Annotated in this window: 117 protein-coding genes, 3 tRNA genes and 1 riboswitch (2 of these 121 running past the window's edge); of the genes, 46 read left to right on the forward strand and 74 right to left on the reverse strand. The window is 48.3% G+C overall.

The window, feature by feature from the left end:
• From fmt to pyrR, 15 genes are all read right to left on the reverse strand, one after another.
• Positions 1-571, reverse strand: partial view of a methionyl-tRNA formyltransferase gene (gene fmt / locus A1s21148_RS03710; protein ID WP_095671124.1) — the 5' portion only. The gene continues 338 nt to the left of window position 1, outside the view; 571 of the gene's 909 nt are visible here — the first part of the coding sequence; its start codon is at positions 569-571; the stop codon falls past the left edge of the window.
• Positions 571-1,131 (reverse strand): peptide deformylase, encoded by a 561-nt coding sequence (def, locus tag A1s21148_RS03715; protein ID WP_095671125.1) that lies wholly within the window; start codon positions 1,129-1,131, stop codon positions 571-573. The genes fmt and def overlap by 1 nt, the downstream gene beginning before the upstream one ends.
• Before the next feature lie 58 nt (positions 1,132-1,189).
• Positions 1,190-3,073: a primosomal protein N' family DNA-binding protein gene (locus A1s21148_RS03720; RefSeq protein WP_095671126.1), complete on the reverse strand. Its 1,884-nt coding sequence runs from the start codon at positions 3,071-3,073 to the stop codon at positions 1,190-1,192.
• Between the two features lie 14 nt (positions 3,074-3,087).
• Positions 3,088-4,278, reverse strand: coding sequence for a methionine adenosyltransferase (gene metK / locus A1s21148_RS03725; RefSeq protein ID WP_095671127.1), 1,191 nt, complete (start codon positions 4,276-4,278; stop codon positions 3,088-3,090).
• A 4-nt stretch (positions 4,279-4,282) separates the two neighbouring features.
• Positions 4,283-5,479, reverse strand: coding sequence for a bifunctional phosphopantothenoylcysteine decarboxylase/phosphopantothenate--cysteine ligase CoaBC (coaBC, locus tag A1s21148_RS03730; protein WP_095671128.1), 1,197 nt, complete (start codon positions 5,477-5,479; stop codon positions 4,283-4,285).
• 24 nt (positions 5,480-5,503) lie between these two features.
• Positions 5,504-5,752: a DNA-directed RNA polymerase subunit omega gene (gene rpoZ, locus A1s21148_RS03735; protein WP_095671129.1), complete on the reverse strand. Its 249-nt coding sequence runs from the start codon at positions 5,750-5,752 to the stop codon at positions 5,504-5,506.
• Between the two features lie 73 nt (positions 5,753-5,825).
• Positions 5,826-6,704, reverse strand: coding sequence for a guanylate kinase (gmk, locus tag A1s21148_RS03740; RefSeq protein WP_095671815.1), 879 nt, complete (start codon positions 6,702-6,704; stop codon positions 5,826-5,828).
• Positions 6,705-6,714: 10 nt separating this feature from the next.
• A complete protein-coding gene (pyrF, locus tag A1s21148_RS03745) occupies positions 6,715-7,419 on the reverse strand; it encodes an orotidine-5'-phosphate decarboxylase (RefSeq protein ID WP_095671130.1) in 705 nt (234 codons plus the stop codon).
• Positions 7,416-8,369: a dihydroorotate dehydrogenase gene (locus A1s21148_RS03750; protein WP_095671816.1), complete on the reverse strand. Its 954-nt coding sequence runs from the start codon at positions 8,367-8,369 to the stop codon at positions 7,416-7,418. Before A1s21148_RS03750 ends, pyrF begins: the two co-directional genes overlap by 4 nt.
• Positions 8,366-9,214, reverse strand: a complete 849-nt coding sequence (locus A1s21148_RS03755; protein ID WP_095671131.1) for a dihydroorotate dehydrogenase electron transfer subunit — start codon at positions 9,212-9,214, stop codon at positions 8,366-8,368. The genes A1s21148_RS03750 and A1s21148_RS03755 overlap by 4 nt, the downstream gene beginning before the upstream one ends.
• Positions 9,214-12,480 (reverse strand): carbamoyl-phosphate synthase large subunit, encoded by a 3,267-nt coding sequence (gene carB / locus A1s21148_RS03760; RefSeq protein ID WP_095671132.1) that lies wholly within the window; start codon positions 12,478-12,480, stop codon positions 9,214-9,216. The genes A1s21148_RS03755 and carB overlap by 1 nt, the downstream gene beginning before the upstream one ends.
• On the reverse strand, positions 12,480-13,607 hold the full coding sequence (carA, locus tag A1s21148_RS03765) for a glutamine-hydrolyzing carbamoyl-phosphate synthase small subunit (protein ID WP_095671133.1): 1,128 nt from the start codon (positions 13,605-13,607) through the stop codon (positions 12,480-12,482). The genes carB and carA overlap by 1 nt, the downstream gene beginning before the upstream one ends.
• Positions 13,604-14,956, reverse strand: coding sequence for a dihydroorotase (locus tag A1s21148_RS03770; protein ID WP_095671134.1), 1,353 nt, complete (start codon positions 14,954-14,956; stop codon positions 13,604-13,606). Before A1s21148_RS03770 ends, carA begins: the two co-directional genes overlap by 4 nt.
• Positions 14,956-15,927, reverse strand: coding sequence for an aspartate carbamoyltransferase catalytic subunit (locus tag A1s21148_RS03775; protein ID WP_095671135.1), 972 nt, complete (start codon positions 15,925-15,927; stop codon positions 14,956-14,958). The genes A1s21148_RS03770 and A1s21148_RS03775 overlap by 1 nt, the downstream gene beginning before the upstream one ends.
• Positions 15,924-16,457: a bifunctional pyr operon transcriptional regulator/uracil phosphoribosyltransferase PyrR gene (gene pyrR, locus A1s21148_RS03780; RefSeq protein ID WP_095671136.1), complete on the reverse strand. Its 534-nt coding sequence runs from the start codon at positions 16,455-16,457 to the stop codon at positions 15,924-15,926. The genes A1s21148_RS03775 and pyrR overlap by 4 nt, the downstream gene beginning before the upstream one ends.
• Positions 16,458-16,583: 126 nt before the next feature.
• Here pyrR and A1s21148_RS03785 point away from each other — a divergent pair, with 126 nt between their 5' ends.
• Positions 16,584-17,099, forward strand: a complete 516-nt coding sequence (locus A1s21148_RS03785) for a DNA-binding protein (protein ID WP_125932386.1) — start codon at positions 16,584-16,586, stop codon at positions 17,097-17,099.
• Here the strand turns inward: A1s21148_RS03785 and nusB are convergent.
• The 15 genes from nusB to A1s21148_RS03860 all read right to left on the reverse strand — a co-directional run bounded on the left by nusB (position 17,096) and on the right by A1s21148_RS03860 (position 31,016).
• Positions 17,096-17,518 carry a transcription antitermination factor NusB gene (gene nusB / locus A1s21148_RS03790; protein WP_095671138.1) on the reverse strand — a complete coding sequence of 141 codons (423 nt, stop codon included), beginning with the start codon at positions 17,516-17,518 and terminating at the stop codon, positions 17,096-17,098. The genes A1s21148_RS03785 and nusB overlap by 4 nt on opposite strands.
• Positions 17,518-18,078 (reverse strand): elongation factor P, encoded by a 561-nt coding sequence (efp, locus tag A1s21148_RS03795; protein ID WP_095671139.1) that lies wholly within the window; start codon positions 18,076-18,078, stop codon positions 17,518-17,520. The genes nusB and efp overlap by 1 nt, the downstream gene beginning before the upstream one ends.
• 122 nt (positions 18,079-18,200) lie before the next feature.
• A complete protein-coding gene (gene aroQ / locus A1s21148_RS03800; RefSeq protein WP_095671140.1) occupies positions 18,201-18,632 on the reverse strand; it encodes a type II 3-dehydroquinate dehydratase in 432 nt (143 codons plus the stop codon).
• On the reverse strand, positions 18,629-19,684 hold the full coding sequence (aroB, locus tag A1s21148_RS03805) for a 3-dehydroquinate synthase (protein WP_095671141.1): 1,056 nt from the start codon (positions 19,682-19,684) through the stop codon (positions 18,629-18,631). The genes aroQ and aroB overlap by 4 nt, the downstream gene beginning before the upstream one ends.
• Positions 19,684-20,232, reverse strand: coding sequence for a shikimate kinase (locus A1s21148_RS03810; RefSeq protein WP_095671142.1), 549 nt, complete (start codon positions 20,230-20,232; stop codon positions 19,684-19,686). Before A1s21148_RS03810 ends, aroB begins: the two co-directional genes overlap by 1 nt.
• 5 nt (positions 20,233-20,237) lie before the next feature.
• Positions 20,238-21,419 (reverse strand): chorismate synthase, encoded by a 1,182-nt coding sequence (aroC, locus tag A1s21148_RS03815; RefSeq protein ID WP_223299345.1) that lies wholly within the window; start codon positions 21,417-21,419, stop codon positions 20,238-20,240.
• A 25-nt stretch (positions 21,420-21,444) separates the two neighbouring features.
• The gene (locus A1s21148_RS03820) at positions 21,445-21,843 is read right to left on the reverse strand and encodes a prepilin peptidase (RefSeq protein WP_095671144.1); all 399 of its coding nucleotides are present in this window, start codon (positions 21,841-21,843) and stop codon (positions 21,445-21,447) included.
• Between the two features lie 56 nt (positions 21,844-21,899).
• Entirely contained in the window at positions 21,900-22,727 is an 828-nt protein-coding gene (locus A1s21148_RS03825; protein ID WP_095671145.1) for a shikimate dehydrogenase family protein, read from the reverse strand.
• 7 nt (positions 22,728-22,734) lie between these two features.
• Positions 22,735-23,787, reverse strand: a complete 1,053-nt coding sequence (gene mltG, locus A1s21148_RS03830; RefSeq protein ID WP_095671146.1) for an endolytic transglycosylase MltG — start codon at positions 23,785-23,787, stop codon at positions 22,735-22,737.
• Positions 23,774-24,196, reverse strand: a complete 423-nt coding sequence (ruvX, locus tag A1s21148_RS03835; protein ID WP_095671147.1) for a Holliday junction resolvase RuvX — start codon at positions 24,194-24,196, stop codon at positions 23,774-23,776. The genes mltG and ruvX overlap by 14 nt, the downstream gene beginning before the upstream one ends.
• On the reverse strand, positions 24,196-26,871 hold the full coding sequence (gene alaS, locus A1s21148_RS03840) for an alanine--tRNA ligase (protein WP_095671148.1): 2,676 nt from the start codon (positions 26,869-26,871) through the stop codon (positions 24,196-24,198). The genes ruvX and alaS overlap by 1 nt, the downstream gene beginning before the upstream one ends.
• A gap of 9 nt (positions 26,872-26,880) precedes the next feature.
• Positions 26,881-27,252 (reverse strand): DUF948 domain-containing protein, encoded by a 372-nt coding sequence (locus A1s21148_RS03845; RefSeq protein WP_095671817.1) that lies wholly within the window; start codon positions 27,250-27,252, stop codon positions 26,881-26,883.
• Positions 27,253-27,316: 64 nt separating this feature from the next.
• Positions 27,317-29,065 (reverse strand): aspartate--tRNA ligase, encoded by a 1,749-nt coding sequence (gene aspS / locus A1s21148_RS03850; protein WP_095671149.1) that lies wholly within the window; start codon positions 29,063-29,065, stop codon positions 27,317-27,319.
• A 35-nt stretch (positions 29,066-29,100) separates the two neighbouring features.
• Positions 29,101-30,363 carry a histidine--tRNA ligase gene (gene hisS, locus A1s21148_RS03855; protein ID WP_095671150.1) on the reverse strand — a complete coding sequence of 421 codons (1,263 nt, stop codon included), beginning with the start codon at positions 30,361-30,363 and terminating at the stop codon, positions 29,101-29,103.
• Positions 30,360-31,016, reverse strand: a complete 657-nt coding sequence (locus A1s21148_RS03860) for an MBL fold metallo-hydrolase (protein ID WP_095671151.1) — start codon at positions 31,014-31,016, stop codon at positions 30,360-30,362. The genes hisS and A1s21148_RS03860 overlap by 4 nt, the downstream gene beginning before the upstream one ends.
• Positions 31,017-31,156: 140 nt before the next feature.
• Between A1s21148_RS03860 and A1s21148_RS03865 the strand changes: the two genes are divergently transcribed.
• Complete coding sequence (locus tag A1s21148_RS03865) at positions 31,157-32,476, forward strand: DUF349 domain-containing protein (protein WP_095671152.1); 1,320 nt, start codon at positions 31,157-31,159, stop codon at positions 32,474-32,476.
• A 25-nt stretch (positions 32,477-32,501) separates the two neighbouring features.
• On the opposite strand, the gene A1s21148_RS03870 is transcribed toward A1s21148_RS03865, so the two are convergent.
• From A1s21148_RS03870 to pgsA, 14 genes are read right to left on the reverse strand one after another with little or no spacing between them, the layout of a single operon-like run.
• Positions 32,502-34,694: a RelA/SpoT family protein gene (locus tag A1s21148_RS03870; RefSeq protein WP_420022010.1), complete on the reverse strand. Its 2,193-nt coding sequence runs from the start codon at positions 34,692-34,694 to the stop codon at positions 32,502-32,504.
• Positions 34,666-35,736: a protein translocase subunit SecF gene (gene secF / locus A1s21148_RS03875; protein WP_095671154.1), complete on the reverse strand. Its 1,071-nt coding sequence runs from the start codon at positions 35,734-35,736 to the stop codon at positions 34,666-34,668. Before secF ends, A1s21148_RS03870 begins: the two co-directional genes overlap by 29 nt.
• 3 nt (positions 35,737-35,739) lie before the next feature.
• A complete protein-coding gene (gene secD, locus A1s21148_RS03880; RefSeq protein ID WP_095671155.1) occupies positions 35,740-37,314 on the reverse strand; it encodes a protein translocase subunit SecD in 1,575 nt (524 codons plus the stop codon).
• 11 nt (positions 37,315-37,325) lie between these two features.
• A complete protein-coding gene (gene ruvB, locus A1s21148_RS03885) occupies positions 37,326-38,390 on the reverse strand; it encodes a Holliday junction branch migration DNA helicase RuvB (RefSeq protein WP_095671818.1) in 1,065 nt (354 codons plus the stop codon).
• Between the two features lie 13 nt (positions 38,391-38,403).
• Positions 38,404-39,009: a Holliday junction branch migration protein RuvA gene (ruvA, locus tag A1s21148_RS03890; RefSeq protein WP_095671156.1), complete on the reverse strand. Its 606-nt coding sequence runs from the start codon at positions 39,007-39,009 to the stop codon at positions 38,404-38,406.
• A complete protein-coding gene (gene ruvC / locus A1s21148_RS03895; protein WP_223299346.1) occupies positions 39,006-39,560 on the reverse strand; it encodes a crossover junction endodeoxyribonuclease RuvC in 555 nt (184 codons plus the stop codon). Before ruvC ends, ruvA begins: the two co-directional genes overlap by 4 nt.
• A gap of 33 nt (positions 39,561-39,593) precedes the next feature.
• Positions 39,594-40,346 carry a YebC/PmpR family DNA-binding transcriptional regulator gene (locus tag A1s21148_RS03900; protein ID WP_095671157.1) on the reverse strand — a complete coding sequence of 251 codons (753 nt, stop codon included), beginning with the start codon at positions 40,344-40,346 and terminating at the stop codon, positions 39,594-39,596.
• Between the two features lie 60 nt (positions 40,347-40,406).
• On the reverse strand, positions 40,407-40,997 hold the full coding sequence (pdxT, locus tag A1s21148_RS03905) for a pyridoxal 5'-phosphate synthase glutaminase subunit PdxT (RefSeq protein ID WP_095671158.1): 591 nt from the start codon (positions 40,995-40,997) through the stop codon (positions 40,407-40,409).
• Positions 40,998-41,008: 11 nt separating this feature from the next.
• Entirely contained in the window at positions 41,009-41,896 is an 888-nt protein-coding gene (gene pdxS, locus A1s21148_RS03910; protein WP_095671159.1) for a pyridoxal 5'-phosphate synthase lyase subunit PdxS, read from the reverse strand.
• 47 nt (positions 41,897-41,943) lie between these two features.
• On the reverse strand, positions 41,944-42,999 hold the full coding sequence (locus A1s21148_RS03915; RefSeq protein WP_095671160.1) for a DUF3048 domain-containing protein: 1,056 nt from the start codon (positions 42,997-42,999) through the stop codon (positions 41,944-41,946).
• Positions 42,989-43,492, reverse strand: coding sequence for a hypothetical protein (locus A1s21148_RS03920; protein WP_095671161.1), 504 nt, complete (start codon positions 43,490-43,492; stop codon positions 42,989-42,991). The genes A1s21148_RS03915 and A1s21148_RS03920 overlap by 11 nt, the downstream gene beginning before the upstream one ends.
• Positions 43,493-44,671 (reverse strand): glycosyltransferase family 4 protein, encoded by a 1,179-nt coding sequence (locus A1s21148_RS03925; protein WP_095671162.1) that lies wholly within the window; start codon positions 44,669-44,671, stop codon positions 43,493-43,495.
• Positions 44,668-45,558, reverse strand: a complete 891-nt coding sequence (locus A1s21148_RS03930) for a phosphatidylinositol mannoside acyltransferase (RefSeq protein WP_095671163.1) — start codon at positions 45,556-45,558, stop codon at positions 44,668-44,670. The genes A1s21148_RS03925 and A1s21148_RS03930 overlap by 4 nt, the downstream gene beginning before the upstream one ends.
• Positions 45,559-45,562: 4 nt before the next feature.
• Positions 45,563-46,156, reverse strand: coding sequence for a phosphatidylinositol phosphate synthase (pgsA, locus tag A1s21148_RS03935; RefSeq protein WP_095671820.1), 594 nt, complete (start codon positions 46,154-46,156; stop codon positions 45,563-45,565).
• Positions 46,157-46,204: 48 nt separating this feature from the next.
• On the opposite strand from pgsA, the gene A1s21148_RS03940 reads away from it, so the two are divergent.
• Positions 46,205-46,798: a hypothetical protein gene (locus A1s21148_RS03940; protein WP_095671164.1), complete on the forward strand. Its 594-nt coding sequence runs from the start codon at positions 46,205-46,207 to the stop codon at positions 46,796-46,798.
• Here A1s21148_RS03940 and A1s21148_RS03945 read toward each other — a convergent pair whose 3' ends face one another.
• Genes A1s21148_RS03945 through A1s21148_RS03960 form a run of 4 tightly spaced genes read right to left on the reverse strand, consistent with a single transcriptional unit; the run spans position 46,799 to position 51,097 of the window.
• Positions 46,799-47,338 carry an HIT family protein gene (locus A1s21148_RS03945; RefSeq protein WP_095671165.1) on the reverse strand — a complete coding sequence of 180 codons (540 nt, stop codon included), beginning with the start codon at positions 47,336-47,338 and terminating at the stop codon, positions 46,799-46,801.
• Positions 47,339-47,341: 3 nt separating this feature from the next.
• On the reverse strand, positions 47,342-49,330 hold the full coding sequence (thrS, locus tag A1s21148_RS03950; protein WP_095671166.1) for a threonine--tRNA ligase: 1,989 nt from the start codon (positions 49,328-49,330) through the stop codon (positions 47,342-47,344).
• Between the two features lie 4 nt (positions 49,331-49,334).
• The gene (locus tag A1s21148_RS03955; protein WP_190276861.1) at positions 49,335-50,099 is read right to left on the reverse strand and encodes an aminotransferase class IV; all 765 of its coding nucleotides are present in this window, start codon (positions 50,097-50,099) and stop codon (positions 49,335-49,337) included.
• Positions 50,096-51,097, reverse strand: coding sequence for a chorismate-binding protein (locus A1s21148_RS03960; protein WP_223299347.1), 1,002 nt, complete (start codon positions 51,095-51,097; stop codon positions 50,096-50,098). Before A1s21148_RS03960 ends, A1s21148_RS03955 begins: the two co-directional genes overlap by 4 nt.
• Before the next feature lie 76 nt (positions 51,098-51,173).
• On the opposite strand from A1s21148_RS03960, the gene A1s21148_RS03965 reads away from it, so the two are divergent.
• The 8 genes from A1s21148_RS03965 to A1s21148_RS03995 all read left to right on the forward strand — a co-directional run bounded on the left by A1s21148_RS03965 (position 51,174) and on the right by A1s21148_RS03995 (position 54,620).
• A tRNA-Gly gene (locus A1s21148_RS03965) sits at positions 51,174-51,246 on the forward strand.
• 85 nt (positions 51,247-51,331) lie between these two features.
• Positions 51,332-51,405: transfer RNA gene (locus A1s21148_RS03970), tRNA-Cys, on the forward strand.
• A gap of 44 nt (positions 51,406-51,449) precedes the next feature.
• Positions 51,450-51,794, forward strand: coding sequence for a phosphomannose isomerase type II C-terminal cupin domain (locus A1s21148_RS03975; RefSeq protein ID WP_095671168.1), 345 nt, complete (start codon positions 51,450-51,452; stop codon positions 51,792-51,794).
• Positions 51,795-51,849: 55 nt separating this feature from the next.
• Positions 51,850-51,921 (forward strand) — tRNA-Val (locus A1s21148_RS03980).
• 27 nt (positions 51,922-51,948) lie between these two features.
• Positions 51,949-52,524, forward strand: a complete 576-nt coding sequence (locus tag A1s21148_RS03985; protein WP_095671169.1) for a DUF1349 domain-containing protein — start codon at positions 51,949-51,951, stop codon at positions 52,522-52,524.
• 316 nt (positions 52,525-52,840) lie between these two features.
• Positions 52,841-53,014 (forward strand): hypothetical protein, encoded by a 174-nt coding sequence (locus A1s21148_RS07520; protein ID WP_190276862.1) that lies wholly within the window; start codon positions 52,841-52,843, stop codon positions 53,012-53,014.
• A gap of 3 nt (positions 53,015-53,017) precedes the next feature.
• On the forward strand, positions 53,018-53,566 hold the full coding sequence (locus tag A1s21148_RS03990) for a DUF4287 domain-containing protein (RefSeq protein ID WP_095671170.1): 549 nt from the start codon (positions 53,018-53,020) through the stop codon (positions 53,564-53,566).
• 37 nt (positions 53,567-53,603) lie between these two features.
• A complete protein-coding gene (locus A1s21148_RS03995; RefSeq protein WP_095671171.1) occupies positions 53,604-54,620 on the forward strand; it encodes a 1-aminocyclopropane-1-carboxylate deaminase in 1,017 nt (338 codons plus the stop codon).
• 15 nt (positions 54,621-54,635) lie between these two features.
• On the opposite strand, the gene A1s21148_RS04000 is transcribed toward A1s21148_RS03995, so the two are convergent.
• Positions 54,636-55,973, reverse strand: a complete 1,338-nt coding sequence (locus A1s21148_RS04000; protein WP_095671172.1) for an amidase family protein — start codon at positions 55,971-55,973, stop codon at positions 54,636-54,638.
• 6 nt (positions 55,974-55,979) lie between these two features.
• On the reverse strand, positions 55,980-56,753 hold the full coding sequence (locus A1s21148_RS04005) for an alpha/beta hydrolase (RefSeq protein ID WP_095671173.1): 774 nt from the start codon (positions 56,751-56,753) through the stop codon (positions 55,980-55,982).
• Positions 56,754-56,806: 53 nt separating this feature from the next.
• Between A1s21148_RS04005 and A1s21148_RS04010 the strand changes: the two genes are divergently transcribed.
• The gene (locus A1s21148_RS04010; RefSeq protein ID WP_095671174.1) at positions 56,807-57,427 is read left to right on the forward strand and encodes an exonuclease domain-containing protein; all 621 of its coding nucleotides are present in this window, start codon (positions 56,807-56,809) and stop codon (positions 57,425-57,427) included.
• Here the strand turns inward: A1s21148_RS04010 and trpD are convergent.
• Together trpD and A1s21148_RS04020 are read right to left on the reverse strand one after the other, a co-directional pair.
• The gene (gene trpD / locus A1s21148_RS04015) at positions 57,424-58,470 is read right to left on the reverse strand and encodes an anthranilate phosphoribosyltransferase (protein ID WP_095671175.1); all 1,047 of its coding nucleotides are present in this window, start codon (positions 58,468-58,470) and stop codon (positions 57,424-57,426) included. The two genes, A1s21148_RS04010 and trpD, sit on opposite strands and share 4 nt — an antisense overlap.
• A gap of 24 nt (positions 58,471-58,494) precedes the next feature.
• On the reverse strand, positions 58,495-58,920 hold the full coding sequence (locus A1s21148_RS04020) for a response regulator (protein WP_095671176.1): 426 nt from the start codon (positions 58,918-58,920) through the stop codon (positions 58,495-58,497).
• Between the two features lie 148 nt (positions 58,921-59,068).
• Between A1s21148_RS04020 and ctaE the strand changes: the two genes are divergently transcribed.
• Genes ctaE through qcrB form a run of 4 tightly spaced genes read left to right on the forward strand, consistent with a single transcriptional unit; the run spans position 59,069 to position 63,101 of the window.
• Positions 59,069-59,698, forward strand: coding sequence for an aa3-type cytochrome oxidase subunit III (ctaE, locus tag A1s21148_RS04025; RefSeq protein ID WP_095671177.1), 630 nt, complete (start codon positions 59,069-59,071; stop codon positions 59,696-59,698).
• A 17-nt stretch (positions 59,699-59,715) separates the two neighbouring features.
• Entirely contained in the window at positions 59,716-60,519 is an 804-nt protein-coding gene (qcrC, locus tag A1s21148_RS04030) for a cytochrome bc1 complex diheme cytochrome c subunit (protein WP_223299348.1), read from the forward strand.
• A 6-nt stretch (positions 60,520-60,525) separates the two neighbouring features.
• Positions 60,526-61,518 (forward strand): cytochrome bc1 complex Rieske iron-sulfur subunit, encoded by a 993-nt coding sequence (gene qcrA / locus A1s21148_RS04035; protein ID WP_095671178.1) that lies wholly within the window; start codon positions 60,526-60,528, stop codon positions 61,516-61,518.
• Entirely contained in the window at positions 61,515-63,101 is a 1,587-nt protein-coding gene (qcrB, locus tag A1s21148_RS04040; protein WP_095671179.1) for a cytochrome bc1 complex cytochrome b subunit, read from the forward strand. Before qcrA ends, qcrB begins: the two co-directional genes overlap by 4 nt.
• Positions 63,102-63,118: 17 nt before the next feature.
• Here the strand turns inward: qcrB and A1s21148_RS04045 are convergent, their stop codons facing one another.
• The 4 genes from A1s21148_RS04045 to ctaC are packed head-to-tail and all read right to left on the reverse strand — an operon-like array spanning position 63,119 to position 66,451.
• Positions 63,119-63,595 carry an SRPBCC family protein gene (locus A1s21148_RS04045; protein WP_095671180.1) on the reverse strand — a complete coding sequence of 159 codons (477 nt, stop codon included), beginning with the start codon at positions 63,593-63,595 and terminating at the stop codon, positions 63,119-63,121.
• 34 nt (positions 63,596-63,629) lie between these two features.
• Entirely contained in the window at positions 63,630-64,037 is a 408-nt protein-coding gene (locus tag A1s21148_RS04050) for a cytochrome c oxidase subunit 4 (RefSeq protein WP_095671181.1), read from the reverse strand.
• Positions 64,038-64,043: 6 nt separating this feature from the next.
• On the reverse strand, positions 64,044-65,696 hold the full coding sequence (gene ctaD, locus A1s21148_RS04055) for an aa3-type cytochrome oxidase subunit I (RefSeq protein ID WP_095671182.1): 1,653 nt from the start codon (positions 65,694-65,696) through the stop codon (positions 64,044-64,046).
• Positions 65,693-66,451 carry an aa3-type cytochrome oxidase subunit II gene (gene ctaC / locus A1s21148_RS04060; protein ID WP_095671183.1) on the reverse strand — a complete coding sequence of 253 codons (759 nt, stop codon included), beginning with the start codon at positions 66,449-66,451 and terminating at the stop codon, positions 65,693-65,695. Before ctaC ends, ctaD begins: the two co-directional genes overlap by 4 nt.
• Positions 66,452-66,510: 59 nt before the next feature.
• On the opposite strand from ctaC, the gene A1s21148_RS04065 reads away from it, so the two are divergent.
• Positions 66,511-67,578, forward strand: a complete 1,068-nt coding sequence (locus A1s21148_RS04065) for an aminotransferase class V-fold PLP-dependent enzyme (RefSeq protein WP_095671184.1) — start codon at positions 66,511-66,513, stop codon at positions 67,576-67,578.
• Here the strand turns inward: A1s21148_RS04065 and A1s21148_RS04070 are convergent.
• Both A1s21148_RS04070 and A1s21148_RS04075 read right to left on the reverse strand, forming a co-directional pair.
• Positions 67,535-68,473 (reverse strand): carbohydrate kinase family protein, encoded by a 939-nt coding sequence (locus A1s21148_RS04070; RefSeq protein WP_420022011.1) that lies wholly within the window; start codon positions 68,471-68,473, stop codon positions 67,535-67,537. The genes A1s21148_RS04065 and A1s21148_RS04070 overlap by 44 nt on opposite strands.
• 81 nt (positions 68,474-68,554) lie before the next feature.
• Positions 68,555-68,926 (reverse strand): HesB/IscA family protein, encoded by a 372-nt coding sequence (locus tag A1s21148_RS04075; protein WP_095671186.1) that lies wholly within the window; start codon positions 68,924-68,926, stop codon positions 68,555-68,557.
• 67 nt (positions 68,927-68,993) lie between these two features.
• Between A1s21148_RS04075 and nadA the strand changes: the two genes are divergently transcribed.
• Both nadA and A1s21148_RS04085 read left to right on the forward strand, forming a co-directional pair.
• The gene (nadA, locus tag A1s21148_RS04080) at positions 68,994-70,154 is read left to right on the forward strand and encodes a quinolinate synthase NadA (RefSeq protein ID WP_095671187.1); all 1,161 of its coding nucleotides are present in this window, start codon (positions 68,994-68,996) and stop codon (positions 70,152-70,154) included.
• Between the two features lie 7 nt (positions 70,155-70,161).
• On the forward strand, positions 70,162-70,698 hold the full coding sequence (locus A1s21148_RS04085; RefSeq protein WP_095671188.1) for a DUF3043 domain-containing protein: 537 nt from the start codon (positions 70,162-70,164) through the stop codon (positions 70,696-70,698).
• A gap of 1 nt (position 70,699) precedes the next feature.
• Here the strand turns inward: A1s21148_RS04085 and A1s21148_RS04090 are convergent, their stop codons facing one another.
• On the reverse strand, positions 70,700-71,701 hold the full coding sequence (locus tag A1s21148_RS04090; protein WP_095671189.1) for an aldo/keto reductase family protein: 1,002 nt from the start codon (positions 71,699-71,701) through the stop codon (positions 70,700-70,702).
• Positions 71,702-71,799: 98 nt separating this feature from the next.
• Positions 71,800-71,967: riboswitch (adenosylcobalamin (AdoCbl) riboswitch) on the forward strand.
• 76 nt (positions 71,968-72,043) lie between these two features.
• Here A1s21148_RS04090 and A1s21148_RS04095 point away from each other — a divergent pair.
• From A1s21148_RS04095 to A1s21148_RS04110, 4 genes are read left to right on the forward strand one after another with little or no spacing between them, the layout of a single operon-like run.
• Positions 72,044-72,592 carry an SCO2322 family protein gene (locus A1s21148_RS04095; protein ID WP_223299349.1) on the forward strand — a complete coding sequence of 183 codons (549 nt, stop codon included), beginning with the start codon at positions 72,044-72,046 and terminating at the stop codon, positions 72,590-72,592.
• An 18-nt stretch (positions 72,593-72,610) separates the two neighbouring features.
• A complete protein-coding gene (locus A1s21148_RS04100; protein ID WP_095671190.1) occupies positions 72,611-73,357 on the forward strand; it encodes an energy-coupling factor transporter transmembrane component T family protein in 747 nt (248 codons plus the stop codon).
• On the forward strand, positions 73,354-74,967 hold the full coding sequence (locus tag A1s21148_RS04105; RefSeq protein WP_095671191.1) for an ABC transporter ATP-binding protein: 1,614 nt from the start codon (positions 73,354-73,356) through the stop codon (positions 74,965-74,967). The genes A1s21148_RS04100 and A1s21148_RS04105 overlap by 4 nt, the downstream gene beginning before the upstream one ends.
• The gene (locus A1s21148_RS04110; RefSeq protein WP_095671192.1) at positions 74,964-75,767 is read left to right on the forward strand and encodes an ECF transporter S component; all 804 of its coding nucleotides are present in this window, start codon (positions 74,964-74,966) and stop codon (positions 75,765-75,767) included. Before A1s21148_RS04105 ends, A1s21148_RS04110 begins: the two co-directional genes overlap by 4 nt.
• Here the strand turns inward: A1s21148_RS04110 and gcvT are convergent.
• On the reverse strand, positions 75,748-76,836 hold the full coding sequence (gene gcvT / locus A1s21148_RS04115; RefSeq protein ID WP_095671193.1) for a glycine cleavage system aminomethyltransferase GcvT: 1,089 nt from the start codon (positions 76,834-76,836) through the stop codon (positions 75,748-75,750). The genes A1s21148_RS04110 and gcvT overlap by 20 nt on opposite strands.
• Before the next feature lie 97 nt (positions 76,837-76,933).
• On the opposite strand from gcvT, the gene A1s21148_RS04120 reads away from it, so the two are divergent.
• From A1s21148_RS04120 to A1s21148_RS04135, 4 genes are all read left to right on the forward strand, one after another.
• Positions 76,934-78,433 carry a leucyl aminopeptidase gene (locus A1s21148_RS04120; RefSeq protein WP_095671194.1) on the forward strand — a complete coding sequence of 500 codons (1,500 nt, stop codon included), beginning with the start codon at positions 76,934-76,936 and terminating at the stop codon, positions 78,431-78,433.
• 75 nt (positions 78,434-78,508) lie between these two features.
• On the forward strand, positions 78,509-79,876 hold the full coding sequence (lpdA, locus tag A1s21148_RS04125) for a dihydrolipoyl dehydrogenase (RefSeq protein ID WP_095671195.1): 1,368 nt from the start codon (positions 78,509-78,511) through the stop codon (positions 79,874-79,876).
• 15 nt (positions 79,877-79,891) lie between these two features.
• On the forward strand, positions 79,892-81,574 hold the full coding sequence (gene sucB, locus A1s21148_RS04130; RefSeq protein ID WP_095671196.1) for a 2-oxoglutarate dehydrogenase, E2 component, dihydrolipoamide succinyltransferase: 1,683 nt from the start codon (positions 79,892-79,894) through the stop codon (positions 81,572-81,574).
• A 6-nt stretch (positions 81,575-81,580) separates the two neighbouring features.
• Positions 81,581-82,471: a TIGR01777 family oxidoreductase gene (locus tag A1s21148_RS04135; protein WP_095671197.1), complete on the forward strand. Its 891-nt coding sequence runs from the start codon at positions 81,581-81,583 to the stop codon at positions 82,469-82,471.
• Here the strand turns inward: A1s21148_RS04135 and A1s21148_RS04140 are convergent.
• Together A1s21148_RS04140 and A1s21148_RS04145 are read right to left on the reverse strand one after the other, a co-directional pair.
• On the reverse strand, positions 82,448-83,614 hold the full coding sequence (locus A1s21148_RS04140) for a protoporphyrinogen/coproporphyrinogen oxidase (protein WP_095671198.1): 1,167 nt from the start codon (positions 83,612-83,614) through the stop codon (positions 82,448-82,450). The genes A1s21148_RS04135 and A1s21148_RS04140 overlap by 24 nt on opposite strands.
• A gap of 34 nt (positions 83,615-83,648) precedes the next feature.
• On the reverse strand, positions 83,649-85,796 hold the full coding sequence (locus tag A1s21148_RS04145) for an MMPL family transporter (protein WP_223299350.1): 2,148 nt from the start codon (positions 85,794-85,796) through the stop codon (positions 83,649-83,651).
• 90 nt (positions 85,797-85,886) lie between these two features.
• Between A1s21148_RS04145 and lipB the strand changes: the two genes are divergently transcribed.
• Genes lipB through A1s21148_RS04165 form a run of 4 tightly spaced genes read left to right on the forward strand, consistent with a single transcriptional unit; the run spans position 85,887 to position 88,858 of the window.
• Positions 85,887-86,543 carry a lipoyl(octanoyl) transferase LipB gene (lipB, locus tag A1s21148_RS04150; RefSeq protein ID WP_190276863.1) on the forward strand — a complete coding sequence of 219 codons (657 nt, stop codon included), beginning with the start codon at positions 85,887-85,889 and terminating at the stop codon, positions 86,541-86,543.
• The gene (gene lipA / locus A1s21148_RS04155) at positions 86,540-87,484 is read left to right on the forward strand and encodes a lipoyl synthase (protein ID WP_095671199.1); all 945 of its coding nucleotides are present in this window, start codon (positions 86,540-86,542) and stop codon (positions 87,482-87,484) included. The genes lipB and lipA overlap by 4 nt, the downstream gene beginning before the upstream one ends.
• Positions 87,477-88,175 carry a lysophospholipid acyltransferase family protein gene (locus tag A1s21148_RS04160; protein ID WP_095671200.1) on the forward strand — a complete coding sequence of 233 codons (699 nt, stop codon included), beginning with the start codon at positions 87,477-87,479 and terminating at the stop codon, positions 88,173-88,175. The genes lipA and A1s21148_RS04160 overlap by 8 nt, the downstream gene beginning before the upstream one ends.
• A 5-nt stretch (positions 88,176-88,180) precedes the next feature.
• Positions 88,181-88,858, forward strand: coding sequence for a DUF4191 domain-containing protein (locus tag A1s21148_RS04165; RefSeq protein WP_095671201.1), 678 nt, complete (start codon positions 88,181-88,183; stop codon positions 88,856-88,858).
• On the opposite strand, the gene A1s21148_RS04170 is transcribed toward A1s21148_RS04165, so the two are convergent.
• Complete coding sequence (locus tag A1s21148_RS04170; RefSeq protein ID WP_095671202.1) at positions 88,848-89,201, reverse strand: RDD family protein; 354 nt, start codon at positions 89,199-89,201, stop codon at positions 88,848-88,850. The genes A1s21148_RS04165 and A1s21148_RS04170 overlap by 11 nt on opposite strands.
• 232 nt (positions 89,202-89,433) lie before the next feature.
• On the opposite strand from A1s21148_RS04170, the gene glnA reads away from it, so the two are divergent.
• Entirely contained in the window at positions 89,434-90,867 is a 1,434-nt protein-coding gene (gene glnA, locus A1s21148_RS04175; RefSeq protein ID WP_095671203.1) for a type I glutamate--ammonia ligase, read from the forward strand.
• A 41-nt stretch (positions 90,868-90,908) separates the two neighbouring features.
• A complete protein-coding gene (locus A1s21148_RS04180) occupies positions 90,909-91,757 on the forward strand; it encodes a Na+/H+ antiporter NhaA (protein WP_223299443.1) in 849 nt (282 codons plus the stop codon).
• Here A1s21148_RS04180 and A1s21148_RS04185 read toward each other — a convergent pair.
• The 4 genes from A1s21148_RS04185 to A1s21148_RS04200 form a co-directional block, all read right to left on the reverse strand.
• Positions 91,735-93,147 (reverse strand): purine-cytosine permease family protein, encoded by a 1,413-nt coding sequence (locus tag A1s21148_RS04185; RefSeq protein ID WP_095671205.1) that lies wholly within the window; start codon positions 93,145-93,147, stop codon positions 91,735-91,737. The two genes, A1s21148_RS04180 and A1s21148_RS04185, sit on opposite strands and share 23 nt — an antisense overlap.
• A gap of 34 nt (positions 93,148-93,181) precedes the next feature.
• Positions 93,182-93,709, reverse strand: a complete 528-nt coding sequence (locus A1s21148_RS04190) for a GNAT family N-acetyltransferase (RefSeq protein ID WP_125932387.1) — start codon at positions 93,707-93,709, stop codon at positions 93,182-93,184.
• Positions 93,710-93,863: 154 nt separating this feature from the next.
• A complete protein-coding gene (locus tag A1s21148_RS04195; protein ID WP_095671207.1) occupies positions 93,864-94,706 on the reverse strand; it encodes an SDR family oxidoreductase in 843 nt (280 codons plus the stop codon).
• Positions 94,706-95,449 carry an enoyl-CoA hydratase-related protein gene (locus tag A1s21148_RS04200; RefSeq protein WP_095671208.1) on the reverse strand — a complete coding sequence of 248 codons (744 nt, stop codon included), beginning with the start codon at positions 95,447-95,449 and terminating at the stop codon, positions 94,706-94,708. Before A1s21148_RS04200 ends, A1s21148_RS04195 begins: the two co-directional genes overlap by 1 nt.
• 174 nt (positions 95,450-95,623) lie before the next feature.
• On the opposite strand from A1s21148_RS04200, the gene A1s21148_RS04205 reads away from it, so the two are divergent.
• The 3 genes from A1s21148_RS04205 to A1s21148_RS04215 all read left to right on the forward strand — a co-directional run bounded on the left by A1s21148_RS04205 (position 95,624) and on the right by A1s21148_RS04215 (position 98,339).
• Positions 95,624-96,892 (forward strand): uracil-xanthine permease family protein, encoded by a 1,269-nt coding sequence (locus tag A1s21148_RS04205; protein ID WP_095671209.1) that lies wholly within the window; start codon positions 95,624-95,626, stop codon positions 96,890-96,892.
• 92 nt (positions 96,893-96,984) lie between these two features.
• The gene (locus A1s21148_RS04210; RefSeq protein WP_095671210.1) at positions 96,985-97,638 is read left to right on the forward strand and encodes a LysE family translocator; all 654 of its coding nucleotides are present in this window, start codon (positions 96,985-96,987) and stop codon (positions 97,636-97,638) included.
• Entirely contained in the window at positions 97,635-98,339 is a 705-nt protein-coding gene (locus A1s21148_RS04215) for a PD-(D/E)XK nuclease family protein (RefSeq protein WP_095671211.1), read from the forward strand. Before A1s21148_RS04210 ends, A1s21148_RS04215 begins: the two co-directional genes overlap by 4 nt.
• Here the strand turns inward: A1s21148_RS04215 and A1s21148_RS04220 are convergent, their stop codons facing one another.
• Complete coding sequence (locus tag A1s21148_RS04220; RefSeq protein WP_223299351.1) at positions 98,340-99,026, reverse strand: lysophospholipid acyltransferase family protein; 687 nt, start codon at positions 99,024-99,026, stop codon at positions 98,340-98,342.
• A 49-nt stretch (positions 99,027-99,075) separates the two neighbouring features.
• On the opposite strand from A1s21148_RS04220, the gene A1s21148_RS04225 reads away from it, so the two are divergent.
• The gene (locus tag A1s21148_RS04225) at positions 99,076-99,375 is read left to right on the forward strand and encodes a hypothetical protein (RefSeq protein ID WP_125932388.1); all 300 of its coding nucleotides are present in this window, start codon (positions 99,076-99,078) and stop codon (positions 99,373-99,375) included.
• Here A1s21148_RS04225 and A1s21148_RS04230 read toward each other — a convergent pair.
• Together A1s21148_RS04230 and A1s21148_RS04235 are read right to left on the reverse strand one after the other, a co-directional pair.
• Entirely contained in the window at positions 99,372-100,328 is a 957-nt protein-coding gene (locus tag A1s21148_RS04230) for an ROK family glucokinase (RefSeq protein WP_095671213.1), read from the reverse strand. The genes A1s21148_RS04225 and A1s21148_RS04230 overlap by 4 nt on opposite strands.
• A gap of 36 nt (positions 100,329-100,364) precedes the next feature.
• Positions 100,365-100,802 carry an SRPBCC family protein gene (locus A1s21148_RS04235; RefSeq protein ID WP_095671214.1) on the reverse strand — a complete coding sequence of 146 codons (438 nt, stop codon included), beginning with the start codon at positions 100,800-100,802 and terminating at the stop codon, positions 100,365-100,367.
• An 84-nt stretch (positions 100,803-100,886) separates the two neighbouring features.
• Here A1s21148_RS04235 and A1s21148_RS04240 point away from each other — a divergent pair, with 84 nt between their 5' ends.
• Genes A1s21148_RS04240 through A1s21148_RS04250 form a run of 3 tightly spaced genes read left to right on the forward strand, consistent with a single transcriptional unit; the run spans position 100,887 to position 103,875 of the window.
• Positions 100,887-102,677 (forward strand): AMP-dependent synthetase/ligase, encoded by a 1,791-nt coding sequence (locus A1s21148_RS04240; protein ID WP_095671215.1) that lies wholly within the window; start codon positions 100,887-100,889, stop codon positions 102,675-102,677.
• A complete protein-coding gene (locus A1s21148_RS04245) occupies positions 102,674-103,252 on the forward strand; it encodes a sensor histidine kinase (protein WP_095671216.1) in 579 nt (192 codons plus the stop codon). Before A1s21148_RS04240 ends, A1s21148_RS04245 begins: the two co-directional genes overlap by 4 nt.
• Positions 103,249-103,875, forward strand: coding sequence for a response regulator (locus tag A1s21148_RS04250; RefSeq protein ID WP_095671217.1), 627 nt, complete (start codon positions 103,249-103,251; stop codon positions 103,873-103,875). The genes A1s21148_RS04245 and A1s21148_RS04250 overlap by 4 nt, the downstream gene beginning before the upstream one ends.
• On the opposite strand, the gene A1s21148_RS04255 is transcribed toward A1s21148_RS04250, so the two are convergent.
• From A1s21148_RS04255 to A1s21148_RS07465, 3 genes are all read right to left on the reverse strand, one after another.
• A complete protein-coding gene (locus A1s21148_RS04255) occupies positions 103,868-105,019 on the reverse strand; it encodes a glycosyltransferase family 4 protein (protein WP_095671218.1) in 1,152 nt (383 codons plus the stop codon). The two genes, A1s21148_RS04250 and A1s21148_RS04255, sit on opposite strands and share 8 nt — an antisense overlap.
• 12 nt (positions 105,020-105,031) lie before the next feature.
• Complete coding sequence (locus A1s21148_RS04260; protein ID WP_095671219.1) at positions 105,032-106,051, reverse strand: C40 family peptidase; 1,020 nt, start codon at positions 106,049-106,051, stop codon at positions 105,032-105,034.
• A gap of 76 nt (positions 106,052-106,127) precedes the next feature.
• On the reverse strand, positions 106,128-106,358 hold the full coding sequence (locus tag A1s21148_RS07465) for a hypothetical protein (RefSeq protein ID WP_223299352.1): 231 nt from the start codon (positions 106,356-106,358) through the stop codon (positions 106,128-106,130).
• A gap of 29 nt (positions 106,359-106,387) precedes the next feature.
• On the opposite strand from A1s21148_RS07465, the gene A1s21148_RS04265 reads away from it, so the two are divergent.
• Positions 106,388-106,888, forward strand: a complete 501-nt coding sequence (locus A1s21148_RS04265; protein ID WP_095671220.1) for a dihydrofolate reductase family protein — start codon at positions 106,388-106,390, stop codon at positions 106,886-106,888.
• Here A1s21148_RS04265 and A1s21148_RS04270 read toward each other — a convergent pair.
• Positions 106,885-107,727, reverse strand: a complete 843-nt coding sequence (locus A1s21148_RS04270) for an EamA family transporter (protein ID WP_095671221.1) — start codon at positions 107,725-107,727, stop codon at positions 106,885-106,887. The two genes, A1s21148_RS04265 and A1s21148_RS04270, sit on opposite strands and share 4 nt — an antisense overlap.
• Positions 107,728-107,808: 81 nt before the next feature.
• Between A1s21148_RS04270 and A1s21148_RS04275 the strand changes: the two genes are divergently transcribed.
• From A1s21148_RS04275 to A1s21148_RS04295, 5 genes are all read left to right on the forward strand, one after another.
• The gene (locus A1s21148_RS04275; protein ID WP_223299353.1) at positions 107,809-108,390 is read left to right on the forward strand and encodes a DUF3000 domain-containing protein; all 582 of its coding nucleotides are present in this window, start codon (positions 107,809-107,811) and stop codon (positions 108,388-108,390) included.
• 9 nt (positions 108,391-108,399) lie between these two features.
• Positions 108,400-109,719, forward strand: coding sequence for an HRDC domain-containing protein (locus A1s21148_RS04280; RefSeq protein WP_095671222.1), 1,320 nt, complete (start codon positions 108,400-108,402; stop codon positions 109,717-109,719).
• 55 nt (positions 109,720-109,774) lie between these two features.
• Positions 109,775-110,611, forward strand: coding sequence for an iron uptake transporter permease EfeU (efeU, locus tag A1s21148_RS04285; protein ID WP_095671223.1), 837 nt, complete (start codon positions 109,775-109,777; stop codon positions 110,609-110,611).
• Positions 110,612-110,721: 110 nt separating this feature from the next.
• A complete protein-coding gene (locus A1s21148_RS04290; protein ID WP_095671224.1) occupies positions 110,722-111,912 on the forward strand; it encodes a thiolase family protein in 1,191 nt (396 codons plus the stop codon).
• Positions 111,912-113,875, forward strand: the 5' portion of a protein-coding gene (locus A1s21148_RS04295) for a 3-hydroxyacyl-CoA dehydrogenase NAD-binding domain-containing protein (RefSeq protein WP_095671225.1). Its footprint extends 145 nt past the window's final position; 1,964 of the gene's 2,109 nt are visible here — the first part of the coding sequence; its start codon is at positions 111,912-111,914; its stop codon lies off the right edge, out of view. The genes A1s21148_RS04290 and A1s21148_RS04295 overlap by 1 nt, the downstream gene beginning before the upstream one ends.

The raw sequence follows: 113,875 nt of genomic DNA on the forward strand, positions 1-113,875 counted from the left end.
CTACAGATTGGATAACAGGAAGCTCGTTGGCTTCAATAGCGCTGATCGCATCTAATACGACTGGCGCCCCGACTACCGCAAGATTTTGTAGAAGTGAATCAGTCGTTGCTTTATGTGGCATTGCTATCTCTCTTTGGCGATAGATCGGTCCAGTATCCATTCCCTTATCGAGTTTGAAGACTGTAACCCCCGTGACCTCATCACCAGCTTCTATAGCGCGTTGCACCGGAGCTGCTCCTCGCCACTTTGGCAGAAGTGAAAAATGGAGATTAATAAATCCATGAGTGGGAAGATTGAGAATTTCCTCTTTAATGATCACACCGAAACCAATAGTGATGACTAGATCTATCTCTGACACTGCTAGTTTGAGTTCTTCCTGGTCGACTGGTTTTCGAACGCTGATTCCACGATCTTTTGCCCATATCGCAACTGGTGATTCCTTTAGCGAAAGCCCGCGACCTGCTGGTCGGTCGGGCTGAGTGATCACTGAGACAAGATCGTGTTCGCTCTTTAAGAGAGCTTCAAGGGTGGGTAGAGCGACTTCTGGTGTTGCGGCAACTGCGATCTGCACTAAATGCTCTTCCCAAACATGTTATGCGGTGAAGTTTTAATGACTGGGCCATTCCCGCCATCTAAAGCGGTGCCGAACCATTCTGATTCGCGGATCTCCTTCATCGCCAATTTGCGATCTTGAGCAGATAGGCGATCGATAAAGACAATTCCATCTAAATGATCGGTCTCATGCTGAAGGGCGCGAGCTAATAACTCAGTTCCTTCAACAGTAATTGGCTCCCCATACATATTAAATCCCTTAGCAACTGCGCGAAAAGCGCGCGGTGTCTCATAACTCAAAGCCGGGAAAGAGAGGCAACCTTCTTCACCATCTTGCAGTTCCGCACTTAAATCAAGCGTCGGATTAATCAGATGACCGATCGCTTCATCTACATCCCAAACAAATACTCGTAGTGGGACACCTATTTGTGGCGCTGCTAGACCTGCACCCGGTGCTTCCAGCATGGTGTCCGTTAAATCTTCAACCAGAGTTCGTAGTTCTTTATCAAAGTCGATAACCGCAGCTGCCGGAGTGGTCAGCACTGGATCGCCAAAGAGGCGGATCGGTTGAATGGACATGTGCGAAGTCTATCTCAGCGCAGTAGTGAAAGAACTTATTAGCGCCTAGCAAACTTTGTTAAGAGAGTGAATATGGGTCGATTCGCACTTGCATCGCCTCTTTCTTGGCGATCGCGCGATGTTTTACAAACTCACCTACAAATTGTGTGAGATCGGCGAAGTCAAATTCCGACGCCGTCAAAATAATTCTCGCCTTATCTCCGCCTCGTATTGATGGCCCCAAAACCTTTGTTGATGCAGGAATACGCGAATCAAGCAGAGCCTTCTTAAATCCTTCTGCGACCGTGCTCGCCTCAGAGGTAGCTAAATCGACAGTCAAAGGTCGCGTAAATGGTGGAAGATCTAAAGATTCAAGATCGGCAAGTTCACGTTTATACATATGCGCTGGATTCCAACTAGCCAGAGCAGCATTTATTGGGTGGCTACTATCGATCGCAACTAAAACTGGTGCTCCTGGTTTTACCTGCCCCGCCGCCTCAAAGAAAGCTTCGCGAGATCGTTCCTGACCTCGCAGATCAGAGTACGAAAAGAAAGATCCTCCCTCAAGAAGGACTGCCGCCGAATATCCACCTTCACATCTTGGCGCCATTCCCTGCGTTGCAATAACTAGCGAACTCTTACCGGTGACTTCTTTAACCGGTGTATCAGCATCCGAATTAATTACGGGGAATCCTGGAAAAGCTCGTCCAATTTCCTCAGCGTGACGGATCGCTCCCCTGCCAAGCAAAACCAACTTGTCCTCGTTGCACCATTTACATTTCCGTGTCGAGAAAGTCGTTGAACAATGTACGCAAGTAGGCGGAGCGCTCTGGTTCGAGCGCGAGAGTTTTCCACCACAAGGGCAGATCGCTAGATTGCGACATTTCTTACACATTAATGCACTGGCATAACCCTTCTTCGGGACTAAGAAAAGTACTGACCCCGACTTTAAAGCGGTTCGGATTGGAGAAAAGATTCGCTCCGGTAACAACTCTGAATTACCTTGCGGAAATGTTGATACCTGCAGACGCGCTTTCTTACTTAAGAATTTCACCGAACTGGAATCGATGGCCCGAGCCATTTCAAGTGAAGGTGAATAGCCAACAAAATAAAGGTTTAATTCCTCTTCGCTCTGACGCAGAAGGGCGACATCTCGCACATTCCAGCCTGGATGACGTGGTTCATAATGGCTCTGTGAATTCTCGCGATAGACAATCAAGGTAGCTAAATCAGGCGGAGTCAAAAAGATCGCACTCCGGGTACCGATAATAATCTGGCCCGATTTGTTGATAGCAGTGAGGTAATTTGAATAGCGGTGGGTACGTGACAACGACGAAGTCAGAATGAGAGCGTCCGGAATCTCCACTTTGAGAAGTTCTAACTCGCGATCTTCTGGAACGATAATTAGAACGGAACCCTTTGCTTGAGCTTTCTGCGCGAATTCACTTAAGCGCTTTAAGGGATCTTCATGCGGCGCTAGATGTAGATAGGTAACTTCCCCTTTTCCTTTGTTCGCCAAATCTTTCGTTGTCGAACTTCTGAATTCGGTGGTGAAAGCTTTATCGACGCTAGCCACCCGCGCCGGTATGGCGCTTCTAATTACATCGAATTGATTACAGATCCAACGCTTGGAGATTGCTGAAATCAGAGCTATTAGAGCTGGAGTCGCAACTATTTCCTCTGAAATTACAGATGAGATGAACTTTAGATTGGTGATCTCGCTCTTATCTGATCGCTCCAGTACTAGCGCTTCAACATCGCGACCAGCAAATGGAACACCGACGCGGATTCCAGGCTTTACCAATTGCGAAAGCCGTTCAGGTACCAAGTAGTCGTATGTTCCATCTAAATGGCTTACCGAAGTATCGACCCAAACTTTGACAAAGGCAGCATGCTGCGCCTGAGCGCTATCGACTCGCTTTACTTCTTCCCGCTTTAAGCGAAGTGGACGCGCCGTAGCCACGGCGTTACTTCTCTTTAGTTAACAGCAGCGCGTAGCGCATCGACTCGCGAAGTTGATTCCCATGTGAAGTTAGGGAGTTCGCGACCAAAGTGGCCGTACGCAGCAGTTTGTGAATAGATTGGACGAAGCAGATTTAGATCGCGAATAATGGCAGCAGGACGTAGATCAAAGACCGTGGTCACAGCATCTTGAATCTTCTGAACAGGAACAGTTTCAGTTCCAAAAGTTTCAACAAAGACGCCAACTGGTTGTGCTTTACCAATTGCATAGGCAACCTGTACTTCGCAGCGACGTGCCAGTCCTGCGGCAACGACGTTCTTAGCTACCCAACGCATTGCATATGCAGCAGAGCGGTCAACCTTTGAAGGATCCTTACCCGAAAATGCTCCTCCGCCGTGGCGGGCCATTCCACCATAAGTATCTACGATGATCTTGCGACCGGTAAGTCCTGCATCTCCCATTGGACCACCGATTACGAATCGACCGGTTGGATTAATCAAGGTACGCATATCTTTACGAGGTAGATCGATCTTGGAAAGCACAGGTTCAATAACGTGTTCAATAATTTCAGGGGTTAACTTCTTTGCAACATCTACTTCTTCAGCATGCTGACTTGAGATAACAACTGTGTCTAGGGCAACCGCTTTATCGCCATCGTATTCGATCGTTACTTGAGTCTTGCCATCAGGGCGCAGGTAGCCAAGTGCTCCTGATTTACGCACCTTAGATAGCTGCTGCGCAAGCTCGTGGGCCAACCAGATCGGAAGTGGCATCAACTCTTTAGTGTCATCGCACGCGTAACCAAACATCAAACCTTGATCTCCGGCACCTTGCAGATCCAGTGGATCAGCAGAAGACGCAACTCGATTTTCGTAAGCGTCATCTACTCCCTGGGCGATATCTTGCGATTGCTGACCAATGGAAATAGATACACCACAACTGTTCCCATCAAAACCCTTAACTGAAGAGTCGTATCCAATGCCAATGACGGTGTCGCGAACGATGCCCATGACATCTGCATATCCGTTAGTTGTTACTTCACCAGCAACATGTACTTGACCTGTAGTGATAAGAGTTTCTACCGCAACGCGACTTGAAGGATCTTGAGAGAGAAGTGAATCTAAGATCGCATCCGAGATTTGATCGGCGATCTTATCTGGATGGCCTTCCGTGACAGATTCGGAGGTAAATAGACGCTTTGACATGGGCTTAACCTAACTGAATAAGGGCTTGGTCGAGGAGAAGTTCGGCCAGCGAGTCCTTGCTTGAAGTTGGTACTTCAATTTGAGCGCCATTGCTCGTTAAAACAATTCCTTGAGTCTCAGTAGCGCCGAATATGGCGCCTTCTGAAACATCGTTGAGATAGAGAATATTAGCGCCTTTAGCCACTAACTTTGCTTTAGCGATCTCAATATCCAGTGATGTCTCTGCGGCAAAGGCGACAACTATCTGTTTATCCCTTAGGCGAGCGATTGATTTCAGTAGATCTGGATTCTCTGATAACTCGATCTGTTGCAGATCGCCCTTCTTTATCTTGCCTTCGGAATACTGCGAAGGTCTAGCATCTGCAACCGCCGCGCTCATGACCAATACATCGGTCTTTGGAAATTCTTCTTCCAAAAATTGGTGCATTTCAATAGCGGTTTCAACAGGTATAACTCGCACACCCTGCAGAGTTCGAGACTCTTCTTCAGTTAACTGTGAATTAGCCATAATCAAAGTTACTTCCGCACCGCGATTTAGCGCAGCGCTAGCAACTGCCGCGCCTTGTCGGCCACTGGAACGGTTTCCGATATAGCGAACCGGATCGATCGACTCACGAGTTCCACCAGCGGTAACCAGAACTTTGCGACCTAAGTAATCCTTCTTTGCGCCTATCGCTTCTTCAAATTTTTCAATGATTGCTGCTGTTTCCGGAAATCTACCCGGACCGATGTCATCGCCAGTAAGTCGACCTACCTCAGGCTCCATAACTTTAAATCCGCGCGATCTAAGGGTTGCTACGTTCGCGACAGTGGCGGGATCTAGCCACATCTGCGGATGCATGGCGGGCACGACCAGAATTGGTACATCGATTGCGAGTATTAGATTTGTTAATAGATCGTCCGCTCGACCAGCTGCGATGCGCGCGATGAGGTCAGCAGTAGCTGGAGCGATGATTGCGCAATCCGCATCTTTGGCAAGTGAGATATGGCGAACTTCATCAACGCGTTCCCAAACCTGCGTAGTGACCGGTCTGCCAGAGAGCGCTTCCCAGGTAGCTGCACCAACGAAGTTAAGGCTTGATGGAGTTGGAACAACAGTTACGAGATAGCCGCGATCCTGCAGACGACGAAGTAGATCGCAAGATTTATAGGCAGCGATGCCTCCGCCAACTCCGAGAATTACTTCTCGAGCGCGCGCCATGACTTAAACCTAATTAAAGGCTAATTAAGCAGTTGGCTCGAGGTTTTCGATGGTCAAGAGACCTTCGTTGATTTCGCGGAGCGCGATTGAGAGAGGCTTCTCGTGAACGTGGGTCTCAACTAGCGGACCAACATATTCAAGTAAGCCTTCTCCGAGTTGTGAATAGTAAGCGTTGATCTGACGTGCACGCTTTGCCGCATATAGAACGAGGCTGTACTTAGAACCGCTCTTCTCGAGAAGTTCGTCGATTGGTGGATTAGTGATGCCGTCCATTTGCGCCTCCAGTAATAATTGCTAACTGCTTCTAAAAGTAATTTGCTCGGAAAACGGTTAAATAACAGAAGCCCTAGCGTTGAGTCACCAATGATATCAGGTGAGCGACGACTTCTTCTACTCGCTCATTTACCAAGGAAATATCGAAAAAACCAGCCTGGGCTAGCTCTTCTTGCGCCAACTCTAAACGCGCCGCCCGTCGCTCTGGTGAATCAGTACCGCGTCCTTCTAACCGTGAAACTAACTCTTCCCATGATGGCGGCTCGAGAAATACAAGTACCGCTTCAGGGGCACGTTCTTTAACTTGCTTGGCGCCAGCAATTTCAATTTCAAGAAGAACGCTCTTTCCATCGCGGAGTGCATCTTCAACCGGCTTGCGAGGAGTTCCGTAACGAGCGCCTGCAAAATTTGCCCATTCTAAGAAGAGCGCACTTTTAACTGCGTTATCAAATTCTTCATCCGTATAGAAGAAGTAGTCCACGCCATCTACTTCGTTGTGGCGAGCCGTTCTTGTAGTTGCGGAGATGCTAACCCAGAACTCTCCGGACTCTCGTAGAACTTTTGCAACAGTGCTCTTTCCGACTCCCCCAGGCCCAGAGAGAACCAGAAGTTTGCCGCGTTGTGCAGCAGCTACACGATCAGGAAATTCCTTCAATAAGTTCTCGCGCTGTGAAACTCCCAATCCTTGAATTCTTCTAGTTGGGGAAATATTCAACTTCTCTAGTATTGCTAGAGCACGAACCTTGCCAACGCCTGCGAAAGATTCGAGAAGTTCAGCTACACGCATCTTGGCGATCGCTTCATCATTTACCGCAAGGGTCAGAATTGCAGAGAGAGAAAGTTCGCCTGCCTTTACTCGCGCTTTGATCGCCGCTCTCACCTGACGAGCCGCAGTCGATTTGGCCAGCGCCGCTGATCTCTGTGCGGGAGTTAACTGTGGAGGCGTTGGCATACGCGAAAGTCTAGTTACTGAGAATTTCACTAGCAATCGCCGCGGCTTTATCGCGCAACGCTTGTGGACCTTGGCTCCAGGCTGATGTTATTGGGCGACCAATCACAACATAATTTGCGCCTTGCGCAATTGCATCTGCCGGAGTCATTGTTCGCTTCTGATCGTCTGAGCCAACTTCCGTTAATGGTCGAACTCCAGGAGTAATGATTATTGGCTCTGTACCTACCGCGCTGCGAATCGCGGCTGTTTCAAGTGGTGAGCAAACCAATGACTTAGCGCCAGCTGACACGGCCATCTTTGCTAAGGCGACCGCACTTTCTAGAGCCGGGCTTGCAAAACCTACTTCGAAAAGATCTTCTTCAGATAGCGAAGTCAAGATGGTTACAGCGGTAACGCTAACCTGCGGAACTGCAGTCGCTGCAGCTTTAACCATCTCGCGTCCACCGCTTGCATGCACCGTCAAAAATTTTGGAGATAAGTGAGAGATCGCCTTCGCTGCTCCCGCAACGGTGTGAGGGATATCGTGCAGCTTTAGATCAAGAAAGATCTCGGCACCGGTCTTTTCGATAATCCTTGAAACGCCAGCGCTGCCAAAGTTTAGATAGAACTCGAGTCCGAGTTTGTAGACCGACACTGAGCCCTTTGTATTCTCGATCCATGCCAGCGCTGTATCAAAATCTGAGGTATCAACCGCCAGAATTATGGGTGCTTTCATGGCGTATCCGTTCTGTGTGCATATCCAATTGCAGATTTCAGAGATGTGAATCCCTTGGATATCAATAACTGCTGCAATTGGTTTTGAATATCAATTAGAGCATGTGGATTTCCGAAACTTGCTGTTCCTACAGAAACACCTGATGCTCCGGCAAGGATAAGTTCGAAGGCATCGCGACCACTGGTTACCCCACCCATTCCGAGAATTGGCACGTTCGGTAGCGCTTGATGTACCTGGTAAATAGCCCGAACTGCGACGGGGCGAATTGCAGGACCAGATAGGCCGCCGGTCTTTCCGCCAAGGTGCGGACGCATTGAATCAACGTTGATAACCATTCCAAGAACGGTGTTGATCAAGGCAAGTGCATCGGCCCCAGATTCAACTACTCCCGCTGCAATCGATGGAAGGTCAGTTACATCTGGAGATAGCTTTGCGATGATCGGAAGGTCTCCCCCAATAATTCTGCGCACACCGTCGATAACGCGGCGTGAAGCTTCCGGATCGCAGGCAAAGACTAGACCGCGATTTTCAACATTTGGACAAGAGATATTTACTTCCAAAGCGCTGATCCCTGCAACTGAGCGAACCTTGCGCGCTAAAGTTGCATATTCCTCAACCGTTTCTCCCGCGATCGAAACAATTACTCGTGCTTTTTCTTCAATGAGCCATGGCACGTCATTGGCAAGAAAAGCATCAATTCCTGGACCTTGTAAACCGATTGAGTTAAGCATTCCTGAAGGAGTCTCTGCCATACGCGGCGTTGGTCGCCCGTGACGCGGTTTATTCATGACCGACTTCGTTACGACCGCACCGATCTGGTTTAGTGGAAAGAACTGCGCCAACTCTTTACCAGAACTAGCGCAACCACTTGCGGTGAAGATCGGTGAGGCAAAATAAGCATTTCCTAGAGTTGTCGCAAAGTCGAAGTTTTCTCCATTAATTAAGGTCATTGCTGCACCTGCGGAGTCTGTCCAACCAAGTGCCATTGCACGTCAGCGCCATCCATTACCGGACCATCAATACAAGAACGCAACATGGAAACTTGTCCATCGCTGCCCTTTACCGGCAAGACACAGGTCATGCAAATACCAATGCCACAAGCCATCGCTTCTTCAACCGCGCACTGATGAACAACATCGGTTCCTTCGGTGAGTTTAGATATGGCAGACAGCATTCCCATAGGGCCACATGAATAAATAACGTCAACGCTGCCGGCCTTGATCAAGTCAACGATTGGCTCGGTAACTCTTCCAGTCTGACCCATGGTTCCATCTTCGGTATAAATCTTTAGCGAGTTAACCGAACGCTTGCCCTCCATCGGTGCGTAAATCTTTCCTCCGGTAGATGCACCTAGCAACATATCCACCTTGCAGCCACGAGATTTCAAAACTTCTGCAAGCCCGAAGAGCGGCGCTGACCCATAACCACCGCCAACTAGGAGCGCGTTGACAGGAGATGTAGGGATGCCGAAGGCGGTTCCAAGTGGCGCGACAATATCTATTTCAGAACCTTCTGGTTGGGAACATAACCATTGAGAACCGCTACCGTGAGGAGCTGCAATTAACTCCATCGTTCCACCAAATGAAGTGCTTTCTGCAACGCGTGAAATAGCGAATGCGCGACGAAGAATCATCCGTGAACTGTCTCCGCCAACCTTGATCGCTACAAAGTTTCCCGGTTTACAGACTTTTACTAGGTCGCCAACACCGAGGAGTATCTGATGGTATTGACCGACGCGTTTATTTGATAGCACTGTTGCGAATGCGTGTGTCGCACCACGATTTATAGACGTCATTATTTCTTTAGCCACTCTTGGATCGGCAACACCGATAATTCACCGCGTTGCAACGCCTTAATTCCCTCGACAGCGGCGCTAAATCCTGCCGTTGTTGTGATGCATGGAATAGATCTTTGAACTGCTGCCGTGCGTATCGCCCAACCGTCGGCTCTCGTTCCGCGACCAACTGGCGTATTGATAACAAGATCAATTTCACCGCTATTGAGTAGTTCAACAATAGTTTTTTCACCAAGTGGACCTGTTCCTTCAGAATTCTTACGAACCTTCTGGGCGAGAATGTTATTAACCGCAAAGAAATCGGCGGTGCCGCCAGTTGCAATCAGCTTGAAACCCAGTTGCAGAAGAGCGCGCGCCGGAGCAAGACCTGCTTCCTTATCTTTATCCGCGAGTGAAACGAATACCGAACCAGTTTTTGGTAGCGGGCCAAATGCTGAGATCTGACTCTTGGCATAACTCTCACCAAATGTCTCAGCTATTCCCATAACTTCACCAGTAGAGCGCATCTCTGGCCCGAGAACTGCATCAACTCCCCGACCATCAGTACGACGGAATCGGTTCCATGGAAGTACCGCTTCTTTAACAGATATTCCCTTGGCAACTCCATCTCCACTTGCTGGAAGCAGGCCTTCACTTCGTAGCTCTGAAATCTTTGTGCCCATCGAAATACGCGCCGCCGCCTTGGCTAACGCAACGCCGGTTGCTTTACTGACAAAAGGAACTGTGCGCGATGCGCGCGGATTGGCTTCGAGTACATAGAGAATCTCATCAGCCATAGCGAATTGAATATTAATTAAGCCGAGTACGCCAACACCTTGTGCGATCTTTATCGTTGCTTCGCGAATTGCCTTCTGCTGCGAAGGGGTAATGGTCATCGCAGGTAAAACACAAGCGCTATCTCCCGAGTGAATACCCGCTTCCTCAATGTGTTCCATGATGCCACCTAGGAAGAGTTCTTCACCGTCAAAGAGGGCGTCAACATCTAATTCAATAGCGCTATCTAGGAACCGGTCTACCAAGACAGGGTGATCTGGAGTTATATCGGTAGCCCTTGAGATGAAGCCCGCCAGCGCTGCATCGTCGTAAACAATCTCCATACCGCGGCCACCTAGAACAAATGAAGGGCGCACAAGAACTGGATAACCGATACGTGTAGCGATGGATTGAGCCTCTTGTTGAGAAGCAGCCATTCCAAATTCTGGAGCGAGGAGTGATTGTTCTGCAAGAACTTGACCAAATGCGCCGCGTTCCTCTGCCAAGTTAATCGCCTCTGGTGATGTTCCAAGAATAGTTACGCCTGCCGCTTTTAAACCTGCCGCTAGCCCAAGAGGAGTCTGCCCGCCTAATTGAGTAATCACGCCAAGGACAGGACCGGCCAGCGTTTCAGCATGAACAACCTCTAAAACATCTTCCAAAGTTAGCGGTTCAAAGTACAGGCGATCTGATGTGTCGTAATCAGTCGAAACTGTCTCTGGATTGCAGTTGATCATTACAGTTTCAAAGCCCGATTCACGTAATGTAAATGATGCGTGTACGCATGAATAATCGAATTCAATTCCTTGGCCAATTCGGTTGGGCCCGCTACCTAAGATGATTACCGCTGGTTTGGTGCGTGGTCGCACTTCCGTCTCTTCTTCATAACTTGAATAGTGATACGGGGTAAAAGCTTCAAACTCAGCCGCACAAGTGTCAACAGTCTTGTAAACCGGTCTGACGCCTAAGTGGTAACGAGCCTTGCGAATATCTTCATCTGTCACGCCACGCAGCGCCGCGATTTGGAGATCGGAGAAGCCCATCTCTTTAGCGCTACGTAAGAACTCTTCGCTAATTTCACCAGGCTGTGCGATCTCACGTGCTCGTTCATTAATCAGTTGTAGTTGATGTAAGAACCAACGATCAATCTTGGTCGCAGCGAATACATCTTCCGTTTTAGCGCCCGCCCAAAGCGCGAGCTGCACTTGCTGAAGCCGGTATTCGGTTGGAATAACCATCGCCTTTAGCAGATGTGGAAGATCGATCTTAGAAATATCACTCGGGAATGTGAAGATCGCTTCTTTACGTTCTAGGGATCGTAAGGCTTTCATTAAAGCTTCTGGGAAAGAGCGACCAATGGCCATCGCTTCGCCAACGCTCTTCATCGTTGTCGTTAGCCGTGGGTCGGCATCCGCAAATTTTTCAAAAGCAAAACGAGGAGCTTTAACGACTATGTAATCAAGGGTTGGCTCAAAAGAAGCCGGCGTAACTTGGGTTATGTCATTGTTAATTTCATCGAGGGTGTAACCAATCGCCAATTTAGTCGCAATCTTGGCGATAGGAAAACCTGTTGCCTTAGATGCAAGGGCGCTTGACCTTGAAACGCGTGGGTTCATCTCAATCACAATAATGCGACCGTTATCTGGATTAACCGCGAATTGGATATTGCAACCACCTGTAGCGACGCCAACTTCACGAATAATATCTATCGAAAGATTACGAAGCTTCTGAAATTCAACATCAGTAAGTGTTAGCGCAGGGGCCACGGTAATTGAATCTCCGGTGTGAACACCCATCGGGTCAATGTTCTCAATACTGCAGACGATAACGACGTTATCTGATTTATCGCGCATTACTTCGAGTTCGTACTCTTTCCAGCCAATGATCGATTCTTCAAGTAAAACTTCTGTAGTTGGGCTATGACGAAGACCCGCGCCCGCGATCTGTCGCAAACTCTCTTCTTCAAATGCGATTCCGGATCCGAGTCCACCCATCGTAAAAGAAGGGCGAACGACGACTGGATATTTGAGAATTGCGGCGCCCGCAATTACCTCGTCCATCGTGTGACAGATAATCGACTTAGCCGACTCTCCCCCAATTTTCTCAACGATAGTGCGGAAGATTTCACGATTTTCACCGCGTTCAATCGCATCGACATCGGCGCCAATTAAATGTGCGCCGTAACGTTGCAGCGTCCCGGCCTTATGAAGACCGATTGCTGCGTTAAGAGCTGTTTGTCCGCCGAGCGTTGCAAGAACAGCGTCAGGGCGTTCTTTAGCAATAATGCGTTCGATAAATTCTGGGGTGATTGGTTCGATATACGTCGCATCGGCAAACTCAGGATCGGTCATGATCGTTGCCGGATTCGAGTTAACTAGGACAACGCGGATACCTTCGGCGCGCAGCACGCGACAAGCTTGAGTTCCTGAATAATCAAATTCGCAGGCCTGGCCAATAACAATTGGTCCGGAACCAATTACAAGTACACTCTTGATCGAGGTGTCGCGTGGCATTAGATCGCCACCTTTGCCCGTGGGTAACGCAGCATTAACTCAATGAAGCGATCAAATAAGTAAGCAGCATCATGCGGGCCAGCTGCTGCTTCAGGGTGATACTGAACGCTAAATGCACCGCGTTCTAGTAGTTGCAAACCCTCAACGACTCCATCATTAAGGCCGAGGTGTGTTACTTCGCCGGCGCCAAATACGGTATTGAAGGTTCCCTCTGTCGGAGCTTTAATTGCGAATCCATGGTTATGCGCAGTGATTTCGACCTTTCCAGTTCGCTTATCGATTACCGGTTGATTGATTCCGCGGTGACCAAATTGCAACTTATACGTTTCGAAACCGAGTGCGCGTCCGAGAATTTGATGACCAAAACAAATTCCAAAGATCGGTATCTGATCCAGCAAGATATCTCTAACCAGATCAACGACATCGTTCATTGTTGAGGGATCACCTGGACCGTTGGATAAGAAAACACCGTCCGGTGAGATCGCCATGATCTGCTCAAGGGTTGAGTTGTAAGGCATGACATGGACTTCTACTCCACGTTGGGCAAGGGCGCGTGGCGTTGCTCCCTTAATTCCGAGATCAAGTGCGGCAACAGTAAATTTCTTTTCACCAATTGCGGGGACGATGTAGGTCTCTTTGGTGGAGACATCCTCGCTCAAGTAAGCACCGCTCATCTGAGAAGTCTTACGAACTTCGACAACCATCTCTTCTTTACTCAACTCTTCACCGGAGAAAATTCCAACTCGCATCGCACCGCGATCGCGTAAATGGCGGGTTAAAGCGCGTGTATCAATCCCCTGAATTCCTACAATATTCTGATCGATTAACTCTGCTTCCAGATCTTTCTCACTGCGCCAGTTGCTAGTTAAAGTAGATGGATTTCTTACGACAAAGCCAGCCACCCAGATCTTCTTTGATTCATTATCGGTTGAGTTAACGCCAGTATTTCCAATATGAGGCGAGGTCATGACCACCACTTGTCGGTGGTAGCTAGGGTCGGTAAGAGTCTCTTGATAACCAGTCATACCAGTTTGAAAAACTGCTTCACCGAAAGTTCTTCCTGGTGCGGCCCAAGATTTACCTTCAAAGATCCGTCCATCATCTAAAACCAGGTAGGCCTTACTCATCTAGAGCTACCTCCCTGCGCTTCTGAATTTGAACCGTTGCTATGTATCGATGTTAGTTGTCCAGCCAAATAGGTCGGAATACCTCGGAAGAAAGTTCCCTGAATTACTCCAGCGAGTTCCATTCCATGGAAGGGAGTATTGCGACTTCGAGAGGCAACTAGGTCGCGATCCACGCGGTAAGTCTGGGTCGGGTTAATCACAGTCAGATGTGCGGGTGCGCCAACCTCGATCTTGCCACCATGGTTTACATAACCTGCGATGCGAGAAGGAGCACGGCTCATACGCTCTGCCACGCCCTCCCAATTTAATAGGCCGGTCTGAACCATTGTTTGGTTAACGATCGAGAGCGCGCTCTCTAAGCCCAGCATTCCAAATGCAGCCTCTTGCCATTCGCACTCTTTCGCTTCCGCTGGATGTGGTGCGTGATCAGTTGCGACGATATCGATAGTGCCATCTGCTAAACCTTCACGAAGCGCTTCTACATCTCGTTGGGTACGTAGCGGCGGGTTAACTTTAAAAATCGGATCATAACTATTTGCGTAGTCATCGGTCAGAAGTAAGTGATGAGGAGTAACTTCTGCGGTTACATTGATTCCGCGGGCCTTTGCCCATCGAATAATGTCCACGCCACCAGCAGTTGTTAAGTGGCAGATATGTAGCCTTGATTGGACATGATCAGCAAGCAGGACATCTCGAGCGATAATCGCCTCTTCGGCTACCGCAGGCCAACCCTTCAAACCTAAGCGAGAAGAGTTAACTCCTTCATTCATCTGCGAACCGATTGTCAGCGCTGGCTCCTGCGCATGTTGGGCAATAACGCCATTGAATTTCTTTACATACTCCAAAGCCCGGCGCATGACTAATGGATCATGAACGCAATTACCATCATCGCTAAATACTCGAACTCGCGCATTTGAATCTGCCATTGCACCGATCTCAGAGAGCGTTTCTCCATTTAAACCTTGCGTAACTGCGCCAATTGGAAAAACATCGACAAAGCCAGCGCTCTGGCCAAGTGCGTAAACCTGTTCCACGACTCCTGCAGTATCAGCAACTGGTGAGGTATTGGCCATCGCAGAGATCGCAACGAAGCCACCTTTTGCCGCTGCCATCGAACCAGATAGAACTGTTTCGGCATCTTCCTTACCTGGTTCTCGCAAATGTGTATGTAGGTCAACTAAACCAGGAAGTACTACCGAACCCTTGAAATCAATAACTTCGTCTGTAGAGTTTTTAGGAAGTGATTTGCCGATTGCGGTGATAACTCCATTTGCAATCTGAATATCACTAGATGTTCCATCTGGAAGAGTTAACCCTGAAAGGAGATAGTTTGAATTCGATGCGCTCATTACAAAGCACCTACCTCTCTGTTAATTCCGATAATTTCACCTTCAGGAGCGCCAGCTAACAACATATATAAAATGGCCATTCTTACGCTTACGCCATTTGAAACTTGCTCAACAATTACAGAACGGGCACCATCTGCGGCATCTGCAGTGATTTCTAAGCCACGATTCATTGGACCTGGGTGCATAACCAGCGCTGTTGGTTTAAGACTTTTAACGCGATCACCATTTAAACCAAAGTATCTTGAATACTCACGGGCATTGGGAAAGAACATTTCAGACATACGTTCTAGTTGAATGCGAAGCATCATCACCGCATCGGCGCCGACCAGCGCATCATCAAAGTCATAGGAAATCTTGCATGGCCAACTTTCAACACCTACCGGTAGCAAAGTAGGTGGCGCTACCAAAGTTACATCGGCTCCCAACTTTGCCAGTAGAAGTACATTCGAGCGCGCAACTCGTGAGTGCAGCACATCGCCAACGATGACGACTTTTATACCCGTGAGATCCTCACCTGATTTTGCTAAATGCTTACGGATGGTGAAGGCATCAAGCAGAGCCTGACTTGGATGCTCGTGCGTTCCATCGCCTGCATTTATCACCGCACCGGACATCCATTTTGAATCTGCTAAACGTTGCGCAGCACCCGATGCGCCATGGCGGATTATCACCGCATCTGCGCCCATCGCCTGCAAAGTCTGTGCGGTGTCTTTTAGGGATTCGCCTTTACTGATACTTGAACCTTTAGCCGAGAAGTTGATTACATCGGCAGATAGCCTCTTAGCTGCGGCTTCGAATGAGATTCGAGTTCTGGTGGAATCTTCCGCGAAGAGATTTACTATCGTTCTTCCGCGAAGAGTAGGAAGTTTCTTCATCGGTCCATCACTCACTCGAGCCAACTCTTGGGCTGTATCCAAAATTGCAATCGACTCAGCTTTACTCAAATCATTTATTGACAATAGATGCTTCACTTTGCGCCACCTTCAATCAAGACCTCATCAGCGCCATCGAGCTCTGTTAAATGAACAAGGACGCTCTGATCTATAGATGTTGGCAAGTTTTTGCCTACGAAATCTGCGCGGATCGGAAGTTCGCGATGGCCACGATCTACTAACACTGCCAATTGCACGCTCTTCGGGCGACCGATCTCACCGAGGGCATCGAGTGCAGCTCGGATCGTTCTGCCAGAGAAGAGAACATCATCGATGAGAACAACGTTTCTTCCTTCAACGCCTAGTGGAGGTATCAGGGTCGGCATCAAGGCGCGAGGCGGTCTCATCCGAAGATCATCTCGGTGCAAGGTGATATCTAAAGTTCCGACTTGAACCGGGACCTTTTCGATCGTTTCAATTATTGCGGCGATTCTCTTAGCTAAATGTGCACCGCGCGTTGGAATTCCAAGAAGTGTGATTGATTCAGAACCTGAGTTGCGTTCTAGGATTTCATGGGAGATGCGGGTTAGCGCGCGCGTTATATCTGGCGCAGGCAGGGCAAGGCTCATCGTAAATCTCCTTCCCCGCCTCGCAGGACGGGTCGTTAAAGGATGTTGGCTGATGTTACACCGAAATTCAATAGCCCTGTGGACAGCCACGGTGGCGCAACTCATGGGTGATCTACCTTTGCGCGCATGAGCCAGATAACACCCGCCACAGCATTCACTCAGCCTACGACCGCGACCATCAGCGCACGCATCCGCGCGCAGCGGAAAGCGCGATCCCTGACGCTGCAAGATATCGAAAGACTTTCAAACGGGAGAATCAAAGCGGTTGTCATGGGTTCTTACGAGAGAGGCTCTCGGGCGATCTCCTTGGCGCGAACAATTGAGATAGCAAACCTATTCACTATTCCGCTTTCTGAACTGATCGAAGAATCGAAAAATCCCGAACGAGGAAGCAACGATCAGTTGATCTTTGACCTTAGAAAATTGCGCGAGATTTCTTTAGCGGTGACGGGAAATGAGATCAGCAAAATCAACGCTTTCGTTAGCGCTATCTGCGCCAGGCGTAGAGATTGGAATGGTGAAATATTAACGCTACGTTCAGGCGATTTAGATACGCTCACGCTCGTACTTTCGGCGCCTCGCGCAGCCGTTCAAGAACTCTTGGAGCGCTTCCAACTAGTTATTAAAGTGCCTGAGATTTAAAGTGCTAGACCATCTTTAAGCGAGGCGATACGACCCAAAACTCCATGGATATACCCAGCGGATTCATCGGTGGAAAGCTCCTTAGCAAGCGAAAGTGCTTCATCGATTGCAATCGCATCATCTAAACCCGGTGACCAGAGAATCTCATAGAGCGCAAGGCGCATAATGTTGCGATCTACTGCTGGCAAGCGATCCATATCCCAGCCCTGCGCGTAGGTAGCAATCAACTCATCAATTTTTCGGCGGTGCTCTGAAACTCCGGTAACTATCTCGCGGGTGTATTCACGAATAGGACGCGCATCCGGTCCATCTTCAGTTACATCTCGAGATGCCAAAATATCAAGCGGCAGAGTTCCCCGGATATCTGCCTCAAAGAGAATATCCAGACTCTGTTTACGCGCTTTACTGCGAGCTGACACTAGTTAGCGCGACCTTGGTATGACCCATCGCGTGTATCTACCAATACCTTCTCATCCTGCTTGATGAAGAGCGGAACCTGGATTTCAATTCCAGTTTCAACGGTGGCAGGTTTTGTTCCACCTGAAGAGCGATCGCCCTGAAGGCCTGGTTCGGTGTAGGTAACGGTCAGTACAACTGATGCCGGAAGTTCGATATATAGCGGGTTATTCTCATTGATAGCAACGATAGCCTCAGTGTTCTCAAGCATGTAGTTCACAGCATCTCCAACAATCGCTGCTGAGATATTCATCTGGTCAAAAGTTTTGTTATCCATGAATACGAAATCTTCGCCCTCTTTGTAAAGGAAGTTCATCTCGCGCTTTTCTAGAATAGCAACTTCGACTTTGACGCCTGCGTTAAAGGTCTTATCGACAACTTTGCCGGTCAGAACCTGCTTTAACTTTGTACGAACGAACGCTGGACCTTTGCCTGGCTTCACATGCTGAAACTCAACGACCGTCCATAGCTGGCCTTCAATATCTAAAGTCATGCCATTTTTTAGATCATTTGTTGTTGCCACGAGAAACTCCAGTTCACGTCCGTTGACGTAATAATTTCAACCATCAGCGAACCAAAGTGCCTTTGATCTAGCGCGGTTGGCCTTCGAATGTCGAAGGCGAATGCTTTAGTTTACCTGAACTTTTAGGCTAGCAACGCCTTCAGTGCGATCAGCGCAAGAACGTAAGAGTTTGGACCAAATCCCCCGATGGTGCCATTGGCTACTCCCGAAATTACCGATGTGTGGCGGAATTCCTCGCGCGCCAATGGATTTGAGAGGTGCACTTCAATTACTGGTGATTTCACCAATTCAACCGCGTCGCGAATTGCATATGAATAATGTGTAAAGGCCGCTGGATTGATTATCACCGGCAACTTCTTATCTGCCGCCTCGTGCAACCAGCCAATAATTGTGGCTTCATCATCGCTTTGGCGTACTTCAGCTTTAAAACCTTGCGTCTGTGCAGCGTTTTCTATGTGGGCGACCAACTGAGGGTACGTCATATCGCCATAGATTGCAGAATCTCTGATATCTAAACGCGCAAGATTTGGGCCGTTGATTACCAATACGTTCATGAACTCACCTTTTCATATGCGGCATACAACTTCTTGGGATCAGGGTTTTCTAACCTATCCGTCTTTCCTATCTCGCTAATGGTAACGAATCGCAGGCTATTGCCGCGGGACTTTTTATCAACTGCCATATGAGCCAATAACTTAGGCCAACTTTCGCGCTTGTATTTGATCGGCAAATCCAAATCTTGCAATATCTGCAGATGATCTCCTGCCAACTCTTTACTAATTAACCCTAAATCCAATTGGAGATTTGCCATGAAGGCCATCCCAATCGCTACACATTCGCCATGGCGCATTGAATATCCACAATCTAGTTCAACAGCGTGGCCTAAGGTGTGGCCGTAATTCAACGCTTCACGGGCAAAGCTCTCTTTAAAGTCCTGCGATACAACCTCACCCTTAACCCTTACCGATCGTTCTACTAACTCCTTTACGAGGGATTCATCTTTTCGGATCTCAGGGGTTTTCTTTCCTCGCAATAGATCCAAAATCCTTCCATCGGAGATAAATCCACATTTCACAACTTCAGCCAAACCAGCTGCGAAATCACGATCAGTGAGAGTGCCAAACCAATCAAGATCAATAATCACCTTGATCGGACTGTGAAATGCTCCAATTAAATTCTTTCCGTAATCGCTATTGATCGCAGTTTTTCCACCAATTGCAGCATCTACAGCGCCCGCAACTGTTGTTGGAATCGCAATCCAATCAAGGCCTCGTAACCAACTCGCTGCCGCAAAACCTGCGAAGTCGGTAACTGCTCCCCCGCCGATTCCAACAATTAAATCACTTCGGGTAAATCCGGCCGCACCGAGCCAATCCCAAATCTTGAGCAAGGTGACGGATGATTTACCCGCTTCGCCATCCGGTATTGCAAAGGTAAAAATCTCTGAACTTCCCAGATCTAATCCCTCGACTCTAGAAGCTAAAGTTTCCGAAACAATAAGTGCAACGCGAGATCGTCCTTGCACGCTCTCGGACAATGAGTTTCTCCAAGATTGGGAGAGCAGAACGCTGTAATCGCGTTCAGCGCTGACCTTAATCTCGCTCATTACTTAACCCCATCCGTTGCCGCTTTGACGCTCTTTTCGCCCGTGATGATCTCGTCGACGATTTCTCTAGGAGTTAGGTTATCTACTAGGACAACTTGGGTAGCTAAAGAAAGATAAGTTGGACGGCGTTTCTCCATTAACTCTTGCCATGCCGCTCGTGGATTGCTCAGTAATAGCGGACGATCACGATTAAATCCCACGCGCGGAGCTGCTGCTGATAATGAGATATCGAGATAGATCACATTAGCGCCGGATTCCTTTATCGCCTGCTGTGCGATTTCAGAAAGTGGTGCCCCACCACCAAGTGAGAGAACACCTGAGAACGTCGCAATTTCTCTTGCGACTATTCGCGCTTCAACTTCGCGAAACCAAGGTTCACCCTTATCAATAAATATCTGTGAAATAGAAGTACCCACTTCAGATTCAATTAACGAATCGGTATCAGATAAGTTGGAACTAAGGGCCTTAGATAACGCTCTGCCAATTGTGCTCTTGCCAGAACCCGGTGGGCCGATCAAGATGTAGTTCTGCTTTCTAGAGTCGCTCATATCGCCTACTTAAAACGTAGGTTGCTCATATAGTTTTCGAAGTTGCGACGGGTTTCACTTACATTATCGCCGCCAAATTTTTCGAGGACCGCCTCTGCCAGAACTAGCGCTGCCATCGCTTCTGCAACGACTCCCGCAGCAGGAACAGCACAAACATCTGATCGTTGATTAATAGCTTTTGCAGCCTCACCGGTCTTAACATCGATCGTATCTAACGCTTTTGGCACAGTAGAGATTGGTTTCATAGCAACGCTAACGCGAAGGATCTCGCCATTAGACATACCGCCTTCGGTACCACCAGCGCGATCGGTGCGTCGCTTTATTAATCCATCTGAACCGCGCTCAATTTCATCATGGGCAACTGACCCTCGACGAGTAGCCGTTTGGAAACCATCACCGATTTCCACACCTTTGATTGCTTGAATTCCCATCATGGCTCCAGCCAAGCGTGCATCTAAGCGGCGATCCCAATGAACATGTGAACCAAGACCGGGCGGCAAGTTGTAAGCAAGAACTTCACAGACGCCACCAAGTGTGTCTCCATCCGAGTGTGCAGCTTCAATCTCCGCGATCATTTTTACGCTAGTTGCAGGATCTGCACACCTAACTTGGTCCTCGTCAATTCTTGCCATATCTGTTTTCTCTGGAAGTTTTGTGCCATCAGGAATTCTTACCGAACCGATAGATACAACGTGGCTCAAGATTGTTACTCCGACGCTCTGTTCCAGAAATGCTCGAGCAACTGCGCCAAGTGCAACGCGCGCTGCAGTTTCACGTGCGCTGGCACGTTCGAGAATTGGTCGCGCGTCATCTAAGTCGTACTTCTGCATTCCAACTAAATCTGCATGTCCTGGACGTGGTCTAGTCAGCGGTGCGTTTCGAGCCAAGTCTTTAATTTCTTCATCAGGAACTGGATCAGCCGACATAACCTTTTCCCATTTTGGCCATTCTGAGTTTCCAACCTGAATTGAAATTGGACCACCTTGTGTTAAGCCAAGACGGATTCCACCAAGGATCGAAATTTTATCGGCCTCGAAATTCTGTCTAGCACCGCGACCAAAACCTAAACGACGCCTAGCTAAATGAAAATCAATATCTTTAGATGAAATCTCAACACTTGCCGGAATGCCCTCAATAATCGCCGAGAGGGCCGGGCCATGAGATTCACCTGCTGTTAACCAACGCACTCGCATATTGTGTCAGATAAGCGCGTCATCTCGCGCACCATATAAAAGCGGCGCAGATTGCTGGCGCCAACGCTATTGGATCGGCGAACGATCTCCTCGAAATAAGATGACCAATCAGAAGTAACACACCTCCCAAGATAAAGCCCTGGATGAGATCACTCCATCTCGATATTTCCAAAGGCAGAAAGAATAGAGCGAGCAGGGCCGCCAACTTCACATCGCCAGCGCCCAAACCAAAGAACATCGCAATAAAACCAATTGAGAAAATGGCTAGTGAACTAGCGAGATGAATCTGCCCCTTACCTACGAAAGTGGTTGCAGCAAAAATCGCGGCGGTGAAGATCAGATTTCGATTTCTAACCTTATGGGTTGTGATATCGACTATCGAGATATAGAGCGATGAGATGAGAAGGAGCGCATACACACCGTGACGCTAATGGCTTGATAACCTGAATTTACATCTTTCGCAGAATCTGTGAATTACTTCGAAGCATTGATCAGCGCCAGTCTTAGCTCGCTATCGATAATCTTTTGTCCAAGTGGATAGACAGCGTTGATCTGGTCGATACCCTGATAGAGAAGTAGCTCTAGACCGCTGATCACCTTTCCCCCGCCATCAGACCAACGTCGTGCAATCAGAGTCGGCCAAGGTTTATAGAGGACATCGAAGAGCAGGCCATCGACCTTAGAAGGAATATTCTCAGCAACTAAATCTGCCGCACCAGAAGGAGTTGTATTTACAACCAGATCGAAATTGCGAAGATCAATTTGATCATCCCAAGTAATAAACTCCGGAGCCAATTTTCTAAAGCAAGCAGCTATTCCAACATTTCGCCTGACGCTTCTTCCCATAATTGCGACGCTGTCTGCGATCTCGTCCAGCGCTCCCGCAACTGCTCGAGCGGTTCCACCGGCTCCTAATATCAAAACCGAATTGAAATGATCGTATCCAGCATTGGCAAGTGCTTTAACAAATCCTGAGCCGTCTGTACTGGTCGCACTCCAACCCGAACCATTTCGAATCAGCGTATTTACCGATTGGATTTGCAGCGCAAGTTCGTCAACTTCAATTCCCGAACTTTCGGCGATAACCAACACTTCTTCCTTTAAAGGCATAGTAAGTGAGAGGTAATCATAATTTGCGCCTTGGCTTTTTAGAAAATCAGCCAAACCGCCACTTGCTACTTCAATGGCTTCATAGCTACCTGCGACACCAAGCAAATCGAAGGCTTTGGTATGCAATACGGGAGAGAGAGAATGCGCAATTGGAAAGCCAAGTACGGCAGCTTTTAAACTCTTATCTGACATGTCCTAATCACTCCTTACTCTCAAATAGCCCAGCACGTAAATTTTTCTTATACTCAACTTTCCATACGCCAAACTCTTCAAATGATGAGGTAAATCTAGTATCATTTGGTGCAACGGTGATGAAGTAAATCCAGTCCCCTGGTTCAGGGTTAACTGCAGCCAACAAGGCTTGCTTACCTGGGTTTCCTATCGGTCCAGGAGGAAGGCCGTATTTTCTGTAGGTGTTATATGGCGAATTCAACAAAGTTGATTTAGTGCTCAAGAAGATATTGCCCCGCAACTTCTGCACATAATGAACTGTTGAATCCATCTGCAGAGGCATCCCCTTCTCTAAGCGATTTCGAATAACGCGCGATACTTTTGTGAAATCCGCCAGACCGCCTTCCGCCTGAATAATCGAAGCGATTGTTAAAAGCTCTTGCGCGCTGAATTTTCCTCGAGCTTCTAGAATCCCGGCGCTCTTCATCTCAGACTGAGCCCGCTCAACCATAGTTGCAATAGCTACGGATGCAGTCGTGCCCTTGGCAAATGAGTACTGCGCAGGGAAGAGAAGTCCTTCAAGTGATTTGTATCCCACCGGCAACTTCAATTGAGCGAGGGCTTCTTTTATCTCAGAACGTGAGTATCCAGCTTTAACCATATCTTCAAAGACTTCAGAGTTCCATTCACCTTCAACGATATTGATTAGCCCCGCGATTCGCTTACTATCTAGAAGTTGTTCGAGGGCATCCTTTGCGCAAAGTTCGGGCGAGATCATATGTAAACCTGGTGCAATTTTGGCGGCACGAGCATCTCCAACTGCGACACCGAAGAAAGCCCTTGAAGATTTAACAACGCCTTTCTCAAAAAGTTGAGACGCTATATCAGAACCAGTTGCCCCTGTACCGATCTCTATTGCAATATCTGCCTCTGTTATTTTCTTACCAGCTGAAGATTCATCGGAACAGGAAAAATCAGGTGCCGCTGATGTCTTGCGAAGTTCGTGAACTCCCCCAGTGAAGACGAATACAAATGCGAGTGCTAAAGCAACGCGAATAAGCGCCTTTCTATCTCTTATCAAGCGCTAGCCCTTGTTCAAGAATCGCAACTGCGGCAGCACAATCAATAAGAGTTTTTGCGCTTTTGGCATCTATTCCGGCATCTCGTAACTGGCGACTTGCCGAAACAGTTGACAGCCGTTCATCAATCATCGAAATTTCAATATCGAATTTAGCGCTAAGTCTCTCTGCAAATTTCATAGCCTTTTCTGCAGCGACTGAATCAGCGCCACTAAGTTGCTTCGGCTCTCCTACATAAAACTTGACCGGCTCATACTCTTGGACAAGTTCGTTGATTTTGACTAACAAATTGGGGTCTTTACTCTGTAGAACTTCTAAAGGTGTCGCCAATAAACCATCAGGATCACAAATTGCTACACCGATACGGACATCGCCATAATCAAATGCGATCCTCCGGCCTAGCCTTGCCATTACTTCCCGCTTATTGCGAGTTCAATCGCTTGTAACGCTTTATCAATCGCCGAAATTTCAGTTCCGCCACCTTGTGCGAAATCATCTTTACCGCCACCTCCACCGCCCAGAACGGTTGAACCGATCTTGACTAAGGCACCAGCTTTCACTCCACGTGCCCGAGCAGCGTCACTTGCGGCAACGACTAGTACGGGTTTTCCATCAACGACACTTACCAAGGCTACGACGCTATCGGATTCACGATTGCGCAGTTCAAGTGCAATCTTGCGAAGATCATCAACTGCTATGCCATCCGGAATACGATTAGCTATAAACGTTGCACCGCCAATCTTCTTTGCACCCGAAGCAAACTTTGAAATATCAGCCATTGCCGCAGCGGATCTAACCTGCGCTAGCTCTTTCTCGATCTCTTTAAACTTAGCCAGAAGATCTGCAATTCGTTCTGGAAGTTCCTCAGCGCGCGAGCCTTTGATCAGAGATGTTAACGAATTGAGCAAGATATGTTCGCGCGCTAGAAAGCGGTAAGCATCCACTCCAACTAGGGCTTCAACGCGACGTACGCCAGCACCAATTGAGGATTCACTTAACAGCTTTACGACACCTAATTGCCCAGAGCGCTGAACATGTGTTCCTCCGCAGAGTTCGCGCGCCCAATCTCCAACGGAAACTACTCGAACGCGATCTCCATATTTTTCACCGAAGAGCGCCATCGCGCCTAACTTCTTCGCTTCATCTTGCGACATAACTTCTGCACTTACTTCAAGGTTATCTAGTAAAAGCGTATTTACGCGCGCTTCAACGTCATTGAGTACGCCTTCAGAGACCGCACCCGTTGAAGGGAAGTCGAAACGAAAACGTCCTGGTGAGTTCTCCGATCCTGCCTGAGTTGCAGTCTCACCTAATATTTCACGGAATGCTTTATGAACCATATGGGTTGCAGTGTGTGCGCGAGAGATTCCATCTCGACGCTCTTGATCGATTGTCGCTAGACCCTTATCCCCTACCCCGACTTCACCCGAGATAACACGACCGCGATGAACAGATAATCCGGTAACAGGTGCTTGCACATCTTCAATTTCAATAACCGCGCCATTACTTAGAACAATGCGTCCACCATCGGCTAACTGTCCGCCGCCTTCAGCGTAGAAAGGGGTGCGATCTAGAACTATCTCGACATCGCTTCCTGATTGCGCAGATGTTACGGATATACCGTCAACCAAAATTCCATTGACCTGAGATTCAGTCTCGGTCTTTGTATAACCGAGGAATTCGGATGCACCCTTGCTGTCGGCGATCTTCTTGTACTCACTCAGATCAGTGTGACCACTCTTCTTCGCCTTGGCATCGGCCTTCGCGCGATCACGTTGTTCTTTCATTAGGCGCGTGAAACCGGCCTCATCGACTTCTAAACCTTCTTCGCGCGCCATTTCAAGAGTGAGATCAAAAGGGAATCCATAAGTGTCATGCAATTTGAAGACTTCTTCGCCAGGTAGTACCGATTTCTTAGATTTTTTAAGTTCGGTAGAAGCCATGTCAAAGATCTGGGTTCCGCTCTTTAGCGTCTGCAGGAATGACTCTTCCTCTGAAACTGAAACCGCCAAGATTCGTTTCTTATCTGTAACAAGCTCTGGATACTGCGGCCCCATGGCACCAATAGCAGCAACTGTGAGCTCAGACATAATCGGGTCATTGGTACCCAGCAAGCGCATATTTCTGATGGTGCGACGCATCATGCGACGCAGGACATAGCCACGACCTTCATTGCCAGGAGTTACTCCATCGCCAATCAACATCGCAGATGTACGAGCATGATCAGCGATAACACGCAGTGCAACATCAGATTTCTCAGATGAGCCATATTTAACGCCGGTTAACTCCATCGCTTTATTCAAAATCTGCATAGTCGTATCAATCTCGTAAATATTTTCCACACCTTGCAATAGCGCGGCTGTGCGTTCTAGCCCAAGGCCAGTATCGATACTCTTTGCAGGAAGCTCCCCCAAAATTGGGTAGCTATCTTTACCGCCACCGGCACCTCGTTCGTTCTGCATAAAGACGAGATTCCAAATTTCTAAGTAACGATTCTCATCCGCGATTGGGCCGCCATCTCTTCCGTAGGCAGGACCGCGATCGAAGTAAATCTCTGAACATGGACCACATGGTCCGGGTACGCCCATCGACCAGAAGTTATCTGCCATATCCCGGCGCTGAATTCGCTCTTTAGGTATGCCGATCTTCTTATGCCAGATATCTGCCGCTTCATCATCGGTTAGATAAACAGTTACCCATAACTTATCTTCCGGAAAACCGTAACCACCATCTGAAATAGGTCGAGTTAAAAGATCCCAAGCAAGCGCGATCGCACCCTCTTTAAAGTAATCTCCAAATGAGAAGTTTCCACACATCTGGAAAAATGATGCATGGCGAGTTGTCTTTCCAACTTCATCGATATCAAGAGTACGTACACATTTTTGGACCGACGTTGCGCGCTTAAAGGGAGGAGTTACCTCGCCAAGAAAATAGGGTTTAAATGGAACCATTCCTGCATTTACAAGTAGGAGATTTGGATCATCTGCTATTAAAGATGCTGATGGAACAACGGTATGGGTTAAACCTTCGCGGTTAGCGCTTTCAAAAAAGCGCAGCCAGCGTGAGCGTATCTCGGCGGATTCCACGTTTGGAGATCACTCAGCCTTCTTCTTCTTTTTAGAGCGAGATTTACTCATTCCAGCCGCGCTAATTAGCGCACCAGCGACCTTTACCGCAGGACCACTCTTATCCATGAATCCTGTAGTTGCATCAGCGACTTTTGTCGTTACATCTTCTACGTTCTTAGTGATGCGCGCAAAACTTTCAAGAGGGCTATTTACTAGCTCTACAGTGCGGGTCGATTCGTGAATCAGCGGTGCCGCTTCGTCTGTAAGCGTCTTTAGTGAAGCCTTAGCCTCATCGACGAGTCGCCCAATTCGGATTACTGCATAAGAGATAGCGATGGCGATAACAAGTAGTGAGCATGCCGCAATAATCGTTGCAACTCCGCCTGGACCGGTAACCATTTCCATCCTCACTTAAATTCGACTAATACTCTGCTAACAATCGCTAGCCTACCTGAGATAGCCATTACTTCTGGCTATCTACCTTTGCAACTCCATCAATTCCACTCTCTTTACGCTGTGCTGGAGTAATTGGCGTAGGCGCCCCAGTAAGCGGATCTCCCCCGCTTGCAGTCTTTGGGAAGGCGATAACTTCACGGATTGAGTCGCTTCCGGTTAGAAGTGCACAAACGCGATCTAAACCAAGTGCAATTCCGCCGTGTGGTGGTGGACCGTAATTAAAAGCTTCAAGTAAGAAACCAAATTTGCTCATCGCTTCTTCATCACTTAACCCAATTACAGAAAAGACATCTTTTTGAATTTGACGATCATGGATACGGATAGATCCGCCACCGAGTTCAGTTCCGTTAAGAACGATGTCATATGCATATGCCAAAGCCTTCGCTGGATCAGATGAGAAAGTCTTTGCAAACTCTGGCTTTGGACCAGTAAATGGGTGGTGAACTGCTGTCCATCCACCATTGTCCGTTGGTTCAAACATTGGAGCATCGACAACCCAAAGAAATTCCCATGCGCCTTCAGCAATCAAATGGCAACGCTTGCCAATTTCTAAACGAACTGCACCGAGAAGAGAGAGAGATGATGATCGATCGCCGGCAGCGAAGAAGATTGCATCTCCAGGTTTTGCTCCAGCTGCTGCAACAATTCCAGCGGTCTCTTTTTCAGAAATATTCTTTGAGACTGGTCCACCAAGAGTTCCATCCTCATTTACCAGGATGTAGGCCAGGCCCTTAGCGCCACGCGCCTTTGCCCAATCTTGCCAAGCATCGAGTTCGCGACGTGGTGATGATGCGCCTCCAGGCATAACGACGCTTCCAACGTAAGGCGCTTGGAAGACGCGGAACTCAGTATCTTTAAAGAATTGAGTCTGCTCAACTAACTGCAATCCAAAACGAAGATCAGGTTTATCTGAACCATAGTTCTGCATCGCATCGGCATAGGTCATGTGGCGAATTGGAGTTGGAATATCGTAGCCAACTGCTTCTTTCCAGATCTTAACCAAGAGTTTTTCAGCAACAGCCAAGATATCTGCCTGATCAATGAAAGACATTTCAATATCTAGTTGAGTAAATTCTGGTTGGCGGTCGGCACGGAAATCTTCATCGCGGAAACAGCGCGCGATTTGGTAATAGCGTTCCATTCCGGCAACCATCAGGAGTTGCTTAAACAACTGTGGAGATTGCGGAAGTGCATACCAACTTCCGGGTTGCAGACGAACTGGAACTAAAAAGTCGCGCGCACCTTCTGGAGTACTGCGAGTCAGATATGGAGTTTCGATCTCTAAGAAATCAAGATCTTCCATAACACGACGAATTGTTGAAGTAACCTTTGAGCGGAGGCGCATATTTGCAGCCGGCTTTTCGCGACGCAGGTCTAGGTAGCGGTACTTCAGGCGTACCTCTTCAGATATCTCTGAATCATTTCCGCTATCAACAGGAAATGGAAGAGCCGCGCTCTCGCTTAAAACGACAATGTCATCGCCCATGACTTCAATTGCACCAGTTGGGTTTGAAGAATTTGCATTTCCATCTGGTCGCAGAACGACCTCGCCTTTTATCTGTAGACACCATTCAGCGCGGAGTGAACCCGCTAAAGCTTCGTCGCGAATAACTACCTGAACTGAACCTGTTGCATCACGAAGGTCGATAAAGGCAACCCCACCATGATCGCGGCGACGCGCAACCCAACCAGCCAGGCTTACCGTCTGACCAGCATCGCTTGCGCGTAGCGCGCCAGCATCGTGAGTACGTAACATTTAAAAAGCCGCCTTTAACAGTTGAAAAACGTTGGTCAGAGATCCCCGAGTAGAACGCTCTGTAATTGGTCAATCTTAACCGATCTCGTGCTGCCATCGCTCATGCGTTTGAGTTCGACGCTGCCAGAGGCAAGTTCGCTATCGCCAAGAACGATTACATAGCGAGAACCACTTTTATCGGCAGCCTTCATTGCACCCTTCAAGGCGCGATCACCAAATGCGATCTCCGTACGAATACCAGCTGTACGCAATTTCGCTGCAATCGATAAGCATGCGCTCATCTGGTTTTCGCCTAAGGGAATTATGAATAAATCTGACGAGAATTGATTTTCAACTAGAACTCCTTCTGCTTGTGCAGCAAGCAGGGCGCGATCTACTCCAAGACCAAAGCCAATGCCAGAAAGTGCTTGTCCACCAAGAATCTCCATCAAGCCGTCGTAGCGTCCACCGCCTCCAATTCCTGATTGCGCACCAAGACCTTCATGAATGAATTCAAAAGTAGTGCCGGTGTAATAATCCAATCCGCGGACCATGCGAGGATTTACAAGATACTCAATTCCAAGTTGATCGAGGTAGGCCTTAACCGCTTTAAAGTTCTGGGCCGAGTTTTCGGATAAGTAATCCAGTAGTAGGGGAGCACCTGCCATCGCCGCTTTCATTTCGGGGCGCTTATCGTCAAATAAGCGAAGCGGATTAATGGCAGCACGAGCAGCCGTTGCCTCATCGAGATCTAACTTAGAAATAAACTTCAGTAAATCAACCCGATGTGCAGCGCGTGATTGGGCATCTCCAAGCGAGGTAATCTCTAAGCGGTAGTTCTTCAAACCTAGAGATTTAAATCCTTGATCTGCGATCGCAATTACTTCAGCATCAATCGCAGGATCATCTAAACCAATAGCTTCAATTCCAACTTGATAGAACTGGCGAAAACGTCCTGCCTGCGGACGTTCGGCGCGGAAGAAAGCACCGGAGTACCAAACCTTTACGGGAAGTTGTCCGCGATCTAAACCTTTTTCGATAACCGCGCGCATCACTCCGGCAGTTCCCTCGGGACGAAGAGTTATGGAACGCCCGCCACGATCTTCAAAGGTGTACATCTCCTTCGATACAACATCAGTTGACTCACCTACTCCACGAGAAAAGAGAGATGTATCTTCAAAGACTGGTAGCTCCATTAGTTGATATCCAGCTAATTTGGCGGGAGAGATAAGAGATTCACGGACCCATTCAAAGGCAGCCGAAAGTGGGGGTGCGTATTCGCTTACCCCTTTCGGTGCTTGGATCTTCTCGTACTTCATACCCGTAATTCTTTCAGATATGGATTATTTTTTCGCTCGAATTTAATAGTTGTTTCTGGGCCATGGCCCGGCAGGACTCTTAAATCGTCATCGAGCGTCAGTACCCGAGTCTTTAACGTCTTTACCATCGCATCGTGCGAACCTGATGGCAGATCGGTGCGTCCGATAGAGCCTGCAAATAAGACATCTCCCGATAGAAGAATTTGATCGTTTATCGTGAACATAACGCTCCCCCGCGTATGTCCGGGTGAATGAATTGCCTTGATCTTCATTCCGAGAAGATCTATCTGATCACCATGTCTTAAATTCTTTACCTCATTTGGCTCTACGAAATCCATCGCATTTAGAGTTTCAATGAACTCTGCACCATGTGCCCCCTGCGGTTTTAGAAGTAGATCTCGGTCTTCGCTATGAATATATGCGGGAATGTCATAGCCATCGGCAAGAGGTTTCACTGAAAATGTATGGTCGAGATGTCCATGTGTAATCAAAGCTGCAACTGGTTTCAAACCATGCTCGGCAACCAGCGCGGTGATCTCATGAGAAATATCTGGCATTCCAGGATCAACGATGATGCACTCTTGCCCCACCGCCGGTGCGATAACCCAGCAATTGGTAGCAAACATTGGGGCGACAAAGGAGGTAACGAACATCGCCTCACCCCTATATCCCGCGCAAAATAGGCGCGAACTTTCCCCGATAAGTAAGACAGGGTACCTTTTATCTCCGCAAGACCTCATCTGCACACTCAAACAACGAAGGCGAAATCGCCGACGCGCTGAAAGGGAAAACTATGACCGAGCAAATCAATCCAGGATCAATCAACATCACACCAGCCAATGCAAGTGCAGCATCTGCACTAATTGGAGATCCATCAAAGTTCGGTCGAGTCGCAGAAGATGGCACGGTTTATGTTCGCACCCCAGAAGGTGAAAAAGCCGTTGGTTCATATCCCGGCAAAACTGCAGAAGAAGCGTTGCAATACTTTGTAAGAAAATTCGAAGCCCTAGCATCCGAGGTTGCGCTAACCGCAGCCCGTATCACAAGCGGTGCAATGGTTCCTGATGATGCTTACGAAGCAGTTAAGAAGTTACGCCAGCAAGTCCGCGAGCTAAATGGTGTTGGTGACCTTGCCGCACTTGCTGTCTCAGTAGAACAGATTGAGCCACTCATTGAAGGCCACCGCGAAGCATATGAAGCGAAGAAGGTCGCAGAAGCTGCTGTAAAGGCTGCACGTCGCGAACAAGTTTTGGTTGAGAAAGAGAAGATTGTTGCGGAGGCAGAATCACTAGCGCTCTCTGAAAACTGGAAGGTAACCGGTGATCGCCTAAAGACGCTGCTCGAAGAGTGGAAGTCAGCTCCACGCCTAGATAAGAAAGTAGATGGAGAACTCTGGAAGCGTTTTTCTGCATCACGCAATAAATTTGATAAGCGTCGTAGAACTCATTTTGCAACGCTAGAAGAGACAACCGCCAAAGTCTCCTCTGCTAAGAAAGCCCTTGTCGAGCAGGCTTCAAAACTTGCTACCTCCACCGATTGGGTTGCCACCGCGCGCGCTTTCAAAACTCTTATGGATCAATGGAAGGCCTCTGGTCGCGGTAAGCCAAGTGAAGATGCCAAGCTTTGGGCAAAGTTCAAAGCATCACAAGATCAATTCTTCACCGCAAAGAACGCTGATCTAGAAAAGCGTGAAGTCTCAATGGTTGCCAACCTGGCCAAGCGCGAAGAGTTGATAGTTCAGATTGAGGCGCTAGTCCCATTTACTGATGTGAAGGCTGCGAAGAACTCGTTCCGTGAACTTTCTCGCTCATGGGAAAAGATCGGAATCACTCATCGTGATAAGCGGGCGGCCATGGATGCGCGTGTTGCAAAAGTTGAAGATGCAATTAAAAGCGCTGAGGCTGAGATCTGGCGCAAGACCGATCCAGCGGCAAAGGCTCGCGCTGCAGATGTGGTTAAGCAGTTAGCTGATTCAATCGCTAACTACGAGAAGGTTGCTGCGAAATCAACCGCTGCAGGTAATGCGAAGAAGGCGCAAGAAGCGCTTGATTCAGCTGAAGCTCGTAAGGTTTGGTTGGCAGAGGCTGAAAAGTCTCTCGCTGAATTTAACTAAACTTTACTTTCTAAAAACCATCTAGTTAGTTGCGATAGACGTCGTAGACGCCTTCAACGGCGCGTACCGCAGCTAAGACAGAGTCGAGATGCGTTGCATCTGCCATTTCAAAGGTGAACTTGCTGATTGCAGTTCTATCTTTAGAAGTATTTACCGCGGCGCTTAGAATATTTACATGTTGCTCAGATAGCGCTCTCGTTACATCTGCCAGCAAACGGGCTCGATCTAGCGCCTCTACTTGAATATTCACCAGGAAGACACTGCCAGCACCATCTAGCCAACGTACCTTAGCGATTCGTTCGCCTTGATTTAACTGCAGGTCAGCAGCATTAATGCAATCATCGCGATGGACTGAGATTCCACTTCCTTTGGTAATGAAGCCAATAATTCCATCGCCAGGAACTGGAGTGCAGCAGCGGGCGAGCTTCACAAGAACATCACCAACACCTTCGACTTCGATCGCGCTACTTGAACGTCTGATTGAGTGCGATCCAGTTGGAATAACATCGATAGTTGGTTCAGGATGCGAATCTTCCACGCCTAGCGAAACAACTAACTTTTCAATAATGGAAGCTGCCGAAACATGTCCATCTCCCACTGCGCTATAGAGCGCAGAGATATCGGGATAACGCAGTTCGTGTGACAACTCCAATAAAGAATGTCCAGCGAAGATTTTCTGAAGCGGAAGTCCTGCTTTACGCATCTGACGCGCTATTGATTCGCGTCCAGCATCAATCGCTTCTTCGCGACGCTCTTTACTGAAATGCGCCTTGATCTTTGATCTAGCGCGTGGAGATTTAACAAAGTTAAGCCAATCGCGTGAAGGCCCTGCGTTCTCGCTCTTATTGGTAACGATCTCGATCACATCGCCATTGACCAAGCGCGTATCAAGTGGAACTAAGCGACCATTTACTTTTGCGCCAGCGCATTTGCTTCCGACATCTGTATGCACTGAGTATGCGAAGTCAACCGGAGTAGAACCACCAGGAAGAGCAATCACGCTCCCCTTCGGAGTAAAGACGAAAACTTCAGGGCTACCTAAATCAAAGCGGAGCGCTTCTAGGAATTCTGAAGGATCCTCAGTCTCTTTCTGCCACTCGTGCAACTGGCGTAGCCAAAGCATCTCTGGTGAGGAGTTCTTTGACTCATTGCCTTGCTTGTACTTCCAGTGCGCTGCGATACCGAATTCAGCGCGGGAATGCATCTCAAAAGTTCTGATCTGGATTTCAATCGCCTTGCCGTTTGGCCCAATCACCGTTGTATGCAATGACTGGTATAGATTGAATTTTGGCATTGCGATGTAATCTTTAAATCGTCCTGGCACAGGCGACCAGCGAGCGTGAATCGAACCAAGAACCGCGTAGCAATCCTTGACGTCATTTACCAAGACGCGAATACCGACTAAGTCATAGATATCGTTGAAATCGCGTCCTCGCACCACCATCTTCTGATAGACGCTGAAATAATGTTTTTTGCGCCCTGTAACTGTCGCAGCGATCGCATCTCGATCTAGATCACTTTGCACCGCATCAATTACCTCTTGTGACAGCGCATCGCGGGAAGGCGAACGCTCGGCAACTAACCGGGAAATCTCTTCAAACTTCTTAGGTTCCAGAACCTCGAAGGAGAGGTCTTCCAGCTCCCATTTAATTGCATTCATACCTAAGCGGTGTGCTAGAGGGGCATAAATATCTAAAGTTTCACGTGCTTTTCGCTCAGCGCTCTCAGTGCTAACAAACTTCCAAGTGCGCGCATTATGTAATCGATCCGCAAGTTTTATCACCAGAACTCGAATGTCGCGCGACATGGCAACGACCATCTTGCGAACCGTCTCAGCCTCAGCGGTCGGACCGTAAGTTAATTTATCTAACTTGGTGACTCCATCGACTAAGTTAGCAATCTCGTCACCGAAATCAGCACGCAATTGAGTGAGCGAGTAAGGCGTATCTTCAACGGTGTCATGAAGAAGGGAGGCGATTATTGTTGTGTCATTTAAACCAAGTTCAGCCAGAATCTGCGAAACTGCAACGGGATGAGTTATGTACTCTTCACCGGATTTACGCATTTGCCCTACATGGGCCTGCTTTGCGATTTCAAAAGCGCGCTCAACCTCAGAGAGCCGACTTGTTGGGTGGCTCTCTTTAAGTGTTGCTAATAGTGGTGCAACTAGAGCGTTCAAAGGCTGCGCCTTACTTGCGGCCCTTGCGCTTTGGTTGATTGCGAGGTCCGCGACCAACGCTTGGACGAATCGCAGCTCTCTCACTATTTGCACTCACTGAAGCTGAGACTGGTTCTGCTCCCCCGCGCGATGCAACTCGCTTTGCAAGCGCTTGCATCGCTGGTTCCTTCTCGCGAAGTGATGCCAGGAATGGCGGAGCTATAAAGATTGAAGAGTAAGTACCAACTGCAAGTCCGATAAAGAGAGCAAGTGATAGATCTTTAAGTGTTCCGGCGCCAAGTAAACCTGCGCCCACGAAGAGGATCGCTCCTACTGGAAGAAGTGCAATCAGTGAAGTGTTTGCAGAACGCACGATTGTCTGATTAACCGCCAAGTTAGCCGCTTGCGAATATGTAACTTTGCCGACGGCAGCAACAGATTTGGTGTTCTCGCGAACCTTATCGAATACAACAACGGTGTCATAGAGCGAATAACCAAGGATCGTTAAGAATCCGATCACAGTTGCGGGGGTGACATCGAACCCGACGAGTGCATAGATTCCAACTGTAATGAAGACGTCGTGAACAACGGCAACGATCGCAGAGATTGCCATCTTAGGCTCGAAGATCATCGTCAAGAAGATCATGATTACGATTAAGAAAGCGATAAGTCCGTAGAGCGCCTTCTTGGTAATTTCCTTACCCCATGAAGGTCCGATCAACTGAGTATCGATAGATTCAAGTGGCACGTTAAAGGCGATAGTCAAAGCTTTCTCAACTGCCGCTGACTGCGCCGCAGAAAGCGCACCAGTCTGAACCTTTACTTTGTCATCACCGATCTTCTGGACGATGATTTCTCCTGGGATATCAACATCTGCAACAGCGGCGCGAGCTTGTTCTACAGTCGTGCCCGCCTTATTTACTGTGTAAGAAGAACCACCCTTAAATTCGATTCCAAGGTGAAGACCTTGAATCAGGAGCGCGCCTATTGATAGCAAGATGAATATTGCTGAGATTGAGTACCAACGACGGCGATTACCAACGATATTAAATGAAGTTTCGCCAGTGTAAAGACGACCACCAAGACCTGAGAGTTTTACCATGGCTTATGCCTCCAATGTTGAAACAGACTGGGTAGAAACAGAATTGGTTGAATCAGCTGTGATTGATGCAGTTCTATAATTCTTCATACCGATGCTCTTAGGCGATAGCCCTGAAAGAGGATGACCGGAAGAAAAGAATTTGACTCCGGCCAAGATGCTAACCATTGGCTTGGTGAAGAAGAAGACGATAATTAAATCGACCAGTGTTGTGAGACCTAGAGTGAAAGCAAACCCACGTACGCCACCCACTGCGAAGAAGTAGAGCAACGCAGCCGCAATCAGAGAAACCGCATCTGCAACCAAGATCGTGTGACGAGCTTTTGCCCAGCCGCTTTCAACTGCCGAACGGATTGAACGGCCTTCACGCGCTTCATCGCGAATACGTTCGAAGAAGACGATAAATGAGTCCGCGGTAACGCCGATAGCCACAATGGCACCTGCGATACCTGCCAAGGTGAGAGTAAATCCAATTGTTTCGCCGAGTACTAGGAAGAGCAGATAAACAATCAACGCAGCCAGTGCCAGCGAACCAACGACTACTAGACCAAGTCCGCGGTAGTAAAGAAGTGAGTAGATAAGAACTAGACCGAGACCGAGCGCACCAGCCAAAAGACCAGCACTTAATTGGTCAGCTCCAAGAGTTGGAGAAACTTGTTGCACTTCACCGCGATCGAATGCCAAAGGAAGCGCTCCATACTTAAGAACGTTTGCCAGATCTTGCGCTTCAACTTGTGAGAAGGATCCAGTGATCTGTGCATTGCCTGATGGAATTGCCTCATTGATTCGAGGTGCTGAAACAACCAAGCCATCGAGAACAATCGCCACTTGATTAAGCGGTGATTGCAGCGAAGTTACGCGGTTAGTTAGCGCACCAAATGCCTTTGTGCCATCGCCATTGAAGGTTAGAGAAACAAACCAAGCAAGGCCTTGTGATGGGTCATACCCAGCCTCGGCGGAAGAGACTTGAGTTCCGAGAACTTCGGCTGGAGCTAGAATGTACTTTGCGCCGCCATCGCGAGAGCAGGAAACAATTGTGTCGGCCGGACTATCAGCGCCAGTACCTTCACGACTAGCAGGATCGGTACAGTCGAGTGCGGCGTACTTCGCATTGAGATCAGCGTTAACACCGGCTGCAGGTGTTGCAGCAGTTGAAGTGTCAGCAGGATTTGATATGCCAGAACCTTCTGCTAGTACCTGACGAAAACGTAGCTCTGCAGTTTGTCCAACCAGATCCACAACACGACGTCCGCTATCTCCTGGAACAGAGATTACGATCTGTCGATTAGTTCCGCTTCCTTGAGCGGTAACTTCACTTTCTGCTACGCCAATTGAGTCAACGCGTTGGCGAATAATTGAGACTGCTTGATCAATCGCCTCAGAAGTAACCTTGTTGGAGTCATTTGATGCTCGGGGTTGCAGCGTCACGCTGGTTCCACCACGAAGATCGAGGCCTAGCTTCACCGATGAAACACCTTGGATAAAGGTGGTTGCAAGTAGACCGAAGATAATGAGCGCCAGAATCAAAAGGGCGCGGCCAGAGCGGGCAGGGCTCTTCACAGTTTTATTTGGTGTGGACATAAGAGCAGAGTCTATGCGTTGGGCGCGGGCGTGTCGAAAAGGGTTGCAACCCCAGCAGGAGGGGTTCTCCCTAAATGGCGCCATCCGAGTTCGGTGGCGATACGACCCCGCGGAGTTCGAGCCATAAATCCATTTCTAACCAAGAAAGGTTCAGCAACGGCTTCGACCGTTTCCGTCTCTTCTCCCACCGCAATCGCCAGCGTTGAAAGACCTACCGGTCCCCCATTAAATCGCTCGATTAGCGCTGTAAGAACTGAGCGATCTAACCGATCTAAACCTTTCTCATCAACCTCATACATTTCAAGCGCTGCCATCGCATCTGAGTGAGTGAGGGCATTTGCAGCTTTAGCGCTGGCTCCACCACTTGAACGTACTTGGGCATAGTCGCGGACGCGACGCAATAAACGATTGGCGATACGAGGTGTGCCGCGAGACCTGCCGGCAACTTCAAGTACTGCCTCTTCTTCAATTGTCAGCTGCAGTAGTGCAGCGCTGCGACGAATGACTTCAGCGAGTTCTGATGACTCATAGAAATCAAGATGTGCAGTAAATCCGAAGCGATCTCTTAGTGGACTTGGAAGTAAACCTGCGCGAGTAGTTGCTCCAACTAGTGTGAAGCGCGGCAGTTGCAAGGGAATCGCAGTTGCTCCCGGACCTTTACCAACAACAACGTCAACTCGGAAATCTTCCATTGCAAGATAAAGAAGTTCTTCGGCAGGTCTTGGCAAACGGTGAATCTCATCTAAGAAGAGAATTTCTCCTTCAACTAGTGAAGATAAAATCGCTGCTAAATCTCCAGCATGAGTGATTGCAGGGCCGCTGGTAATTCGAATCGGCGTTTGCATCTCGCTCGCCAAGATCAAAGCCAGAGTTGTCTTTCCTAGTCCGGGAGGACCGCTCAGCAAGATGTGATCGGCTGCAGAGCCGCGTGAACGCGCTGCTGATAACAAGACATCTATCTGGTCTCGAACACGATGTTGCCCAATGAAATCATCGAGAGTCTTTGGACGTAGCGCATGTTCGGCAGCTGAGTCATCCTGACTAAATTCTGGCGTAACTAAACGATCATCGCTCATATCTTTAGCCACTTTAACGCCCACCTTGCGAAAGCGCACGCTTTAAAAGATCAGAGAGTTCAAGTGTTTGCGCATCGATCCCATCTTCAGATAAACGTGACACAACGCTAGATATTGCCGCATCTGAATCCTTGGCGTTAAAACCGAGCGAGACTAATGCGCTAGTTAACTGTTCGCGCCAGACAGGTTGATGGCGATCGCTCTTTGATGAAGTTCCAAAATCAGTTAACTTGCCCTTTAACTCAAGGATCAACCGCTGCGCACCTTTTCGACCTATGCCCGGAACCTTCTCGATCGCCGATATATCTTCTTGGGCTACAGCAACGGCTAATTGCGATGGTGAGAGCGCCGAAACAATGGAGAGCGCAACCTTTGGACCAATTCCACTAACTGTCTGAACTAATTCAAAGAGAGCGCGATCTCCATCTTCTAGAAAACCGTAAAGCGTTAACGCATCTTCGCGAACTACCAGCGTTGTAAACAACTGCACTTGCACGCCAATATTCAACTGGGCAGATGTCTTCTGGGTAATTGAGAGAGACAAACCAACTCCGCCAACTTCAACTATGACCTTATCTGGCGAAATAGAGCGAACAACGCCGTTAACAAGTGAAATCATTTGCGAACCAACTTGGCTAGCCGTGATTTTTCAGCAGCTAGTGCAGATGCAATTTTGCTGTTGCCACCACCACGCCAAATGTGGCAGATCGCCAACGCCAGAGCATCGGTGCTATCAACCGGTTTAGGTATCTCGGTTAAGGAAAGCAATCTTTTTACCATCTCGGCGACTTGCACTTTATTGGCGCGACCCGAGCCAGTTACGGCAGCCTTCACTTCACTCGGTGTGTGCATTACAACTGGAATACCTGCTCTTGCAGCAACTAGTAGTGCAATACCCGCAGCTTGTCCGGTGCCCATCACGGTACGAACATTATGTTGGGAGAAGACTCTCTCAACTGCGATGCGATCAGGTTGATATTTGCTGACCCAATTGGTGATCTCTTCCTCGAGTTGCAACAGACGTTGTTCTAGCGGGTTATCGCTGGGAGTCTTGATGACTCCCACACTGATCAACTTAAGTGGTGATCCAGGTAGACCTTCAATTACACCAATGCCGCAGCGCGTAAGGCCTGGGTCGATACCCAAAACTCTCAGCGTTGCTTGGCTCATAACTTCAAAGCCTATGTCCGAGTCCGCAAAGAGCTAGGAAAGGCTCGCCATAACTTCGTCGGAGACATCAAAGTTACTGTAAACATTCTGCACATCATCTAACTCTTCAATGGCGTCAATGAGTTCAAAGACCTTGGTGGCACCTTCTGCATCCAAGGGAATGGACATCGATGGCAAGAATGATGAATCCGCAGATTCGTAATCAAGGCCAGAATTCTGCAACGCTGTGCGAACCGCAACAAGGTCACTAGCCTCGCAGACCACTTCAAAAGATTCGCCTAAATCGTTAACTTCCTCGGCACCGGCTTCAAGTACAGATTCAAGTATTTTCTCTTCTGTTACCGACTCCGCCTTGGCAATGATGATTACACCTTTGCGATTAAAGAGATAGGAAACAGATCCTGGATCTGCCATCGAACCACCATTGCGAGTTACGGCTACACGAACTTCTGAAGCTGCGCGATTTCGGTTATCTGATAAACATTCGATCATGATCGCAACGCCATTTGGACCATAACCTTCATACATGATTGTCTGCCAGTCAGATCCGCCAGATTCGAGTCCAGCGCCACGCTTTACCGCTCTTTCGATGTTATCGGCGGGCATCGAGTTTTTCTTCGCCTTTGCGATTGCGTCAAAGAGAGTTGGATTGCCGTCAACATCTGGCCCACCATTACGCGATGCAACTTCAATTGCTTTAATCAGTTTTGCAAAGTTCTTTGCACGGCGGCTATCGATTACCGCTTTCTTATGCTTTGTCGTTGCCCATTTGGAATGGCCTGACATGGCGTAACCTCAAACTTTCACTCTCGTTGAGCGGTATCTAAACCGCGTAATTCACTTCGCTTACTTTATCGCGCCTGTACAGACTTGATCAAAGAAGTAGCGATGTACGCGTAAATCTCCAGTTAACTCGGGATGGAATGAGGTTGCCAAGAGCCTTCCTTGTCGAACGGCTACCGCGTGCGATCCACGCGCGGTTTTCACTGATGCTAGGACCTCAACCGTTGCGCCGACTTCTTCTACCCACGGCGCACGAATGAAGACCGCGTGAAGATTAACGCCTTGAAAATCAAGATCGCTTTCAAAAGAATCAACTTGGCGACCAAAGGCATTTCGTCGCACTGTCATATCAATGCCACCGAAAGTTTCTTGGCCATCTGATCCATCAATAATTCGATCTGCTAAGAGAATCATTCCCGCGCAAGATCCATAGACCGGCATACCAGATTTGATTCGATCTCTTATCGGCTGCATCAAGTTAAAGGTATTAGCAAGGTGGGCAATCGTTGTTGATTCTCCCCCAGGAAGAATTAACGCATCAACTTCGGCAAGTTCTTCCGGGCGACGCACTGTGAGTGCCGCGTGGCCAGCGCTCTTTGCTGCAACTAGGTGTTCGCGAAAATCACCTTGTAGAGCAAGAACGCCAATCTTCATTTTCTAATGAACTACCAACCGCGATCAGCTAAGCGGTGTGGCGCAGGAAGATCGGCAACGTTGATTCCAACCATCGCTTCACCAAGACCACGTGAGGCATCGGCAATTACTTTTGCATCCTCGAAGAATGTGGTTGCTTTAACGCAAGCAGCTGCGCGAGTTGCAGGATCGCCTGACTTAAAGATCCCTGAGCCAATGAATACGCCGTCAGCGCCCATCTGCATCATTAAAGCCGCATCGGCAGGAGTTGCGATACCACCAGCAGTAAATAGAACGACAGGAAGTTTTCCGGTCTCAGCTACTTCTTTAACAAGTGCGTAAGGAGCTTGTAACTCTTTTGCGGCAACATAGAGTTCATCTTCGCGCATGGAAGATAGGCGACGGATTTCTGCCCCGATCTTGCGCATATGCATCATGGCGTTGGAAACATCTCCAGTACCTGCTTCGCCCTTTGAGCGAATCATTGCTGCACCTTCGTTGATACGACGTAGCGCTTCACCTAAGTTGGTTGCACCGCATACGAAAGGAACTTTGAAATCCCACTTATCAATATGGTTTTCAAAATCTGCTGGGGTTAAAACTTCTGACTCATCGATGTAATCGACGCCCAGAGATTCAAGAATGCGCGCTTCGACGAAGTGACCGATACGAGCCTTAGCCATTACGGGAATTGTTACCGCAGCCTTAATCTTTTCGATCATGTCTGGATCTGACATGCGTGCGACACCACCTTGGGCGCGAATATCTGCGGGAACTCGCTCGAGCGCCATAACAGCACAAGCACCTGCATCTTGAGCGATCTTGGCCTGCTCAACGTTGACGACATCCATGATGACGCCGCCCTTAAGCATCTCTGCCATACCGCGCTTAACGCGAGCTGTTCCGACTGCCTCTGACATCGCTAACTCCCTAAAAAATATCTATCCAAATAGTTAAGGGCTTAATACTACTTTGCTGCAGCAGATGGCGCATCTGCGGGGATTTTCGAAGGAATAGGCGTGAATACTGGTTCATTATCGGTTAGCGCGATCCAAATTTGCCCAGGTGCGAAGGGAATCGCTACTCCAGAAGTGGTTTTCCAAGTAGTTCCTGATTCAGGAGTTGGACGATCCCATAGCGCGGAAATGTATTTACCGTCGCGAAGAATGTAGCCACTTCCTGAACCGACCGTTGCGGTGAATGGAGTAACGCCTCCGAATTTATCTCCATATTCAGATGGAGTAATTGAAACGATCTGAATTACGAAGGTACTCGCACCTAAATGAACGCCACTGGCTGCAATGTTTGGAACACCTTTGTGTGAGAGCAGCCAGCGCTTCTCGGCATTTGACCAGACCGCATCGTATGAATTTGCTGGCCAGGAAACTTTCGCTGATGCAATAGCTGTTCCAGTATCGAAGGATTCTGCGAAGTTCCATCCAACGCTCTTCGAGATCGCGACAGGCAGTTCCTGTTCCTTAACTTTTTGCATCAAAGTTTGCGCCTGCAGCATCATCGCCGTTGGTGCGCTACGAAGCGGATCATTGGAATAGATTTCGCGTGACTGGCGTTGCGCACCTAGGTTCTCAAGGTTTGCTTCAGATATAACCGGTAACAACTTCTTCTGCGCTCCGCTGTAGGCAAAGGCAACGCGGCCAAACTGTTCCAGAATTTCTATATCTGAGATTCGCGCGCTTCTTATAGGTCCAATTACCGTCGGGATAGTTGAGGAGAAGACGGCAGCCAGTCTGGTGAGCCCACCTTCTACTTGCTCGATATAAACCACATCAGCATCTTCGAGCCCCGCTTGTGGATGTGCAGGCGGAGTGTCATCGATCTTTACCACCAGGATTGGTCCATCGCTTCCGATGCGACCACTTAATGAGTTAACCGGCTCTGGATCCTTAAAGACATTTTCGATATCGCCCAATTTAGAAAACTGATCAGGCGAAAGAACGCTTAAGCCGACCACGAGTATTGAGGTGGTTCCAATTAAGGAGATTGCAAACTTTTTAAAGAACATCGGCTTCGAACTCGTAGGTCACGGGAAGTGGTGCTCGTCCGGCTAAACGAAAAATCCTAAAGACTGGCTTACGTCGCACCATTTGCGTGCGATTGACAGCATCAACATGTAGAGCGATTGCGATGCGAATCTTGTCGGTTAACTCGCTTAACTCTCTCAACAAATCCTTTTCGATTGAGCCACTAACCAAATGACCATCATTCAATAAGAGACCGAGCGCACCCGATAGTCCACTTTCGGCTTGCGAACGTGCGCTCATTTCAGCGTCTCGTGCTTGGTGCGCAGCAGCAGTCAAGAGAAGCGAAGAAGCAGGATCAGCGATCTCACTCTTAGCAATCTCTAAAGCGACTGCTGCGCGACGTTGTAGTAGGCCATCAAGATTTGCCCAACTGGTTTCAACGCGATTATGAAGTCGATCTAACCTCGTTGCCGAATACGAGAGATACCAAATTGAAAAGATAATGATGAAGGCAATGAAGAAGTATTTTTCCATCTAACTTCCTTCTCTTCCTAGGAAGCGATTCCAGGCGCGATTTTCTGAAGAAAGAGTTACCCCAGAACTTCCCACAAGAGCCATTTCGTATATTGAATAAATATCTTCTGCGACGACATCCCAGTCAAATCGTTGTGCGTACTCTTTGCCTCGCTTAGCAAGTGCTCTGCGCTTGTCGCCATCGCGCAGTAGATCTATTGCAACGCGCGCCAGATCTTGGGGATCTTCTGACTTAAAGAGCGCACCAAATTCTCCATTGCCAAGCAGCGAATCAAAAGCTGGGATATCGCTGGCAAGTACCGCCGCTCCCCCAGCTAACGCCTCTGCCAGAATAATGCCGAAGGATTCTCCTCCAGTGTTTGGCGCTACATAAATAGCAACTGATGAGAGAAAATCAGCTTTCTCTTTCTCAGAGATTCTGCCAAGAAATTCGAAGCGGCTTCGTAGTTGAGGATCAATGCTTTCTAGTACCTCTTTACTCTCGCCTGGTCCAGCAACTAAAACTCTTACATCAGGCGCAAAACGCGCGATTATTGGCAGCGCTTCGAGTAGGACAGGCAAACCTTTGCGCGGCTCTTCATAGCGGCCAATAAATCCAATTGTGTTACCGCTCCATTTCTCAACCACTTCGCCATCGCGATATCGATCAGCATAAATACCGTTTGGAATCACAACCGCGTCAGTTTCTAGGTGCTCGGTCAGAGTGGAACGGGCGGCTTCACTTACTGCGATTCGCGCAGTTAACTTTTCAATCACCGGCTCAAGGATTGGTCCAATTGCAAATATCGCCTTCTGACGTTTTGCAGCAGCATGAAATGTTCCCACCATTGGTCCTTCGGCAGCCCAACATGCCAATAACGAAATTGATGGAATCGCTGGTTCGTGTAGATGTAAAAGATCAAATTTTCCATTGCTGATCCACTGGCGCACTCTGGCAAATGCGATTGGCCCAAAGAGCAGGCGCGCCACGGCTCCGTTATATGGAATGGCTAAAGGTTTTCCCGCACTTGTTACATATTCAGGAGCCTTCTCTTCATCAACAACTGGTGCTAAAACGGATACGTAATGACCTTTGGCGATTAGATACTCGGCCAAATCACGAACATGGCTCTGTACGCCACCCGGTGTATCCCAACCGTATGGACAAACTAATCCGATCCGTAATTTTTTCTGGTTCATGCGCTTCGCTCCTGGAAATCTCCATCAATCCAGATTCGCTGCAACATATGCCAATCTTGTGGAGATGATGCGATTCCTTTTGCAAAGAGGTCAGCACAACGCTGAACTACTTGAGAAACTCTTTCTTCTTCACTTCCCGTTGTTGGAATCTCAACTGAATTGAAAATGATGTGGATTCCAGTAGGTGTGTAAGAAACATATGCCGTTATTAGCGGGATGCCAGTTCTGATTGCAAGTAGTGCTGGGCCGGCGGGCATGCGTGCAGGATGTCCGAAGAATGAAACATCTACGCCGCTCTTAGAAAGATCGCGATCGGCAACAAGGGCGATCAACCGACCTTCCCGCGCCCTTTGCAGAAGGGTGACGATTGATCTTGAATCAAGTGAAAGAACTTCCATCCCGATATTCTGGCGATACTCCAAGAATTTTTTGAAGAGCGCTTCCGGCTTTAAACGCTCGGCAACAGTTACGAGTGGGAATCCCATTCCGCAGAAGTAAGAGCCTGCATGATCCCAGTTTCCTGCGTGAGGAAGGGAAACAACTACACCAGTTCCGTTCTTCATTGGCGAGGTTAGTAAATCTTCACCGTCAACAGTGACTGTTGCAGCAATTCGCTCACGTGACCAATCTGGCGATCTAAATGTGTCACACCAATAACGCATGTAAGAACTCATGGCGCGGCGCATCAGCTCGTCCATCTCAGATGAAGAGTAAGTGGGGCAAACTCGTGACAGGTTAGAGCGCAGTCTTTTCACGCTTGAACCGTTTCGCAAAAGCGCATACTGACCGATTTTTTCAAAAGTTTTATATGCAAACTTTTCTGGAAGCGCTCGTACGAGGCGCCAACCAGCGAAGTACCCACCTGCTACTGCGAAATCAAAATTCATTGCGTTACAGCGCTGCCTTCACAATCAAAATTCGTTGGATTACGGTTACTAGGGCGAGAATCAGTAGAAGCCAGATACCGATCGCTAGAGCAAAAGGAACTCCAAGACCTTCCAGACCAATCGCAGTTAAAGAGATGATCAACCGTTCGGTTCGCTCAGCGATTCCGCCAGAACAGGCGATTTGCATACTTTCGGCTTTGGCTCTGATGTATGGAACGAGTGAGCCAAAAACTAGTGCGACAATCACAACGGCAGTTAATGGGTCATCTGCGTCTACTAAGTAAAGTGTTAAACCAGCCAGAATCGCCGAATCTGTAATTCGATCAATTGTTGAATCTAAAAATCCGCCCCAAGCGCTAGCCCCCTTGTGAGAGATACGAGCCATGGCGCCATCAAAGAGATCGCTAAGTGCAAAGAAGGAGATTACGAGCGTTCCGATAAAGAAATCGCCTTTGGGATAGAAATAGAGCGCTGAAGTGACAAGGCCAAGTGCGCCGATAAAGGTGACTGCATTTGGAGTTAAACCAATAGCAAGGGCACCGCGAGCGATCGGATTGATAGCGCGGGTGACTGCGGGTTTTAAAGAGGTGCTTAACATCAGGTCCATCGTAGGCTCACCTGCGGATTTTCACCTATTCTGACGCCTGTGAGTTCAGAGAGAGATAGCGCTAGTCCGCGTATCCATATATATGGACATGTTTCCTCGCAACCAAAAGCGCTAGCCGAACTCTTCGGTGCGGTTCATTCCAATGAACCAATAGCCGAGAGTGAACTAGCTATCTTTGCAATTAATCCCGCTGCCGGAATTGATCAAGAAACGATTGATCTTTGGACCACTCTCTCTGACTTCCAGTTACCACGTTTAGTTGTTGTAAATGAACTGGAGGGAAGCGATTCAGATTTCGACGATGCGGTATTACTTGCTAATCGAGTCTTCGATCCTCTAGTAACCCCGTACTTAGTTCTCCATGACGATGCAGGAAATCCATCTGCACTGATTGATCTCGAAACGCTCGAAATAATTGATTATTCGCAAAGCCCCATTTCACGTAGAGATAGCGATGCGGAACATAAAGAGTTAGTTGCAGATTTCAGAAGTGAATATTTAGAAGCGGTAGAAGATGCGGGAGAAAGCGCGTTTGAGGCAGGTTTACTCTTTCCAGCAATTCCAGTCGTGATCAGCAAAGGAATCGGTCTGGATATTGTGAACGCTTTTATAGCAAGAGCGGTAAGAAGTTAACTACCAAGCCTGTGCGAGCTCGGCACGTGTTTGAGCTAGAAGAACTGGCAAGACCTTGGTCTGTCCGATGATCGGCATGAAGTTAACATCGCCAGACCAGCGCGGAACAATATGTTGGTGGATATGTTCTGCAACTCCGGCACCTGATATCGCGCCTTGATTCATACCAAGATTAAAACCTGCTGGCGCCGAAACCTTACGTAGAGTTTTCATCGCATGCGCGCTTAGCTCGAATATTTCGTTACGTTCTTCCTGATTGAGTTCGGTTAAATCTGCGACATGGCGATATGCGCAAATAAGTAAGTGACCCGCGTTATACGGATAGAGATTCATAACGACATAAGCGCTTGTTCCGCGAGCAACAACTAGGCCTTCTTCATCGCTCATCTTGGGAATTTCACAGAAGGGGCAAGTGACTTCATTTCCTGCAAGCGGTCGGTTCTCCCCCTTTAAATACTCCATACGATGCGGCGCCCAAAGTCGTTCCCAGCGATCGGGCATTCCTACCCCACCTGGAATAACTTGGTCGCCTTCACGCATTGCTTAAACCTGTTTACGATCTGTAATCGCGCTGCGAATCTCCGCAATGGCATCTGCAACCGCGATTGAGTTCTTCTGTTCACCGTTGCGATAGCGAATCGAAACTTTGCCTGCTTGTTGATCTTCCTCACCTGCGATCAGCATGTAAGGAACTTTCTGCATCTGCGCATTGCGAATCTTCTTCTGCATCCGGTCATCAGAGGCGTCCAAATCGATTCGGATACCCGCTGCTTTAAACTCTCTAACAACCGAGGCAAGGTAATCCGCGAAAGCTTCAGCAACTGGGATGGCAGTTACTTGTACTGGCGCCAACCATGGAGGGAATGCTCCTGAGTAGTGCTCGGTAAGAACTCCGAAGAATCGCTCGATAGAACCAAATAGAGCGCGGTGAATCATCACTGGACGCTGACGAGTTCCATCGGTTGCGGAATATTCAAGTTCAAAGCGTTGAGGCAACTGGAAATCAACTTGGATAGTAGACATCTGCCAAGTGCGACCAATGGCATCTTTAGCTTGAACTGAAATCTTTGGCCCGTAGAACGCTGCGCCACCTTCATCCAGAACTAGTTCTAGTTTTTGGGCCAACGCAGCTTTACGTAGCGCTTCGGTTGCTTCGGCCCAGTCGCTATCTTCTCCGACAGATTTTTCAGGGTTGCGAGTAGATAGCTCGAGATAGAAATCTTCTAAGCCGTAATCGCGCAATAAATTAAGAACGAAAGTTAAGAGTGAATCTAACTCACCCACCATCTGTTCTTTGGTGCAGTAAATGTGGGCATCATCTTGGGTAAAGCCGCGCGCACGAGTGAGTCCATGAATTACACCTGATTTTTCGTAACGATAGACAGTTCCAAATTCAAAGAGACGAAGTGGAAGTTCGCGATACGAGCGTCCGCGCGATGCAAAAATTAAATTGTGGAAAGGGCAGTTCATCGGCTTCATGTAGTACTGCTGTCCAGCACGCTTGATAGTTCCGTCAGCGTGTAGCTCTTCATCCATAACCATCGGTGGATACATACCTTCTGAGTACCACTGCAAGTGGCCAGACTTTTCGAAGAGCGCAGCCTTAGTTAGATGTGGTGAGTAAACGAATTCGTAACCTTCATCTTCATGGCGCTTGCGTGAATAATCTTCCATCGCGCGACGAACAATGCCGCCCTTGGGATGAAAGACCGCAAGACCTGAGCCAATTTCCTCCGGAAACGAGAATAGATCGAGTTCGGTACCAAGGCGGCGATGATCGCGCTTTTCTGCTTCTGCTAAAAGTTCTAAGTAAGCCGCCAACTCTTCTGGAGATGGCCAAGCAGTGCCGTAGATGCGTTGCAGCATTGGATTCTTCTCAGAACCGCGCCAATATGCGGCTGCGCTACGCATCAATTTAAATGCGGGGATGTGCTTCGTTGATGGAAGATGCGGACCACGACAAAGATCAGACCAGACGGGTTGTCCATCGCGACCTAAATTGTCATAGATAGTGAGCTCTGCTCCCCCAACCTCTACGCTGGCTTCCTCTCCGGCGCCAGATTTAATTCCAATTAACTCGCATTTATATGGCTCGTTCGCCAACTCTTTAAGAGCATCTGCTTCGTTTGTAACGCGACGACGAAAACGTTGGCCTTCTTTTACGATCTTGCGCATCGCGCTTTCAATCTTCTCTAAATCTTCTGGGTTGAAAGGACGCTCTGGATCGAAGTCGTAATAAAAACCATCAGTGATTGGTGGACCGATACCGAGTCGAGTTTGTGCAAAAACTTGTTGTACCGCTTGCGCCATTACGTGCGCTGTTGAGTGGCGCAGAACTGATAAACCTTCAGGCGAAGAAATTGAAACTCCCTCGACAACATCACCATCTTTGAGATCAGTCCATAGGTCTTTGAGTTCGCCATTTATCTTGCAGACGACGATCTCTTTGCTTTCGGCGAAGAGATGGGTCGGGCGTTGGTCATCTGCAACGCTTACGGCGCGACCATCTACGGTGAGCGAGAGCTGGGACATGTTCCTAGCCTACCGAATGAGAATGCGTCTGGGCGCGAATTTCATCTAGGAAGGAGCGACATTGGCCATCAAAAATGAGATCGCGATTATCGATTGATGTAACGGCTAGACCAATTTTTAGACTTGAAATAACAATTGCAGAATCCACGCGTTCTATGTCGTGACGCGTCAATGATTGAACGGTAACCCCACATCTTTCGATGGTTATGGCGCGTTGAACTCCAGGTAAAACGCCCGCACTTAGCGGGGTCGTAACCCACTGCCCATCAATTAGGAAGAGAAAATTTGAGACCGCACCTTCGGTTATCTCACCCGATTCATTGACGCAGATGATCTCGTCAAAGCCGTCTCGCTGCGCTAACTGCAGCAAACCGGTTCGGTGGCTATATGGAAAGGTTTTAAATGCGATTGGGTCAACCAATCTGCTTTCATCTATGACCTTCAATTTTGCAGGTAGTAAAATTTCATCATAACTTTGATGTACAGCGACAAACCAATCTTTTGAGAATAGCAATCGCAATCGGCCTAGCTGATGAGGTTCTGCAGTAAGCAGCGCCGCGATTGCATCTCTGATCTGATCCTCGCCAGGTAACTTAATTTCGAAATTTCTGGCAGCGGTTGCTGCTCGGCGCATATGGCGCGCTAATTCGAAAACCTCACCATTTTCAGTTCTGATGGTTTCGAAAACACCGTTCCCTACCGGCCAACCATCGGAGTCAAGATCGATTACTTGAGAATCACAGATTTGGTCGTTAAGCCAGATCTTCATTTGATAGATCCTCCTGCTATCGAAATCAGACGTTGCGCCTTTAGCTCTGTCTCTTCCCATTCCAAAACCGGATCGCTTCCGTAGGTAATTCCAGCACCGGTTCCAAACTTTAGAAGCCCATCGTTTTCCTGCCAGAAGATGCGAATCGCAACTGAAAGTTCAGCGCGATCTCCTTCTACCCAACCCAGCACACCACAGTAAGGACCGCGTTTTATCTCTTCATTTTCTGCAATTACAGACAGTGCCGAACTCTTTGGCGCCCCGCTGATGGAACCGGCAGGAAGTAACGCCTCAAAAATTTCCGACCAAGAGATATCTTTCCGCAGTTGGCCAACAACGTCAGAGACCAAGTGGCGCAGACCGGGATGTTCTTCGCTTCGAAGTAGTTGAGCAACATCCACGGAGCCGGGCTCACAGATACGCCCGAAATCATTGCGCATCAAATCAACGATCATCACATTTTCGGATTGATCCTTATTGCCAAACCCCTGTTCGCCCAAAGTTTGTGTGCCTTTTATCGGTGAAGTCTTCACCGAAGAACCATTACGTGACAAAAAGAGTTCGGGGGATGCAGATGCAATTTTTAACTGCGGGATAGAGAGATATGCGGCATGTGGCGCGGGGTTCTCGCTTAGTAATTTGCCAAAGAGCGAAGCAAGTTCTTCTCGATCTGATGCAACCTGCAACTGTCGACAAGCGTTGACTTGGTAAACCCAACCATCGGATATCGAACTTCGAATATTTTCTACATACTTGCCGTACTGAACTTTGCTAAGAGATGAGACCCAATCGCCTTCCAAGGGCTTCCAATGCGAACCGCTAAATGGGAAATCTGCTTCAAAGTTAGATCTAAACCTAGCAAGAGTTACTTCCCCTTCAAAAGAGATCGCCACCGCCCAAAAGTTTCCATCATCGAGTCGCGAAAGATCGTTCGTTACTTCGACAAGAGATCTGGCATACCTTCGACCCATCCAGAATGAGTCATCGCGCAGATCCATAGCCCTAACGCTACGGTGAAAGCGCTCACTTTGGCGGATAGCCCCTTGCTGCGCTAGATTTGCCCCCGCACGAAATGCGGACGTAGCGCAGCTGGTAGCGCGGAACCTTGCCAAGGTTCAGGTCGCGGGTTCGAACCCCGTCGTCCGCTCGGATTCTCCGCCGCTTTGGAATTAATTTTTCAGGTGGCGGTTTTTCTATAAGTGAAAAGATCAGCAAGAAGATAGTAAAAGAATGGTCGGATGGCCGAGAGGCGAGGCAAGGGACTGCAAATCCCTCTACACGGGTTCAAATCCCGTTCCGACCTCCAATATCGAATAGCAATAGTTCAAAACAGTTCTACTGGAGGAGAAGATGAGCGAAGATCAATCACAACGTCCGTGGGGACGCTATGAAATCTTGCAAGAAAGTGATGCTCATAAAGTTAAAACGATCTGGGTCAATCCAGGTAAACGTCTTTCATACCAACGCCATGAAAAGCGCGCAGAACATTGGTTCATCGTTCAGGGTCAGGCGAAGATAACTTTGAATGGTGATTCATTTGAGATGACTGTTGGTGATTCAATAGATATCGAAATCGGCGATCTTCACCGCATCGAAAATATTGGATCAAACGATGTAATTTTCATCGAAGTACAGACAGGTAGTTACTTTGGCGAGGATGATATTGAGCGTATCGAAGACGATTTCGGTCGCTAAATAGCCTCGGCTATACTTTCGACCACAACTTAATAGATACCGAAGTTTTAGACCCGGACGATTGGCTCAGCGGTAGAGCACCACATTGACATTGTGGGGGTCACTGGTTCGATCCCAGTATCGTCCACAAAATTATTTTTTAATTGGGGTTTCTATGAAGTCAATCTCTTGGTCAGAAGGCATCTGGACACGACCGCCTGTTTCGCAAACCTCAAAAGATAATTGCTTAATTGTCGAAGCGTCAGAGGGAAGCGATTGGTGGCGTACAACATCTTATGGATTCATCCATGACGACGGTCACGCTCTCCTTAGAGAATTTCCACAAGATAGTTCGATAGAGGTCTCGTTTATTCTCAACTTTGGAGAGCAATTTGATCAATGTGGAATTCTCGTAAGAAGTGATGAGGAAAATTGGATTAAAGCAGCGGTTGAATTCAGTGATGGATATCCGCAACTTGGATCTGTAGTTACTCAAACTCGTTCAGACTGGTCGACCGGTCGTGTTCCCGAGTGGATAGGCAAGGAAGTGACAATTCGCGTTAGTCGAACCGGTGACGCAATTGCAATAAGAGCAAGAGCGGACGATGACTTTCGACTTGTTCGCGTTGCACCGCTCGATAGTAAACGGTCGTGGAAAGCGGGCCCTATGCTCTGCGCTCCAAGTAGAGCGGGATTTGTTGCCACAATGACATCTTGGTGCGCAGGAGAACCAGACAAAGAACTTCACTGATCAAGCACCTCTAGTGTTTGAATGTAATCTGTGAGTGTCATGCGCAAGAGCGGAGCGCGATTTTATCAGAGAGAGACGGGCTTAGATTTGTCCATGTCATGACGTGAAGTGGCGCAACTACTTACTCAGCTTTCAGTATTACTATTTATTCGTGAGCGCCAACAACCAGATGCCCTGCGACTTTTGCGGGCAACCTTACGATCCAGTTTCATCTCGATGGTTCTGTCCGAACTGTCACATGAAAACTAATTGTTGTGATGGCGCACCTTGCCCAATTCCAGATGCACCAACGATGAAGATTGAAGGGACTGCTTAAATGGAGAAGGAGCCTCGCACCGGATTTATGGGCGAATGGGATCGCCTATCGCCAAATATGAAGATCGTCGCGGTAATTCTTCTGATCATTCCGATCTTTCTATACCCACCATCAGTATTTCTTTACATGGGCTATGCCGTGTATCTGAATGTGCGGGATAAGCGAAAGAAGTAGCAGGTGGCACCAAAAGACTCAACAAGAGAAGCGCATTTTCCATCGATAGAGAAGAAGCATGGCGAACCAATGAAGTACTGGTTTGCGGTTATGAAGAAGCTAGATAGCAAGAAATACCCAGAACAGATAGCGCACTTGCGAGAGAATTATGGTTTCTCTCAAGCACATGCAAATGCGCTCGTAATGTTCTCAAGAGGATCCGTATCATCTAGAAGGCACGAAACTTCGGCTGATTATTTCAAAAGTATCAAGCCTGAGCAGGCTAAGACGATGAAGAAGATTTTCAAGGCTATTCAGAGCAAGTTTCCCAAGCTAGAACTTGTCATCGCTTGGAATCAGCCGATGCTAAAGAATGGCGATGAGTATATTTTCGGTGCATCTGCCGCTACTAATCACATTCTGATTGCGCCATGGGATCAGCAAGTCCTCAAAGAGTTCACCCCACACTTTGCTGAATATCGAGTTAATAAGAAAACCATCGCACTACCTAACGATTGGCCAGTGGATGAGAAGCTGTTGCAGAAAATGATCAAGGCGAGCATTAAGAAATAACTTCTATTTGTGCCACTTCGCGTGAGAGGATCTGCGCATGACTAGAGCCAAACTTGAATGCTTTGCCAAGGAAAAACTCACCTTCGGAGCCTCTCCACTGCAACGACTTGATCGGTTAACCGAACACCTCGGTGGCAAAGTAGAAATCTGGGCAAAGCGCGAAGATGTGAATTCAGGGTTGGCTTATGGCGGAAATAAGACGCGCAAGCTTGAGTACTTGGCAGCAGAAGCGCTGGCAACAGGTTGTGACACTCTCGTTTCAATTGGTGGAGTTCAGTCAAACCACACTCGCCAAGTTGCTGCGGTTGCGGCTCACCTTGGTTTGAAATGTGTTTTAGTCCAAGAACACTGGGTTGATTGGGAAGAAGTTAATTACGAGAAGACTGGCAATATTTTATTGAGCCGCATTATGGGCGCAGAAGTTCGCCTGGATCCAGCGGGTTTTGATATCGGCTTCAGAAAATCTTGGGAAGAAGCGATTGCCGATGTAATTGCGCGAGGCGGAAAGCCTTATCCAATTCCAGCCGGTGCCTCAGATCATCCGCTTGGTGGTCATGGTTTTGCAGGTTGGGCTTTTGAAGTTGAAGATCAAGAGAAGGATCTCGGTTTCAAATTCGATAACGTAATCGTTTGCTCAGTTACCGGATCAACGCAAGGTGGAATGATCGCGGGTTTTGCTCACTCAAATCGTGCTGAAGGCGTTATTGGTATTGATGCATCAGCAACCGTTGAGAAAACTTGGGATCAGATCAAACGAATTGCATCTCGTACAGCAGCGGCGATTGATCTAGGGCGCGAACTTAAAGATTCAGAAATCGTTCTGCTAGATCGTTGGCATGATGGCATCTATGGAGTTGCTGGTCCACGAACAATCGAAGCGATTCGCTTAGCGGGAAGTTTGGAAGGCATGATTACTGATCCGGTTTATGAGGGTAAATCGATGGCGGCAATGATTGATTTGATCCGTGAAGGTTTCTTTAAAGAAGGTTCACGAGTTCTCTATGCACACTTAGGTGGACAGCCAGCGATTAACGGATATACCGGCGCTTTCTAAGCGATTTATAAGTAATTACTTTGTGAACGTTGGTTGTAAAACTCCGAGGTCGAGAACTCTCTCAATTAGCGCCATTGCTTGCACCAGCCTGTCTTCTTGATTGGCTCTAGCAACAACGCCAACAGCGACCGGCAACCCATCAACTAAGCCCATCGGAAGTGCGCCGATTGGAGTTCCTGCGATCGCTGGCGCCATTGAGATCCACGATGCAGAACCGTAATCATCTCCCCCGCCTAGATTACTCTTCCATGCAGGTGCATAGGTTTCACCGATCAAAATATCGAACTTTTCAAATGCAGGTGCCAAGACTCTATTGACCGCCCAATCCAAATTTTCGCTTCGCAACTTTTGATAATCTCTATTTCGGCCACCTAACTTGAGTGCCATGTCAAAGTATTCCTGACCGAAGTGCTGCAACTCGGCACCCTTATTTGCGAGATTGAAATCAACAACATCTTGCAAAGTCTTTACGCGCGCGCCTTGACGAGTTAATAGGTAGGTAGCTAAATCTTCATTTAGTTCATGCATTAAAACCTTGAACTCTGACTCGCCTTCTTGATCACTTGGGGACGGCAGAGATATCTCGGCAACTTTTATTTGTTTACTCAACTTGCTAACAAGTTCTTGGAAGAGTTGATTTGTGACAGGGTTCTGAGTTGCCCATTCCTTCACCACTCCGATACGAATCTCAGATCTACCGTTTACTGCAGACTGATATCCGCTTTTTCCAGTTAGCACTTCTAACAAGAGCGCCGCCTGCGCAACGCTCTGCGCCATTGGCCCTGGTGTGTCCTGGCTACCGCTAATCGGAATCATCGCATCGCGTGGAATCGAACCAACAGTTGGCTTAATACCAACGCAGCCATTTAACGAGGCGGGACAAACAATTGATCCATCGGTTTCACTACCAACTGCCATAGAAACGATTCCGGCACCAACAGCTGCGCCTGACCCTGAAGATGAACCGCCTGCGCTGTGCGCATGTTTCCAGGGATTAGCGGTAAGTCCACCAACTGCAGACCATCCACTAGTTGATTTTCCAGAGCGAATATTTGCCCACTCAGAAAGATTTGTTGAACCGATAATGGTTGCACCAGCAGCACGCAATCGTTTGGCAATAGTTGAATCGCGAACAACTGGAGTTTCTGCCAGAGCCAACGAACCAGCAGTTGCAGGTAGCCCCAACGCTTCTATGTTGTCCTTAATCAGAATAGGAACACCAGCCAGAGGGCCGTCAATCTCATTAAAAGTTAGATCCTCGCTGACCGCCAATACGGAATTTAGTTGATAACCAGAAGCGTCAATCTCAGCAATTTTGCTTAAAGATCTCTCAAAACTATCTTTACTCGCCATCTAGTATCAATTCGCGGCGTGAGTTTCGATGAAGATTTTGGAGTTCTCAAAGATTATTTCAGCATCGTAATCGAGGGTGGCAACGTGGTAGCTATTGGTTAGTTCAATCCTCTGTTTAATTCTAGAACCTACGCCCTTCATGATTATTTCGGTATTTGATACTGGAAGGGTGTGGTCGTCAACGCTATGGAATAACTGCATTGGGACGGTGACGTCATGCAGGCGTTCCCTTGTGTATTTCAACATAATCAAGAGTTGATGGATTCCTCTTGTAGGTAAGGCGTCATAACCCCACTCCGAGATACCTGGACGCTTTATGTCATCGCCCACTGATTTGCGCATCTTTTGAAATCTCGAAAGAACGAAGGCCAATTGCGGACTAACCATCGCTACGTGAATCATTGGATTGACCAAGATGATTCCGCTGATCCGATTCGAATAACGCGTAGCAACATTTAGCGTTGTTCCGCCACCCATGGAAAGGCCACAGATGAATACCTTTGAACAAGTTTTGAAAAGTTCTGCTAACTCGGCTTCAACTTTGGCGGGCCACTGCTCCCATTTAACTTCATTTAAATCCTCGGGTTTAGTGCCGTGGCCAGGCAGTAAAGGAACTCTGACTGTAAATCCTCTTTGATTTAAATACTCTGCCCAAGGTCGCATCGACGCCGGCGATCCGGTGTATCCATGAACCAATAGAACACCGACAGTTTTATTTTTTCCGCTTCCATCTGCTGCCCAATCTTCAAGCAGACCAGCGGGCGCTCCAATTACTCCCATTTCTAAAGCGTAGCGATATCTCGCTGTCAGGGCTATGGATTAGCCTTACATTCATGTCGGTACATGCACTCTCTCTTGCAGAAACCACATTTGTAGTTCTCGACCTCGAAACCTCAGGGGCGGCCCCATCAACAGGCGCTGCAATTACCGAGATCGGTGCCCTGAAAGTTCGGGGTGGCGAAATAATCGGTGAGTTTCAAAGTTTTGTAAACCCTGGTCATTCACTTCCTGATTTCATAACAGCGCTAACTGGCATAACCGATTCGATGCTCTTTGATGCGCCAACAATTGCCGAAATTCTTCCAACGTTCTTTGAGTTTCTCGGTTCTCATCACGAAACGGTTCTTGTCGCCCATAATGCTCCGTTCGATATTGGTTTTCTAAAAGCAGCAGCGATTGAAAGTGAAAACATTTGGCCTGAATTTATAATTGTAGATACAGTTCGAATTGCCAGATCTGCCTTGGGTCGCGACGAGGTGCAAGATTGCAAACTATCAACCTTGGCCGAATTTTTCGGGGCATCTATCGAACCTAACCATCGCGCCTTAGATGATGCCCGGGCTACCGTTGATGTCATGCACGGAATCTTTGAACGCCTCGGAACCTTTGGAGTATCAACGCTCGGAGAGCTAACGACCTTCAAGCGTAAGCGTGAACGTAAAGCCCTAGATTAATTAGCGGCTAATTTATTGCTCAGCAGAACCCATTCGCCAAGCAAAGAATTTGCCTTTCCAGAGTCAACGCTCTCTGTCGCCTTCTTTAGTGACTTACTCAAACGTTCATGAATCGAGAGCTCGAACTCACCATCAAAAGCAGCGATCGCAGCGGCAGCGTTGAGTAATACTGCATCTCTAGGCGTTCCGCGTTCCCCGGAAAAGATCGCTTTGGTGATGCGAGCATTTTCTTGCGCATCTCCCCCAACCAGAGCCGAAATCGGCGCGTTAGCTAATGAAAAGTCCTGAGCGTCGATGCGATCACTGGAGATTTCACCATTACCGATTGTTAGAACTGAAGTTGTCGTGGCCAAAGTGATTTCATCCAAACCATCATCTCCGCGGAATACGAAACCTTCTACGCCACGTTCGGCCAGCACTTGGGCCATCACTAAATGCATTCGATCATTGGCAACGCCTATGGCTGCGGCTTTCGGCTTGGCTGGATTGGCTAGCGGGCCAAGGATGTTAAAAACCGTGGCGGTTGCTAACTCTTTACGCGCCGGCGCTGCAAAGCGCATCGCTGGATGAAAAATTGGTGCAAAGCAGAAACCGATTCCGAGTTCTGAAACAGTTTGTGCTACCTTCGCACCATCTAGATTGATTGCAACGCCGAGGGCTTCGAGAAGGTCGCCGGCGCCAGATTTCGAAGACGCTGCCCGATTGCCATGTTTAACTACTCGCGATCCGGCTGCCGCCGCGATGATCGCTGCGGTAGTTGAAATATTGATGGTGTGGGCACCGTCGCCGCCAGTTCCGACAGTATCTACGGCGCGTTCATTTATAGTTATTGGTGCGCAAAATTGATACATCTGAGCAACAAGCGCTCCGACTTCTTCGGGATTCTCGCCTTTATTTTTTAGCGCAATCAAGAAACTCTTCAAAAGTTCTTTATCGGCGCGATCTTCCAGGACTTCGCGCATGACAGATTGCGCCTCTAGCGGTAGGAGATCAAGACCGTTTTCTAATTTGGCGATAACGCCGGCCCAATCAAGTGAGCTCATTTAACAATCGCTTTCGTTTATTGGTTAAGCAGTAGCAACTGCGCTGGTGCGCATTAAGTTTGCAACGGTATTTGCCAAGGTGAATGGGTCGATCGGATGGATAACGCTAGCTTCGGCGCGCGACCATGCGGCAAGCCAGGCATCTTCTCGTCTTCCAGTTATCAAAAGAACTGGCGGACAGTTAAAGACCTCATCTTTGAGTTGGCGGGCGATTCCCATGCCGCCTTCAGGTACTGCTTCCCCATCTAAAATAAAAAGATCGGCGCGGAGATTTCCAGAGACGTTCTTGCGATCTATATAAGAGCGAAGCGCGGGCCCTGTAGCGAATTCCTCAATCTGATGTTCTGGCAGATCGGCCGCAACTTTCTTTCCCAAAGCGGCAACAATCGACTGGCGCACCGCAGAATCATCGGAGTAAACAATGATGATCGGCTTGTGTGGAGAACTCATGGGGTAAGTCTAATCAAAGCGGCGAGAATTCCCAGCCAGTTTTAGGGTGGAAATGCGTGACCCGTTTCACCAAAAAGTAGGGCATTTTAAGTGTCAGAACCAAGGCTATAACTAGGTAGGTGAGCCCACTTTCAGGGATACTTGCCCCATGACCAGCACCTCAACTGCGACCCATCACAATATCAATCGTCCGAACATGGTGGCGGTCGGAACGATCGTATGGCTCTCAAGCGAGTTGATGTTCTTTGCGGCGCTCTTTGCAATGTATTTCACTACGCGCGCAGTCCAAGGCCCAGAGATCTGGCTTGAGTCAACGAAGGTTCTAAATATTCCTTTCGCTGCATTTAACACAACAGTTTTGGTTCTCTCATCTGTTACCTGTCAGTTCGGAGTATTTGCCGCTGAACGTTTCCAAGCAAAGCGCACCGGTTCACTTCTTAACGTTAAATCTTGGGGCATGCGCGAATGGTTCTCCCTAACCTTCCTGATGGGTGCATTCTTTATCTCCGGTCAGGTTTATGAATATGCGCATCTAACTCAAGAAGGTTTGGCTCTTTCAACTAACGCCTACACATCTGTCTTTTACCTAGCAACCGGCTTCCACGGATTACACGTAACCGGCGGGTTGATTGCATTCCTGATTGTCATGGTCCGAGTCGCAAAGGCGCGACGTTTCACCCACAACCAAGCTACAACAGCGATCGTTGCCTCTTACTACTGGCACTTCGTTGATGTTGTTTGGATTGCACTCTTCGCAGCGATCTATCTAATTAAATAATTTAACTATCGAAAGAAATGGAAGATAACTTGAAGCGTCTCTCACGTTTTCGCAGACACCGCGCAGTAGCCCCACTTCTCTTGGTGCTTGCACTTCTTTCAATAGGAACGACTTTCTCAGTTGCGGGTGCCGCGACTAGTACTCCGATCACTGCTGCCGAAAGAAGCGCTTTAATCGAAGAAGGTAAAGAGATCTTCCTTAAGGGATGTTCCTCTTGCCACGGCCTAAATCTTGAAGGCAGCGCTATCGCTCCTGCACTACTAGGAGTCGGTGCAGCGTCCGTAGATTTCCAAGTGGCAACAGGCCGTATGCCAGTAGCTGATATGAGCCAACAAATCGCGCGTAAGGATCCTGTTTATGATGAACGAGAAGTAGAGGCTCTTGCAGCCTATGTTGCATCTCTTGCTCCAGGACCTGAAATTCCTGGCGAAGAACATTTAAATTACGAACGCGATGGATCTCTTGCAGAAGGTGGAGAGCTATTCCGTACAAACTGCGCGATGTGCCACAACTTCGCCGGACAAGGTGGAGCGTTAACTCGTGGAAAGTACGCGCCAACAGTTATGGGCGTTACTTCACGTCATATATATGAAGCGATGGTTACCGGTCCTCAATCAATGCCGGTCTTCTCTGATAAGACAATCACTCCTGAAGAAAAACTCTCAATTATTAAATGGATTAAAGCCGCTGAAGTTGAACCGCAGTTAGGTGGCGCAGCGTTAGGTCGCGTTGGTCCTGTAACAGAAGGTTTATTAGTTTGGACTCTTGGACTCGGACTGCTTATTGGTGTTGCAGTCTGGCTAGCGATGAAGGCGAGATAGGTAAATATGTCGAATGAAATCGAAGCGATAAAAGATCCAGGGCTACCAGTACACGTTCATCGCCGCGCTGATACCGATCCAAAGGCCGCTAAGAAAGCCGAGCGCCAAGTTGCGATTCTCTTCCTACTCTCTGCCGCCGGAACAGTTCTCTTAATCGCCTCATACCTTTTCATTCCGCAAGATGTCTTTATCTTCTTTCCGATACTTGGCAGCACTAACGCACACCAACTCTTTCTTGGTCTCGGAATGGCTGCATCTCTCTTCTTTATCGGAATGGGCGCGATCCATTGGGCAAAGACATTAATGCCGGATGAAGAAGTAATTATTCAGCGCCATGAATTTCGATCACCGGATGAAGATCGTGAAGAATTCGTAAAGGCTGCCAAGGATGGCGCTGAGGCAGCAGGGCTAGGTCGTCGTTCACTTATCAGGCGCACTCTTGGGCTATCTCTTGGCCTCGCAGGTTTATCACCACTTATTCTGCTTGGCGACCTTGGACCTCTTCCAGATGAAGAGCAGAAAATGACATCTTGGAAGAAGGGCACTCGCTTAGTCACGGATCCAGGTGATCGACCAATTCGACCTGAAGATCTAGAAGTTGGCGCGGTTGCACAAACTTTGCCAGCGATCGCAGCTGGAGAGCATCGCAAACTATCCGATATCGCAAAAGATGCCGTCTTGTTGATTCGCCTTCGCCCTGAAGAGTTTAATCTGGATGCCGAACGACTTTCTTGGACCCATGAAGGCATCATCGCCTTCTCAAAGATTTGTTCACATATGGGATGCGCGGTTGCCTTGTACGAGCAGCAAACTAAGCACCTGCTCTGCCCTTGCCACCAGTCAACCTTTGATGTGACGCGCGCCGCGAAGGTGATCTTCGGACCATCTGCCCGACCACTGCCTCAACTCGCGATAACAGTAGATTCCGAGGGATACTTAGTCGCACAGAATCCATTTAACGAACCTGTAGGACCTAGCTTTTGGGGGCGCTCAGCATGACAGCACGTGAAAGAATCGCAGGCAGCGTTGCAAATTACGTTGATGAAAGAACTGGCGCTGCCAAATGGATGAAGAAGAATTTAACAAAGGTCTTTCCTGACCACTGGTCATTCCTTCTAGGCGAGATCGCGCTCTACTCATTCGTTATCCTGCTTCTCTCTGGTACGTATTTAACTTTCTGGTTTGATCCATCACAGCGCGAAGTTATTTATGATGGAAGTTACGCACCACTTCAAGGTATCGAAATGTCTGCGGCATATGCATCCGCACTTGATATCTCATTTGAGGTTCGCGGCGGGCTCTTGATGCGTCAAATTCACCACTGGTCTGCGCTAATTTTCATGGCAGCAATTGTTGTTCACTTGATGCGCGTTTATTTCACTGGCGCATTCCGTAAGCCTCGCGAATTCAACTGGATTATCGGAGTTGGTCTACTAACTCTTGGAATCGTCGAAGGCTTCCTTGGATATTCACTCCCTGATGATCTGCTTTCAGGAACTGGTATTCGTATCGCTGAAGCGATAATTCAGGCTCTACCTGTTGTTGGTTCTTACCTTTCCTTCTTCGCCTTTGGTGGCGCATTCCCAGGAGAAGCCTTTATCCCACGTATCTATACCGTTCACGTTCTTCTTCTACCAGGAGCGTTCTTAGCGCTGATTACAGTTCACTTGATGTTGGTCTGGTACCAGAAGCACACTCAATACCCTGGCCCAGGTCGTACAGAGAAGAACGTTGTTGGTTACCCACTTCTTCCTGTCTACATGGCAAAAGCAGGTGGCTTCTTTTTCATTGTCTTCGGCGTAACTGCATTCCTTGGCGCAGTTGCTTCCATTAACCCAATCTGGCTCTACGGTCCGTATACGCCTGCACAGGTTTCAGCTGGATCCCAGCCCGATTGGTATATGGGCTGGCTCGATGGGCTAGTTCGTATGGCTCCCCCACTTGAAAGTTATATCTTCGGATACACAATCTCATGGAACATTTTGATTCCAGGTTTAATAGTTCCGGGAATCTTGTTTACCGGAATGGCGCTCTATCCATTTATCGAAAGTTGGATAACTGGAGATAAGCGCGAACACCACCTTCTAGATCGTCCGCGCAATGCGCCAAACCGCACAGCGCTCGGCGTCATGTCACTTACCTTTATGTTAGTTGCGCTAATTAACGGTGGTAACGACATTATCGCCGTGACCTTCGACCTATCGATCAATCAGATAATGTGGTTCTCGCGAATTGCTATCTTCGTTCTTCCACCTATTGCCTTTGTAATCACTAAACGGCTTTGTCTATCTCTACAACGCGCAGATCGCGAACTCGTATTACACGGCCGCGAAACTGGTCGCTTAGTCATGATGCCGCACGGTGAATTCGTTGAAGTTCATGAGCCAATCTCACCTGAGAAGGCTTGGATTCTGACGCAACATGAGCAGATGCCGGCGCTAGCTCTCGAAGAGCACGATGCCAGCGGAGTGCGCCGTCCTAAGGCGTTGAAGAATAAGTTGCGTGCACGTATGAGCAAGGCTCATGCTGTATCGATTCCGAAGGCCACCGCTGAAGATCTAAAGCAGATCGAGAACCACTAATTAAAGTAGTTTGTAGCTTAATTAGTTTCGCAGATTGCCTTTAAGCGCACCAAGCTCTTAGCAATCCATTTTGGGTTGTGGGCCATCGCGCCCGTTATCTTGAGCCAGTGCTTCGCAAAGAACGGTATTTCTCGGGCATCAAAGGTTTCGGTTACGCGGGTATTGCCATTTGCTAGCTCCTCTAGCTGATAACTCCAGGTCCACTTCATCAAGTGACACCATGAGATCTTGCGACCTTCTTCAAAAGCCACAACGGTATTGGTGATGCGATATGGCAACCTGATCTTCATTGCCATTCCGAACTTCGCACCAAGATGAAGTCGAACTGGCCCCGAGATACTCCCCTGCACCGTCCCAGAGCCATCGAAGAGTTGGTGGCAACGTGGGTCTGCAATCAAGTCAAAGATTTGTTGCGCCGGTGCGTTAATTTCAATTTGCGCAGAAGTAGCGAGATCAGAACCAGTATCTAGAATCTCTGCTCGTACCTTCTCCATAGCGATCTCTTTCAGGTGCTTACGTAACGCTTACTTAGTGAGCGGCGTTATCAGGTAGTGGTTTCTCATACTCAGTTACGAAACCGATGATGCTAATCACCAGTGCACCAAGTGCGATAAGAGTTAGCCACCAACCAATAAGAAGAGAGAGACCTAAAGCCATTGCGCTTGCCGCAACCGGCAGTGGCCACCATGAATGAGGGCTGTAGAAACCAAGTTCGCCTGCGCCTTCTGCAATCTCTGCAGTAGGGCGATCTTCAGGCAGTAGTCGCCCAATTCGTTTCTGGGTAAACCAAACATAGAAACCGACCATCCCAGCCAAACATGCAGCGAGAATCATTCCTGTAATGCCAACTGCCTCGCCACCTACGTAGTAGTAAACGACCGACATTAAGACATAGAAAACACTTAGACCACCGAAGAGCTGCCAATTAGTTTTCATATTTAATTAGTGGCCTTCCGTTTTAACGTGTGGGTGGTGAAGATCAAATGCTGGGCGCTCAGAGCGAATACGTGGCATCGTCAAGAAGTTGTGGCGCGGTGGTGGGCAAGATGTCGCCCACTCAAGGGATGAGCCATAGCCCCAAGGATCATCGCAATTAACGAGCGGTGACTTGCGGGTGATCCAAACGTTTACAAAGAACGGAATCATTGAGAGCGCAAGGAGCGCAGATCCAATTGTTGAAATCATATTCATTCCAGTGAAGCCATCAGTTGCTAAGTAATCAGAGTAGCGACGTGGGAAACCTTTGATTCCAAGCCAGTGTTGAATCAAGAATGTTGTGTGGAAGCCGAAGAAGAGCGTCCAGAAGTGAATCTTTCCAAGACGTTCGTTGAGCATGCGACCAGTCATCTTTGGCCACCAGAAATAGAAACCGGCGAACATTGCAAAGACCACAGTTCCGAAGAGAACGTAATGGAAGTGAGCTACAACGAAGTAAGACGCAGAAACTGCAAAGTCCATTGGAGGCGAAGCCAAGATGATTCCGGTGATTCCGCCGAATAAGAAGGTAACGAGGAATCCCATAACCCAGAGCATTGGAGTCTCGAAGGTTACGTGGCCGCGCCACATGGTGCCGATCCAGTTAAAGAATTTAACGCCCGTCGGGACGCCAATCAAAAATGTCATAAATGAGAAGAACGGTAGAAGTACCTGGCCGCTGGCGAACATATGGTGAGCCCATACTGCAACAGAGAGCGCTGAGATTGCGATCGTTGCTGCGATCAAACCTTTATAACCAAAGATTGGCTTGCGGCTAAAGACTGGCAAAATTTCAGTTGCGATTCCGAAGAATGGTAGCGCCAAGATATAAACCTCGGGGTGTCCGAAGAACCAGAACAAGTGCTGCCATAACATCGCACCACCGTTGGCCGGATCAAAGATATGCGTACCGAAGAGGCGATCAGACTCCAACGCCAATAACGCAGCAGCTAATGGAGGGAAGGCGAGCAATACCAAGATAGAAGTTAAGAGAACGTTCCAAGAGAAGATCGACATACGAAACATCGTCATACCTGGCGCGCGCATTGTGAAAATGGTCGTAATGAAGTTAACGCCGCCCAAGATTGTTCCAAGACCAGAAACTGCCAAACCGATTACCCAAAGGTCTCCACCGATTCCTGGTGAATATGTTGAGTTAGCAAGAGGTGCGTAAGCAGTCCATCCAAATGATGCCGCGCCTCCTGGAGTTAAGAATCCAGCAACTGCCGTAATGCTTCCAAACATAAATAACCAGAAGGAGAGCATGTTAAGGCGAGGGAAAGCTACATCTGCGGCGCCGATCTGCAGCGGCATGATCACGTTGGCAAAGCCAACGAATAATGGAGTTGCAAACATGAGCAACATAATCGTTCCGTGCATCGTGAAGATCTGGTTGTACTGCTCGTTACTCAAAAATTGCATCCCTGGGCGAGTTAGCTCAGCACGTAAGAAGAGCGCTAGTAGCCCGCCTACTAAGAACCAGCCGAAGGTAGCCATCAAATACATATAGCCGATCGTCTTGTGATCGGTTGAGGTAATCCACTTTACAAAGTTTTTACCCTTGCTCGATGGTTGCGCGCCTACTGAATTGATCGTTGGACGTTCTGCATAAGTGGTCATGCTGCGCTCACCTTCAGAGTTTCGAGATAAGCATTATATTCGGCAACTGTTACAACTTTTACCGTAAAGAGCATTTGTGAGTGATTTCGTCCACAGAGGATGTTGCATCGACCCGGATAGGTGCCCAATTTATTTGCGGTGAATTCAAGGCTATTAGTTACGCCCGGTAGATTTTGGATCTGAATCATAAATGCTGGAATCCAGAAGCCATGAACAACATCGTTTGATTCAATTGTGTAGCGAACCTTTTCGCCGATCGGTACTACCAAAGTTGGAGGCTGCGCTGGAGTTCCAGTAACAACTGCCTTTGGTCCCGCCTCAGGATAACTAAACTGCCATGACCATTGGAATCCATTAACAGTGATCTCATGGGCGTAGGTTGACGTCTTCTCAACGATTTTCTCTTGCTTAACTGCGGTGTAATAGAAGAGAACTGCAACGATGATAAATGGGATTATCGTGTAAGCAATTTCTACAGGAATGTTGTACTGAGTCTGCTTTGGGAATTCACCTTTACTGGCTTTAGCGCGATGGAAAATCGCTGGCCAGATGATCAGTACAAATGTAATTACACCAACTACGCCGCCAGCAATCCATGCTCCCTGCCAGAGTGAAAGTGAGATGTCATTAACGCTTGATAAACCCTCTTCATATCCAAGGCCAGAGACTTTGGAGCAACCGCTAAGCAGAAGTGGCAGAAGTGTTAGCGGAGCGGCTAGACGAACCAGAGAACGCGAGCGTTTATGGGCAGACATGAGGTTAAGGATAGTCGGCTAATTCGGAGTTAGTCGCATTGGCTAGTAGCGTTCGCTAGGTGGTACGAGTCACAGGAAACTTTCAATCAGAGACAGCACTCAATTCCCTTGCTGCCCAAGCCTTTCTCGCTGCCTTAGATAGCGGATGGGCCGACCCAAAGAAGATTGGCCAATCACCTAGTCGCGCGGCAAACCTGAGAGCCAACGCCCTTGAATCACTCGCCACAAATTTAGGAATTAAGGCCGATCAAATTGAGATCACGGGCGAAGTTGGACTTGGCTATCTACTTTCTCTGGGTGGCTTCTTAGAACCAAAACGAAAGCTCTACTACGGAGCCGGCGATAGATCAGGTGTAATCGCAACTGCAAGATCGCATCAAGGCGACTCAGAAATTATTCCGCTATCCCCCAATGGAACTTTGAATTTCTCTGAAATCGAGTTGTTGCCCAACTCTGCTCTTTCATTTCAATTAGCAAATGGTGAAACTGGGGCCATAAACAAAGTTCCAGAGCAATTGCCAAAAGATATCTTGATTGCAATCGATGCCACTGCCTCTGGAAATCGTGAACCGCTTCCCGAAAAGTGGAGTAGCGCGGTCTTTGATTCAAGAGCTTGGGAGGGGCCTGCCGGTCTTGCAGTTGTTGCCATCGCAGATGCCGCTAACTGGAAGAATCCGCTCCCCCATATATCTGCAGTGCGCAGGACCTACGGAACATTCTCGTTGCCGCTATTGATTGCCAGCGCGGTAGCACTTGAGAATTTCAAACCTGATGATAAAAATATAAAGAAAATGAGCGCCAAAATTCGCGCTGAAATCTCACGATCGATTCCAGGATTAATAATTGCCGGAGATTTAGATAATTCTATGGCGCACTTAACATCCTTAGTTATTCCGGGTTGCAATGGAGAAGAGATACTTCGCGGCTTAAGCGCCCGTGGCCTCTCCGTTGATTCAGGATCAGCTTGCACCGCTATGAATTTGCAACCTAGCCATGTCTTAGCGGCTATGGGGCTACCAACCGATGGAAATATCCGAATAACTTTGCACGCAGAAACTACTGCAGAAGAAGTTGAATTACTGATTAACGCTTTGGTAGATGAGGTTCGATCTCAGCAGCAGCGCTAGCGCCGTATGCGTCTTTAAAGCGCGTTAAAAATTCGGCTGACGTAAAGCGATATTCCTGTGTACCGGTTGTTTCAATTACATAGGTAGCAATCATCGAACCTAGTTGTGCACATCTTTCGTGGCTTAAGCCCCAGGCCAATCCAGCAACAAATCCAGATCTAAATGAATCTCCAACACCGGTTGGGTCGGTCTTTGATTTCTCTTTCGGACAGGTAACTTTAATTGTTTCACCAGTTAGAGATTCAACTCTTGCGCCTTCCGAGCCAAGAGTTACAACGCGATACTTAACTTGCTCGAGAATTTCGCGATCGCTCCAACCGGTTTTTTGAATTGCTAGCGCTAGCTCGTACTCATTTAAAAATAGGTAAGTAGCACCTGTTATGAGTTGCTTAATCTCTTCGCCACTCATGCGTGCCATTTGTTGTGACGGATCAGCTGCTATAGCAATTCCCTCCTGGCGGGCTACCTCAGAATGGCGCAGCATCGCTTCTGGGTCATCAGGAGAAATAACAATTAGATCTAACTTTCCGGTCTTTTCCATGATTGGCGAAAGCTCTATATTTCGCGCTTCGGACATCGCGCCAGGAAAGAAAGATGCGATCTGATTTAACTCAGTATCTGTCGTCACCATGAAGTGAGCGGTGTGAAGAGTTTTAGAGACTAAAACATGAGATGTATCAACGCCATGACGTACTAACCAAGCGTCATAATCTGGCCAATCGATTCCAACTGCGGCGATCAAAATTGGATTAAGGCCAAGTGAGCCCATACCGAATGCGATATTTGCTGCGCATCCCCCACGGCGAACTTCCAGGCCATCTACGAGAAATGAGAGTGAAACTTTTTCAAGCGAGCCCGCAACGAGTGAGTCGGTGAACTTTCCCGAGAACGTCATTAGGTGATCTAAACCAACCGAACCGGCAACGCCAATCTTCATGCAGCCACCATCGCGGTTAACAACAAGTTGAAAGTGTCTTTAGTTGAAAGAATCGCCGCAGGCGCAAGATCCGCCAGCATTTGGATTATCAATTGTGAAGCCCTGCTTCTCAATCGTGTCAACGAAATCAATTGAAGCGCCCATTAAATATGGATCGCTCATCTTGTCTACAACAACTTTTACAGTTCCGAATTGATGTGAGATATCGCCTTCTTGATCGCGATCATCGAAGTAGAGCTGGTAGCGCAAGCCCGAACAACCACCTGGCTGCACTGCAACGCGGAGATAGAGATCATCGCGACCTTCTTGAGCAAGGAGCGCTGCAACCTTGGCTGCGGCAACTTCTGTCAAGACGATAGGGCCAGTCGATGCTGGCGCTTCTGTTGTTGAGTTCGATGTCTCTGTAGTCATGGGTAAAGACTACCTGCCACTTACTGTCGATGCGACAGCAAGGCTATAAATGCGCGAGAATGTGTCCATGTCCACACCTGCTCGTTCAACTTCGCTGACTGACCTGCTGCTTCTTGGGCAAGGTCGAGATCTGGCATCTGAGCGAGGCGTCTCCTGTACCGGCGAACTGCCAGAAGCGAGTGATCCTGATTTAATCTCCAGAGCAAGGGCTGCTCGCGCCGCACTTGGCGATCGCGCCCTTGTTTTGGGCCATCACTATCAGCGAGATGAAGTAATTGAATTTGCAGATGTAACTGGTGATTCATTTAAGTTGGCACAAGCTGCGGCAGCACAATCGAACGCCGAGTACATAATCTTCTGCGGTGTTCACTTCATGGCCGAAAGCGCTGACATTCTGACTTCAAATAAACAGAAGGTAATTCTTCCTGACCTTGCCGCCGGTTGTTCAATGGCTGATATGGCAACGGCAAATCAAGTTACACAGTGCTGGAAAGATCTCGAAGAAGTTGGCGTAGCCGATAAAACAATTCCAGTCACATATATGAATTCATCTGCAGCGATTAAGAGTTTTACTGGCGAACACGGTGGAACGATTTGTACATCATCGAATGCTAAAAAGAGTATGGAATGGGCGCTTTCTAAGGGCGAGAAGATTCTCTTTCTCCCCGACCAGCATCTCGGTAGAAATACAGCAGTCCTTTCGCTAGGCCTAACTCTGGATGATTGCGTTCTCTGGAATCCTTGGAAGCCAATGGGTGGGTTAACTCCTGAAGAAATTCGTGGAGCCAAGGTAATTTTATGGCGCGGACATTGTTCTGTGCACGGGCGCTTCACTTTGGAATCTGTGAACGAGGTGAGAAAACAAGTTCCAGGGGTGAAGGTTCTAGTACATCCAGAGTGCCAACATGAAGTTGTTGCTGCGGCCGATGTCGTTGGCAGCACCGAGATGATCATCAAAACTGTCGAGCAATCCCCTGCAGGGAGCGCTTGGGCGATCGGCACAGAGCTAAATTTGGTTTCACGCCTTGCCAAAGCCCACCCTGATAAGAAAATTGTCTTTCTAGATAAGACCGTTTGCTATTGCTCAACGATGAATCGAATTGATCTTCCACATCTGGTTTGGGCGATGGAATCGTTAGTTGATGGCCACGTTGTAAACCAGATTAGCGTTGCCCCAGAAGTTGCCAAGTACTCCAAACTCGCACTCGAGCAGATGCTCGCCCTATAGTTTGCCCATGACTTCTACTCCAGAAAATAGCCAGAAAAAAGGTCGTCCGACTCCAAAGCGAAAAGAAGCGCAAGCGGCGACGAAAGTTTCCTCACTAGCGCCAGCATCAACCAAGGCAGAGAAGAAGCGCTCTAAAGATCAAGCACGTGCGGCACGCCTCTTGCAGCGCCAGGCATATCTGCGTGGCGATGAGAATGCGCTCCCAATGCGTGATCGCGGACCGGAAAAGAAATTTGTTAGAAATTACATCGATGCCCGTCGTTCGATCGGTGAATATTTCCTTCCAATCATCGGCTTTGTGTTAATTCTTTCGCTCATCCCGCTAAGTGTTTTTGCTGTGGCTGGAATCGTGATTATGTATAGCGTTCTTCTCTTCTCAATCATCGATGGATTCTTCTTATCTCGCAAAATTAAAGCCGAAGTCACTAAGCGCTTCCCAGATAAAAGCACCAAGGGACTTGGGCTTTATGGATGGCTACGCTCAACACAGATGCGACGTATGCGCGCACCTAAGCCACAAGTAAAAGCTGGAGATAAGGTTTAACTCAAGCCCTAGGATTTGGGCTTTTAGTCTCTTTTGGATCAGTCGTCGGAATATTGCCGAGCGCCTTATCAATAGCGTGCATAACATCGGCAGATAACTTCACTCCTGATGCCTTTACATTCTCTTTAACCTGAGCTGGCTTGGTTGCTCCCATAATTGCGCTAGAAACATTTGAGTTCTGCAGAACCCAAGCGATTGATAGTTGACCCATCGTTAAATCTAGGTCACGGGCTATCGGGGCTAAATTCTGAACTGCGCTAAGTACATCATCGCGCATCCAGCGCGAGATCATATCTGCGCCGGATTTCTTATCTGTTGCGCGAGAACCCACTGGCGGTTTCTTACCTGGCAGATACTTTCCAGTTAGGACGCCTTGCGCCATAGGTGACCAAACAATCTGTCCAATTCCTTCGCGCTTACTTAGTGGAACAACTTCGGTTTCGATAACGCGCCAAAGTGCAGAGTATTGCGGTTGGCTAGATACAAATCGGGTGTAACCCTTGGCATCTTGAATGCGCAGCGCATCTGCGATCTGCTTAGCGTTCCATTCAGAGAAACCTATGTAATGAACTTTTCCAGCGCGAATCAAATCATCGAAGGCGCTCAGTGACTCTTCTAGTGGGGTTTCATAGTCAAAGCGATGCATCTGGTAAAGATCGATGTGATCGGTATTGAGGCGCTTTAGCGAGGCGTTGCAAGATTCAATAATGTGTTTACGCGATAAACCGCGATCGTTTTTGCCAGAACCAGTTGGCCAATAAACCTTGGTAAATAGCTCATAGGATTCACGCTTGATTCCCTTGAGAGCGCGCCCTAATACTGATTCGGCTTTAGTTGCTGCATAAACATCTGCCGTATCAAATGTTGTTATGCCAAGGTCGTAGGCAGTGCGCACGCACTTAACGGCCGCATCTGCTTCAACCTGAGATCCGTGGGTGATCCAATTTCCATAAGAAATCTCTGAGACATACATTCCTGAACTGCCGAGGCGACGATATTCCATAGGTAACACCATACCCCCACTCTTATATGACTTGGCCTCAAATAGCGTGGTGAATTGCTATCGCAGGCAACCTATGGTTTTCTTCGCAGGTACCTACAACTAAATAGCAATACTTTCTCTTGAGGGGAAGTCGGTGAAAATCCGACGCTGACCCGCAACCGTAAGAGTTCCATGGCGATAAACGCGCCATTAGAACTTAAGTCGGATTACCTCACTAGAAAGCGTAATTGACCAACACCCGCCGAGGTTTGCGGGGCGTAGTCTCAAGAAAAAGTAGATTCAATACTTTTATTGCGCTACCCCTGTGAGACTCTGAATTTCAAGAGAGGCTCCACAGTAAAAATGCTTAAATTAAAATCATCTCGCAAGTTCACCCCTACGTTATTCGTTCTAGCCCTTGTTGCTGCTCAAATAATTCCAGTTGCTTCAGCAAACGCTGCCGAAAAAGGTTGGCGTTACTGGGGTTATTACCAAGCAGCTCCCGGTGCTAATACATGGACTGCTGCTATGACTGGTCCAACTGTTGATATAGAAGATGGCGCAGTTGAAGGCTGGTCATTTGTATTCAGCAGCGATGACATCCCATCGACTCCCCCATCAGTTAAACCAAACTTTGCATCGATCTGCGGAAAAACCAAGGCTGACAAAGATACAAAGCGGATCGCTTTGGTAATTGATTTCGGTGCCAAGGCCTACGCGCCCAAGGGCGAAAAAATAAAGAAAACAATCTCTACTTGCGTTCGCACAGCTAAAACTTCGCAAGGTATCGATGTTCTTGGAATGGCTGTGAAGGTGCGTGCTGCAAAGAGCGGACTCATCTGCGGTCTAAATGGTTACCCAGCAAAAGAGTGCGGTTCTGAAATAGCAACGCCTGCTTCAATTAAGAAGTAAGAGAAGCGCTTAACTGTTATGAAATCGCTGCACCCGCTTACTTGGTGGCTTTGGAGTATCGCTTTAATTGTCACGGTCATTCGTGCCGATAGCGCTCTCTATGCCGCCTTGGTTTTAGCGGGTGCGGCGCTCATAGTTTGGCGCTGGGCTGGAAATTTTCCTTGGTCGAAGAGTTTCTGGTTCTCACTTCGACTAGGAATTTTCATCTTAATTGTCAGAGCAGTCACCGGTGTATTAATCGGTGTGCCAATCCCTGGAACGAAAATCATTGAGCTTCCGATTATTCCTTTACCCGATTGGATGGCCGGAATACGTATCGGTGGCGTCATCACTCAAGAGCGACTGACTTCATCTCTGCATGAGGGGTTGATAATTGTCTCTGTGATCGCGCTCTTTGGTGCAGCGGTGTCACTTACCAGTCCTCATAAAATGTTGCGCGTTCTTCCTGTGATCGTTTATGAGTTTGGAGTCGCAATCGTTATTGCAACCTCATCACTTCCGCAACTTGTTGCCAGTTACTCGCGAATCAAACGCGCGCGAATACTAAGAGGCGATGAGAAACCAAAGTTTAAATCCATCGCTCTGCCACTCTTGGAAGAGGCTTTAGCCAAGTCGCTCGATCTTGCAGCGGCGATGGATTCGCGCGGATATGGCGTAAGTCGAGTTCGCTCTAGGTATCGCCCAATCAAGTGGCGCTCTGCGGATACTGCGATTTTTTCTAGTGGCCTCGTTCTTCTTGGTCTTGTTTGGTCAGTGACTTCATGATCAAATTTTCAAATGTCTCACTTGTCTACCCCACATCAACACAAACGATTTTAGAAGGACTGACATTTTCTATTGAAGAAGGTGAAATGGTTCTGGTTATTGGTTCGACCGGTACTGGAAAATCTTCACTCTTACGTTTAATCAATGGCTTGGTTCCGCATCACACCGGTGGAATTTTGGCAGGTGATGTCACAGTTGATGGAATTTCTACTCAACTTGTGCGACCAGGTGAACTAGCTCATCTCATTGGAATTGTGGGACAGAACCCAAGTAGCGGCTTTGTAACCGATACCGTTGAAGAAGAACTCGTCTTTAGTATGGAGTCGCTAAATGTGGCCCCGGATGTGATGCGCAAACGCGTTGAAGAGATTCTTGATCTATTGGCCTTGGCACCACTTCGTAACCGAGCGATTTCAACTCTCAGCGGTGGCGAACAACAACGTTTAGCAATCGGCAGCGCCCTCGTGATGCATCCAAAGATCTTGGTTTTGGATGAGCCAACCAGCGCGCTTGACCCGATCGCAGCCGAAGAAGTTCTCTCAATCATCCATCGCTTAGTTCACGACCTCAGCCTGACAGTTGTGATTGCAGAACATCGCCTAGAGCGAGTAATTGGCTTTGCTGATCGAATAATTCATATCGCCGGAGATGGCCAAGCCCAGATCGATCTTCCAGAAAATATCTTGAAGAACTCAGTTATCGCTCCCCCAATTGTCCATTTATCGCGCGCACTTAAATTGGACCAGCTCGGGCTGAGCGTTCGCGATGTCCGAAGAATGACCGAAGATGTCAGACGCAATGGAAAAGAGAATCCGCAGGTACTAAAAGATCCGACCCCCACTGCGATTTTGATTAAGGGAGCTTCGATTTCTTACGGCTCACATCTTGCGCTAAAGAACGTTGATGCACTTGTAATGGAAGGCGAGATAGTTGCCTTGATGGGTAGAAATGGCGCCGGTAAGAGTTCACTTCTGCAATCAATCGTCGGAGTTAAAGAGTTGGATCGAGGAGAGATTTCTATCTTCGCTCATCCCCCGATGAGTTTAAAAGGTGCGGTGCGTCGCGCCACCGTCGGCTACATCCCGCAAGAACCAAGCGATCTCTTATATGCGCAAAGCGTCGCGCAAGAGTGTGCACAAGCCGATAAAGATAATGCCATCGCTAGCGGTGCAACCTATGCCTTACTTCAAGAACTCGTGCCTTCAGTCTCACCTGCGACCCATCCGCGTGATTTATCGGAAGGACAGCGCCTAGCGCTGGCTTTAGCCGTAGTTCTCTCTGCGCAACCTCGCGCGCTAATCCTGGATGAACCAACGCGCGGATTGGATTATCAATCTAAATCGCTTCTTATTGAGATTCTCAAAGGCTTTGCGGCACAACCTGGAAGAGCTGTTGTTATCGCAACTCACGATGTAGAACTAGTGGCTGAGCTAGCCGATCGAGTTATCTTCTTATCTGAGGGAGAAATTGTCGCAGACGGACCAACGATCGATATTTTATTGGCATCACCGGCTTTCGCTCCTCAAGTAGCAAAAGTAATGGCTCCACGCAGATGGTTAACAGTTAACGATGTAATGCGCGCGCTAGATCAAGAGGCTGATTCCCGATGAAGTATTTAACTAACGATATCTACCGCTTCAGCGGCAGATCGAGAATAGCTCTTGCTATCGTTTCGGCTACCGTATTTGCTGGTTTTACTTGGCCTTTCTATGTGCAAACACAGAGTTCAGCACATTTTGCACAATACTTTTTTTGGGCAGCTGTTCCTGCATCAATCTTTCTGTTAATCGCACAACTTAGTGATTCTGGACTAGATGCTAAATCTGTTGCGCTACTAGGAACTCTCGCTGCGCTTCTTGCTGCACTTCGACCACTAGGCGCAGGCGCAGTGGGTCTTGAACCGATGTGGTTTCTATTAATTCTTGCCGCCCGTGTCTTTGGTTCCGCATTTGGATTTTTGTTGGGCGTGCTCGGAATGTTGGCATCCGCTCTTCTAACTGGTGGATTTGGCCCTTGGCTTACTTATCAACTCTTCGCCGCCGGTTTAGTGGGTTTATTTGCAGGTTCTTTCCCCGCGAGAATCAAGGGGCGTGCTGAAATCTTGTTGTTGGTCTTTATTGCAATTCTTGCTTCCCTGATCTTCGGTTTATTAATGGATCTGCAATTCTGGCCTTGGGCGTTAGGTGGAGATACCCAACTCTCTTATCTACCAGGAGCCCCCATCTGGGAAAACTTAAACAGATTTATAACCTTTCACTTTTTATCCTCAATGGCTTGGGATATTCCAAGAGCTGTTTTGACTTCAACGCTTATTGTTATTACTGCGCCCGCTGTTCTATCGGCGCTGCGTAGAACAAAAACTAAAGCCGCCTTCTTGACGCCAGTCGAGTTCAGCGCACGTTTGAAGTGACCAGCGGCAACTTAGTAATTACCGAAACGCTATCTCTTCCACGAACATCGACGATTAACTCATCGCCCACTTTATATTCGGGGTTGACTAAAGCTAAGGCGATACCCTTTTTTAAGGTTGGCGAGAAAGTACCGCTCGTTATCTCGCCAACAACTTCGCCGCTTGAATTCTTAATCTGCATCCCTGCTCGCGGAATGCCGCGATCTTGACTGACGAGGGCGCGCAGTTTGCTTTGTAATTTTGCTTCACGTTGCTCAGTAAGCGCTTTAGCGCCACTGAAAGTTGGCTTGTCCCAACCGATCGCCCAAGTGGCTGATGCTTGAACCGGTGTTATTTGAAGAGTTAACTCGTGTCCATGAAGTGGATATCCCATTTCGGTGCGCAAGGTATCGCGCGCACCTAAGCCGCAGATTAAACCGTCGTATGGCTTAATTGCTTCGACCAGGGATTCCCAAACTGCGCCAGCATCGCTCCAGCTTGGAAGAATTTCATATCCATGTTCGCCGGTGTAACCAGTGCGACACAAAATGGCAGGGCGCCCTGAAATCTGGATGTGTTCAAAGGCCATGTAATCCATCGCAGGGTTCAAGCCAAGGGATTCAATGACCGATTTAGATTTTGGGCCTTGCACTGCGATGACCGCAAATTTCTCGTGGAGATTTGTAATCGTGATTCCAGTAGGCACAACAGCCATGAGGGCAGCGACTACATCTGATGTGTTGGAGGCGTTAGGGATCAGAAATAAATCAGTCGGGCTATTTCGATAAACAATCAGATCATCGATAACTCCGCCAGCAGAGTTGCAGTGAAGGGTGTACTGGGCCTGTCCATCGGTAATTCGATTTAAATCATTGGTAAAGACAGAGTTGACAAATTCCAGCGCTCCTTCGCCAATCACGCTGACTTTGCCGAGGTGAGATACATCAAATATCCCAACTCGCTCCCGAACAGCGGTGTGTTCGGCGATTACGCCCGATGCTGGGTACTCAATAGGCATCAACCAACCGCCGAAATCGGCCATCTTTGCGTTAAGTGCAAGATGTTTTTCGGCAAGTGGTGAATTTTTCATGTAGACAACTTACACTTACCCGAGCATCGCCACCAGATAAGAACCATCATTTAGTAGCGATTCACCACGACGCAGATTACTTCTTAAGGAGCTTTACATGACAACGATCCACCTCTCTGATGGAATCATCAAAGATGAGATTCTGGTAGTTGGGCTATCTCATAAGAAGAGCAAATCCTCGCTAACAATTGAAAGTGGCGATATCGCACTTGATACAAAGAAAATTTTGGCGACCTTGGCCGATATGGGTGCAACTGGCAAGGCCGATGAAGTAATTAAAATCCCTGGTACTAGTACGCGTCTTTTAATCTTCACCGGACTCGGCGAACATAAAGCCACCTTCGACGATGAGACCCTGCGCCGCGCAGCAGGTGCAGCCGCGCGAGCTCTGGCCGGAAATTCCAGCGCCACCTTCTCGCTTCCCGCAAAGAAGGCAAATGCAGTCGGAGCTGTTGCAGAGGGCGCGCTAATGGGCGCGTATGTCTTTAACAAATTTAGAGTTGATTCACTAAGTGATCGCCGCCCGAGCCTTAAGTCGGTAACGGTTCACTCATCCCTTGCCCAAGATCCAAAGGCGAAGGTAGCGGTTAAACGAGCAGCGATTATTGGGGATTACACCGCAATTGTTCGAGATCTCATCAACACTCCCCCAAGTCACTTAACTCCTGATTCGTTCTGCAAGACATTTACTGAAATCGTTAAGAAAGCAGGCGGTGCCGCAGCCGGCTTAAAGGTTTCGATAATGACTGATTCGCAGTTAAAGGCAAAGGGATATGGCGGAATCACCGCAGTCGGACAAGGTTCAGCGAATCCACAACGACTACTTCAAATTTCATATCGCCCAGTGAAGGCTAAGGCGCGCAAAACCTACGCCTACGTTGGTAAGGGAATCACCTTCGATACTGGCGGCTTAGCGCTTAAGCCAGCTGCCGGAATGGAAGCGATGAAATCCGATATGTCAGGGGCTGCTGCTGTCTGTGCAGCAACTATCGCAATCGCACTTCTGAAGCTTCCGATAGCCATTGATTGTTACGCGCCGCTTGCTGAAAATATGGTCAGCGATAACGCAACTCGTCCAAGTGACATCATCACTATGTATGGTGGCAAAACTATTGAGGTCCTAAACCCAGATGCGGAAGGGCGTTTAGTCCTTGGTGATGCGCTGGTGAAGGCGCAAGAGAATAAAGATCTAGACGGAATCGTTGATGTTGCAACTCTCACCGGTGCCCAAGTTGTTGCACTCGGTACGCGAACAAGTGCGATCATGACCAACAACCAAGAATTTAGTGATCACTTCTTTGCAATAACAAAAGACGTTGGCGAAGCTTTCTGGCCAATGCCACTTCCTGTAGAACTTCGCGCATCTCTTGATTCACCAGTAGCCGATATGGCAAATATGGGTGAACGTATGGGCGGAATGATGGTCGCTGGCCTCTTTCTAAAGGAGTTCATCGCACCAGAGTTACCTTGGTTACATCTCGATATCGCAGGTCCGGCCTACAACGAAGGCGATCCATATGGCTATACGCCAGTTGGAGGCACTGGTGTTGCTCTGCGCTCATTGGTTGCCCTTGCTGAATCAGGCGCCATTTCCTAATCAGGCGCTGGAACTGGCAAGATAGGAACTAATCGGGCCGCTTCGTGGCGCTCGGTGATGAAGGAGTCAGCAGACGTGTCTAATTTTGATCTCGTAGTTTTAGGTGGCGGCAGTGGCGGATACGCAGCTGCGCTACGTGGCGCTCAACTCGGACTTTCCGTAGCGCTAATCGAGGCAGATAAATTAGGCGGCACTTGTCTTCACCGCGGATGTATCCCAACTAAGGCCCTGCTCCACGCCGGTGAGATCGCAGATGGCGCACGCGATGCGAGCCACTTCGGAGTAAACGCGACATTTAACTCAATAGATATGACTGGCGTGAACGCCTATAAAGATGGCGTCATAACTAAGTTACATAAAGGTCTGCAAGGACTAGTTAAGTCTCGCAACATCACCTTTATCGAAGGCCACGGAAAGCTTGTATCTAAGGACACCATCGAAGTTAATGGCGCTCGCTACACAGGCAAAAATATTCTTCTTGCAACCGGTTCATATGCCCGCACTCTGCCTGGTCTAGATATTGATGGAAAGCAAGTCATCACATCTGATCAGGCGATGAAGATGGAATATGTGCCAAAGAGCGTAATTGTTCTGGGTGGCGGAGTTATCGGATGTGAGTTTGCATCAGTCTGGAAATCATTCGGTGCAGAAGTAACAATTATCGAAGGTTTGCCGCACCTTGTAGCTCTGGAAGATGAATCATCAAGCAAGCAGTTAGAACGCGCCTACCGTAAGCGCGGAATTAACTTCGAACTAGGCGTTCGCTTTAAATCCCATGCAGTCACAGCTGATGGAGTAACCGTCACTTTGGAAGATGGAAAGACATTTACCGCTGAAGTTCTCTTGGTTGCCGTTGGTCGCGGTCCAGTTTCGGCCAACCTCGGCTATGAAGAACAAGGCATCACGATGGATCGTGGATACGTTTTGGTTGATAACAAGTGCCGCACCAATGTGCCAGGTATTTGGGCAGTAGGAGATTTGATTCCAACGCTGCAACTCGCTCATGTTGGTTTCGGAGAAGGCATCTTGGTTGCTGAGGAGATCGCAGGTCTTAATCCACGTCCAATCAACTATGACGGCGTTCCACGAGTTACTTACTCTGAACCAGAAGTTGCCTCAGTTGGCCTTACAACTGCGCAAGCAAAAGAACGTGGTTATGACGTTGTAGAACTTAATTACGACCTAGCCGGAAACGGTAAGGCGCAGATTCTGCGGACAGCGGGTTCAATAAAGCTGGTCTCGCAAAAGGGTGGACCAGTTCTAGGAATTCACATGGTTGGCTCACGTGTCGGTGAACTACTGGCCGAAGCGCAATTAATCTTTAACTGGGAAGCATCAGCAGATGATGTTGCTCCATTGATCCACGCCCACCCAACGCTTTCTGAAGCAATGGGTGAAGCGCATATGGCACTTGCCGGCAAACCACTTCACGCTCACGGATAGAGAATAGGAAAAGCAATGACTTTCTCAGTAACTATGCCAGCACTTGGCGAAAGTGTCAGCGAAGGTACAGTCACACGTTGGCTTAAATCCGAAGGCGATCATGTCGCAATGGATGAGCCACTCCTTGAAGTATCAACCGACAAAGTCGATACCGAAATTCCTTCACCTGTTGCCGGCATCTTGCAGAAAATAGTTGTTGCAATTGATCAGACCGTTCCAGTTGGAGCAGAGCTTGCAATCATCGCCGATGGTGCTGTGCCCGCTTCAACTCCTGCACCTGCAGCACCTGTTGCTGCTGCACCAGTGACACCACCGCCAGCAGCACCTGCTGCTGCTGCACCAGTGACACCACCGCCAGCAGCACCTGCAGCACCGGCTGCTTCATCTACCGGAACAATTATTACGATGCCAGCACTTGGCGAAAGTGTCAGCGAAGGAACTGTTACGCGCTGGTTAAAGGACGTCGGAGATTCAGTCGCAGTTGATGAAGCTCTTCTTGAAGTTTCAACTGACAAAGTTGATACCGAAATTCCTTCACCTGTTGCAGGAACAATTCTTTCAATCGATGTACCTGTCGATTCAACTGTTCCAGTTGGCGCACGTTTAGCGGTAATTGGTGGCGCAGGAGCTTCCGCACCTGCCGCACCAGTTGTAGCTCCCCCAGCGCCACCAGTTGTTGCTGCACCAGTTGCAACGCCAGTTGTTCCTGCTCCAGCCCCTGTCGCTCCACCAGCGCCAGCACCTGTTGCTGCAAGTGCACCTGTCTCACAACCTGCCGATGCTTATGTAACTCCAATCGTTCGTAAGTTAGCTAACGATCTTGGGGTAAACCTGGCAAGCGTTAAAGGCTCTGGTGTAGGTGGACGAATTCGCAAGGAAGATGTTGAGGCTGCTGCACCAAAGAGCGCCGCTCCGGTTTCAACAACAACAGCGGCACCTGCACAACGCTCTGCTGCCGCACCTGTCGTTGCAGCATCTCCACTTCGCGGAACTACCGTAAACATGTCACGTCTTCGTAAGGTAATCGCAGCCCGCATGGTCGAATCACTTCAAGTAAGTGCGCAGTTAACAACTGTCGTCGAAGTAGATGTAACAAAGATTGCTCGTCTGCGTGATCGCTCGAAGGCAACATTTGAAGCGCGTGAAGGCGTGAAGCTTTCATTCCTTCCATTCTTTGCCGTTGCAGTTTGCGAAGCGCTAAAGCAGCACCCAGTTCTTAACTCATCAGTTGAGGGCGACCAGATCATTTATCACGGAGCAGAACATCTCGGAGTTGCCGTTGATACTGAACGTGGATTGTTGGTTCCAGTTATCCATAACGCAGGTGACCTAAATATGGGTGGTATCGCACGCAAGATTTCTGATCTCGCAGCACGCACCCGCGACAACAAGGTCACACCTGATGAACTCGGTGGCGGAACTTTTACGCTAACAAATACCGGAAGCCGCGGTGCGCTCTTTGATACTCCGATCATCAATCAGCCACAGGTTGCAATCCTTGGTCTCGGAGCAGTTGTTAAGCGTCCAATGGTCGTGAAGGGTGAAGATGGCGGCGAAACAATTGCAATTCGTTCCATGGTCTACCTTGGACTTTCCTACGATCATCGCGTTGTCGATGGCGCAGATGCTGCTCGTTTCCTAGTCACTCTCAAAGAGCGACTTGAAGGCGGCGCTTTCGAATCAGATCTAGGTCTCTAAACTTCTATGTCAGTTCCACAACGTATCGCCATAACTGGCGCATCCGGTCTTATCGGAAGCGCGCTAGTCGGGCATCTGAAATCTGAAGGCCATACTGTTCAGCGCCTGGTTCGTCGCGCAACTGTTGCACCTGATGAGATTCAGTGGGATCCCAAGACAGGTTATGTAGATATCGAAGCGCTACGTGGCGTGGATGCCGTTATTCACTTAGCTGGCGTTGGAGTTGGCGATAAGCGTTGGACCAAACGATATAAATCAGAGATTCTAAATTCACGCTTACTCGGAACAACTGCGATCGCTAACGCAGTTGTTGAAGTAAAGCCACAGGTCTTTATCTCAGCAAGTGCAATTGGTTGGTATGGAGATTCTGGAAATCGCGCTGTTGTTGAAAGCGATTTTGTAGGTAACGACTTCTTAGCTGCAGTTTGCCGCGAATGGGAAGGTGCTGCCGACCTCGCCGGAGACGTACGCACTGTAAAGCTGCGCACTGGTTTAGTTCTTGATCCAACTGGTGGCGCGCTCGGTCGCATGTTGCCACTCTTTAGATTCGGACTTGGCGGAAAACTCGGTTCCGGTAAGCAATGGTGGTCTTGGATAACTCTCCACGACGTAGTCCGTGCGATTATCTTTGCGCTCGAACACCCAATTGCAGGACCGGTAAACCTAACAACTCCCAACCCTGTTACCAACCAAGAATTTACCGCTGCCCTTGCCCGCGCAATGAATCGACCTGCGCTCTTTCCGGCACCGGCAATTGCGCTAAAGATCGCACTCGGTGGTTTTTCAAGCGAAGTTCTGGGTTCTAAGAAAGTTATGCCTAACGCTCTAAGCGATGCAGGATTTGTTTGGGATTACCCGCACATTACCAACGCCTTAACGGCGTTGATCGATCAATAACTGCTCTGCCGCTTTTCTGCCCGAAAGCAAAGCACCGTTCTGCGAAGGCGATTCTAGATAATCTCCCGCACAAGAAATATTCTTTTCAATCTTCACTGCTTGGCGCTTTATAAATCCTGGCTCAAATAAAGGCAGCGCCGAGTTAATTTCATATTTAGCTAAGAATCTCCACTCTTCTGTCGATGCTCCCCACATCTGAGTTAGGTGGCGACGGACTTCAGATTCAGATGAATGTCTGATAGTTGTTGAAGAGATTAAGTGTTGACCGCTTGGTGCATAGGCGCGCGACAGGTTCGAGATAACAATTGAGTTAACAACCGGTCCGCGCGCTTGGCTATCAACGATTAACTCAGCGTTATCTGTTGGGGAAACTGAAGTTGAGTGGTACCAAGTTGTAGAGCTGGCTAAACGGCCAATTTCCTGAGCCCCTAACAGCTGTCCAGCAGTAGTTAGGTCGGTTGCAAGTATTACTCCAGTGGCATTGATTCTTCCTTTGTTGGTAAGAACGCCTTTGCTATTAATCTCTTCGACCTGGGTGTTGAAACGTAAATCTTTGATCTGCTTGGCCATGCGCGAAGCAAACTCCCCCACACCCTTTGACGGAATACCTGACTTTCCATTTATAAATGAGGCAATAACTTCTCGGCCGATAACTGCGCTAACTTGTGAAGGTTCGGCAAGGAAAACGCCCTGCAGAAAGGGTTTTAGAACTTTTCGGTAGAGATCAGCTGTTCCTGTGCGAAGCAGGTGTTCTTCTACGCTCTCATTCTCATTGGGGGCAGAAGTTAAATACCGAAGAAAACTTGCCTTCGCAAAAATACCGCCCGTCTTGCTTGAGAATATTGAGAAAAGGGATGAGCGCGGATCTCCTAGCCTTGTGATTCCATCAGCGCTTGTTACCCCAACCGTGCGCGGAGCAACTTTAAAATCTACGCCCTCAAGATAATTGCCGTTCTTTATCTCGGAGTAATTTGCATTTATCAACTGGAAGCCGCGATCTAAAATAAATCCATCGATCTGATCACTGGCAACCCGACCACCCGCACGATCGGATGCCTCAATTACAACAACATCTGCACCGTTTTTCTGCAAGGTAATAGCTGCGCTCATTCCAGCTAAGCCCGCACCCACAACCAGATACATAACGGGGTTATCGCAGAATTATCAGGTGCACTAGTTATTTGTTCTGTAGCTTTGAAGGCCACCAGATTTTTGGTCCGATCTCGTGAACCAACGCTGGAACCAGAATTGAACGAACGATGATGGTATCTAGCAGAACACCAAATGCGACTGCGAATCCCAACTGGGCTAGAGGCACCAGCGGCAATAGACCGAGTACGGCAAAGGTCGCAGCTAAGACAATTCCTGCAGATGTAATTACCGCTCCTGTGACCGTAACCCCCTTAGTCACGCCAGCGCGAGTGCCAATCTTGGCGCTCTCTTCTCGCACGCGAGTCATCAGGAAGATGTTGTAGTCAATACCAAGTGCAACTAAGAAGATAAATGCAAACAATGGGAATGAGTTATCTCCTCCTGCAAATCCAAAGACATGGTTAAAGACCAGCGCACAAACGCCCAGGGTTGCGAAGTAACTAAGTACAACTGTTCCGAGCAGCACCACTGCACTCACAATGCTTCGGAGTAAGACTCCAAGTATCAGAGTGATGACAAGCAAAATAATTGGAATAATTGTTCTGTTATCTCGATTATTCGCTGTACGTACATCGAAGTAGACAGCACTTGTTCCGCCTACGAGTGATGTTGAATCCGCAGCGTGTGCGAGTTCGCGAATCTTTGGAATGTCATTTCCGGCCTCCACGCTATCCGGAGCCTTATCCAAGGTCACATTCAATATGGCCCGCCCATTTACGATTTTGACCTCAGGGGTGGGTCCGCCTTCTAACGCCATTCCATCAAACATCGGAACAACTTCAGTTACTCCCGGTGCGTTTTTAACGGCTGCAGTTACTGCGCCAATTTTATCGGCAGCGACAACTATCTGAGTTGGGTCGCCTTGCCCACCAGGGAAGTGCTTCTCCAGTAAACGCTGACCAACAACAGATTCAGGCTTACCGGTAAATGTGTCAACTGTACCGATTCCGTCTGCTTTCAAAGTTGTCGATGCGCTAGCGAAAGCCAGTAATACAACGCCAGTAATAATCCATGCCTTACGAGGATTGCCCGCGATTGAATTAGAAATTTTTGACCAAGAGCCACTCATGACATGGTCATCGCCATCGTTCTTCGGAACTCGTGGCCAGAAGATCCAGCGACCAAAGATAAGAAGGAGCGCAGGAAGAAGAGTAAGAATCGTAAACATCGATACAACGATCCCGATTGCACCAATGGGTCCTAGACCAGCTGTGTTGGTTAACTGGCTAAAGAGCAGAACTAAAAGTGAGATAGCGACGGTAGAACCAGAAGCCAAGATTGGCTCCCAAACACCTTTATAAGCAGCGCGCATCGCATCAAAGCGGTTCTCAAATAAATGTAACTCTTCGCGATATCGAGCGATTAAGAGAAGCGCGTAATCTGTTGCTGCGCCAATAACTAGTACCGAAAGGATTCCTTGGGATTGTCCATCAACGTCGATGATGTCGTTCTTAGCTAGAAGGTAGACAATTCCACCCGCGGTAGAGAGTGCAAAAAGCGCTGAAAGTAAAGGAATTATCCAAAGAATTGGTGAGCGATAAACAACGATCAAGATTACTGCAACTACGCCGAGCGTGGTTAGCAATAACTTAGAATCGATATCACCAAAGGCGCCAAAGAGATCGCCGAGCAATCCTGCGGGACCCGTTACGTAAGGTTCAAATCCATTTGCCTTAGCTATTGGTTCGAGATCCTCGCGCAAAGCCTCGACCACCGCTGGAAGAACCGGCTCATCATTTGGAAGAAGTTTCGAAATCGCGTTCCCATCAAGTGGAATGTTTGCAAGTAACGCTTCTCCATCTTGCGAAGGAAAGACCGAGATACCGGAGCCAGGAGCAAGGAATTCAGAGATCTTTGCGGAGGTTCCTGCCAAAGTTAGGTTTCCAACTTGTAGTACTCGCTCATTAATCGCTGCAAATGTTGCTGGCGTGGAGCTACCTTCAAAGAGAACTAGTGCTGGGAAGTTAAATGAATCCTGAGAGGAAAATAGCTTTATCTGATCAGCAGCCAAAGTTGCTTCAGCGCCCTTAGGCAAGAATGAGGAGTTGTTGTTCTCCTGAACTGAAGTCAACTTTCCAAATAGCGGTCCAAAGATGCCAGTTATGACAAACCAGAGGATTACAACCAACATCGCCCAAGCAAAGGGCTTACGGTTCTTTTGGACGTTCTGCATTTGGAAGTTTTGTGACACGTTGAGATGGCCTTTCGGTGCGTGGATCGAGCTGATTTCGCTAGGTGCATAGCCTACCTTTAGGCTGTGCATGTGGCTCTACAAGAAGCACCTAGCACGCCAGTGATCGAAATCTCGCGCGCTGGATTAGTGGAGTATGAGCAAGCACTCGCAAGGCAGCGCCAGTTTCATCAAGAGGTTGTTGCTGGCACGCGTCCCAACTCGCTTATTTTGTTGGAGCATCCTTCTGTCTTTACTGCCGGAAAAAGAACTCAGGACTTTGAACGACCTACCGATGGCACACCAGTGATTGATGTGGATCGCGGCGGGCGAATAACTTGGCACGGACCAGGGCAACTCGTCGGTTACCCAATTGTTAAATTGCTTAAGCCAACCGAACTTGTCGGTTTTGTTAGAACGCTCGAATCCGCGCTGATCGAAATCTGTTCACATTTTGGGATCGAATCGCAAAGAGTTGAAGGTCGCTCAGGAGTATGGGTCTGTGATGACAAGGGAGAGCGAAAAATTTCGGCGATTGGAATTCGCGTCGCCTCCGGGGTCACAATGCATGGTTTTGCGTTAAATGTGAGCCCTGACCTAACTGCCTTTGAACAGATCGTGCCCTGCGGAATAGATGATGCTGCTGTGACCTCTATGGCGCGCGAACTTGGGCGTGAAATTAGCATTCCTGAGGTGGCTTCGATCGTTGAGAAAGCGATAACCGCTGCACTCGGTAAGGTAAGCGCATGAGCATCGCTCCAGATGGACGTAAGTTACTTCGCATTGAGGCTCGCAATACCGAGACCCCAATCGAAAGAAAACCAGAGTGGATCAAGACTCGTGCAAACATGGGTCCCGAATACACCAGACTTCGTTCGCTAGTTAAAAGTGAAGGTCTCCACACAGTCTGCCAAGAAGCGGCCTGTCCTAATATTTTTGAATGTTGGGAAGATAAAGAAGCAACATTTTTGATAGGTGGTGATCGTTGCACTCGTCGCTGCGATTTCTGCAATATCGATACCGGTAAGCCTCTTCCAATTGATCGCGAAGAGCCACGCAAGGTTGCCGAATCGGTTAAGAGCATGGGACTTAAATACGCAACTATTACTGGAGTAACTCGCGATGATCTTCCAGATGAAGGTGCTTGGTTATATGCCGAAACTATCCGTCAGGTACACGAGTTAAACCCTGGTTGCGGCGTTGAAATGTTGGCGCCAGATTTTCATGCCAAGCCAGAGCTGCTAAATCAGATTTTTGAAACGAAGCCAGAAGTATTTGCTCATAATTTGGAGACGGTCCCCCGCATTTTCAAGCGAATCCGTCCCGCATTTACCTACGAGAAATCACTACACGTGATCAATCTGGCCCGCGAATATGGTTTGATCACCAAATCGAATCTAATTCTAGGACTCGGTGAAACCCGCGAAGAGATTTCTCAAGCTTTGGTTGATTTACAAGATGCGGGCTGTGACTTGATTACCATCACTCAATACCTTCGTCCTACAAATAAACATCATCCTGTTGAGCGTTGGGTAAAGCCTGAAGAGTTTGTTGAGCTCGCTGCTGAAGCAAAAGAAGTTGGCTTCCTTGGAGTTATGAGTGGCCCACTTGTTCGCTCGAGCTATCGCGCAGGCAAGTTGTATAAGCAAGCCCAAGAGGCTCGCGTGGCTCAAGGTTCAAACCTTGGCTGAAGTCGTTTATCCACCTGTAATCGTTGCGCTAAAAACTTTTTGGAAGTATCTCGGCCTGCAATTTACCTTTACTGGTGAAGCGCACATCCCACGCAAAGGTGGCGCAATTCTTGCAATGAACCACATTGGTTATTTGGATTTTGCGCTAATTGGTACCGCAGCACTGCCTGCCAACCGACTTGTACGCTTTATGGCAAAGAAGGAAATCTTCGATAATAAGTTAGCCGGACCGCTTATGCGCGGCATGCACCATATAAATGTTGATCGCAATAACGGTTCGGCATCATTCGTCGCAGCGCTCAGAGCGTTACGTAGCGGTGAGATCGTCGGCATATTTCCAGAAGGAACTATCTCGAAAAGTTTTGAGATCAAAGATTTGAAATCAGGCGCAGTCCGCTTAGCAATGGGTTCTAACGTGCCAGTTATCCCAGCAGTTATTTGGGGCTCGCAAAGAATTTGGACTAAGGGCGTAAAGCGAGATCTCCGTCGCAAAAACGTTCCAATCTATGTAACTTTCGGTGAGCCACTTCACTTTGAAAAAGGTAGCGATGTCGAATCTGGTGAAAAAATCCTTCGGGAAAAGTTGATCGCTTTACTGCATGAAGTCCAGGAAAGTTACCCAGATAGCCATATCGGCCAACGCTGGGCGCCGCTGCGTCTTGGTGGTACGGCACCTGCTCCCCTAAACTAACGATCATGTTTAAGAAGAAGGCGAAAGAGCCAAAAGTTAAAAAGGTCCGTTTCAAAACTTTCCGCGATGCTTACTCCGTTACCAAGAGCGTTAAACCTTGGATCGGTGCTGGAATATTCGGTGTCTTTGCAATCACTTGGTCTATCGGTATCTCAACAGGGTTAGTTGTTGGTCATCCGATCTACCTTGGCTTTGTATCGCTGCCCGTCGCGGCTCTTGCGGCGATGTTCTTCTTCACGCGCATCGCAGCTTCTGCCGCATACGTTTCGATTGAGGGACAGATCGGTGCCGGAGCAAGCGTTTTGATGGCGATTCGTAAAGGTTGGGTTACCACGCCAGCCGTTGCAGTTACTAAGAATCAAGATATGGTCCATCGCAGTATTGGACGTGCCGGAATTGTTATTACTGGTGAAGGCACCCAAGCGGTGCGGATGATGTTGCAAGATGAGCGAAAGAGATCTGAGCGATTTGCGCCAGGCGTTCCTGTTACTGAAGTTTATGTCGGTGATGGCCCTGGCCAAGTTCCACTTCGTAAATTACAGAAGCACCTGACAAAGTTGCCTAAGAAATTATCTGCTCACCAGATGCGTGAAGTTCGTGCGCGCTTTAAGGCCGTCGGCGGAATGTCGATACCAATTCCAAAGGGGCCAATGCCAAAGGGCGTTCGTATTCCTAAAAGGTAGGTTGTCTTAAATCTAGAAGTTTTGTACCACTAAATCTTTCATGTAGCCCACGACCATTTTCGTCGTAGGTAATTGCGGTAACTACTAAGCAGAGAAGTATGGTGCGGATAAAGGATTGTCGCAGTGTCGGATTGGTGCCGCTCTGAAAATTGACCACCTTGACCCGAATCGCGCGATGGCCGGCGGTCGCTCCCCCGAGGGCGGTAAGTAAAAAGGTTTCGATGAAAAAGACGGCCAGAGTCCAGGTAGTGTCACCAATGAGCCCGAGGGCGATTGCGTAACACATCAGCCAATCGATGCTCAAGCCCAATAAGCGGCGGCCGAGGCTGATCTGATGTTTCATGGCGTGAGCCTACCGAGTGGGTTCTAGTTTTCAACAAGGTTTTACACCTGAAGGAAGCGTCAGCGGCTGAAGGTTTTACATGGCTGTAACACGCCAGTTATGTCAAAAGGTCCTTTAAGTCTTAGGGTTTACCCAGATCGGTCGCCCTCAAAGATGAGGCCCCGAGTACACCTGGCAGATATCAAATTCGGCCTTAGACTCGAAAAATTCGATTACATGAGGAGTTCGATTAATGTTTAAAAATGCAGCAGAAGTTTTCGCTTACATCAAGAAAGAAGATGTAAAGCTCGTCGATGTTCGCTTTACCGATCTACCCGGTATTCAGCATCACTTCAACGTTCCAGTTGAATCATTCGATGAAGCAGTTTTCACTGATGGCCTAATGTTCGATGGTTCATCAATCCGCGGATTCCAGTCAATCCACGAATCAGATATGAAGTTGCTGCCAATTCCATCTTCAGCATTTATCGATCCATTCCGCTTGGAAAAGACACTAGTCATTCTCTTCTCTGTCCATAACCCATCTGATAACTCTCCTTACTCACGCGATCCTCGTGGAGTTGTTGCAAAGGCTGTTGATTATTTGAAGTCAACTGGAATTGCAGATCAGGCTTTCTTCGCGCCTGAAGCTGAGTTCTACGTTTTCGACGCAGTGCGCTTTAGCACTGGAATCAATGAGTCTTTCCACCACATCGATTCTTATGAAGGTGCTTGGAATACCGGCATCGTCGCAGACCCAGATGGAACTCCAAACCGTGGATACCGCACACGCGTTAAGGGTGGATATTTCCCTGTTTCACCAACTGATCAATTCGCAGATCTTCGCGATGAGATGGTTATGGAACTCGGTCGCGCTGGCTTGCTAGTTGAGCGCTCACACCACGAAGTTGGTACCGCAGGACAGATGGAAATTAACTACCGCTTTACCGACATCCTCAGCGCCGGCGATGAATTGATGAAGTTTAAGTACATCATTCGAAACGTTGCCTGGGAAGGTGGCAAGACTGCAACCTTTATGCCAAAGCCACTTTTCGGTGATAACGGTTCAGGTATGCACGTTCACCAATCACTTTGGAAAGATGGCAAGCCACTCTTCTTCGAAGCAGGAACATACGGAGATCTCTCCGATATGGCTCGTTGGTATATCGGCGGACTCTTGAAGCACGCTCCATCACTTCTTGCATTCACCAACCCAACTGTTAACTCATACCGTCGTTTGGTTCCAGGTTATGAAGCGCCGGTAAACCTCGTTTACTCAGCGCGTAACCGTTCTGCATGTATCCGTATTCCAATTACAGGTTCATCACCAAAGGCAAAGCGCATTGAGTTCCGTTGCCCAGATCCATCATCAAATCCATACCTAGCATTCGCCGCAATGTTGATGGCCGGTATCGATGGAATCGTTAACAAGATCGAGCCACCTGCTCCAGTTGATAAGGATCTCTACGAACTCGAAGGTGCCGAAGCTGCAGCAATTCCTCAGGTTCCAGGTTCCCTTGATGCTGTTCTAGATAGCCTCGAAAAGGATCACGAATTCCTTACAAAGGGTGGAGTCTTCTCAGAAGACTTGATCTCAACATGGATCGAATGGAAGCGTAAGAACGAAGTTGATTACGTTCGCTTGCGTCCACATCCAGCAGAGTTTGAACTCTACTTCGATATTTAAGTTGGAGTAAGTCTAGTTTTAACTAGCAACAGCCCCGTCGAATCTTCGGCGGGGCTTTTGCTTTACCTTGTACTCTTTACAACATGATCTTGGATCTCTTAATTGCAATCTTCTTCCTCTTTGTAGGAATCGAGATAACTGCGACGCTTACTCATCCAAAGCAAGTGCTTCTGCCCGCTATCGCAGCGCTTGGCGGAATGGTTATACCTGCATCGATATTCCTTATACTAAATCCTGGATCACAAGCGTGGGCAACTGCCATGCCTACTGATCTGGCTCTGGCTCTTGGCGTGTTCGCACTTTTAGGAAAGAGTGCCAACCCTGCAGTTCGGATATTTCTCTTAACGCTGGCGGTTGCCGATGATCTGTTCTCACTTATCGTGCTCGCTATTCTCTATGGAGATCAACTGGACATGGCGCACAGTGCATCGACTTTGGGGGCAGCAGCCCTAGGCGCTAGCCTCGCAATAATTCCGAAATTTCCAGTTAAGCAAGTTGTCGCAATTCTCTCGCCACTTTGTACATTCTTTGTAATCCCCGTTTATGTCATCGCTAAATTAAGCCAAGGAATCTCAATGGATTCCATTACCTCTGAGACCGCGATTTCATTAACAATTGCACGCGTAATCGGCAAGATACTCGGCATAACCCTTTTCGCATGGTTAGCCATTACGCTAAATATCGTTCGGCTTCCTAGCGCTTTGAAATTATCTGAAATAGCTGGAGTTGGAGCATTGGCTGGCATGGGTTTAACCGTCGCACTTGTCATCTCTGAAGTTGCCGTTGAAAGCAAAGAAATTCAAGGCGATGTCAAGACAGGATTAATTATCTCAGCGTTAATCTCTGGAATGGTTGGTTATATATGGCTCAAAAAGCCTCTTGCGCTTTAATTTCTTTTCTCGCTAGTAGGTAATGGCCACCACCACCTATCGCAAGCGCAAGAAGCACGCCCACATTAGCAAAAGCCCAACTACCTTCTTTGCCGCCGATGATAAAGAGCAAGTAACCCTGCCAAGAAAGCCAGCTAGCAAAGGTATTAGTTACGAAACCCCAACCAATAAATGTTCCTATTGCCATGATTGAAAGCGACCGCTTATTCCAAGAGCCGTAGCGGCCACTTTCGCTGTAAAGATCTTCCTCCGAATATGCGTGTTTACGAAGAAGCACATCAGTTACAAAGATCGCTGACCAAGTAGCGATTGGAACACCTAAGGTGATTAAAAAACCTTGGAATGGGTAGAAGAAATTATCGGCAATCCAAACAATATAGATCGTGCCAAATAGCATCACCGCACCGTCAATTATCGCTGCGATATGTCTCTTAACCGGAAGACCAATCGAGATAAGAGTTAGCCCCGATGAGTAAAGGTCGAGAATTGCTCCGCCTACCAATCCGAGGATGGCGATCAAGGCAAAGATAGCTAAATACCAAGTAGGAAGAATTGTGGTTAGCGCACCGATGGGATCCATGGCAATTGCCTCATTTAGCTTTGGATCACTGCCGGAAAGTGCGGCGCCATAAATCACCAGAATAATTGGAACGATAGATGCGCCAAGAACTGTCCAGCCTACGACAGATTTACTAGAAGTCGTTCTTGGTAAATATCTGGAGTAATCGGCTGCTGCATTAACCCAGCCCAGACCTATGCCAGTTATGCCAAAAATTAGTGCGCCGATAAATGCTTGAGTGTTGCCTGAAGGAATTGCTGAGACGCTCTCCCAGTTGACTTGATCGATCGTCAGAGCAATATAAATCAGCGTTGCAAACACGGTTACGAGAGTTAAATACTTCTGCAGGCGCATAATCACCTTATGTCCGAGGACTCCCCCATAAATAGTTAGTGAAACAGCGAGGGCAAATCCAATCACCATTGCTAGATCATGATTGATATGCCCAATTCGGATAAAGACTGTTCCGGTGGCAAGAGTTGCAAGAGAGACTAAAACCGTTTCCCAACCAACAAAGATTAGGTAGGACAAGAGACCGGGAACGATATTTCCTTTTACTCCGAAGACAGCGCGAGAAAGCACCATCGTTGGCGCACTCGATTTCTTTCCTGCGATTGAACTAAGCCCCACTAAAAGGAATGAAAGGACTGTGCCAAGTACCGCGGCCAGCGTTGCTTGCCAGAAGGAGATGCCAAATCCCAGGAAGAATGACCCGTAGGAAAGCGCCAACAAAGAGACATTTGCCCCGCACCAAGGCCAGAAGAGCGAGGATGCCTTGCCTGTACGTTCACTCTCGGCGATGACATTTGTTCCATTAAGTTCTAGTTGCATCTTTTCCTTAATCTATTTGGTGCAAGTCTAGGGCTTACTTCTCTTTACGTTGGTAAGAAGAGAATTCGCCTATTAGCGAAAATCCAACCTTTTCATATGCGCGCTTGGCGCTAACGTTTCCAGCGAAGACTCCTAAGCCAACATGTGCAATGCCTCTGCTATTTGCAGTTGAGAGCATTCGTGAGACAAGTGTTTGGGCCAAGCCTTTGGAACGATAATCCGCATGTGTTGCAATAGATGCGAACATCACTTCTCCAGTTCGCCATTTGACCAGGGCGCCAGTTGCTACCAATTGATCATCTTCGCGAATCGCTCCCCAAAGAAGAACCTCTTCATTTCCTGGCCAAACCGAAGAGTTTGGAGCATGCACTTCAAGTAGCGCCTTTACCTCTTCATTGTTCGTCGCTTCGTCGGCACCTTCAAAAGCCGCGAATGTATGAGTATCTATTGAATAGAAATCCCAATCTGCGCGATGGACAAAGTTACCTAAATCAATTTCCAATCCGCGAGATATTGCTACGCGATCGCATTCCAGAATTTTCGGATTTCTACCAAGCGCCATTGCGAAAATAGAACCATCTTCATCCTTTACGGAAAAACTTAGATTTTCAGGATCTACAATTGCCTCGATAAATTTGTGCTCTGGTGAATACGTAGTAAAGGTCTCAAAGAATTTAGGCCTACCCTCCAGAAGTTCAAGTACCTGACGATGGTCTTTAATCGAGGAAGAAGTCAAGAAGAAAGTCCGTTGTTCCAGGAACTACTGAATACTTTTCAAGATCGGTAATTCCAACAGAAGCTAGAACTTCATCATCTACGAAGAAGTTTCCAGTGCAGTCCTTGGATTCGCGATTTAGAATTACATAAGCGGCATCAGCCAGTATCTCTGGCGTTCTGCAAGCAGCAGTATCAACGCCAGGAATCATCTGCAGCGCAGCTGTGTCGATCGCCGTGCGTGGCCAGAGAGCATTAATGGCGATTCCAGTTTTGCGGAACTCCTCTGACATTCCAAGTACGCACATCGACATTCCGTACTTTGCCATTGTGTATGCGACGTGATGTTGGAACCACTTTGCCTTCATGGAAAGCGGTGGAGAGAGCGTGAGAATGTGAGGATTGCGCCCAGCCTTTGCCGACTCGCGAAGATGCGGGATCGCAGCCTGTGAAGTTAAAAAAGTACCGCGCACATTCACATCGAACATCAAATCAAAACGCTTGGCTGGTGTTGCCTCTGTTGGCGTTAAATTGATGGCGCTTGCGTTATTTATCAAAATATCGATGCCACCGAACTCTTGCGCTGCCTGATTTACAGCAGCTGCAATTTGCTCTTCATCTCTTAAATCGCATTGGATCGGTAGCGCCACTCCACCAGCATCACGAATTTCTTGGGCAGCAGAGTGAATCGTGCCAGGCAGTTTCGGATTAGGTTCAGATGTCTTGGCTGCGATTGCAACAGATGCGCCATCGCGCGCTGCACGTAGGGCTATCGCTAGACCGATGCCTCTCGAACCTCCAGTAACAAAGATTCGCTTTCCTGAAAGATCTCCAGAGATTGTCATTACTTACCCTTCTTAGCCATAAAGTTCATAAACGCTTCCATCGCTTCTTCGGATTGAAGGGCGAGTGAGAAGAGCTCAAATTCTGCTTTCATAACTGCGGCAACGGCATCGTGCTTGCTCGCCTTCAAAAGCGCCTTGGTGTTGATCATCGCTTGTGGTGGTTGCTCCGAAATATGAGTTGCGATTTCCAGAGCCTCACGTAAAGGATCAGATGCAATCGATGCAACTAGCCCCATCTCTTTCGCGCTATCGGCGTCAAAACTTTCTCCGGTCATAAATATCTTCGCAGCTCTTTGATATCCAACCAAAAGTGGAAAGAGATAACTTGAGCCCGCTTCTGGAACCAATCCAAGGGATGCAAAAGGCATCGAAAACTTCGCGCTCGGTCCCGCGACTACAACATCGCAATGCAACAACATCGTTGTTCCAACTCCGACGGCATTTCCCTTTACTGCGGCGATTAGCGGTTTTGGAAACTCGAGTAGCGAACCAAGAAAACGAGCAACGTCACTGTCTTCATTAGTTGGTGGATTAGCTAAAAAATCTGCAATGTCATTCCCTGCGGTGAAATGATCGTCCTCAGAAGTGATGATCAATGCGCGAACTCCAAAGTCGCCGGCCGCCTCATTTAGCCCATTTGCAAGGCCCGCATACATCTCACGTGTGAGCGCATTCATTTTTTCGGGGCGGTTAAAGGAGAGGATCTGTATCGATCCCTCACGCCGGCTGGTGATTTGATCCATGCCCGAATACTACTCGCCAGTAAAACTAAGACTCACCAAGGTTTAAGTCGCCTGAACCTCATAAGTGAGTCGTACCCTTAAGCATTCCCTGAAACTTCCCCAGCAAAGAGGGCCCACGCTCGGTGGACCTTCCTTAAGCGCCATTACCGTCTGCGGTAATCGGAAAGGAAGACAATGTCGTTACTTTCATGGAAGCTCCACGGAAACGGAAAGAGTGTATCTGCTGGAGGAGTCGTATCAACAGATGAAAGACTTACTTGGCCTCGCACAATCGGAGTCGGTCTACAACATATCGCTGCGATGTTTGGTGCAACGTTTCTAGTTCCGATTATTACTGGCTTCTCCCCTACAACAACTCTCTTCTTTTCAGGAATTGGAACCATCCTCTTCCTAATAATCACCAAAAATAGAGTTCCAAGTTATCTAGGTTCATCCTTCGCATTTCTAGGGCCGATCGCAGCAGCAATGACAGCAGCTGGAACTGGTGGCGGAATGGCAGCAGCACTTGGCGGAATCGTCTTCACTGGTGTAGTTCTCGCCTTGGTTGGTCTGGCCGTTCGTGCAGCAGGAATTGGTTGGATTAACTGGCTACTTCCACCAGTTGTAACTGGAACGATCGTTATGTTGATCGGTTTCAACTTGGCAGGTGCTGCAAAAGGTAACTTCACCAAGGAACCACTAATTGCGATCATTACGCTTGCGAGCATCGGTGTAATCGGTGCATTCTCAAAAGGCTTTATGAGCCGCATCAGTATCTTCTTGGGGCTTGTTGTTGGATATCTCGTCGCGCTAGCCATGGGCGATGTCGATACAAAGGGAATCTCAGCAGCTGCTTGGTTCGACACCCCAACATTTACAACACCAACATTTAGCACCAACATCATGATCCTCTTCTTACCTGTCGTTCTTGTTTTGATCGCAGAGAACGTCGGCCATGTTAAGGCTGTAGCTGCGATGACCGGAAAAGATCTAGATGATCAAATGGGCAATGCGCTGATGGCAGATGGACTTGCAACAACTGTTGCTGGTTTTGGTGGTGGCTCTGGAACAACTACGTATGCAGAAAATATTGGAGTAATGGCGGCAACTCGCGTTTACTCAACTGCTGCATATTGGATCGCTGGCGTTGGAGCAATCTTGCTATCGCTATCACCAAAATTTGGCGCAGTTCTAAGCGCTACTCCTGCTGGTGCCCTAGGTGGCGTATCAACAGCGCTCTTCGGAATGATCGGCATCTTGGGTGCGAGAATTTGGATCGAGAGCAAAGTTGATTTCTCTAACTCAACCAACCTACTGATTGCAGCATCTGCTCTAATCATGGGTATTGCTGACTATTCATGGACCCAAGGCGATTACACCTTCACAGGTATCGTCAACGGAACGCTCGTTGCTGTAATCGGTTATCGAGTGCTCCATGCAATTTCGAAAGCTCGGGGCAATTAGCCTGTAAGTAATTAACTACCGAATAGGCGGGCCAAGCAATTGGTCCGCCTATTTCTTTCCCACATCAATTGATATTTGGTTAGAATTCCGAAATGGTTATCCCATCGCGCTTGATTGAATACATCATCGCCGCGATGATAATTATTCTGGCGCCCGGTCCTAGCGTCTTGTTTGTAATTGCCCGCGCCATTGCCTGGGGAAGAAAGGTCGCAGTCTTTACAGTTGCCGGCAATGTAACCGGCGCATTCTTTTTATCTTCGCTTGTTGCTTTCGGTTTAGGTCCAATCCTTTCAAGGTCTGACCTTGCTTACTCCGCAGTGCAATGGGGTGGCGGTGGATATCTGGTCTACCTAGGAATCAACGCAATTAAAGCGCGCAAGATTGCCGCCGCTGATATGAAGAGCCAAGGAAGCGTCGTTCCAACCTTCTGGCGTTCAGCGCGTGATGGTTTCTGGGTAGGTGCGCTAAATCCTAAAGGTTTAGTTTTCTATGCCGCAGTTCTGCCTCAGTTTGTAGATATCGACCGCGGAAATGTAACCGGGCAATTACTTTTTCTCGGCGCGCTCTTCTCGATTTTAGCTTTTATCTCGGATGGAACATGGGGACTTTTAGCGGGAACAGCTCGAGCATGGCTGGCCAGTGATGAGAAACGGTTAGAACTTTTAAGAGCTATCGGTGGTTGTGTGATGATTATCTTGGGTCTATTGGTGATCGCGTCAGCCCTTCGTGATTTAATCAATACATGAGTCCATCAACTAATTCAAAGATTGTTAAACCCGAAAAACCCGCGCGCGACACTATTGCGCCATCGGATCTAACCTTTGGGCTTTCTACTTGCAAGCGTTGCCTTTGGATTAAGTATTGGTTTAAAGTCACGATGCCTGGGCAATTTCCTTTAGTTAAACCTCTCTCATCTGCTCAAGAAGAACATTTCCGCCGTGCATCGATGCCTGATCTTGATCCATCACTTGCACCGGGCGTTGTTAAGCAATGGGGGCAATGGGTTAAGAGCGCACCTATTGAGATCAATGGTGAGGCAACCCGTTGGCGGATTCTTGGAATTTACGACCTGCTCGCACACTATGACGATGGCAGCGTGGGAATTATCGATTGCAAGGTTTCGGATTCAGATCGCGATAACGCTCAGTTCTATGCGCCACAGCTTGAGGCTTACGCCTACGCGCTCGAAAATCCTGAAAAAGGTAAACCCTTCCCAGTTTCATCAATGGGTCTGCTGGTCTGGAAGTTAGCTGGCGTAACGCCCACGGCAGATGGCGCTCATGGCTTTGGCGTAACCCAGCATTATCTCCATGTCACGCGTGATCAAGCGCAATTTAAATCTCTGATCGCCGATTTGATTAACGTCATCGAGGGAGACTTACCTGAGGCAGGGGTTGATTGCGATACCTGTAACTACTTAACCAAGCGATTATCGTTAGAGAGTTAACTAACCCTCATCGTCTTCGGTGCTTTTCTTCGCCTTCGTTGCATATGTATCGACATACTCTTGTCCTGATAAGGCTTGGATAGTCTGCATGATTTGATCTGTGACATCACGCAGGTGCAGTAAATCCGTGGAATCACCTTCAAAGTACATTGGCTCGCCGAAGATCATTTCAACGCGCATCACCTTTGGAACAACAGTTCCGGTTGGCTGAATCTTTTCGGTGTTAAACATCGCTACTGGAATAATTGGAGCACCTGATTCGATTGCAAGACGTGCAATACCTGTTCGACCTTTATAGAGCCTGCCATCTGGTGAGCGCGTACCTTCAGGGTAGATACCCAGACACTTACCTTCAGCTAAAACTTTCAAACCGGTAATCAGCGCTGCTTCACTGCGACGACCACCAGAGCGATCAACGGGAACTTGACCGAGGGCGATAAAAGTTAACTTCTTTAGTAATCCCTTTGGGCCAGGTGATGTAAAGTATTCACTCTTTGCCAAAAAAGTGACCTTGCGCGGAACAACTAAGGGCATAAATATGGAGTCACTAAAAGATAGGTGGTTAGAGGCGATGATCACCGGGCCAGAACCTGGAACGTGGCGCAGACCCTTTACCTTTGGGCGAAAGAGCACCATTAAAAATGGCGTCAAGAATGCGCGCAGAATGCCGTAAGGCAGGTTGTTCATGGCGTTAATTTACCGCTTAACCAACCCATAACCAACCTAATGTGCGAATATGAACCATGGAGCGCAAGAGATGAGCGGAAAAGATCCTGGACATGGCGAGCCAGATGACGCCCATGAACGCGAGTTGATCGATTTGGAATTTCAATCAATGGTTGAAGGTCTATCACTTGATGAATCTTCTCCAACAACGTATTTAGATGAACTAGATAAATTTGAAGATCAGAATCGTTTTCAACCACCAGCGCCACCAAAAGTTGGTTTAGGTGAAACTTTTAAGCGCGCTATAAATTCAATTAAGAAATGGAAGAACGGCCCAACCTTTCGCGACGACGATGGTGCCGCACTTTAAATTCTAGACAAATCAGCAACGCCAACTAATCCCGCGTTATTACCCAGTTCTGCTGGAACGATTTCGGGGTAAGGATGCTTTCCGGAGAATGGAATTAGGCTAAGTGCGGCTTTGCGCGTTGGTGACAAGAAAAGCTCACCGGCATCGATAACTCCCCCACCTAAAACGATGCAAGATGGATCGATCACCGCACAAAGCGATGCGATACCTGCTCCTAAGTAACTCGCCATCGTATTAAATGCAGCCAGAGCAACTGGATCTTCATCGCGCGCTGCTTCAGTAATTTGATGGCCTTTAAGCCCTTCAAGGGTTCCATCACCACGAGCCAATAAATTTCTTGCAAGGTCAGGGCTCGCGTTGATCGCTTCTCGTGCATGTCGCATCAGTGCCGAACCTGATGCATATTGTTCAAGGCAGCCACGAATTCCGCATCCGCAGAGATGTCCATCCGGTACAACGCGAATGTGTCCTAATTCAGCGCCTATTCCGAAGGCTCCTCTAAAGACAGAGCCATCAAGAATCAAGCCTCCACCGACTCCTGTGCCTAAAGTGAGCATCATTAAATCTTTACGACCGCGCCCTGCTCCAAATTTAAATTCACCCCACGCGGCAGAGTTTGCATCATTTTCTAAGACGATTCGATTACCAATAATCTGCTTTAGTTCCTGAACTAGATTTACGCCGTTCCAACCAGCGATATTTGGAGTAGCCAGAATCGTTTGACGATCAGATGAGATAAATCCAGCCGCTGAAACACCGATCGATTCAACTGGGTATTCCTTTGATAATTCGTTTGCGACGTCGGCGATAGTTTGGGTTAACGCCTTACCACCTTCGCGCGGAGTATCACGGCGCGCAGTTGCCAGAATTTCGCCTCTTTCAGAGACAACCCCACCAAGGACCTTTGTGCCACCGACATCTATGCCGATGGTATTTGAATTATCTTTACTCATTAAGGTTCTTAAGGGCCCTTGATCTCGGTGAAGAAATCAGCCTTCTATATGTTCTTTGAGTTGCTTAAGTGCTGACTCGATTGTTGACTTCTCTTGCTTTGTAATCATCATCGCTGGAATTGGCATCGATAAACCAACCGAAAGTTCATAAGTAACCGAGGTCGTATCGGAGTCGAGGCTCTTGAGTAAATATGCGCCATCCATCTTCGTTAAAATATTGGCATCTTCTAGTGAGAAGGTGACCTTACTTGGCGCTTCTGCCCATTCGAAGTTTAGAGTCACAACATCTTTTACCGCGCCGGCATCAACCGACAGGGTGGCCTTGGTAGCGCGCCCTTGGCCATCGCTCTCCAAAACATCTACCTTCTTAAAGGCACCTGACCATTGTGGGTAATCAGCAATTGCAAAAAGGGTGGCTGCTACCTGATCAAGTGGGGCATCGATGGAGATCGTTGAACTGCTCATATCGCTCATGGCTGTAGGTTACCTGAGAACGCTGTTAAAAAAGTACTTCGTAGCCTCTCCCCATTTTTCAAGGTGGGCGCTAGCGTTAGCGCCATGAACGAGATCACAATCCCAGCACTTGTCCCTGCGGCATCGACCGGAAACCTTACTAACTTAATTGCAGAACGCGCTTGGTTTGAACCCAACCGCACAATGCTTTCACGTCCCCTAGGAGATGGATGGCAGAAGGTTTCTGCAAAAGAGTTAGAGGAAGAAGTCCGCGCAACTGCGAAGGGTTTAATCGCCGCCGGAATTCAAATCGGTGATCGCGTCGCAATTATGGCGCGCACACGTTACGAATGGACGATTCTTGATTTTGCAATTTGGTTCGCAGGTGGATGCGTTGTTCCTATCTATGAAACATCTTCAGCCGAGCAAGTAGATTGGATTCTTTCCGATTCTGGCGCTGTTGGTTTAATCGTTGAAACTCCAACTCACCGCGAGCTAGTTAACACAGTTCTTCCTTCTCACACCAAACATATTTGGACTATGACCGAAGATGTTCTATCGGTTCTTGCCGCAGCTGGCGCTCACATTGGTGATGATGAGATCGATCGCCGCCGCAACGCCTTGCTTCCAGATACTCTCGCAACTCTAATCTACACATCTGGAACAACTGGTAAGCCAAAGGGCGTTCAACTAACTCACGGCAACTTCTTATCTGAGTGCGGAAATGTTGTTGAAGGCGCTAGCAATCTCTTCTTAAAGCCAGGTGGATCAACCCTTCTCTTCTTGCCGGTTGCCCACGTATTCGGTCGCATGGTTCAGATCGGTGCGATTCGCGCTGGCCTTCACTTAGCGCATTGCAGTGATCCAGTTGGCAGATTGCAACCAGATCTCGCATCATTTAAGCCAACCTTCGTTCTTGCTGTGCCTCGTATCTTCGAAAAGGTATACAACGGAGCAGAAGCAAAGGCTGATGCAGCGGGTAAAGGAAAGATCTTCCGTAAAGCTGCACATGTCGCAATTGCTTATAGCGAGGCAATGGATAAGCGTGGCTTCAATCCGCTCCTCACTCTCAAGCATGCACTTTTCGACAAGTTGGTATTTTCAAAGATTCGCGCCGCCCTTGGTGGAAATGTAGAAGCAGCGATTTCAGGAGGTGCACCACTTGGAAGTCGTCTCGGACACTTCTATCGCGGCGCTGGTGTAACAATCTACGAAGGTTATGGACTAACTGAGACAACTGCAGGCGCAACTTTGAATATGACTGGTGCAATTAAAGTTGGGTCTGTTGGAAAACCTATTCCAGGAACTTCCGTCAAGATCGCCGATGACGGAGAAGTTCTAATCAGAGGACCAATCGTTATGCGCGGCTATTGGCAGAACGATGCCGCTAATGCAGAAGTCTTCACCGAAGATCGCTGGTTTAAATCAGGTGACCTCGGAAAGATCGATGAAGATGGCTTCCTTTCAATTGTTGGACGTAAGAAAGAGCTAATTGTTACTGCGGGTGGAAAGAACGTTGCGCCAGCAGTGCTGGAAGATCGTCTGCGCGCCCATTCACTCGTAAGTCAATGCGTTGTAGTCGGTGATAACCAACCATTTATCGCAGCGCTAGTGACCATCGATCAGGAGGCGCTTAAAGGTTGGATTGCTGCCAATAAGAAAGATGGGGCAACTATCGCAACGCTGACCCAAGATCCTGATCTCATCGCAGTTATTCAGACAGCCGTCGATGAAGCAAATAAAGCGGTAAGTAAAGCCGAATCAATTCGCAAATTCACGATCCTTCCTACAGATTTCACAATCGCAGGCGGTCAATTGACGGCAAAGCTTTCAATTAAGCGACATGTGGTTGCACAGGAGTTTGCTAAGGAGATTTCTGAGCTCTTCGCTAAGTGAGCGATCCAGCACGACTTGAACTAGCGCGTGATCTTCACGATGGCATAGCGCAAGATCTGGTTGCTCTCGGCTACGAGTTAGATTTGCTCTTAGGGGCCACAGAATCAACCGTTGAATCGCGCCGAGAAATTCGCGTACTGCGCTTTAAAGTTGATGGTCTAATCTCGAAGGTTAGGCACGAAATGTACGCGCTACGCGATCCCAAAGTAGTTACTTTCCAGGATGCGCTCAGCCAGTTGATCCACGAAATTTGTGGTGATCTGCAGGTAACCGCTTCCATTAGCCACTTCTCTATTCCAAATTCCTACCAAACTGAATTAAAGGCGATCGCAACAGAGTTACTTCGCAATGCAAAGTTTCACTCTAGGGCTAGCCATATTGAAGTCCTTTTGAGAGGAGTTGAAAATCGCACCTACTTAGAGGTTAGCGATAATGGAGTTGGAGGTGCGCAGGTGAATACCTCAGGTTTAGGACGTTTAGGTTTAGTAGGAGTTAAAGAGCGCGTTGAACAACTTCACGGACAGTTAGAGATTATCTCTACTGAGAACGGAACCCGCATAAAAGTAGTTCTGTGAATGATGCAGTAGCACCACCACGAATATTGGTAGTTGATGATCATTCAGCTGTTCGTGCCGGCTTGGCCCGCGCCATTGAAGAAGCGCAGATGGTCTGTTGCGCTACGGCCGCAAGTAAATCTGAAGCGATGGCGCAGTTAGCGCATACCAATCCAGATGCGATAGTTGTCGATTTGAACCTACCTGATGGCAGCGGCTTGGATCTGATTCGTTGGGCTCGTAAGAATTCAAAGGAAATCGCAATCGTGATGCTCACTATGAGCGATAGCGAAAGTGATCTAATTGCCGCAATGAGCGCTGGCGCAAGCGGATTTGTTAAGAAAAGCGCTCCGCTGGCAGAGTTGATCTCCGTCCTAAAGAGAGCGCTAATTGCACCTAACTCATTTACCGCATCCGACATAGTTTCCGCGCTCAAGACAACATCTGCTGCAAAGTTGTTAACCCAACGAGAGGTCGAAGTTCTACGAGCAATTGCAGGTGTTGGAGATATTCGTGAACTGGCAAAGCGGCTGTATATATCTGAATCAACGTTTAAGACGCATCTAACTTCAATTTATCGAAAACTTGAGGTCTCAAATAGACTTGCTGCAATAAGAGTTGGAATTGAATCAGGAATTATTTAAATAAAGAGTTAAATTCCTTTGCCCAAATCTCCCAGCTCCACTTTTCGATAATCCATCTGCGTCCTGCCGCTCCCATCGCCTTCGCACTTATTGGATCATCAAACAATTTGATTAGCGCTGTAGAGACTTCCGTCGGTGAAGTTCCATCAACGCTAAATCCAGTAACACCTTCATCAACGGCATCCGGTGCTCCCCCAGAACGTCCTGCGATCACAGGCAAGGCACATGAACTTGCCTCTAAATAAACAATTCCGAGGCCTTCTACTTCAAGACCGGCCAAGCGTGATCTGGAAGGCATTGCAAAGATATCTCCGGCACAGATGTAACGGGGTAAATCTTTATATTGGATGCGTCCGATAAATGTCACTGCTCCCAACAGTTTAAGTCTCTCAACCATCTTAGTAAGGTCCTTTCGGTAAGGACCTTCACCAACCATCAACACATGCGCCGTCGGATGTTTTTCTAAGATAGCGGGCAGTGATTGAATCAAAATATCTTGGCCTTTACGATGCACAAGTCGGCCTACGCTGACAATAACTTTCTTATCGACTAAACCTAAGTCTTTCCGTAATTGCTCAGATGTTGAATCTGGAGCAAAGTGATCAGTATCGATACCCGGTGCAATCTTGGTAAGCCTTAACTTGGCTTTTGGCGAAAGCGCTTTCGCAATTTCACTCTTTGTAAAATCACCAAGATAGGTCAGATGATCAACGTTATTGCCGATAAAAGATATCGCTAAAGAAAATGGCCACAACTTCGCCCACCAGACTTCATGTCCATGGGTTAGCGCGACGATATTCTTAACGCCTTTTTTGCGCAAAGTGCGCGCCATGACTCCAAGAGGAGCCGCTGCTCCGAAAAATACCTGTTTGATCGAATCACGCGCAATAACTTTCTTGACGTTTCGAATTACTCGTGGAGTCGGAAGCAGAATCTTGGAGCGATCGCGAATTACCTCAACGCCAAAATCTCGCATCCATCCTTGATCATAAGAAGTTGTGTCACCCTGCGCGGAGGTATAGACAATGATTGATCCTTTGGGCGCGCGTTCTATCAAACCCATAACGAAGGTTTCGATGCCGCCGGCGCGGGGACCAAAGTCATTGGTGATGCAGAGAATTTTCCCTAAATTAAGTTCAGGCATTTACTTCAGAAACTAGAGTCTGCGTGCGCCGACGAATGGTTTTCTTCCCAAGTTAGATGCGCTTGCCACTTTCACGCGCGAACCAGATCGAGGTGCATGCACCATCTTTCCGCCACCTAAATAGATCCCAACGTGCGAAATTGGTCGACCAAAGAATATGAGATCGCCCGGAGCAAGATTTGAACGCTTTACCGATTTTCCATAGTTGAATTGAGCGCGCGATGAGTGTGGCAGTGAGACGCCTGCGGTCTGGAATGCGCGCATGGTCAGCCCTGAACAATCCCAATAGGTCATGCCATCGGCGCCGAAAACATATTTGTCACCGATCTGCTTCAGAGCAAATTGCAGAGCTTTTCCAGCACGCCCAGAAACTGCGCCGGCTGTCTTTGCCGCGGCAAGTGAAGATGCTTGGTCAGCATCTTCCTCTTCTTGCGCGAGTCTGGCTAATCGCTCGCGATCTTCCTTCTTTAACTTTGATAAGAGTGATTCAGCTTCTGCCAACTTCGCAATTGCGCGCGCGCTCTGCGCTGCCAGTTTTTTCTGCGTTGCTTTAACTAGCGCGAGTTTGTCGCTAACTGTTAACGAAGTTGCGGTAAGGCGTTGTTTGGCTGCTTGAAACTTTCGAAGTTCTACCGATTTCTTACGGGTAATTGCTTCTAGCGATCCTGCTGCTGAAAGGTAGAGCGCCGGATCTGATGAGAAGAGTAGTTCTAAGCTCTGGCTTAGCCCGCCAGTTTTAAATTGCTCAACAGCGATCGCATTAAGAGATTTTGAGAGAGCAGCAACGCTCTGACTTTGCACCGCAGCCTTCGCCTGGATGCCTTGAAGCTGTCCATTTAGCGAGGCTAATTTAACTTTTGCTTCCTGGGCGCCTTCTGCAGCAGTTGTGGCTTCTTCTTCAAGTTGGCGAACGCGCGCCTGAACCTGCGCCAAAGTTTGTGCAGCATCTGCGCTAGGCGCGGTAAGCAACGGGGCAACCAGCGAGATAATCGCGCTGATTAGAGCCGCCACAGAGCGCTTTGAAGTAAACATAGGGTTAAAGGCTAACGGTGCCTTATGAAGCAACTCAAACCGAAATAAGCGTGGCTGCCTGTGAATTTATTCTTATCTACGCTCGCCCAGCGGAGTTAAAGCGCAGTGGGCGGACTATCCCACGGGATGAGAGCAGATCAATCGCCTCAGCCGTTGTATCAGGAATTTCGCAGATTTCGCTGCGTTGATCTTTCTTGGGAGTTGAGAGGAGAAAAGTCAGTACGCAATCGTTGCAACCGATATCGCGAACTGCACATGAGTCACAGGTAATTATCATGAAGGAAACGTTACGTCTTTGCACTGACATCTACTTTGCCGCCAGATAGCCTTTCGACCATGGCCGTCTTCGCAACTCTGGTTACCGGAAGCGATGGCTCAACGACAAAAGGTGGCTCATCGCGCGCGATCACCAGCGGGGCCGATCGCACCGAATTTCTGGCACGTCGGCGCACCGCAGATTTCATCTTAATCGGAGGCAAAACCGCTCGAAGCGAGCCCTATCACCGCACACCCGTTCCAGTCGTGATCGCCTCTCGTTCAATGGTCAACGCCCTTGCCGATAACCGAAATGCCCATTGGTGGAATAGCTCACCACGTGCGGCGCTAGATCGCGGCATAAAGAAGTTTGGCAGCAACGTTTTGGTGGAAGGAGGCGCTAGCTTCATATTCGAACTAATTAGCAATCGCGCGTTAGATGGAATTTATCTCAGCATTACACCTGAGACTGGTGGCGAAGCCAAAATTAATTTCCAAGAACTTTTAGCAAAATTTTCTGATCTTTCAGAACGCGAAGTTGATGGCACGAAATTCTTTGAGGCGCGTGGCTTAAAGGCCTAGAAGGCTGAAATTATGGCAACGCCTGCGACCGCGGCTGCAATTCCGATGTACTGAACTTTATGAAGTCGTTCATGTAAGAACTGGAATGCAAGCAACGCGGTAAAGATCGGATAGAGCGCGCCAAGAACCATTGCCAGAGTTAAGTTGCCCTTTGTCGTTGCAACTCCCAAAAGTAAATTTGCTAAGAAATCTGCAACACCGATAAAGATCAAAATCGGGCTCTGTTTAAAGTTCAAGCCGCCTAAAGTTTTATATCTTGCAAAGATTCCTAATGAAACGAATAACGTTGTTAAGCGCATCATCACCATCGTCATAAGAGCGCTGCCCTGCGAACCAATCGCCATAAAAGTAAGTGCAGTACCGAAACCACCTGCTGCACCAAGTGCAAGAAATAGCGGCTTCAGCGGAAGTCCTTGAGAAATTTCTGGTCCACTCGCTAAGAAAGCGCCGATGATTGCAAGTGCAGCGCCAATACTTAGAATTAAAGAAAGGCGATCTCCTTTTACAAAGAAGGCATAGCCGACAGGAATCAAGGCGCTTAAACCGCTGATTGGAGATACGACTCCCATGCGACCAGTAGAAAGTCCCGCATATAAACAAATTAACCCTAGATATCCAAGAACTCCGGCAAGTGCTCCGGGAAAGAAATAACCATCAGGACCAAATGCAGCTGCAGAATAATCTCCAGTAACAATTACCAAACCAATTCCAAAAATTAAACCGATTGCTTGGGTTACTCCGAGCACTGCGATCGCGGGATGGCTCTTACTTAACTTGCCACCGTGATAATCCGCAGTTCCCCAAAGAGCGCTTGAGAGAAGGGCTAAAAAAGTTGCCATGGGCCTAAGGGTACACACGCAAAAAGAGAGTAAGCGCCCTGCCTCCCACTTAAAAGCAGGTCCTATCTTTAGAATTAACCAGTGGATTTAAACCAATTTAATCGCATGATCGAGCATCTGCGCACCGCTACACCGCGCGCTGAGATCATCTTGGAAGAAGTCCCAGCACCTCAAAAATTAGCTACTTACTCTTTTGCATTTACCGCAGATGTATCAAATGGTTTGCTCGGTGATGATGAAGATGAAGTTGCATCTGGTCGATTTGTTTTGCTGCACGAACCCGGTGGGCAAGAGACCTGGGAAGGTGAATTTCGCTGCGTTACATTTTTAAGTGCAGATGTAGATGAGGCGATGCAAGATGATCCGCTTCTGCCTGAAGTTGGCTGGTCTTGGCTCCTAGATTCTCTCTCGGCAGCCGGTTGCGAATTCAACGCCCCAAGCGGAACTGTCACGAGAGTTTCCAGCGCATCATTTGGAAAACTTTCACCACGCAATGATCAATCTGAAATCGAAATCCGCGCATCATGGAGTCCAATTATCAAAGAGAGCGCCGAGATGATTAAACATATCGAAGCCTGGTGCAATCTCCTTGGCGAAGTTGCCGGACTTCCACCCATCGTCGAAGGCGTAGCGCCAATTTCTGCAGCACGACGTCGCGTATAAAAATTATCTATGAGTGAAGATAAATCAACTACCGTAGAAGAAGTCCCGGCAACGCCAACCTCAATTCCGCTCTTAGCTCCCGCTAATGGCATCCCACCGGTAGTTGATACGGATCAGAAATTTGCAGCCGCTCTTGCTCAACTAACTTCAGGACGTGGCCCTTTTGCAGTCGATGCCGAACGAGCCTCCGGATATAAATACAGCGCCCGCGCTTATCTAATTCAGATCAAACGTGAAGGCGGCGGGCTTCATTTGATTGATCCGATTCCATTCGGGCCAAACCATAAGTATTTTCAAGAGCTAAACACGCTTCTGCAGAGCGATGAAGTAATTTTGCACGCCAGTACTCAAGATCTTCCATGTTTGCGTGAACTTGGAATTAATCCAAAGCAACTCTTTGACACCGAACTTGGAGGGCGTATCGCAGGTCTGCCGCGAGTAGGACTCGGGCCACTACTTGAATCACTTATGGAAGTCTCGCTCGCCAAAGAGCATTCGGCAGTTGATTGGTCACAGCGCCCCTTGCCCCAAGATTGGCTCAATTATGCCGCCCTTGATGTGGAGCTCTTGATTGAACTTCGCAATCAAATGCATGCAATTTTGGAAAAATCAAAGAAGTTAAAGTGGGCTGAAGAAGAGTTTCAATCGATTATTGATGCACCTGTTCCCCCGCCACGCGTTGATCCTTGGCGTCGCACATCGGGAATGCATAAGATTAAAAAGCGCGATCAACTTGCAATCGTGCGAGCGCTCTGGACAGTCCGTGCCGAAATGGCTCAAGAAGTAGATATCGCACAAGGGCGTTTGTTATCTGACGCCGCAATTGTTGAGATTGCAACGAAAGCTGTTGAAAAACCAATCAAGACGAAGAAAGATTTAGAGAAGGTTCTGCGCCCTATTGGTCTGCGAGCGCGTTGGTTTGAAAATACCGCCACCTGGATTAACGCCATCACAGATGCCCTTGCCTTGCCTGAGAGCCAATGGCCACCAGTGCGCACCGATAGCGACTCGTTGCCTCCAATAAAGATCTGGCGCGAGCGCTTTCCTGAGAGATATGCCCCGCTCACCCACGCCAAGGCCAATATTCAATTAAAGGCCAATGAGCTGGTTATCCCCTTTGAGAATTTGATTACCCCTGAATATGTCCGCCGGATCTGCTGGAACTCCCCTAAATCAGGCGTAGCAGCCGCCTTAGCCGATCTCGGCGCCCGTCAATGGCAGATCGAGATAGTTGCTCCGATCTTGGAATCTGCCCTTTTAGAGACCGAACCTCTGGCGGTCGCTGAGAGTGAGCCTGAATCCCAGGCGCAGGTTCCAGAGCAGGTGTGAGGAATTACGCAACACTTAAGTTGCGTAAATACGGGGGTCGTTCTAGATTTAGCCCATGCTCAGCACATTCATCATCGCCCTACGCGAAGGCCTAGAAGCCGCCTTAATCGTTGGAATTCTCGTTGCCTACATCGTTCGCACAGATCGTCGCCATTTTCTTAAGCCGCTCTGGACCGGTGTTGCAGCCGCTCTATCCGTAACCTTTGCACTCGGCGCATTTCTCTCTTTCACCTCAGCTGAATTATCCGATCGCGGAGAAGAGCTATTTGCTGGCATCACATCTTTCATCGCAGTAGGACTTGTTACATGGATGGTCTTCTGGATGAAGCGCACAGCGCGCACACTTCGCAACGAGCTTCATGGAAAAGTAGATACTGCACTTACCGGAGGCCCAATAAGCCTTGCTTTAGTGGCTTTTTTCGCTGTTGCCCGCGAAGGTCTAGAGACCGCGTTATTTGTTTACACTAATTTTCAAACAGTCGGCGCTGCATCGACTGCAACAGTTGGTTTAGTTCTTGGACTTACCTTGGCAGTTGTTCTTGGATATTTGATCTACAACCGTTCTGTAAAATTAGATCTCTCAAAATTCTTCACCGTTACTGGAGTTGCACTAGTCATCGTCGCAGCCGGCGTCTTGTCATACGGCATCCATGAATTCCAAGAACTTGGTTGGATCCCAGGCGTTGATGACTTCCTATGGGATGTAACTCCTTGGATCGCCAAGGAATCAATCTTGGCCTCGCTCCTAAGCGGCACCGTAGGCTTTGATACAACAACCTCCTTTATTCAATTTATCGCCTGGTCTGCCTATCTAGTAGCAGTTTTGGTCCCATACCTCTCGAAGGGTAAGGGCCAGCAGAGCGCGCCAGCTGCCGAGAAGGTAAAGGCTTAACCTTTACCCTGTTCCACTTTTGGCTACTGACCAGTAACCTTTCTCTATAAGCCCGCGCTCGCCCCTTTCAAGGCGAGAGCAGTTGGGCGCTTAAGAGAAAGCAGTCGTAAATGTCTCGCACCGTTGTCCTAGTTGATGCCGTTCGCACCCCATTTGGAAAAGCCGGAAGCATGTACTCCGGAACGCGCGCTGATGATTTGATGGTGCGCGCAATGCGCGGCCTACTTGAGCGAAATCCTAAAGTTTCTCCAGATGCAATTGAAGATGTCGCTATCGCAGCGGCAACGCAAACCGGCGATCAAGGTATGAACTTAGGTCGCAGCGCATCTCTTTTAGCAGGATTACCAGTCACTGTTCCAGGTTATTCAGTCGATCGTTGGTGTGCAGGTGCAATGACTTCGATGACGACCTTGGCCGGTGCAATTGCTATTGGATCAATCGATATTGCAATCGCTGGCGGCGTTGAACATATGGGAAATCATCCAATCGGTGATGGACTTGATCCCAATCCACGTTTTCTTGCAGAGCGCATCGTTGAACAAGATGCGCTCGCCATGGGTGCAACTGCTGAACGTTTACATGATCGCTTTCCACAATTAACGAAAGAGCGCGCAGATCGTTATGCGTACAACTCACAGATGAAAACTGCAGCTGCATATGCTGCTGGAAAGATTCAGCGCGATTTGATTCCAACTGCCGCACGCATTCCTGAGATGGGTTGGGGTATTGCAACAGTTGATGAACCACCACGCCCAACGACAACTATGGAAGGCTTAGCAACGCTCAAAACTCCATTCCGCGCAGCCGGCCGCGTAACCCCAGGAAACTCATCAGGTTTAAATGATGGCGCAACTGCTGCGCTGCTTGCTAGCGAAGATAAAGCGAAAGAACTTGGGTTAACGATAAAAGCAAAGCTAGTTTCCTATGCATTTGCTGGAGTAGAACCAGAGGTAATGGGATTTGGACCGGTTCCTTCGACTATAAAAGCTCTTGCCAAAGCGGGTTTAAAGATTGAAGATATCGGCGCATTTGAAGTTAACGAAGCATTTGCGGTGCAGGTAATTGCATTTCTTGATCACTTTGGAATTGCCGATGATGACCCTCGCGTTAATCCTTATGGCGGTGCGATTGCAGTAGGCCATCCATTGGCTTCTTCCGGAATCCGTTTAGCGCTCAACCTGGCGCGCGCCTTTGAAGAGCACCCAGAAGTGCGTTATGGACTTACAACAATGTGTATTGGACTTGGCATGGGCGGCACCGTTATCTGGGAGAACCCACACTTTTCAGGAGGATCAAAGTAATGACTACCGAAATCAAATTACCTGAAGGAGCGCCAGAAGAAGTTGTTACCAACGCGCTTGTCCGCGATGTTGATCTAACTGCATTTGGTTTTACAGGCTCGCTATCTTTGATTACCTTAGATAACGGACTTGATCACACACGTCCCAATACCTTCGGTGCTCAGTCACTTATCGCCTTGGATGCTGCGATCACCGATGCAATAGGCCGCTCCCCTGCTGCAATTGGCATTATCGGAAAGCCTTTTATCTTTGCTGCAGGTGCCGATCTTTCAGCGCTCTCATTTCTTTCAGAGCGCTCACAATCACTTGCTATCGGAAAACTTGGCCACGATGTATTTCGCCGCCTTGATGAATGCGGAGTTCCTACCTTTGCATTTATCAATGGCCTAGCACTTGGTGGCGGGCTGGAAGTTGGTCTGCATTGCAACTACCGAACTCTCGCATCAACTGCATTTACTGGGCTGCCTGAAGTTTTCTTGGGGCTTGTCCCGGGTTGGGGTGGAGCGACAATTCTGCCGAAGCTAATCGGACCAGAGCGCGCTATTCAAGTCATCATGCTTAACGCTTTGAATAACAACACCATGATGAAGGCTAAAGATGCACTATCACTTGGAGTTGTGGATGCAGTATACGAACCAGCCGATTTCCTAGAGCGCTCTGTCTCATTTGCAGCAAAAGTCTTAAGTGGTGCAACGAAGGTAGAACGTAAAGATTATTCACAGGATCCGGCATGGGATGCCGCGCTTGCTACAGGTAAGGCTGCAGCTCTTAAGAAATATGGCGGAGCTGAGATCGCATCTCCTATGCGCGCACTTGAACTAATTGCTGCGGCTCGCACCAATACTCGCGGTGCTGGATTCGATGCTGAAGATCAAGCACTTGCTGATCTAACAATGTCTGATCCACTTCGCGCATCTTTATATGCATTTAACTTGATCCAGAAGAAGCGTAAGAAAGTTGAAGGCGCACCTAAGCCAGCGCTCGGCCGCAAGGTAACCAAGGTCGGTGTCGTTGGTGCTGGACTCATGGCATCACAACTTGCTCTGCTCTTGCTTCGCAACCTTAAATGCCCAGTTGTTATGACCGATATTGATCAAGAACGAGCCGATAAGGGCGTTGCTTGGGTTAAGAACGAACTCGCGAAGTTGGTAGAAAAGAAGCGCATGAGCGAAGAGTCTGCGCGTCGCCTCTCACTTCTAGTAAGCGGTTCTGCAGATCAGAGTTCTTTTGCAGGTTGTGACTTCATTATTGAAGCAATCTTTGAGGAACTATCTCTTAAACAAGAGTTATTTAAGAAGCTCGAAACCATCGTCTCCCCCGAATGTGTATTGGCAACCAATACCTCATCGCTCTCAGTTGAACGCATGAGCGAAGGGTTAAAGAACCCAGAGCGGGTAATTGGCTTCCACTTCTTTAATCCGGTTGCTGTGATGCCACTTCTCGAAGTTGCACGAACCTCAAAGACAGATGATGCAACAACTGCAACTGCAGTCAGCGTTGGTAAAGAGCTAAAGAAGACGATGATCATCTGTAAGGATGCACCGGGCTTTGTCGTCAATCGCTTGCTAACTCGCTTCATGGGCGAAGTAACGGATGCGGTAGATGAAGGAACCTCACCAGAAGTTGCCGATAATGCAATGCGGAGCATCGGTTTCCCAATGTCGCCATTTGAACTTCTCGATTTGGTTGGCCCAGGCGTTGCCTTGCATGTCTCTGAAACCTTGCACGAGAATTTAGGCCCGCGCTATCGCATCTCACCAACTATGCAAGCGATGGTCGATGCCAAAGTTCGCAACTTCTACATCAAGGGCGCCGATGGAAAATTCACCGCTAACCCTGAAGCGGTTGCGTTGATTAAACAAGGCGATAAGCCATCAACTGCAGAGCAGGTTCGCGATCGTGCGCTAAATGCTTTAGCAACTGAAGCACGCATGATGCTAGATGAAGGCGTTGTTTCTTCAGC

This window comes from Candidatus Planktophila lacus, assembly GCF_002287925.1.
Lineage (GTDB): Bacteria > Actinomycetota > Actinomycetes > Nanopelagicales > Nanopelagicaceae > Planktophila > Planktophila lacus.

Coding starts and splice junctions, on each gene's coding strand:
- def (WP_095671125.1), bottom strand. CDS start 1,131: ATGTCCATTCAACCGATCCGCCTCTTTGGCGATCCAGTGCTGACCACT.
- metK (WP_095671127.1), bottom strand. CDS start 4,278: ATGTCAAAGCGTCTATTTACCTCCGAATCTGTCACGGAAGGCCATCCA.
- coaBC (WP_095671128.1), bottom strand. CDS start 5,479: ATGGCGCGCGCTCGAGAAGTAATTCTCGGAGTTGGCGGAGGCATCGCT.
- rpoZ (WP_095671129.1), bottom strand. CDS start 5,752: ATGGACGGCATCACTAATCCACCAATCGACGAACTTCTCGAGAAGAGC.
- gmk (WP_095671815.1), bottom strand. CDS start 6,704: ATGCCAACGCCTCCACAGTTAACTCCCGCACAGAGATCAGCGGCGCTG.
- pyrF (WP_095671130.1), bottom strand. CDS start 7,419: ATGAAAGCACCCATAATTCTGGCGGTTGATACCTCAGATTTTGATACA.
- A1s21148_RS03750 (WP_095671816.1), bottom strand. CDS start 8,369: ATGACCTTAATTAATGGAGAAAACTTCGACTTTGCGACAACTCTAGGA.
- A1s21148_RS03755 (WP_095671131.1), bottom strand. CDS start 9,214: ATGACGTCTATAAATCGTGGTGCGACACACGCATTCGCAACAGTGCTA.
- carB (WP_095671132.1), bottom strand. CDS start 12,480: ATGCCACGCGACACCTCGATCAAGAGTGTACTTGTAATTGGTTCCGGA.
- carA (WP_095671133.1), bottom strand. CDS start 13,607: ATGAGTAAGGCCTACCTGGTTTTAGATGATGGACGGATCTTTGAAGGT.
- A1s21148_RS03770 (WP_095671134.1), bottom strand. CDS start 14,956: ATGAGCGCATCGAATTCAAACTATCTCCTTTCAGGGTTAACTCTTCCA.
- pyrR (WP_095671136.1), bottom strand. CDS start 16,457: ATGAGCCTTGCCCTGCCTGCGCCAGATATAACGCGCGCGCTAACCCGC.
- A1s21148_RS03785 (WP_125932386.1), top strand. CDS start 16,584: ATGAGCCAGATAACACCCGCCACAGCATTCACTCAGCCTACGACCGCG.
- aroQ (WP_095671140.1), bottom strand. CDS start 18,632: ATGAACGTATTGGTAATCAACGGCCCAAATCTTGCGCGTTTAGATATC.
- aroB (WP_095671141.1), bottom strand. CDS start 19,684: ATGAGCGAGATTAAGGTCAGCGCTGAACGCGATTACAGCGTTCTGCTC.
- A1s21148_RS03810 (WP_095671142.1), bottom strand. CDS start 20,232: ATGAGCGACTCTAGAAAGCAGAACTACATCTTGATCGGCCCACCGGGT.
- A1s21148_RS03825 (WP_095671145.1), bottom strand. CDS start 22,727: ATGTCAGATAAGAGTTTAAAAGCTGCCGTACTTGGCTTTCCAATTGCG.
- ruvX (WP_095671147.1), bottom strand. CDS start 24,196: ATGGCAAGGCTAGGCCGGAGGATCGCATTTGATTATGGCGATGTCCGT.
- A1s21148_RS03845 (WP_095671817.1), bottom strand. CDS start 27,252: ATGGTTACCGGTCCAGGCGGAGTTGCAACGATTATTGCGGCATGCTCA.
- aspS (WP_095671149.1), bottom strand. CDS start 29,065: ATGTTACGTACTCACGATGCTGGCGCGCTACGCGCAAGCGATGCTGGT.
- hisS (WP_095671150.1), bottom strand. CDS start 30,363: ATGAAGTACGAGAAGATCCAAGCACCGAAAGGGGTAAGCGAATACGCA.
- A1s21148_RS03860 (WP_095671151.1), bottom strand. CDS start 31,016: ATGTTCGTTACCTCCTTTGTCGCCCCAATGTTTGCTACCAATTGCTGG.
- A1s21148_RS03865 (WP_095671152.1), top strand. CDS start 31,157: ATGACCGAGCAAATCAATCCAGGATCAATCAACATCACACCAGCCAAT.
- secF (WP_095671154.1), bottom strand. CDS start 35,736: ATGGTAAAACTCTCAGGTCTTGGTGGTCGTCTTTACACTGGCGAAACT.
- secD (WP_095671155.1), bottom strand. CDS start 37,314: ATGTCCACACCAAATAAAACTGTGAAGAGCCCTGCCCGCTCTGGCCGC.
- ruvB (WP_095671818.1), bottom strand. CDS start 38,390: ATGAGCGATGATCGTTTAGTTACGCCAGAATTTAGTCAGGATGACTCA.
- ruvA (WP_095671156.1), bottom strand. CDS start 39,009: ATGATTTCACTTGTTAACGGCGTTGTTCGCTCTATTTCGCCAGATAAG.
- ruvC (WP_223299346.1), bottom strand. CDS start 39,560: ATGAGCCAAGCAACGCTGAGAGTTTTGGGTATCGACCCAGGCCTTACG.
- A1s21148_RS03900 (WP_095671157.1), bottom strand. CDS start 40,346: ATGTCAGGCCATTCCAAATGGGCAACGACAAAGCATAAGAAAGCGGTA.
- pdxT (WP_095671158.1), bottom strand. CDS start 40,997: ATGAAGATTGGCGTTCTTGCTCTACAAGGTGATTTTCGCGAACACCTA.
- pdxS (WP_095671159.1), bottom strand. CDS start 41,896: ATGTCAGAGGCAGTCGGAACAGCTCGCGTTAAGCGCGGTATGGCAGAG.
- A1s21148_RS03915 (WP_095671160.1), bottom strand. CDS start 42,999: ATGTTCTTTAAAAAGTTTGCAATCTCCTTAATTGGAACCACCTCAATA.
- A1s21148_RS03920 (WP_095671161.1), bottom strand. CDS start 43,492: ATGGAAAAATACTTCTTCATTGCCTTCATCATTATCTTTTCAATTTGG.
- A1s21148_RS03925 (WP_095671162.1), bottom strand. CDS start 44,671: ATGAACCAGAAAAAATTACGGATCGGATTAGTTTGTCCATACGGTTGG.
- A1s21148_RS03930 (WP_095671163.1), bottom strand. CDS start 45,558: ATGAATTTTGATTTCGCAGTAGCAGGTGGGTACTTCGCTGGTTGGCGC.
- pgsA (WP_095671820.1), bottom strand. CDS start 46,156: ATGTTAAGCACCTCTTTAAAACCCGCAGTCACCCGCGCTATCAATCCG.
- A1s21148_RS03945 (WP_095671165.1), bottom strand. CDS start 47,338: ATGCGTGAAGGCGACCAAGTTATTCCAGGTGGGGTAGGAATGCCCGAT.
- thrS (WP_095671166.1), bottom strand. CDS start 49,330: ATGTCCCAGCTCTCGCTCACCGTAGATGGTCGCGCCGTAAGCGTTGCA.
- A1s21148_RS03955 (WP_190276861.1), bottom strand. CDS start 50,099: ATGAAGATCTGGCTTAACGACCAAATCTGTGATTCTCAAGTAATCGAT.
- A1s21148_RS03960 (WP_223299347.1), bottom strand. CDS start 51,097: ATGGATCTGCGCGATGACTCATTCTGGATGGGTCGAAGGTATGCCAGA.
- A1s21148_RS03975 (WP_095671168.1), top strand. CDS start 51,450: ATGAGCGAAGATCAATCACAACGTCCGTGGGGACGCTATGAAATCTTG.
- A1s21148_RS03985 (WP_095671169.1), top strand. CDS start 51,949: ATGAAGTCAATCTCTTGGTCAGAAGGCATCTGGACACGACCGCCTGTT.
- A1s21148_RS07520 (WP_190276862.1), top strand. CDS start 52,841: ATGGAGAAGGAGCCTCGCACCGGATTTATGGGCGAATGGGATCGCCTA.
- A1s21148_RS03995 (WP_095671171.1), top strand. CDS start 53,604: ATGACTAGAGCCAAACTTGAATGCTTTGCCAAGGAAAAACTCACCTTC.
- A1s21148_RS04000 (WP_095671172.1), bottom strand. CDS start 55,973: ATGGCGAGTAAAGATAGTTTTGAGAGATCTTTAAGCAAAATTGCTGAG.
- A1s21148_RS04005 (WP_095671173.1), bottom strand. CDS start 56,753: ATGGGAGTAATTGGAGCGCCCGCTGGTCTGCTTGAAGATTGGGCAGCA.
- A1s21148_RS04010 (WP_095671174.1), top strand. CDS start 56,807: ATGTCGGTACATGCACTCTCTCTTGCAGAAACCACATTTGTAGTTCTC.
- trpD (WP_095671175.1), bottom strand. CDS start 58,470: ATGAGCTCACTTGATTGGGCCGGCGTTATCGCCAAATTAGAAAACGGT.
- A1s21148_RS04020 (WP_095671176.1), bottom strand. CDS start 58,920: ATGAGTTCTCCACACAAGCCGATCATCATTGTTTACTCCGATGATTCT.
- ctaE (WP_095671177.1), top strand. CDS start 59,069: ATGACCAGCACCTCAACTGCGACCCATCACAATATCAATCGTCCGAAC.
- qcrC (WP_223299348.1), top strand. CDS start 59,716: ATGGAAGATAACTTGAAGCGTCTCTCACGTTTTCGCAGACACCGCGCA.
- qcrA (WP_095671178.1), top strand. CDS start 60,526: ATGTCGAATGAAATCGAAGCGATAAAAGATCCAGGGCTACCAGTACAC.
- qcrB (WP_095671179.1), top strand. CDS start 61,515: ATGACAGCACGTGAAAGAATCGCAGGCAGCGTTGCAAATTACGTTGAT.
- A1s21148_RS04045 (WP_095671180.1), bottom strand. CDS start 63,595: ATGGAGAAGGTACGAGCAGAGATTCTAGATACTGGTTCTGATCTCGCT.
- A1s21148_RS04050 (WP_095671181.1), bottom strand. CDS start 64,037: ATGAAAACTAATTGGCAGCTCTTCGGTGGTCTAAGTGTTTTCTATGTC.
- ctaD (WP_095671182.1), bottom strand. CDS start 65,696: ATGACCACTTATGCAGAACGTCCAACGATCAATTCAGTAGGCGCGCAA.
- ctaC (WP_095671183.1), bottom strand. CDS start 66,451: ATGTCTGCCCATAAACGCTCGCGTTCTCTGGTTCGTCTAGCCGCTCCG.
- A1s21148_RS04070 (WP_420022011.1), bottom strand. CDS start 68,473: ATGACGTTCTCGGGAAAGTTCACCGACTCACTCGTTGCGGGCTCGCTT.
- A1s21148_RS04075 (WP_095671186.1), bottom strand. CDS start 68,926: ATGACTACAGAGACATCGAACTCAACAACAGAAGCGCCAGCATCGACT.
- nadA (WP_095671187.1), top strand. CDS start 68,994: ATGTCCACACCTGCTCGTTCAACTTCGCTGACTGACCTGCTGCTTCTT.
- A1s21148_RS04085 (WP_095671188.1), top strand. CDS start 70,162: ATGACTTCTACTCCAGAAAATAGCCAGAAAAAAGGTCGTCCGACTCCA.
- A1s21148_RS04090 (WP_095671189.1), bottom strand. CDS start 71,701: ATGGAATATCGTCGCCTCGGCAGTTCAGGAATGTATGTCTCAGAGATT.
- A1s21148_RS04095 (WP_223299349.1), top strand. CDS start 72,044: ATGCTTAAATTAAAATCATCTCGCAAGTTCACCCCTACGTTATTCGTT.
- A1s21148_RS04100 (WP_095671190.1), top strand. CDS start 72,611: ATGAAATCGCTGCACCCGCTTACTTGGTGGCTTTGGAGTATCGCTTTA.
- A1s21148_RS04105 (WP_095671191.1), top strand. CDS start 73,354: ATGATCAAATTTTCAAATGTCTCACTTGTCTACCCCACATCAACACAA.
- A1s21148_RS04110 (WP_095671192.1), top strand. CDS start 74,964: ATGAAGTATTTAACTAACGATATCTACCGCTTCAGCGGCAGATCGAGA.
- gcvT (WP_095671193.1), bottom strand. CDS start 76,836: ATGAAAAATTCACCACTTGCCGAAAAACATCTTGCACTTAACGCAAAG.
- A1s21148_RS04120 (WP_095671194.1), top strand. CDS start 76,934: ATGACAACGATCCACCTCTCTGATGGAATCATCAAAGATGAGATTCTG.
- sucB (WP_095671196.1), top strand. CDS start 79,892: ATGACTTTCTCAGTAACTATGCCAGCACTTGGCGAAAGTGTCAGCGAA.
- A1s21148_RS04135 (WP_095671197.1), top strand. CDS start 81,581: ATGTCAGTTCCACAACGTATCGCCATAACTGGCGCATCCGGTCTTATC.
- A1s21148_RS04140 (WP_095671198.1), bottom strand. CDS start 83,614: ATGTATCTGGTTGTGGGTGCGGGCTTAGCTGGAATGAGCGCAGCTATT.
- A1s21148_RS04145 (WP_223299350.1), bottom strand. CDS start 85,796: ATGCAGAACGTCCAAAAGAACCGTAAGCCCTTTGCTTGGGCGATGTTG.
- lipA (WP_095671199.1), top strand. CDS start 86,540: ATGAGCATCGCTCCAGATGGACGTAAGTTACTTCGCATTGAGGCTCGC.
- A1s21148_RS04165 (WP_095671201.1), top strand. CDS start 88,181: ATGTTTAAGAAGAAGGCGAAAGAGCCAAAAGTTAAAAAGGTCCGTTTC.
- A1s21148_RS04170 (WP_095671202.1), bottom strand. CDS start 89,201: ATGAAACATCAGATCAGCCTCGGCCGCCGCTTATTGGGCTTGAGCATC.
- glnA (WP_095671203.1), top strand. CDS start 89,434: ATGTTTAAAAATGCAGCAGAAGTTTTCGCTTACATCAAGAAAGAAGAT.
- A1s21148_RS04185 (WP_095671205.1), bottom strand. CDS start 93,147: ATGCAACTAGAACTTAATGGAACAAATGTCATCGCCGAGAGTGAACGT.
- A1s21148_RS04190 (WP_125932387.1), bottom strand. CDS start 93,709: ATGGCGCTTGGTAGAAATCCGAAAATTCTGGAATGCGATCGCGTAGCA.
- A1s21148_RS04195 (WP_095671207.1), bottom strand. CDS start 94,706: ATGACAATCTCTGGAGATCTTTCAGGAAAGCGAATCTTTGTTACTGGA.
- A1s21148_RS04200 (WP_095671208.1), bottom strand. CDS start 95,449: ATGGATCAAATCACCAGCCGGCGTGAGGGATCGATACAGATCCTCTCC.
- A1s21148_RS04205 (WP_095671209.1), top strand. CDS start 95,624: ATGTCGTTACTTTCATGGAAGCTCCACGGAAACGGAAAGAGTGTATCT.
- A1s21148_RS04210 (WP_095671210.1), top strand. CDS start 96,985: ATGGTTATCCCATCGCGCTTGATTGAATACATCATCGCCGCGATGATA.
- A1s21148_RS04215 (WP_095671211.1), top strand. CDS start 97,635: ATGAGTCCATCAACTAATTCAAAGATTGTTAAACCCGAAAAACCCGCG.
- A1s21148_RS04220 (WP_223299351.1), bottom strand. CDS start 99,026: ATGAACAACCTGCCTTACGGCATTCTGCGCGCATTCTTGACGCCATTT.
- A1s21148_RS04225 (WP_125932388.1), top strand. CDS start 99,076: ATGAACCATGGAGCGCAAGAGATGAGCGGAAAAGATCCTGGACATGGC.
- A1s21148_RS04230 (WP_095671213.1), bottom strand. CDS start 100,328: ATGAGTAAAGATAATTCAAATACCATCGGCATAGATGTCGGTGGCACA.
- A1s21148_RS04235 (WP_095671214.1), bottom strand. CDS start 100,802: ATGAGCGATATGAGCAGTTCAACGATCTCCATCGATGCCCCACTTGAT.
- A1s21148_RS04240 (WP_095671215.1), top strand. CDS start 100,887: ATGAACGAGATCACAATCCCAGCACTTGTCCCTGCGGCATCGACCGGA.
- A1s21148_RS04255 (WP_095671218.1), bottom strand. CDS start 105,019: ATGCCTGAACTTAATTTAGGGAAAATTCTCTGCATCACCAATGACTTT.
- A1s21148_RS04260 (WP_095671219.1), bottom strand. CDS start 106,051: ATGTTTACTTCAAAGCGCTCTGTGGCGGCTCTAATCAGCGCGATTATC.
- A1s21148_RS07465 (WP_223299352.1), bottom strand. CDS start 106,358: ATGTCAGTGCAAAGACGTAACGTTTCCTTCATGATAATTACCTGTGAC.
- A1s21148_RS04265 (WP_095671220.1), top strand. CDS start 106,388: ATGGCCGTCTTCGCAACTCTGGTTACCGGAAGCGATGGCTCAACGACA.
- A1s21148_RS04270 (WP_095671221.1), bottom strand. CDS start 107,727: ATGGCAACTTTTTTAGCCCTTCTCTCAAGCGCTCTTTGGGGAACTGCG.
- A1s21148_RS04280 (WP_095671222.1), top strand. CDS start 108,400: ATGAGTGAAGATAAATCAACTACCGTAGAAGAAGTCCCGGCAACGCCA.
- efeU (WP_095671223.1), top strand. CDS start 109,775: ATGCTCAGCACATTCATCATCGCCCTACGCGAAGGCCTAGAAGCCGCC.
- A1s21148_RS04290 (WP_095671224.1), top strand. CDS start 110,722: ATGTCTCGCACCGTTGTCCTAGTTGATGCCGTTCGCACCCCATTTGGA.